Raw genomic sequence first — 115,343 nt, forward strand, 5'->3', positions numbered from 1 at the left:
GTGGAAAGCCTTGCAATTTTTTAACTTCCCTTACTAAACCAACTCTTTTATGAATGCATCCTCACCCATCACAATTTCAACTTTTGTCAATCTTCCAATTGAAATCGTGTGGAAAGTCTGGATTAGACCCGTGCATATCAAAAAGTGGAATAATGCCAGCCCCGATTGGTACACACCCTTCGCAAAAAATGATCTGAAAGTAGGAGGGAAGTTTTTGTATCGAATGGAAGCTCGAGATGGAAGTTTTGGTTTTGACTTTGAAGGGAAATATCTAGAAGTGGAAACTGAAAAACTCATCAGTTACCAGCTGGAGGATGGAAGAAAAGTGTGGGTTAAATTTGAAAAAGAAGATGATGGTGTACAGATTACCGAAACATTCGAACCGGAGCAGGAAAACTCAGTCGAACTCCAAAGAGAAGGCTGGCAAGCGATTTTAGATAATTTTAAAAGATATAGCGAAGCACTTTAATCCACTGATTGCTAATGCTGATTTATTCTAAAAGTTGAATTTTTTGATCAACTGAAAAACCTCCAACCTCCAACTTCCAACCTCCTGACTTCCCACTCTTCAATCAAACCTCCCAACTTCAAATCCCTGAATTTCAATCGCAGTATCCTTTTTCTGATGGAGTTCGGCTAAGACTTTTCCGGTACCTGGAGCCATGGAAATTCCCATCATGGAATGTCCACTACCTACCAAGACATTTGAATATCCCGGCGCAAAACCTATGTAAGGCAAGCCATCTGGAGAGCATGGGCGCAATCCTTTCCAGATTTGATTTTCATTAGGAAACTTAGCTTCGAAGTCCGGGTAAAAACGATTGATCGATTCAAAGATTCCTTTCACTCGATTGAGATTAATCGATTGGTTTGTTCCCGCAATCTCCATCGTTCCTCCAAAACGGACCTCATCCCCATATGGACTTACGGCGACTTTCATTTCTGTCAAAATCGTCGCTTGCCTGATTTCAGGCTTGTTTTCCTGAATAAAGGAGTAGCCTTTTCCTCCCATCATAGGCAGTGAAAATCCGAGCATCTTGGCGAGTTCACCAGACCATGAACCCCCACAAAGCAGGACTTTTTCGGCCTCGATTTTACCCTGATCGGTGATGACTGCATTTACTTTTTGACCAGACTTTTCAAAGCCCAAAACCTGAGTATTGTACAGGAATTTCACCCCTTTTTCTTCTAAGTATTTTTTCAAAAAGCCATACAGTGCCCCAGGATCAAGATGGGCATCCCCAGGGAAAAGAACTGCGCCTCTAGCTTTTAATTCAAGGTTTGGTTCTACTTTTTTGATGTCTTCGGGAGTAAGGATTTCTGCTTCTAAACCGTATTTCCGAGCTAGATGCGCAAATTCAATTTCCTCTTTCTCCACTGATTCGGTTTGATAGGCCATCATTAATCCCTTTTCCACCAATGCAATTGCTGATTCCGGATGCTCCACTTTGAATTCCTGATAGAGGGCCTTGCTGAGTAAACTCAGATTCTTCAAAAAAGGAATGCTACGCTTTACCTGCTTTTCATTTGCAGCTTTGAAAAAAAGCATACACCACTGGGCGAGTTTGTAATCCAGTCGTGGATGGATATAAAAAGGACTTTTGCTGGAAAACATCCAACCGATTCCTTTGCTGATCATACCCGGTGCCGCCAATGGGATAATATGACTTGGAACAATCATGCCGGCATTACCAGTGGAGCAATTATCTTTTAGATCGGTCCGATCAACGATGGTGACTTCGATTCCTTCTTTTTGAAGAAAATAAGCTGAGAAAAGTCCGACGATTCCACCGCCGATGATGATTGTTGGTTTCATATTCTGAAGCACTTAGTATAAAGTACAAAGTGGTAAATAAGCCAAGTTTAAAAGTTAAGCTTTACTTGGATTATTGGATTTTTTACATGTTTAAATAACCTGAAATCCATGTACATACGGGTCATCATCGTCTAGGATAATTGTATTATAGCCATAGACTTTTGCCCAACCTTCAATGCTTGGAATGATGGCTGGTTTGCCTGCGATTTCGGTGACTTCCTCGATTCTTCCGGTGAATTTTGAGCCAATAAAACTCTCATGAATAAACTCATCTCCGGGTTTCAACCAGCCTTTCGCATGCCATTGAGCCATCCTGGCGGAAGTGCCTGTGCCGCAAGGTGAGCGGTCGATGGCTTTGTCTCCATAGAATACAGCATTTCTTGCAGTGCTTGTCGGGTCTAAAGTTTTGCCAGTCCACAAAACATGGGACATTCCTCTAATCCGGTCATGCTCTGGATGGACAAAATCATATCGCTCGTTCATTTTCTGGCGTAGATTTCTAGCCATGGAAATAAGCTGCTCGGCTTTGTAATGTTCTAAGCCGAGGAAATTTTCCTGTGGATCTACGATGCAATAGAAGTTGCCGCCATAGGCCACATCTACTTTTAACATACCGAGTTCATCGGATTCAATTTCAAGATTTTCCGCTGCCAAAAAGCTCTTGACATTGGTCAATTTCACAGACTTGACCTTTTTTCCTTCCTGCTTGTACTCGACCAGAACCAATCCTGCAGGAGCTTCCATCCGGAGGAATCCCGGTGTTTTCGGATGAATCAGCCCTTCTTCGATAGCAATGGTAATCGTACCGATCGTACCATGGCCGCACATTGGTAAGCAGCCTGAGGTTTCAATGAAAAGCACGGCAAAATCATTTTCCGGATCATGAGGGGGGAAGAGCATGGAGCCAGACATCATATCATGTCCTCTCGGCTCAAACATCAAACCTGTCCGAATCCAATCTAAATTCTCCAGAAAATACTGTCGCTTTTCCAGCATGGAATTACCTTTCAAAAACGGCACACCACCGGAAACAACACGGACTGGATTACCACAGGTATGGGCGTCAATGCAGGAAAATGTATGCCTAGTGGGCCCCTTTACTTCTTTATTCATCATTCAAAATTCGAAATCACCTATCAAAAATCTTATATCCTAAACCTCAAACTTACCGTTGACCTGTCTCATAATTTTGAGTGGATTCTCGTTTTTCAAAGCATCCGGAAGTAAGTCATTTGGCATATCCTGGAAGGCAATCGGTCGAGCAAAACGCTTGATTGCATGCGCTCCAACAGATGTACTTCGAGAATCGGTAGTCGAAGGATAGGGTCCACCATGCTGCATCGCAAATCCCACTTCCACTCCAGTAGGAACTCCGGCGAAGAGCATTCTGCCACATTTCTCTTCTAACAAATTGATCAGTTCTTTATGAGTTTTGAATTCCTCAGTATCTCCCCAGAGGGTAATTGTCAATTGTCCGTGGAGTTTTTCCGCTACTGATTTTAACTCATCATCGTTTTCATATACCACCATTAAAGCAAAGGATCCAAAGACTTCCTCTTGAAAACGATCATCCATCATCCAATCGGCGGCACTGATTTCTGCCATAGCCGGACTGGCGTTTATAAGGTGTTTGGCATCAGGGACTTTGACCCATTCTAGTTCCGAGCGAAGCTGAAGTTCATTCAACGCCTTGTAATAGGATGCAGCGATCCCTTCGTGAAGCATCGGAGATGCCGCCACTCCTTGGATAGCCTCTGAAATCGCATTTCCAAATCGCTCTGCCAAGGTTCTCGGAACGAAAATTAATCCTGGATTGGTGCAGAACTGCCCAGCTCCTAGGGTCAATGAACTCACAAAACTTTGAGCTAGCGGGACTAACTCGTTTTTCAAACGCTGAGGGAAAGTGAAAATCGGATTTACCGAACCCATTTCTGCATAAACTGGAATTGGGACTTCTCGGTTACCAGCGATGTTGAATAGAGATTTTCCTGCAGAAAATGAACCTGTAAATCCTACTGCTTTCGCCAACGGATGCTTGACTAGGTCTTGACCCATTTTCACACCACCTTCCACATGAGTGAAAATACCTCCAGGAAGACCAGACTTTTTTACTGCCTGAGAGATGCAATCTCCTACAAATTTGGAAGTATCGGGATGGGCTGGATGACCTTTGTAAACCACAGGACAGCCTGCTGCCAATGCAGAAATGGTATCACCGCCAGCTGTAGAAAAGGCCAAAGGGAAATTGCTCGCCCCAAAAACTACTACTGGTCCAAGTGGCGTCAGCATTCTTCGAATATCAGCTTTAGGTAGAGGAGAACGATTTGGGTCGGCTGGATCTATGGTAGCTTCTACCCAACTCCCCTCTCTAAGGAGGTTAGCAAAAAGTTTGATTTGCCCTGTCGTTCTACCCAATTCACCATTGATTCTACCTTCGGGAAGGTTAGATTCTCTGACTGCCATCAAGACAATAGCACTTCTATTTTCTTCTACAATCTCTGCGATTTTTTCAAGAAAATCTGCTTTTTTGGCTCCAGATAGGTTTTTATAACTTAGGAATGCCTCTTGGGCTGCTTGGAAAATATGGTCTAGGGTCATTTGATTGGAAAATTTAAAATTCAAAAATTGGAAATTGCTTGACTAGGCACACATCTGACATCGGTCATTGTGCATCCTGCACCCTACAATTTAGGTCTTTTAGCCAAGCCATTGGTAATGATTTTCTCTATTCTTTCTCTTTCTTCTCCGATCAAAGTCAGTCTAGGTGCACGGACATGCTCGCTTCCAACGCCACAATGGGTTTCAGCTAATTTGATGTATTGCACCAATTTTGGATGAATGTCCAATTCCAAAAGTGGCAAAAACCAACGGTAAATCTCCGCCGCTTCTTTGATTTTACCTTCCTGAATAAGGTTGAAAATTGTAACTGTTTCCTTTGGGAAAGCACACACCAGTCCAGCCACCCAGCCGCAAGCACCCATCAGCAATTCTTCCATAGCCAAGGTATCCACACCGCAAAGCAACTTATAGCGATCCCCAAATCGATTGATCATGCGGGTCACATTAGAAATGTCACGGGTTGATTCTTTGATTGCTTGGATATTTTCACATTCCGCCAATTCAGCAAACATGTCGATAGTAACCAAAGTCTTATAATCCACAGGATTATTGTAGATCATCATTGGGAGTTTGGTCGAGTTGGCTACGGTTTTGAAATAAGTCACCACTTCTCGAGCATCTGCCGCATAGCGCATTGGAGGCAAGATCATCAAGCCTGATGCTCCAAGTTCCTCGGCTTTTTTTGCCCAGAAAAGGGCATCTTGTGTGGCGCCTTCAGCAATATTGAGAATAACAGGAACTTTGCCATTGATATAGTTTACTGTCTCTCTTGTCAGTGTGATTTTTTCTTCTGTAGAAAGTGCAGAACTTTCACCCAGCGTACCACCAAGGATAATTCCGTGTACACCCGACTCCAATTGAAAATCCAGGTTTTTGAAAAATAAAGACATGTCCAGACTTCCGTCTGCATGAAATTTGGTTGTCACCGCAGGAAATACACCGTACCAGTTCATAGTTTTTTTATTTCAAAAGTAGGGGCAATCCAATTGAAATTCTTCCACCAGATTACCTAAAATCAATATTATATTGACATATTATTCAATATCAGTGTTGTTTTTTGGATAATATGATATCATTTTTGAGGATGTCTAAAGTCATTTCATTTCAGATTCCAAAATCTCAAAAGGAGTTTATTCGATATCAAGAGGATCGTGGGGCTCATTTTTATGACAAGCTTCACCAGCATCCCCAACTTCAACTCACTTTGATTGTGGAGGGAAAGGGTCAATTTCTGAGTGGGGATTATGTGGGAAGGTTTCAGCCAGGTGATGTGTTCTTTTTAGGAGAAAATGTTCCGCATGTTTTTCGATCTGATCCGGAATTTTTTGATGCGGGAAGTGAAATGAAAGTGGCTGGGAATACGGTGTTCTTTGATTTTCAGGCTTTGGGAAAAGCTGTAAATGAGGTGGAGGATTTGAATGCCTTGCAGAAATTTCAAAGCTTCAACAGATCTTGCTTTCAGGTGAAAGGTGATGTATTGGAAGAATTGAGGAATATTTTGGAAAAATTTGGAAGTTTTCAAAGCCTTAATCGACTGCTCCAAGGAATCAAATTATTTACCTTATTGGATCAGGAAGGGGCTGAACTGATTCCCCTTAATCAAGGTGAAGAAGGTGGAAATTTGAACGAGCGGGATGGGAATCGGATGAACCAAGTCATGCAATTTTTATTGGAAAACCGTTTTCAAGCCATCACCTTGGATCAGGCTGCAGCAAAAGCCAACTTGAGCAAAGAAGCCTTTTGTCGCTTTTTTAAGCTCCGAACCCGAAAAACCTTTACCCAATATCTTCAACAGCTCCGGATCTCAGAAGCGCAAAAACTTCTTAGCGAAACAGAACTAGGTATCTCAGAAATAGCATACCGGGTGGGGTATGAGAATTTATCTTATTTCAACCGGAGTTTTAAAAAATTAACAGAATCGTCTCCAAGAGATTGGAGAAAAGAAAGGAATCCTACATCCGCTTGATATTCATTCCCCCATCAACAGAAATAATCTGACCGGTAGAATAGGGTAGGTCCCCACGAACTAAAGCAGCAACAACTTTCCCGATATCTTCAGGTTGGCCCATGCGAGGTTCCAGTGTCATGCCGCTTTTCACATTTTTGTGATAGGTTTCCCGAACTGCTTCGATCATATCCGTTTCGATCACTCCTGGACGAATTTCATAAACAGGGACTCCAAACTCCGCCATTTTAATTGCAAAAACGGTGGACATCATCGAAAGTGCTGCCTTGGACATGCAATATGCCCCTCGCATTACCGATGCAATCTCCGCTGATACTGAAGTAATGTTGACAATACTTAAGTCAGATTCTGGATTGGCCTGCTTTAATTCTGCCATCCATTTGGCGATTTCTTGTGTGAGGAAAAATGTCCCTTTTTGATTGATCTCCATCAGGATGTCATAATCTTCCTCGGAGATTTCCAAGACATCACAGCGCGTTCTTGGTGCTACCCCTGCATTATTCACCAGGACATCAATTCTTCCAAATTTCTCCCGAAGCCCATTAACTATCGAAGCGCGGTCTTTACTTGAGGCAATATTTCCTTGCAAATATTCCACGCGGACGCCAAAAGACCGAAGTTTTTGAAGTGATTCAGCCGCCAGTGCTTCCTCCCGGACACCATTGATCGCAAGATCAAAGCCTTCTTTCGCTAATTTTTTGGCTATTCCTAGCCCGATACCTCTACTTCCTCCGGTGATTAGTGCTACTTGATTCATTGGTTTTTTATTTTCAAATGGATTTAATGATTTGATGGTCAATTAAGCTTTGACGAATATGAACCTGCTCTCTGGTATTGTCTGATCTTAAAATCCAACCACTCTTTTATTCAGGTATTTAGCCTCTAAAAACCGATACTTTTCAAATTGATTTTAGTTCTTTCAACATGGTGAACTCTTCCATCTTTTTATAAAAAGGATCCAGTGGAAAACAGCCAGAAATCATTCCGTTTCGGGGAGCAGTCGTACAATCTGAAAAAGTACGGCAAATCTTCCCCCGTTTCATCTGTTCCCCAGCTAAGATGTCAGCCGGTAATTCCGGATAACTAAGAACCATTCTTCCTAACCCAATCGAATCTGCTTTGCCTGTCCTTAATACTTCCTGCCCCACATTTGGGAGCCATTCCTGAAGGTAAGAATAGGCAGATCCTACCACATAGAATTCAGGAAATGCTTTTTTCACTTCTGCTGTGGCTTTGATTTGCCGGGCAACTCCCATCAAGGGATCCTCCGGTGGCATATATCCATCTGAAGGTGGAAATAGCGCTGGCCGTTGAATATGTGGATTGTAATAGGGACTTCCTGCTGTGGTGCAAAGCAGTTCAATATCTAATTTTTTCAGTTCTTCTAAGAAGGAAAAAGGCTCAGAAAGATCGGTTTCTATTCCTGATTGATTTGCGCCAAATGCAAATTTATATTCCCCATCGAAGGCTGGAATACCAGTTCCGTCCGGTCCTTTTTGAAAAGGCATCCAATCAAAAATACTCATCCGCACACCAATCTCTAGACCCGGAGCCTCAGCTCTGATTCCAGCTACGATTTCCCGAAGAAAACGGCTCCGGTTTTCCATTGATTGACCATATATCCCAGATCGATCATAAGCGCTCAGCAGCTCATGACCCAAATACCCGTGACAATGCTTGATATCCACAAATCGAAAACCTGCCTTTTGAGAAAGCACAGCCGCTCGCACATAATCGGCTACCAATTCGTTCAGATCCCCATCTGACATGATTGGATAGTCCTCAGGAATTCCAAATTTCTTATCTAAAACCGGATGCCTGTATAGGATCTTTGGCTCCATCTTGGTTTTGGAGTTTGGCTTGCAAAACCTGCCCGAATGGGTGAGCTGCAAACCCGTCAATAAATCTTCTGTACTACCAAAGCGAGTAGAGTGCTCTTTTTCAATAAGTTGATAAAGTCCTTCAAAATCTTTCAGGTTTGAATCATTCATCAACAATTGATTGGGGTTGGCTCGGCCTTCATGTCGAACCGCCACTGCTTCGCAACCCCAAAGTAGCTTAGCGCCACTGATTGCAAAATTACTCCAGCGCCTTTTTGTCAGTTCCGAAGGCTTTCCATCAGTAGTTCCATCCCAGCCTTCCATGGGTAGAATGCAAAATGAATTGCCAATTTTATTTCCGGATCGAAGCTGATGTCCTTTGGCAAATGGAGAATCACTTCCAGGTATCAATTCTTCATCAAAATCCAATTTGATTTCTTGTTCATCCAGGTGATTTCTGAATTGTTCTGCCGTTTTCAGTTGCGCGACGCGGGTAAATTGAGGTTTATATTTTCCAGTACTCATGAGCTTGGGATGCAGTTGAAGAAACTATAATAAGGTGCGCCATCCTTCATTCGCTGAAGCAAAAGTGCCAATTCCCGGGCATGGTAATCTCCCCACATGCAGGATTCTCCATAAGGCGCTTTGCCGGGCTCGGGTTGGTAATCCCAGCCATTAGGCTGATGATAGATTGAATGCAGAATGAGTCCCTGATGACTTTCTGAAGTTGAAAGGTATGGCTCCTGAAAAAGATTTTTTGCAATCTGAATTCCTGCTTTCAGGTATTTTTCAGATCGATCGGGGTCTGATTTTTTAAGAAAATTCGAAATTCGAATGAATCCCTGAGCCGAAATACATGCAGCCGAACTATCCACTGGTTCCAATCCATTGAAAGGATCTGAAGGGCGATTCAAATAATCTCCCAATTCATGCAGTCGCGGGGCTCCGGTATCCCAGTAGGTGATTCCATCGGTAGGAGTATTGGCGAGGTAAAACTCCGAGGTAGCAATCCCAGCGTTCGTCAATTCCAAGATCAACTCATCTTTTGAGATGATTACTTCATAATCTTTAGGATCAATCTGATCCAATATCTCCAGAGTCTCGCCAAGTCCACAGATTGCCCAGGCTAATCCTCTTGTCCAAGTACTAAATCCAGTATACCCTTGCTGAGAGTTGGGGCAGCGGTAAGCTCCATCATTTGTATTGAAAATAATTTCATGAGCCGTCCGACCGGCTACATCATAGCTATCCCGGCCATTACCATAATAAATTGAATACCGAACGGTACTCAAGATATGCTGAATCGCTCGCTGAATGAGTGAAATCTTTTTATCATTCTCCCCTTGATATACATGCCCTAACCCATGCGAGACTACCAATGCTCTACAGGATCGTATCGTATCCACGAATAAGGAATGCGGGCCATTGAAAGAATAAATAAAACCACCGGAAGGAATGCTAGTCCAACGCATTGCTTGTACAGCTCCACTGACTTTCAGGGCAAGTTTATAAAATTCACTTTCCCATTCGGAGCCCTCAATTTTCCCCTCATTAATCAATCGAAGAAGGTTGCCATAAGTGCTTACATTGTTGAAACCATGATCATGAACGCCGGTATGCGTAAGGTGAGGAGCCATTTTTTGCACCGTGTTTTCTCTCCCAATTTTTAAAAATTCCTTATTCCCGGTTGCATCAAACTGAAGCAAAGCTGAACCGTATTGAAATCCCTGAGTCCATTCGGTCCAACCTCTGCTTACATATTTCCCCTTTTCAGTGAAAACAGGAGCTCCAATCTTTGGATTAAAAGATTGCTCAATCAAATGAATTTTCTTTCCTGAGATTTCCCAAAATCGATCTAGGGACGGACCCAGGTCAGCTAAAGAGAGTTTAGATTCAAGTTTCATACTAGAGTTTTTTGAGTAAAATGATGCCTGATCATCAGCACCGATGTGATTAAAGCTAGGATTCCGTACATGACAAAATCCAGCGCTTGCCCAGCGATTTTATCAGGAACAATTCCCAAAAGGGAGAGGATGAAATAAGCCAGTGCAATACTTGATAGGATGAGCAATGATTTTGGAGGATGTTTGAAAATCACTGCGCCAAGTACTACAGGAGCGATCATGGAAGTTCCCGTAAAACTAACCCGAGCAAGAAGCACCAATTCGTCAGACATGTAACTGGAAAATATCAAGACGATAATTGAAAAGATTAAAATAGAGATTTTGGTAGCCCGCATATTAAACTTATCGGTACCTGAAAGGAGTGATCTTAGCTCTGTACCCAAAGCAAAAATCTGGGCGTTTGTAGTCGAAAGACAAGCTGCAAATAATCCGACCACTGCCAGTGCCGCAACCGGAACTGCCTGGTCAAATAGCAACGCCTGAGAAAGGAAGTCTGCGGTGCTTGCATCCGGGTATTTGATCGCTCCATAGAGCCCGATGAAAGCCGTTGGCAGAATTACCAACATGGCAAAAATTCCCACTGCATAGGCCATTTGGTGAACTGATTTTAGATTTTTCATCACGACCAAACGCGTCGTAAACTGAGGTTGGGAAACGGGGATCAAAACAATAGCAATTGCCGAAGCCACCAGAAATTGCATGCTAAATAGCCCCTTTGGACCTGGCAGGCTGAGTAATTCAGAATTTATGGCTTGGACTCGCTCTGTGGCTTGCTCAAATCCTCCCGCCATTTTCAAACAAGTCAGGCCAATAATCCAGATAACGACCAGCATGATCACTCCCTGAATAGCATCGCTGTACACAATGGCTTTGAGACCCCCAATTTGAGAGTAAACCAACATGATTAGCACCAAAATAGCAGCCCAAGACCAAGAAGGAAGCATTTGCGGGAAAGCTGCATCCAAGAAGATAGATATTCCTCGAATCTGTATCGAGACATATGGGATCAGGAAAAGAAAAGAACTGACAAAGACTAAATATCCCGCATAACGGTTTCCGTAGCAGGATTTCATAAAACCAGCTACCCCCTGATAACCTACCAGAGCGGCTCTTTTGCGAAGGGCATATCCAAACCAGATTAGGAAGAAGACCATAAGCGCATCTGAAAGAGCCAAAAAGATCCAGGCTCCTACACCATGTGTTCGGAAGAAATCAGGCATTCCCATAAAAGTAAAGGCACTGAAAAGCGCTGCCGAAAAGGTCAGAAAACCCAGAATAGCGCCAATATTAGAGCCTCCGAGAATAAACTCATCAGAGGTTCTATTTTTACGATAAGACAAATAGGACGCATAGCCCAACATTCCCAAAAAGATGGAAAAGAAGAAAATCAGCCAACCGATCATGGTTTTTTGGGATCTTCAAATGGAAAAATTCTGGAAGCTATATAGGTGCTTACCACTACCAGAAAAGTGACTAAAAATCCGGACCAAAAAATAAAGGGAATCCCGAATAGCTCTGGCACAGCTTTATTTTCCCTGAAAATAAATAAGAATGAAATGATACAGAGTGCTGATACAAACAGCACCAAAAGCTTCCAGATTTTCAGTTTCATGGGCTAGGTTATTTTGAGAAATTGGCTTTCAGCGGAAATTTCGATTGAAAACCCGCTTAAAATAGCAATTATCTCTTTCAATGCTAGCCTGTCGTGAAGACGAATTTTGAGAGGAGTGGACAGAAATGTTATTTTTTTTTTGAAGTGGAAGGTTGATACAATTTTAAAAACTAAAGGATTGGCTACTTCAAAACTCAAAATTCCTATGTTAGGATTGGTTTTTCTGATACTATTGTAGATAAAACCAGCTATGTTAAAACAGCGATACCCCTTTGATCCATCTGTCAAGCATCACTTGATTATTGCTTTGGGCCTGGCTGTCTGGATATTTGTCTTTTTATTTTTTACAGAGCCTCTTGATGTTGGTCAGTTGGATAGTAGGGAAAAGCTGACATATCTGCCTATTTATGGGCTTTTTGGCTCAATTTGCTATTTAATCTGTTTGCCATTTCAATTTTGGTTGCTTAACAAAACAGGAAGGTGGTTAATCTGGGCAGAATTCACGTTTTTTTTCTTTCTGTTCATTTTAAGCTTTATTACTACCCGCTTGATTTATTACTATTTGGTGGTGGATGCGGATCCTTACGCCTACCCAATTTTTTATTTTACCACTTCAATTTATTTACCCGCTGCATTGACAGTTTTCCCGATTGTGGGACTTGGCCGCTGGTCTTTTGGGAAGTATAAGGAAAAGCGGCTGGAGAATGAAAAAATCGAAATAAGGGGGATGGGTAATTATGAAAGTTTGCGCCTGCAAATGAATGATCTTATTTGTATTCAGTCCTCCGATAATTATGTAGAGGTAATTTTTAAAGAGGGAGAAAAATTGAAGACACAGTTGATCAGAAATAAGCTGACATCGGTGGAGGAGCAACTGCCCGAATTGATCCGTACCCATCGATCATTTTTGATAAATCCCTACCATTTTAAACAATGGAAAACCGGTAATAGAAAGGTTCAGATTTTACTCAGCGATGGAATTGAAGTGCCGGTTTCCAAGACATATCAAGACATTTTAAAAAGTGCTGTAAATTTCACCACAGAATAGTACGTTTTCGCCACAATACCTCCTAATTGAGCTTGGAGGCAGATTTGAGTTTGTATGTTTGAATCAGTCAAACACATAAACTTTATCAAAATGAAAACTTTATTTACCCTCCTGGTTCTTATTTCTTTCCCCTTTCAACTTATTGCTCAAAGTAAATGCGACTGCAAGCCTGAGCTTGATTTTGTCTATGAGCAAATGAAAAGTAATTCTTCCTTCAAAGATCAAATAAAAGGAAAAAAAAGGCTGGAGGTTGAAGAGAAATACCAAAACCTAGGTGCTCAAATGGAAGAGGACATTAGCACCCTAGATTGCTTTTGGGTACTCAACGATCTCATGGCTGTGGTGCAGGATAAGCATTCTACCCTTACGGAGGTAGGGCCTAACTATAAAGCTGAAAGTATCCTTGACTCAGTATTTATTCAGGAGTATAGGTCTACAGAAGCTTTCCAAAATTTCCCAAAAACTGATAGAAATATTGAAGAGCTGAAGCAAAGTCTGCAAGGAAAAGCCACCGAAGATATAGAAGGTATTTATGCTATCGGAAATAAGATCAAAATGGGTGTTTATCGTACTTCCTCCCCTGATAGTTTGGTCGGAGTGATCCTATCTTCGGAAATGGGGATATGGGAGCCTGGACAAATTTATAGCTATATAAAAGAATCCAATATCCCCTCTCATTACGATATCACCTACTATAGTTCAGTCCGGAAAAATCTGCTTTTTTCTAAGGCTCAATTTTTTGATTATGGAATGTTATTACCAGGTGTGGTCAAGGAGAACGTACAGAAGAATTATGCATGGATTGATAAGGAAGAGGAGGAGGGCTATACGCTTTCTTATTTAAGCGATGATGTACAATATGTCTGGTTAAATAGTTTTTTTCGAAAAACAATGCCCGCCAAGCGTGATGCTTTGATAGCACAAATAAGTACAGATCTCTCTGCAAAAAACTTGATTATAGATTTAAGGAATAATGCTGGTGGAGCTGACAAAATCTCTTTACCAATTTTGAAAGCACTAAAAAAGAAGTCGGTCAATATCTACATAATCACAAATTTCTTTACCGGGTCAAATGCTGAGATGACCACCGTTCGATTGAAAAAACAATTTGATGCTACTCAATTGGGACAAAGAACCTATGGAGCGATTAGCTACGGTTCGAATTACGGGCGAAGTTATGATTCCCCTTCAGGGCTATTCAATTTTTACCCAACGGATATGCGGCAAAAACAATTTATTGCCTATGAGGAAGTAGGTGTGAGGCCAGACGTGACCTTAGCGCCAGAATCTGACTGGATAGAGCAAACTTTAAAATATATCGAGTCTCAAAGCGAAGGAAAAAAGTAAGTCAGAAATTTGAGGCTGAATCAGAAACGGGTAAGATGTGTTTGACTACTGTCTCATCCAAAAAGAGGCCACTCATTGGGTGGTCTTTTTCCATTTTGTGGAGTTAATCAAAATCGCCAATTTCAATGCTAGCCTGCAGTACCTTACTTTTTTAAAACCAAGACTTTGCTGTCCATGACATTACCGATAAACAAATAGTCTCCCCAAGGCAGAGCCACCGAAGAACCTGAAATTGTTGTTCCCGGGTCGGTAAAGATTGATTTCACAGTTGAGTTTTCTGAAGTGTAACTGATTTGAATCACTTCAGATGGAGCTGTAGGCTTTTTACCTGCAGCATAGGATGCGAATTGCAATAGATTTGGATGGGCTCCAATCCAAAGATTTCCGGAAGGATCTAATTCGATGTTATCAACTCCGGTTCCAACTTCTATATCTTCTAAAAGAGTTAAGTTCCAGTTTTCATCCACTTGGTAAACCTTGACTTGAAAAGCTCTGACAGAGGCTACATAGAGTAATCCCTTGGCGGAATCAAACTGAATTCCATTGGCATAGCCAATTCTTCCGACTTTGATCTCTGCAGATTGCCCATTGTAGAAACCCACATTCGAAGCTTTGATACCAATATAGTTTTCTGCAAAAACTCCAAGCCCATCGGTATAGCCATGATCATTGGAATAATAGAATTCCTCAGGTCCAACCATCACGAGGTCATTTGGACTGATGAAATTTGAATCTGTGATTGTTTTTTGATGGATGAGATTTTTTCCTTCCAAAATGAAATGTTCAACCGAATGATTTCCGTCCACATGGTTGATTGCCATCAGTCCATACTTCGCAGAATCTAATTGGAATATGCTGATGCCATGTGGGAAGAAAGGAAAATCCAGCTGATCAGTGAGTGAAAAAGCTTCAAAGGAAGGATCTCTTAAATCGATTAGGTAAAGCCCTTTTATTCCTTCTTTTCCTTCTCGTCTTGCAGCACGATCATCCACAGAAAGAATTAATAGACTATCGGCTCGCGCGATGGCCATATCTTCCACTCCTGGTAAAGCTATGGTTTGATAAATGGGACCAAATGAATTACTCGATTCGACTTCCCTGAAGAAGCCTGTGGTGTAAAAAATGTTAAATAAAAATCCTCCCAGCAACATAAGGATCAAGAGCACAGTCAGAATAAATTTTCTCATAGAAGGGCAATGGTTAGAAAGATGAATTTAAGTAAAAAAGCGAAATAGAAATTTGAATAAACCTGATCAACTGAAGCTATATCGGGAATCTATTCCCCAAAAAACGGATATTCCTCATTTGTAATTGGCCAAATCTTATTTGATTTTGAATACTACTTTTGAGAAAATTAGATTAACCCTCTATTTACCAGTGCTATTTGTAGTTTCCTGAACTTGAATTGTCAAATGGGTATCCCTTTTGGAAGAGGATGAGGAAATAAACAAATACTAATGAAAAAGCTATTTCTAATTCTTTTTGTCGGGATGATTTCTCTGACTTCAAATGCGCAGCAAACAAGAGAACTGGATGAGATCAGCCAGCAAAATTCCTGGTTAAAGCTTGGACTTAACCTAGGTGTACCGATAGGGGATTTGAGTGATTACTCCAAGCTTGCTTTTGGAGTAGAGGCTGCAGCCCAGTTTATGCGAACTGACAATTATGGACTGGGTATCACCACAGGTTATACCAAATATTATAATAAGGATAACGCATCACTTGACGGCTCGGAAAAAGGCTTCGGCGCGATTCCGCTCGGTTTGATGTTTCGTTACTATCCTCAGCCATCCGGCTTTTTTGCTGGAACTGATGTGGGATATACCTTCTTTACTGATTTCAATCAAAACGAAGGTGGCGCTTACATCCGTCCTCAATTGGGCTACCATAATTACAACTGGAATGTATTCGCTTTCTACAATCAGGTTTTCCGTGCTGATCCAAGCATCGATGTACAAACCATTGGTCTAGCTGTAACCCATAATTTGAGGTTTAAGTAATCCTTCCTGAAAGTCTAAAACAAAATCCAAAGCTTAAAAGAAGCTTTGGATTTGAAGTATGAAAAACCAGTGCTGAAATCTTTCAGTGCTGGTTTTTTTTTAAATAGATTACAATAAAAGGGTAAGTATTGAAGATGAAACTAGATAAAAATCATTGTTCTTCGACAACTTCAAAATCATTCAATTGGAATGATTTGTTGAAGAAGGGTTCGGTAGGAGCGTAAAGCCTGAAGTAAACGAACCAGCCATCTTTACCAACAGTTTTCATAAAATTACTTTCAAGTCCTTTTGGTGCTTTATTTCCGATATACAAATCAATCGATCCGTCTTCATTGTATTGGAGTTGCTTCATCTTGCTATCCAGACTAGTACTGGGAACTTCCGTGCCTCCATTGTCATAGGGTCTTCTTGTATTTTCACTGTAAAGCGTCAAGGCCCAAAATTGTAAAACAGGTACGTCTTTGGGTACTGTCAATTTGTAGGTTTTGTCTGCTCTAAATAATTCTCCTTTACTGTCTCGTTTTACAGTCATATATACTTGACCTTTGCCAGCAGTAGGATTTACCATACTTTCGGTACTTGTGACAGCCTCATAAAACCAGACTGATCGCTCATCCAGCTCCACCTTGTAATCAGTGATTTGAGGGACGGTAAAGTCAAAACTCTTGTACCAATTTTTGCCTTCCCAATACGTTTCAGCAAAGCGAGGATTTGTCTGGAGGTTTCGAAGCATTAGCTCACCCATTTTAAGACCCTCGAGCAGAATTTTTGTTTGTCGTTCACTAGGGTTAAAATCCTTGCCTTTCATGATGCCAAGTGGCTCTAACATCGCCATCCAAACTTTGTCCTGCTCCCTGACAGGTTCTTCATTGATAATCTGGTGGAGCATTCGCCAATAGTTCATATCGCGAGGAGCAGTGGCACTCCATTCTTTGTCTATGTTTTCTTTGAAGACTGTGAGTACTTTTGCTTCGCCCACTCTACCCATTTTTAGCGCTGATTTAAACTTTTCAACTACTTCAGGACTAGAATCAATGAGACGCATTCCAATAAAAATTGAGTTTGTAGCTGATTGATATACTTGAACTCCTTTTTTCTCATACTTTGATAGCTCCTCATTTGGTCCAATGATAATGTAAGTTCCACCCTTACCTTGATCTGGACCATTTAGCCCCATACTTCCGATTGGTCTTTGCCATAAATCCAAAAATGCACTCGCCGTCTGTCCAGCCGGATAGTCTATTTCAATACCGCCGTTGGCTAGATTACAAAACTGAATGATGTATGGGGTAGTCAGGTTTGCAGTTACAATTCCTCTTTTTTCCTTTAAGGTTTGAAATACCGCAAACTCTCCAAGCTCCCCGGTATCATAATTTTTGTTCTGTTCTTCTATCCAAGTATAGAAACTTACAATAGGGGTGGACCAAATGTATGCTTGAGAAGCACGCTGAAAATCTAAGGCATCAAATAGCTTTTCAGCGCTTTCATCGGTTAAAAAATTATGCTCCAATTCTAGCGTTCCATAATAGGAGTCAATTGTTTCATCACCTGAAAGCCTTGCATCGACAAGTGGAGTTGCTGAACCTTCGCTTTCGATATTCGAATTTTTGATCTCTGTACAACTCGTGATTACTATAGCCCATAGGATCAGGATAAAAATAGATTTCGACATTCTTTTTCGTTTTATGTAGATTCTTTCAAAGTGTATTTTCAATACAAGATATGGGTTTTCCGATTTAATGGTCTGGGTAAAAGAGTGTCAAGAATTTAAAAAGTAGCAATTAACGGTTAGAATTTTTCTTCAAAACCAAAGGATGGTAAAGTTAATCTAGGCATCTATCATCAAAATAATCTAGTGCAGACTAAATTCAATTTTGGGTTTTTTAATTGACATAAATGCTTCTATTATTATTGTCCATTTGTATTATTTAAGAGTGTTGTTGGTTTAGGGACAGTTAAAAAGTAAAAAATTACAAATAGAGTTGCTATTCCTGTCATAATGAATGCTGTTGTTGCACCGAAATGAAACCAGATCAAGCCGGTCAGTGAACTTGCCAACATGGTACAAATACTTTGAAGCCCAGTAAATGTTCCAATAGCCGTCGCGATGTTTTTCTTTTCAGAAATATTTGAAATCCAAGCTTTTGAAACTCCCTCTGTCGCCGAAGCATAGATTGCATAAAGAAAAAACAGCCCGAAAAAGAAGTAAAGATTCGTGTTGACGGACATGCCAAAATATACTAAAGCAAATACTGCAAGTCCGGCGATGAATATGGTTTTCAACCCTACTTTGTCAGCAAGAATACCAATTGGGAAAGCGAACAAGGCATAAATAAGATTGTAAAAAATATAAACTCCAATGACACTTGTGTCATCAAGTCCAGATTGCTTTGCCTGCAGCAAAAGGAAAACATCCGAACTGTTGAATAGAGTAAATATTAAAAGTCCGATAACGACTTTTCTATATTGAGGAGGACTTTCTTTCCAATAGTTTAGGAATGAAAAAAACGGAGTTTTGACTTTTATTTTTGACGCATTCACTTTTTTCTCCTTGAGATAAAATGAGGATAGAACCGCTAGCAATCCGGGAATAAATGCAATAAAAAATAGCGTCTTGTAATCTTCCGGATAGAAATACAAGTAAAGCAAAGCTAGAGAAGGCCCGATAGCAGCCCCAAGCGTGTCCATCGAACGATGGAACCCAAATATTTTTCCTTTGGTCTCAGGCGTAGCCTCATCTGAAAGAATCGCATCTCTTGCGCCAGTTCGAATCCCCTTGCCTAATCGGTCAATTGTTCGTGAAAAAAATATCCAAAGTGGGAATGTGAAAATTGCCATCATTGGTTTTGAGATGGCGCTAAATGCATAGCCTATTTGTACAAAAGGAACTCGCCTGCTTGAAGTGTCGGAAAGCTTGCCAAAATAGCCTTTGCTTAGCCCTGCTGTTGCTTCGGCTACACCTTCAAGAATTCCTATCAACACGATTGAAAACCCAATTGTCTTTAGGTAAATAGGCATGATCGGATAGAGCATTTCACTTGCCGTGTCGGTAAGCAAACTGACTACCGATAAAACCCAAACTGTCCTTGTGATAGATTTCAATTTTTTATTTGGAGCTTGTATTGTTTCAGTGGAGGGTTATTTTTTGCTTTTTTCAAATTGCTCCCCGTTCCAAGTGAATAGAAAGCGATCGGTTTTTATCCATCCTTCTGCTTGATTTGTAAAGGGATTTACCAGGTATTCAATTGAACTCGCCTCGGCTGGAACTAAATTGTAGCTTGTATTCAAGTTTCTACTTGGTGTTTTTACGCTGTCTGGAAGATTATCTTTTAGAAATTGAAAAGCTTCGATGGTTTTTGGAAGACCTAAATTTTCGTTGAGTGTAAGCGATCTGTCTTGGTAGTCAAAAGTCAAAAGGGTATGCTGATCATATGCACTTCGAGTACCTCCAAATTTTGCATACACCACAGCAAGGGAACCATCAATCTTTTGAAATTTCCGGATTTCAATAATTACAATTCCGCTTTGCCCTGATGGATAGCTATAGATCAGTTGAATAAAGTCCTTTTCAGAAGTATAGTCGCATTTCAATGATTCTCTTTCGTCTCCACCCGGAATTGCGTAAGTCCCATTTTGGATTAAAGAGTCTTTGGCTTCTAGATTCAGATCGATTGTATATTCTAATGGAATAGCTCTGAAAACGTCTTCTATGGTCTGTCCGAAGGCTATACTTTCTAAGGTAAAGAAGAAAAGTAAAGTCAGAAATTGTTTTTTCATTTTTAGATCACAAAATTATGACTTTCAGTTAGGACAAGCTTTCCTCGCAGCTACTTCTTAAACTTCCCATAAATAGGGTTTCCCGGAAAAACATTTAAAACCGTCTCGCCTTTTCTCAAGACAAATGTCCCAGTGACCAATACATATTCTATTCCTTCGGAAAAGGCCAAGCCTTCTTCAAAAGTAGCTTTGTCAATGACTGTGTCGGGATTAAAGATCGTGATATCGGCATCAGCTCCAACTTGAATTCTACCTTTGAAGCGCATCATTGGAGATAAGTCTTCCATGCGTTTGGCAGGAAGGAGTGTCATTTTTGCGATAGCGGTAGGAAGGTCTATCAGTTTTTCTTCGCGTACATATTGGCCCAGAACTTTCGAGTAAGTTCCCGCGGTGCGGGGATGGGCAAGCTTGGAGTAGCTGGATCCGTCCGAAGCGATCATTACTCCAGGAGCTGCTATGCCAGTTTTGATCCATTCGGGTTTCATCAGGTGGATAATTACCGTACCGCCTGTTTTCTGGTAGACTTCAAAAGTCTCTTTTGTCAATCGTTCTCCAGTGGCTACCCATTGCAAGTCTCCATAACTTATTCCCAATCGATCCTGCCAACCATCGTTAAAAATAGCACTAGCCAAACCAGTAGAGGCAGCAGTATAGGGATACAATTCAGTGCTGATATCAAATCCTTTATCCTGAGCTGTTTGCACCATTTTTACCGATAAGCCGATTTGATCCAAAGACACAGAATTGATATGCACGATGTGTAGGGGAGCTCCGGTAAGTATGGCATCTGCAATGACTTCCTGAACAGAATAGACATTTGGGATACGCACATGAGTATATACCAGGGCCTTCATTTCTCCAGCCAACTCAAATACCCGATACATTTCTTCAGCCTTAGTATTGGGAAGGTATCCTATAGGAACTCCTATTCCCAATCCTCCCTCTTCCAGGGATAACTTGATATTCTGATGCGTCAGGACTTCTTCTTCGGGGCTCAATTGCTCCAGATAAGATTGCGGCATAAGATCTCCAACCTTATCAATACTGGATTCCCAAGACGAAGCTTGGGAAGAGGCATCTTCAACAGCCTGCTTATATTTATCCATGGACCTAAAACGCTCATAGGGCCAATTGACGCTGGCGCCATAATGGATCAGCGCCTTTGACTTTCGGGATTCGTACCACATGCCTAGATTCTCAACACCCCATTCCAAGTCAAGCGCTGTGGTGACTCCATCGTGCAACTGGTATTCTTGCTCTACATTGGTACGACCGTGCACATGAAGATCTATAAATCCCGGTGCGACCACCAGACCAGATACATCGATGACCTCCTTTCCCCGCAGGGGTTCTGAACTGATTTCCGCAATTCGATTTTGAATGATTCCAACGTTTCTAACCGCATCCAATTTGGTCTCCGGGTCAATCACTCGACCTCCTTTGAGGACGATATCATACTGGATGTTGGATTGTGCGAATGTCGCTTGGATGAGTTGAAGACAGAGTAAAAAGCTGCAAAAAAGGCTGAGGGATTTGCTTATCATAGATTGTTTTTTGGGGAAATAAGGGCTAAAGAATATCCCTGTTTCTATCAATTATTTTTCACTTTAAAAGCCATCAGCATATTTCCTGGCATTTGCCCAAACATCCCATAGCCGGAATTGACATACAGCATACCATCTGCCACGACAGGTGATGGGCCATCAATCGATCCACCTTTGCCTTTTTGTCCATTTACGGTTTCATATTCTCTGACAGTATCATACTCCCATAAGACAGATCCATCCTTGGTCGAATAAGCCCGAACAAATCCATTGAGGTCACCTTCGAAGACGATTCCAGGAATGACAGTCGGCGCAGCAGAATTGGATTGCTGACAGTTTTCACGGGTAGCTGGGTCGCAGGGTGGAGGGGAGACACTCCATACTTTTTCACCGGTTTGCAAATCCAGCGCATAGATCCCTGGTGAAGGAGCAATTGTCTCGTCACTAGGATCTAAAGCATAGACATTGTCTGAATTTGCAGCGTAGACTAGCTCGCCGTCGGTTGCCAGTCCCCAGTGAATGCCACCTAATGCGCCACCTTTTCCAATTCGGGTTTGCCAAATCACTTCTCCTGTCTCAGGTATCAGTGCATGGACGACTCCAGATTTTTGTCCTACAACCAAGATGTCTCTTTTGTTGACTTGATCATAAACCAAAATAGGAGCCATTCCGAAATCCACATCAGGGCCAGTTGGCGTGGGACAGTTAGGATTATCAGGACATCCCATATTCCAGGTGTCATTTTTAGAGGCCTGCCAATTCCATTTTAATTCTCCTGTTTTCAGATCCAGTGCCTGAATCGCATCACTGGTATTGGTAGCTGGAGCGGTATAGTTTTCACCTGTTCCAATAAATAACAATCCTCTTTTCGCATCCACAGTAGGACTTGCCCAAACTGGAGCTCCTGAAGGGCCATAGATTGAACCTCCATTTTCCTTTTTCCCGGAAATCTTGGCTTCCTCAGTGATTACTCTATGCTTCCAGATTTCAACTCCGGTTTTAGCATTCAGTGCGGTGACTCCACCCGAGGAGTTACAGCATTCATAGTTCGAATCTTGAGTGGAGACTATTTCGAAGGAAGTAATAGGAATGTAAACGATATCATCATAAACCACCACAGAGCCAGTGACCGAAGAAAGCGGGTGATGGCCGGCTCTTTTTTTCCAGTTTAATTCCCCTGTACGGATGTCAATGGAATAAACATTAGTCGCATAGTCAGCAAAGTATGCGGTTAGGGATTCTCCTGAAGCGGTATAGAAAATCGCTCCTCGGATTGCAGCATCAGCCTGAAACATCCATCCGATTTGGCCAGTATGTCGATTTAGGGCATATACTTCTCCAAACTGACTTCCTACGATCATCCAGTCTCCGATGATGGCAGGTTTGCTTCTAACTACGGTGGAGTTTGGAAAAGCAAAACTCCATTCTAGCTCCAGAGAAGATACGTTTTCGGGAGTGATTCCTGCCTGAGCTGTGGAGCGAAACCCAGTTCCTTCCATATTTCCACCCCAACCGGTATAGTTAAAATCAGCATTTATATCCTCCTCTGAAATATCGAAGGTAGTGTAAGCGGATTCTGGAATTATGACCTTTATTAATTTCTTGTTGGTGAGGTATTGTGCGACTGCCTCTCGCTCATCAGTACTTAAGGGCTCTGCCTGAACTCGCATTTTTCCCATGTTCAGGGCCGCTAAGATCGCATGAGGAGACATTCCGGCTAAAAGTCCTTTTGCTGGAGCCAGGGTGGTATTTCCATCTGCATGACAAGCAGCGCAGACGGTAGTATAGGTCTGTTCTCCAAGTTTTAACACTTCTTCTGAGATAGGAGCGTCAGATGCGGCGGATACGTTTTCAGAGGTGTTATCGGTGGGCTTTTGGCAGGAGGCGATTAGTAAAAAAGCCAGGACTATAAAAATTGAAAATTTTGACATGGAAGTAGGATTTAAAGAAGTTTGGGAAGTTGATAAAAAAAGCTTATCCAATATAACCGATTGATTTATAGAAAAAAAGTTAGAAAGAAGTATGATTCCGAGTGAGGTGCTCTTGAAATAGTTCAAAAAATGGAATTATAAAGATTAAGCAGGAGTAATTATCAGGAAGTATAAATTGATTATATCCAAGTTTGGATCTTTTAGATCCAAGGTTGAATCTTTTGAGGTGGGGGTGAGGAGTCGGAAGTGAAGGTGGGTTCAGGAAATTACATTTTCTTAGGAGGTATAGATGCAAATTGTCCAGACGAGGTAAAACCAAAGAAAACTCCAATAAGTAATCGGGTGAATTCTGCGAAGCGTGACCCAATCATACACAAAAAAGGAAATGAATAAGCCATTCCAAACCAGGATGATAAATAGGTCAGGATTGAAAAGATCTAGACCAAACTGAATTCGCCCACTGGCCCGATCTAATATAGGAATCAAGGGAAACAAAGTGCCGAGATACAGGTAACGTTTATGCCTGACTGGATTATTGCGATTTAAATAGCCTAGTAAGACCATGATCGAAAAGGAAGGCAAAAAGAATCTACTTGCTTTTACAAAATCCGACATGTTATCCCAGCCATCATAAGTTTCAATAAAAATATAAAGCGTGCTTAGCGTAACCCCAATAGCAGCCCCCATTCCGAGCATCCCTAGTTTTCTATGGGCTTTGAAATCGCCTTTCCGGATAAAATTTGACTGGATAACCAGAATTATAAACCAAACAAACCAAAATAGCCCATGAATGACAAATTTTGGATCACTGTTGCTTTTTTGGCAGATATTTGTAAACAGATTATCAGAAAATCCAATAATAGATAGGATGAGTAAAACCAGGCTCGTGGCGAGGAAATAATTCTTTTTCATAGACTTTACAAAAAGCATACAAACTACCTAGGAATCTATTTTTTGAATTGTCGAAGTCACTGAAATATAGCTATTTAATTGGCTTTTTTTTTCACGACTATTCTGAAAAAGTTGAATACCTTCTGTACTTAGTTGGGATTAAATCTCGCTGAGAAGAGAATTGCCAATTAACATTTGGCAAGCTAGTTATTTATCACCTGTACTTTCCTTTTTTATTGGAAGCTGGTAGAAAAAGTTGGAACCTTGGTTTTTGGAACTTTTTACGGCAATCTGACCATGGTGTAGGCTAATTATCTGCTTTGAAATGGCGAGGCCTAAACCTGTACTTTCTTCTCCTTCTGTTGGACGAGAACTTGTTTTTTGAAAATAGTTGAACAGACTTTTTTGCTCTGATTCAGTAATTCCAATTCCATTATCAATTACCTCCGTTAAAAGTTGGTTGCTAGTTGGCATGGAGATTTTGACCAGTATTTCGGTATTTCGATTCGAGTATTTGATCGCATTTGATAACAAGTTTCCTATTACTTCGCTTAAATAATGCTCATCAAAATCAGCCAACAGATCATCTTTTTCTGATTGAAGTGAAATCTGAATGTCTTTATTCTTCGCTAAAAGCTGATTTAAGTAAATCTGGTTTTTGATAAATAAAATATAATCTTGCGCCTTAAAATTTAAAACTAGTTTTCCTGCCTCTATCTTTGAAACATCCAGTAGATTTTCAAGAATAGTAATGCTATTACTACTTGTTTTTTTTATAATATCCAGAACTTCAGTGATTTCAGGATTTAAATCGTCTTTATGGTCCTCAATTAAAATATCTGTAAATGATTTAATGATCCCAAGAGGACCTCGTATATCATGTGCAGCTATACCAATGAATTTGTTTTTTTCTTCATTCAGTGATTTCAAATTGGTATTTAATGTTTTAAGTTTCTTTTCTTTCTTCTTGAGATAGAGTATGAGTAAGCCAATGGAAATGAACATGGAAAGACGTACTCCTGCATTCCAAATTGGAAAGAAAAGCATTGAGTAATCTCTACTCAAGTATTCGGCGAAAAACCATAAAATAGAAGCTACGAAAGAACTGAAAATAATAGCGTATGCTTTGGTGTTAGGAGCTAAGGATAAAGCAGCTATGGGCAAGAGATAGAAGAAGGCAAAAGAAAATTCTGCTCCGGTTAAATAATCCAGATATCCAATAAAGCCAATAGTTAAAATCGCAATCAGAAGCGTAATAAATCTATTTCTAATTTTTCCAATAATCTTCATTGCACCTATGTTTTTCTAAAAGCCTCAGATTGAAAGGATTTGTTTTACCGGGTTATGTAAAACTATACAGGGCTTTTTTTAAATCGCGTAGCCTGATTTTGTTCAACAGGCTATTTGTCTTCGTTTTATATTTCCGAATATCTCCTTGATAACTTCCAAAAGCAATGTTTATTTTGATTTTCAGCAATAAATGGCCTCTCTGCCAAATTGGATGGGAATGCCATTTTAACCTACCCTCAAGATCTTGTCCATCTTTTTCCCTTTTGCTAATTCATCCACTAATTTGTCTAAATACCTGACTTTCTGGGAGAGTGGATTTTCGATTTCTTCGACCCGGTACCCGCAGATCAGTCCCTTGATTAAGGGAGCATTTGGATGTAGGCGAGCTTGATCAAAAAACTGGGCAAAAGTGGTTTTTTTCTGAATCTGTTCCTGTATTTCTTGCTCGGAATATCCGGTCAGCCAAGAAATTATTTGGTGTAATTCCTCTTTCGTTTTTCCTTTTCGTTCCACCTTATTTACATAGTGAGGATAGACCGTTGCAAAGGTCATTTTCGCAATTCTTTCGTCTGTGGATACTGAATTTTTCATGATGGAGTTTTGAATTTTGAGCGTAATTCCTCCAGTTTATCCAGTGGAGGATCGATCCAAGGGATATTTATACTTTCCCGAATGATCCGCTGGTCGACAGGTTCAGTGCTCATTCGGTATTCTTCCTCGAATTCCTTTCCCCAATAGTCAAAGGCATCCAGGATAATATCCATATAACTTTGCTCGATGATGTTTTCGGTGGAGTCGGCACTCGGATCTTTGGTGAATTCCGGAAGGGCCTTGTATGCGAAAACCGGACCTCCTTCCACTATATAATCGCTAATCAAATCGGTCACTTCAAATCGTTCATATCCTAGTTCCCAGTCATCATAGGAGGGAAGATCTGCAAATGGAACAATATATAAGACACCGTTAATTACTGAGTTTGAATCCTCACGGATATTGAGGTAATGGATGTTTTGAGGTATAATAGTGTCTCCTTCCACCAAAATAGAAGCATGGTAATATTGCCCGTCCGAAGTAAAGGCAGGTAGGGTGGAGGGCCAAATAAAACTCCAGGATCTTTTATAGCCTTTGAGATGTGCCGAAAGAAATGGCCCATCATATTTACCTGCTAAAAGCCCTGTTTCAATCAGTTTTTTGGACATCAAGGAGCCATAGCCGAACATTCCCACATGTCCTTCCGGAATGATAAAGGTTTTTTTAGGTTCCTGACAACTGCCCACTATAAGTAGCATTAGGAAAGAGAAAATTAAATAAATGAGTTTTTTCATGGATGTACTATCTACTCTTCTGGTCTAAGTTTTTTCAGTCGCTTGATTTCCGCCTCGATAGTTTCTTTTAATTCAGCTATTACTTTGAAGCCCCCATTTGTGCCTTGACTGCATCAGCTGTGCCTTGGATAAATGCTTGAATTTTGGTCACTTCATCTTCAGTCAGTTTCCCCGAAAAATTCGGCATTCCCAGTTCCTTCAGTGCGTCTGTCAAGACATAAAGTGTAAGCCACATCTTCTGGGTCTTTAAGACTAAGTTTCTTCTTTGTTGTGGTACTATCTGATTGGGCATTTGAATAGCCTGTTATCATCATTAAACAAAAGAATAGACACACATAGGAAGACCGTGAGAAAAACATTGCTGGGGAAGTAGAATAAATGGGATTCTTTTGTTTAGAATATGTACTTGGCCATAAACTGTAAACGAGTTCCAACGCCAGATGAACCGTCTCCATTTTCGCGATAGAGCATCATGAATTCCCCTCCCGTATTTACTACTTTTAATGATAATCTCTATTGTTTTCAACGTGCAGCCTGGATACCAGGCTTGAGCCTTCACTACCATTGGCGTCAATACTAAACAAGTAATATTATTAGTAAAGCTTGTTTCATAGAATTACTTCTAAACGAGCACAATTTTATCAGATTTTGATCCGAGCTCTTACCAAGGCAAAGGAACAACTGGAGAAAGAGTTAGGCGGATTTGTTGTTGCGGACCAAAAGCTTCAGGTGATGCAACATAATACCAATATTGCAAACTCATTTTAAAAGGCAACTTGCCAATACTAGTCACTTTAGTTGCACCCGTACCAATCGGAAATGTAAATTTATTACCTTTTGAGGCTTTGTGATTATAAGACCAAGTTGGTGACCCCGTGATTTGCCAGGCATTTGGTAAAGTAACGGTATAAAAATATTGACCAGCAGTAATACTGGCAGATTCTCCTCCTTCTGTTGCAATCCATATATCATCACCCAAACTAGTAAAAATATCATTTGAGCTTGGGTCAATCTTATTCACATTCCATGAGTGATTTACCATAGCACCAAGAACACCCCATTTAAAAATTTGAGCAACCATGATTTCAGGTCCTAACAGAGTATAAGGAGATTTTAAGGCATTGTCTGTTGCCGTTCTAAAACTTCCAAATGCACCAATGATACCAATAGTTTTTGATGGAAATGTTTTTCCCACCGCGATATCAGCACTGATATTTCCCAGATTGGCCCCGGCACTTTTAAAACCATTTGGCCCATATACCGGTTGCGAAAAATAAACAGGAATATTTGGTCTTATAAAAAGATTAGTTGTCTTGTTTAAAGGTACGGGAAGGCTAGGTTGAAAACTCATTGAAAAGCTGTTTTGGCTTCCCGCGCTGGGCAAAGTACCCTTGTAATGCATGTAATCAAAGTTAAAGTTCATGGTACCCAAGACGGTGTTGGGATTCGCCAATTCTTTAGCCAATTCTGCAGCAGTTTTTCCAGTTTCCTCTTGAGCAAAACCAGGAAGTGAGCCTGCAAAAGAAATAAGCAATAGGAATAATTTTAAGTAGAAAGGTCGCATAGTAAAGATTTTAAATTGTTTTTTAAGCTTGAATAAATAGACAAACACAATGGCCTTTTTTTAAAAGGTATATTAGGTGATACCTAGAAGTTGTTCTGTCTTCATTGGTCTAACTAAGAATCAGATTTTTCTAGTCGCACTTTAATTTTTCACTCTTTATAGACCATTTCCACATCATCTATTATTAGGGTACTACCTATCGCTCCGGCAAAATTGGCACCGTCGAAACTGGAGGAAGCCACAAAAATGATATGCGTTGGTAGTACAAATGCAGCGGAATCGGAGCTAACATAAGCTTGGTTGACGGGTTTCATATAATCCGGGAGTGTGCCATCAAGTTCACCGTAAGTAAAGGGAATCTCTATGACAATCATATCTGACTGATTGTTGCTACTTCTAAACCAAGCTGTAGCCAAGCGCTCTGTTTTACCTCCTAATCTTATTTCCAAGAGCGCATAAATATCTAACATGTCGGGGTACCCTAATTCATTACCCTGTTTATCCTTATTTACTTCACCAGCTTGGTACTTATATTTTAACCTCAGTTTCTCAGGTCTGCCACTAAAAGGAGTTCCAAAGTCTATGGCGGCCTGTGGATTAGAAGGGTCAATTTTATCCGAATCAAAAACACCTGTAAATATTGATCCAGTAGAAATGGGCGCACCAAATGTGCCTGCCAGCCTACCATTGTCCAATGTGATCATTTGTGCAGCGAGATTCCCATTTCCCAGATCAAATGGAACAGTAGCTAGTTTGTTCAAAATCTGTGTGCCAGGATTCCCAGTTCCCCATATGGTTGATGCAGCATCCTTTCCGGGCTCAAAATAATCCGAACCCGTTTTATACCATTGATTCAGATCTCCATTATCTAGCTGAGGAGTTGCGGATGCAACAAATGATGTGATGGTCCAAGCGTGTAAACTTCCATCCTCCGCCGTTACAAGAATCTGTTGAGGTTCTCGTAAGTCAAGTATGTCGCCCACTTGCTTGTCTGCTGTGGCGAATGAAGAGAGGTCCAAGTTTTGAATTGAGATGTTAGAAAGATCAACTCCTGCAGGGATTTCAACTTCTACGGTAAATTCATTGGTATTGATCACTGCATTGCTCGCCTGGTTGCTTACAACTATTGATTTGATATTCCCATAGTTTGATAAGCCAAAGAAATCTTCCTTGACACAGGAAGATAAAACTATGGTCAAAAGGAACAGAATGATATATTTTTTCATAATAGATTCTATTTTATCTTTTAGATCCAAAATAGTATGCCAGCCCAAGATTTAGGGAGAGGAGGTCAATATTGAAATCCACATTTTGCCGGATTTCCCTTGATTTTACCCCATCATTGACCTTTTGATCACGGACTTGAAGTTCATAGCCTACCACATTCAGCTGAATCTCAAAGGCAAAGTTTTCCATAGCAAAAAAAGTGATCCCAGGACTGATACCCACGCGAAAATTGAAATCCGAGGAATAGGTCTTATCTACCACATCCAGGTCTTTAATAGTTCGTCTTAGTGTATTGCCAAAGCCAAAGGTCAACCCCACTTCCGTAAAAAAACTAAGGCGTTCATTGTCTGTCAGGGGCACAGAAGACCGGAAGTTTGGCGTAAATTCAATTCCCCTACTGATGGAATTTGACTGAAGGGTATCAGGTTCTCGAAAGACTTCTCCTGCAAATCTATTTTGGTAGTACTTGAAATTTATCCCGGCCATTCCATAGTTACCTGTATAATATCCTGCTCTCAGTAGGAGGTCATAGTTGAGCCGGTCGCCGTCGATGATGTTTTCAAAGAGTCCGATAGTATTGGTCGATTGCTTGTCTTCCAAGCCAAATGCCATTCCTATGTAAATGTTTCTCTTTTTAAAAGGATGAAAATCCTTGTTGTAATAACTGGACATCAATTCATAGGGGGAAGAGTCGTCCTTTTTATCATTCTCTTGGGCCAAGGAGTAGTGAGATAAAAAAAACACCAATACCACGACCACAGAGAGAGTCTTACGCCGAATGGGAAATATGAAATTGTAATTCATATATTTTTAAGAATTTTAGTTGATACCATCAATTAAATAAATGACCGATTGTCAGCCATGTAAATGGCTTTTCTTCTAAGAGTATATTATATCTGATAATAAATTCCATGTTTGAAAGCACCGATTATTAAGGAAACCACATTTAATTGATCAGTGGCAGAATGTCCGATCAAGACTGCATATGGCTGCCTAGAATAAAATCTTTGTTCAGAAACTGCGGTGTTAATATATCAACACCAATTTCGAAACCTGCACCCTGAATGCCATCGAAACAGCCTCTGTAAGTATTAGCTGGAATAATGTAGCTATTGGGTTCCCAACGTAATTCTACTTTGTATTTAGGTTTCGAATAGGCCTTTCCCTCGGTTCCAAAAGGTTCTGACTCATTTATTATTTTAAATTCGTTCGATTCTGATTTTCCATTTGGAACATCACTTTCTTTACAGGCACTGGTAAGGGCTGCCATTAAAATAGCTGTATCCCAAATTGAAAACGGTTATTATTGAATTTTCCCCCGTTGAAATTTTCCTTGGCTGAGTATATCCATTCCACACCAATATTTACATATTTATTAACCCTGTAAAACGTATTAATAAAAGCGAAGGTGCTTGATTTTATATGTGGATTAGGATTATTGGGAATTTCATCACCGACAAACATTCCATATGCGAAATTACTCCTGAATTTTTCGTTCCATTCATGGCGGTATGCACCAAAACCACCATGTTGGTTTTGCAATTCAGTTCGAATTCCATCGAAGTATCCTGTATTGCTATCCGCTCCCAATAGATAATTTGAGGCTCCTGAACCATACAGGCCTGAAAGCGTAAGCTTGTTAGCGTCATTTGGGTTAATTATGATCGTTGCGTTGCTTAAATAACCAGTTGCAAGATTTTGAGAATCATCTGTTAAATCAGCAAAAGACATGGGGCGAACCATTCCCATGATGCTAAAATGAAATATAGATGAAGGGTCAATGCTCAGTGATCCAATAAAATGAGGGTATTTATTCAATGGAGTCATATTAACTCCTTTTAGATCTGAATTTCCGGGATCTTCCATAGAAACCGACAATGCAAGTGTTTTTGAGATTGGGGTGCTAAACCGAATTTGTCCTTGGCGTATAAAGGGAAGTCCACTAATCGTGGGTTCAACCAAACCTTCAGGAATCGCAAGCAAATCCATCACAAGACTCCAGTACTGCCCCATTAATAGTTTTTGACCCTTTTTATTACTCAGTTGTAAATAAGCATGTCGTAAGGAGAATCCCGATTCTCCCCTGAAGTTCATCTCGATATAACCCCGCATTTGTATATTCTTTATGGTAGACCTTCCGTCAAAATATAAGCGCGATGTTTTGGCGCCCATATAAGTCTGACCTTTATAAATATTTTCGGGAGCGAATGTGCCGGGAAGAAGGATTTCGTTTTTTACATTATATCTGGTATCGTATAATGCAACGGCCTTAATAAATCCTCCAATGGCCAGCGAAACATCTGTGCTGGGGAGTCTAATGGCACCCGGGAAATCACCTTTTCTAATAGCCGCTTCGTTTAAATCTCCTATGTTATCGCGTATCGGTGTAATGGAATCAAGCTTTTGCGCATTTAGATTTGTAAAAGCAAACAAACAGACGAGTAAGGCAATTAAGCGGTACGAGAGGCTGGAATCCTTTGTTATTATTAATGAAGACTGAATATGTCCTCCCTGTGTCGAAGGGATTGACGTATTCAGTATTCTTTTAATCCAGGTAGATCTCATTATTTGGGACGACTTATTTATAAAGTATTCTTGTATATTTTACCGTCTTTCATGACCAGCGGGATGTTCTTTCCATCTTCACCTAGGATCGAGACGTCTTTTAAAGGATCTCCATCCACCAACAGGATATCGGCATAGGCACCTTGCTTAATTACACCCAGCGGTCCTTCCTTGTAGGGATGCCCTGGTCCGCTCAATTCAAAGTACTTGGCGTTGTTGGAAGTCGCCATACGAAGGATCTCAACATCGCTGTAAAGGTTTTTAAACCGGGCAAGAAGATCGCCCTGCTGACCGTTGGTCTTCGGTGAAAAGAGAAGGTCTGTTCCGAAGGCCATATTCAGGTTATACTTTTTAACAAGTTTCATTGTCTTATCAAAACCGTCTACGACCTGCATAAACTTTGCATAGCGACCTGGGTCTAATGTCTCTGCACCCGGAATATCTTTGTAAAACGGCTGGATACACAGCCAGGCGCCCTTCTCCGCCATGAGTTTTGCACTTTCTTCACTCATCAGGTGTCCATGCTCAATACCCTTAACGCCGGCGTTCAATGCCCGGGCGATTCCTTTTTCGTTGTAAATATGCACGGTAACGTAGGTGCCCCAGTCAGACGCCGCATCCACGATAGCCTTAAGTTCTTCAGCAGTATATTCATTGACATACAGTTGATCATACAGACTTGACACACCCCCGCCTGCCATAACTTTAATCTGAGTCGCCCCTTGCTTCAGGTTGTAGCGTGTGGCCGCGAGAACTTCATCCACCCCGTCGGCCACCCGGGAGATCCCAAGCTGCTCAAATCGTGGTGGCGCCGCTCCGAAGGCACGCGGACCGTCATACACATGGCTGAAATCACCATGCCCTGATGTCTGGGAGATCAATGCCCCACTGGGGAAAATTCGCGGCCCCTCAAGTAATCCTTCATCAATGGCTTTCTTGATACCAAAAACCGGCCCGCCTACATCACGAACAGTGGTAAAACCCCGCATCAGCGTGTTTTCCGCGCCGACAATCGCGCGAGCATGTAGATAGTCCGCTTCTTCCGATTGACCTTCCTCTAACGTAATAGAAGAGAGCAGCGTATGCCAGTGAGCGTCAATCAACCCTGGCATCAGCGTGCGTCCGCCACCGTCAATGATGGTATTTCCATCAATTTGTGCAATAAATAACGGCTCTTTGGATATTTGTTTGATAAGGTTTCCCTCAACCAAAACATCCGCTTTTTCCAGCTTATCGCTTATTCCATCCCATACATTCACATTGGTGATTAATGTGTAATTGGGTGATGGTTTATCTTGTGCAAATACATTAGTATTCAATAATACTAATGCTACAAGAATACCGAAAATTGATTTCATTTTTTTCATGGGTTATTAGCTAAAATAAAAATAATATTAATGTCATTTTGTGGCTACGGTTTGTCCTTTTTCATATTTGATTATTTTTTGTTTTTATGTAGAGTACCTTTACTAACAAAATTATACTTACCATAAATACGAAATACACCAATAGTGCTAACATCATATTTAATTGCTGATTATAACTCACAAATAATGGGAGTTATAATCAGCATTAACAATAAAACAGTTTGTTGCTTTAATTTGCAATATAGATCTGTCTAACTATTTTAGAACGACTCACTTACAAAGTATTCTTATATACTTTGCCATCTTTCATGATCAGCTTCATTCCTGGGATATCATCACCAGCACGTCCAGGTGCATCAAACCATTTTTCATTAGCGCCAATTAGTGTTAAGTCTTCTAATGGATTTCCGTCTACAATAAGAAGATCTGCATAAGCTCCAGCTTTTACTAAGCCTAAACTACCTTCAAAATATGGGTCTAGAACTTCTCCTGCAAGTTTTACTATTTCACCATTTACAGAAGTCAGCGATTTTAATGTAAATAAATTACCAAAGAGCTGTCCACTTAAATAAATGGAATAGTCAGCTTGCGTTATGCCGTTTTGAAGATCGCCAATCGCATCCGTATTGAATCCCATTTTTGGTTGATATTTATTTACATTTTCAACAAAGTCTTTAGTCGCTATTTTCGCAGACTCATATTTTTTCTTAGACATTGGACTTGTGCGTATATAATCCAGTTGATCAATGAGAGGAGAGAAAGACGTCACGTTTGTGGTCATATATGCTCCCTTTTCTACCATTTTTTTCGCAACATCTTCATCAAACATTAAGCAATGCTCTATAGTCTTTACTCCATTATCTAAGCACCTCATAATTGCTGTCTTGGAGTACGCATGAGACATTACATAAGAACCATAAGCCTCTGCTACTTCAACAGCAGCTTGTATGTCTTCTGCAGAGAACGCATTTAATTGCCAAGGGTCAAATTGTGAAGCAATTCCACCACTAGACATTATTTTAATTTGAGTTGCTCCTTGCATATAGTTTTGGCGAGCTGCTGTTTTAATCGCTTCCGGACTATCAGTCGTATAACTCATGCCATTGCGAGCGGCCGAAGAATGGCCCCCAAAAAAAGTTTCGTTAGGCGTTGTATAATTTCTAAAATCTGCGTGAGAACCAGTTGGGCCAATTATAGCACCAGAAGGATAAATTCTTGGTCCATTTACTATACCTGCATCTATACTTTTCTTTAGCCCAGCACCCATTCCTCCTGCATCTCTCCAAGTCGTAAATCCTGACATTAAAGCAGCTTCAGCTTTTACCGCTCCTCTAATCGCTAATTCATCGTAGCCTTTATTATTTTCAATATCCGCTAGAGTGGAGCCATTCAAGTATAAATGGCCGTGCCCCTCAATTAAGCCAGGCATTACTGTGCCGCCCTTACCGTCAATTACAGTTGCACCTTTAGGTGCTGTAATTCCGGTCTTAACCTCTTTAATTAGGTTGTTTTCAATTAATACGTCTGCTTTTACTAGCTTATCACTTGTTCCATCCCATACATTCACATTGGTGATTAATTTGTAACTGGGTGCTGCTTTTTCTTGTGCAAATACATTACTATTCAGTAATACCAATGCTACAAGAAGACCGAAAATTGATTTCATTCTTTTCATAGTAAATTGTTTTTGGTTAATGTAAAATTTGTGTTAATGTCATTTTTTTGTTACGTTATTTTTTTTATTTTTTGCTTTTTGTAATCATTTTTATCAAATTATTATATTGTTTATTATACCTTGATTTTTACAATAATTATTTTAGTGTGTTTATATATTAATTCGTGCACGTGCTCCAAAAATTGTTGTGAAGTTTGCATTAGGATTCAATGCTGGATTTAACATGAATTGTAGGTTTGGTGAGAATTCAACATGATGTGCCACCTGTATTTTATAGAATATTTCAGAGAGGTATTGATCTTTCAAGCCAGGGCCAAATAGACCTTCATTTGGTCGGTTCCAGTTTAATCCTAATCCAAATACGTTGGATCCTATTACATTATAACCAATTCCTGTACTGACTGAGGCTGTAAAAAAACTGCCACCATCATTTGCCCAGCCCCCTCTAAGGAATGGAAATAATTTATTACCTAATTCCCAGCTAATAGAGCCTGAAAGCCCCCAACCACTAGGAGCACTTGCTGTCTCGTCTACTTGCCATAAGGTTATATGTACGTTTTGTAAAATAGGCATTTCGGAATTCGGTGTAAAACCAACTTCAAAAGTTTTGAGGGTTTCAAATTTGGTAAAGAACGTATCAAAGCTTTTATAAAATTCTTTGGCACTACCATTAGCATCAATTAAACCTCCTATAACATAAATATTATCAGTTAACCATGCGCTAACCATTAAGCCCAATGCACCATCAGGGTATGAACCACCGGTAGTACTGGAACCTGTTGCAAAGGATAGATTGTTAAAACTACTCCAAGGGCTAGCCAATACAAAAATATCAGTCCAATCAGTCACATCCAGAAATCCAGCATAAGCAACAATATTAGCCTTAGCAAATGTTTGTCTCCAATATAGATTACCAACACGCCACCTGTCATTATTATAAACAGATTGCATAAGACCAGCATAACCTACTCCTTCCAACCCCCATTCACGTATTGGTAGGTCGGTGTATTTATGTCTATTTTCAACTTTAAATACTAAACCGCCCTCATGTGAAGTACCTCTCCCAACAAGGTTATACTTACCATAAATACGAAACACACCACTAGCACCAACATTATCTCCAATTGCTTCAGTAGCTGCCATTAGTTGTGAGTTATAATCAGCATTAATAATAAAACCAGTTTTTTTATAAAACCTTTTTTTCAATTGGTCTAAACTGTCTAACCCAGACCCTATATAAAATAATCCTTTTGTAGTGTTGTCTTTATTCATCTGCTGACTCACAGAGTTTGGACCTGAAAGATCTCTTACAAGAATAGTGTCTTTCTTTATATCTTGCCCATAGACAGAATAACTAAGCGCCACTGTAAAAAGGAATACTAGTAAACCTTTCTTTTCGCTTTTCATACTTTTAAATTTATATAACAATATTTTCATACATTTTCCCTTCTTTTCTAATAAGCATTAAGTTCTCTTTATTTGTGAACTGCCAATTGATTTTTCTATTCTTATTATATATTGAGATTTAATTCTCTTTTATTATTAAGTGTTAATCAGTTTCTAAAATGCGTACCGATAGTATTTCGTGACGGATGTCATTTAAGGCATTAAGAATACCCAGAAGAGCGGATTGGTCCGGAAAACATCCAATGAGATTGATTTCATCATTTCCAGGATGCTTTTGAATTTGCATATCACCGACTATGGCTAAAAGTGACGTTGTAACTTTTCCGGAAATCTTGATCTGATAGACAGAGGATTCATGGGGTACAATTTTCCTATAGTCAGTTTGTTCGTCCCTTTTCATTCTAACAATTTAGGGAGGGACCAATTGACTTTTTCTACAACTTAAGTCGCAAAAAGGTAGGATTATCCTGATTTTTCCTCTAAAAACAGTGCTGACGCTTAGTTTTAATTAGTGAAAAATAGAGACTTAATCGATTTTTAGTTAGAAAATATTTTGCCCTTGTTTTCAAAATCAGGTTTGATTCGGAAAAAGGAATGAGTGAAACTTGATGCTTTGAACTCAGATTTCATAAAAAATAAACTGAGATTAATCAGGCAAAAAAATGGGTTATTTAAGATACGATTTACTGATTTCGAATTATTCGCAGCATTGAAGTTCGGTTAGTAACCTCAAGCTTTCGATAAATATTGGTCAAGTGACTTTTTACGGTTACCGTAGAAATATGAAGTTGGTCAGCTATCTCTTTATTTCTGAGTCCATCAGAAATAAGTTTGACAATCTCTTGTTCTCTTATGGTTAATTCTTGAATATTCAACTTTTCTGGATTTTCCTTCGCTGTGCTTTTATTTAGGCCAAATCGTGCAAATGCATGGAAAGATTCGTTTGAGGGATTTATGAGATTAAATAATTCGGGTAAAACTTGGTATGCCTCAAGTATGGGCCTTGATACCTCAGAGCTTTCTGCAAGTAATAGGGCTTTCTCAAGGGACTTTTTTGCAGAATCCGAATCACCTATTCGATATTTTGCAATCGCTTTCAAAAGCGCTATATCGACCGCGTGGTACTTGTTATAAATTTCATTTAGAGCACCTTCAATAGTGTCAAGTACCTCTAGCGCTTCCTTTACCAATTGAATGGATCCGTGAGTTACTATGATTCGGAGCTTTGTTAGTTCAGGAACATCTATTAAAAACAAATACTTCCCTGTGGGTTGTTTTACCCAATCTTGGATTGCCCAGTCCAACTCTTTTTCACCTTGACCATCATGCCAGCGGACCCTTGCTCTTATGGAATCGGAATAATCTTGAAACTTCGGGTTATTCAGGTTTGTGGCCAATTGTCTCATTTGTTCTAGAAATGAATTAGTTGTCTCTTTATCTCTTTTTAAAGAACTAATTAGGGTCAACCCACTTAGTGCATCAAAATAAAGCCGATAATGTAATCTTCCCTCCAAAGTTAACATTTGTGTAAACGCCTGTTTGGTTTCCTTCTCGTTGTGAGATTGAAAGGCAATGGTGCCAAGAAAATAGTATATCCAACATTCTGCATAATAGAAATCGGAGCCTTGGGCAAGAAATTGTAGTTTTTTCGAATCGCTGGCAGCGGATCCAAAATTTCCAGAAAGTAAGTGAATAAAGACTTTGCCTTGAACAGCTCGATATTGCATTATTGAAGAATAATCAAATTTTTCTTGGATTTCATCAAGAGCCTTCAAAGCAAGATCTGATTTACCCAACATTTGTCTGTTAGTGGCAATTATGACTTCCCGGAGTGTACCAAACATGGCACTTTCGTCGTAAAATATAGCTTTTGATTTTTCAAGCGATTCTTCTGCTTTTTTTGGATCTGGGTTGACATAGGTCAAATAGTACCCTAGATGAAACAGGTATTGAGAAAAATCTTTCGGGTTTGAGTTTTCAATCCCAATTGAATCCAACATTTTCAGGATCGAAGATAAATCGGCAAGGTTCCATGTTTCTTCACAAATAAGTAATTCTGTAATTAAGAGATCAACATGAGAATTTCGAATTTGACGGGGAATGTTTTTTATCCATCGCTGCAAAACCCACCACTGTCCTTTTTCCAATAAGGCTTCCCTGTGGATTTTTATCAGATCACAGGCTCTACTGTAGTTATTAGCCTTGACCGAATATTGCACTGCTTCATCAACTAAGCCCTTTTCTGAAAACCACTTACTTATTTGATTATAAATTGAGTTGACTAAAGCCGGTTCACTGCTTTGCAACTGTCTTTGTAGAATATCGCCAATTAAATGATGGAATCTGAATTTTCCCTGCAAATCTCTTATAGGAATTAAGAAAAAGTTCAATTCGACAAGTTGGGAAAGAAAGGTATCAGCTGAACAAGAATCGGCAATAGCAAACTTGCAAATAGCGTTGATTAGCTCTTTGTCAAATTGATCAAAAAGCGCGCAAAGTTGCATTATTCGAAAAAATTTCGGGTCAATGTTTTCACTAATATGAAACATCAGGCGATCTAGATCATGAGCTAGGATATTATTTTCGTTGTTTTCATATTCAAGATCCGAAAAGGATTTTGCCAATAGAAACATTCGAATTGCTAAGACCCATCCCTCGGTATTCTCAAAAAGTGAATTAACATCAGAGTCACTGATTTTCATGTCATAAGCAGTAGATAATAGCTCATGAATCTCAGATTTATCAAATCTGAGATCACGCATCCGGAGCTCCAGCATTTTTTGATACAACCTCAGTTCTCTCAACTGAAATGGAGGATCCCAGCGAGTGATGATTACTACCTGAACATTGATTAAATTTTCATTGATTAATACTTTTATTAATTGGTGTATATCTGGATTTTTGATCAAGTGATAATCATCTAGTACCAACCTAAAATTTTTCTGAATTTGGTTAACTGCATTGATTATTCTGTCTATGATCGCACCCCAGGAAAGGAAGTGCAGTTCTTGTTTGTTTTTAAAAATCTTTTGAATCTTCCCGGAATCCCCAGACCTCTCTAAACTATCAATAAAATAAGAAATGAAAGTAGTAGTATCATTCATACTTTCATCCAATGAAAGCCATGAAAAATCTTTTTGGTAGTGGTTAAGCCATTGGCTGACCAGCACACTCTTACCATAACCTGCAGGAGCCGATATTAAGATCAGTGGCAAGTGCCTACTTTCTTCCAACTTTTCCACAAGATGAGCCCTGTGAATAAGATCTTTTGATAAAGTAGGTCTATTCAGTTTAGTGGTGAGCATGAATCAATTAACAAAATGCTATCTCCAATTTGGAGTAATCTTTCAATTAAGATAAAGCTTTTAAACAAAATAAAAGTAGTGCAAATAAGGATTAATGGATTTTTTCAAAGTTTTTCTCAGTATCCTTTTTGCTTAAAAAATTACTCACGCGATGCGTTCTTTTTTCTAAAATCGAAAGTGTCCCAGACAATACTTCTGTTCAGATTGTATCCAATTAAAAAAGCACAATCGTGTGGATAGGGCTTTAAAATGGATGGAAAAATCTCCATTTTAATTAAAGTTCCAGATCAGCTGATGGCTGAATTGCAGGATTTACTCATTAAGAATCTAGCTAGTAAATAATTTACTTCGAGGCCTCCATTTGTGCTTTGACTGCATCAGCTGTGGCTTGGATAAATGCCTGAATTTTGGTCACTTCATCTTCAGTCAGTTTCCCCGAAAAATTCGGCATTCCCAGTTCCTTCAGTGCGTCTGTCAAGACAAAGGTCTTTAGATTTTCAATCTTGGCTTTAGTAGAAAATCCAAGATTTGGGATATTTCCTCCCTTGCCCAAGACCGGGACACCGTGACAAATCACGCAATGCGTAATATAGAGCTTAGTTCCAAGTCCAATATCTTGAGGATCATAAGCTACTCCGCTCAGGATGGATGAGGCTTCCCTTAATTTAAGCTCAGGCATTGGAGCTTTTTCATTAAGCGCAAAAGTGTACACTCTTCCTTGAGTTTGGTATTCGCTATAGTTCGTGGACATGCCATGGCTTCCGCCCCAGCCAGCAGCAATACTTACAAATTGCTGCCCATCTACTTCATAAGTGATCGGAGCGGCTATGACTCCCGTGCCGACTTGGACTTCCCAAAGTTTCTCACCTGTGGAGGCATTATATGCGACAAATCTACCTTCAGCAGTTCCTTGAAAAACTAGATTTCCAGCAGTGCTTAAAGTTCCACCATTCCAAGGGCTGGCATGCTCTACTTTCCATGCGGCCTCTTTTTTCACAGGATCCCAAGCTAATAAATGCCCGAATGTCGCTGATTTTTTAGGAGTTGCGGAGGATAAGACACCAGTATTCCAGCCTGTTCCAGAAGCAAAAGCTCCTGACTCTATTGAATTTGCTACCCAATTTGGATCATCTTCAATAACGATGGGAATACCTTGTGCAGGAATGTAAACAAGCCCCGTAGTTGGGTTGAAAGACATTGAATGCCAATTGTGAGCTCCGTTTGGTCCCGGAATAGCCTCATAAGATCCACTTTTATATTCTGCTGCTGTGATTTCCATCGGACGTCCCTTTTCATCATATCCGCTTGCCCAGTTTACATCCACAAAATTCTGTGCAGAAATAAACTCTCCATTCGTTCGGTCGATCACGAAGAAAAATCCATTTTTTGGGGCTTGCATAATCACCTTTCGCTTTGCTCCCTCAATTTCCAGATCCGCCAAAATAAGGGGTTGGGTTGCGGTATAATCCCAATGGTCGCCGGGAGTTCCTTGATAATGCCACTTGTAACTTCCATTATCTGGATCCAAAGCGACTATGGAAGAAAGAAAGAGATTATCTCCTCCGCCGGGTGAGCGAAGTCTTCTATTCCAAGGCGAACCATTGCCGACTCCGACGTACATCAAATTAAGTTCGGGATCATAGGCCATTGCATCCCACATGGTGCCACCGCCGCCAAGTTCCCAGTATTTTCCACTTGGGTCCCAAGTTTCAGCGGCCATTTCCAATTCTGGTTGTTCAAAAGGTTGATCCGGATTTCCTGGAACGGAATACCAGCGCCAGGCTTGTTCTCCTGTTTCTGCATCATAGGCAGTGATATAGCCTCTGACACCATATTCTGCCCCACCATTTCCGATTATTACTTTTCCTTTGAATACTCGTGGCGCTCCAGTAATTGTATAGCTCTTGCTTGTGTCCAAAGTGACCTGTTCCCATATTTTGGTTCCGGTTGCAGCATCAATTGAAATCAGGCGTCCGTCTAGCGAAGCGACGAAAACTCTGCCTTGGTAAAGCGCTACTCCTCTATTGACGACATCACAACATGCTTTTACGCCAGTCTCCCGAGGCACTTTAGGATCATAGGTCCAGAGTTGCTTTCCTGTTCGGGTATCAATTGCATGGACAATACTCCAAGGCGCTGTGACGTACATTATTCCGTCAACTACCACTGGCGTTGCTTCCACTCCACGGGTGGAGTTTAAATCGTATGACCACTTGAGGCCAAGGGTACCTACATTTTCAGAAGTTATTTCCGTAAGCTGACTGAAGCGATCTTCAGAATAATTTTGTCCATAACTCAACCAATTTTTAGAATCGTTTTTAGCATTGATCAAAGCCAAATCATTCACTCCGCCAGTTACCGCAGTGATGTGATCTGTTGTGCCTTTCATGACTGAATCCTCATTTTTACAGGAGAGACAAGCGATTAAGAGGATGGAAATTTTAAGAGAGTTTTTCATGGGTTCCGGGAGGTCTGGGTTTAAAAAAAAAATGAAAAGTATTTCGTGGTTTTGAGTCTTCTTGAAAAGCAAAAACAATTTTATTGGATTGACTGATCTATGGACTAAAGCCAAGCTATTGGCTCTTGTCAGTCAATAATTTACTTAAAATCAACAATAAAACACTAATCTCTGAACAGGTTATGTTTTAAACACAAAAAAAGCCCAATCGATGAGATCGGGCTTTGATTCAAAGGGAATAAACTATCCTAACAATCAGAAATTCCTGATCAGTTGATAGCTGAATTGTAGGATTTCCTGATAGTTCTCCTTGCTGATTTTCTCATCGATACCATGAAAGCGGCTCATGGATTCGGAATTGAGACGCATGGGGTAGAAGCGATAGACATCCTCTGCGATCTCATAGAAGTAGCGAGCATCCGTACCTCCGCCTACCAACCCCGGAACCACAATTACATCTGGATATAATCCTCTGATGGTTCTTTGCAAACGCTGATAAGACTCAGAATCTGCAGAAGATACTGGAGAAGGATTCGTCAAAAAGCCCACAGGCTCCACGCGGACCTTTTCGGAGATCACCGACTCGATATGAGCCTTTACGGATTCTATGGTTTCGCCTGGCAGAATTCTGAAATTGATTGTCGCCTCAGCTACAGTAGGAATGACGTTGTTTTTAACTCCACCATCGATAATAGTTGGTGCGGTAGTAGTATGAGCATTTAAGCCTTCTAAGATTTGTTTCTTAAAGAGCCAAGGATTGGCAAAAGCCATGCGCGTAAAAAAGGGAAGTTCTGGTCCCATATACTCCAGTTGGGAATCTATTGGCTTGACCAGCTTGTAGGGGAGTTGATTATTTTCCAAATCCACGATGGCTTGAGCTAGCATCCCAATTGTATTTTCTCGTGGAGGAGCAGAGCTATGCCCCCCATTAGTCTCGACGATCAGTCGGAAGGAGGCGAAGCCCTTTTCTGCTAAGTTGATTATAGCTACGGGTGCATTCACTCCGGGAACCAAGCCTTCTGCAAGATACCCGCCCTCATCAATGGCCATCGCTGCTTGAACTCCCTGTGCTTTCAAATGTGCTGCGATCTCGGCGGCGCCTTTTCCACCGCCAACTTCCTCATCATGCCCTGAGGCGATGTAGAGCGTTCGGGTAGGTTTGTAGTTTTCAGAAAGAAGTTTTTCCACTGCTTCCAGTACGGCAATCAAAGTACCTTTATCATCCATAGTTCCTCTACCGATGATATGTGTGTCAGTGATTTTGCCTTCAAATGGTGCGGCTTCCCATGCTCCCAAAGTGGGTTGGTCTACGGGAACCACATCCTGATGAGACATCATAATCAGTGGTTTTTTCGATGGGTCCGAGCCTTCCCATTTGTAAAGCAGGCTATAAGTATTGATTTTTTCCAGAGAAAGATTTGCATGGGTCAGAGGAAAGGTTTCTTCCAAAAAACGGTGGAATCCAAAGAATGCTGCCGAATCCGGGATTGCATCTTCGCTCAGCGAAATGGTCTGATAGGTAATCGCTTTGGAGAGATTTTGATAAACCTGATCCGAAAAATCAACTTTCGCCAGAGGTTCAGCTTCGACTTGTTTGGAGCTCATCCGAAAGGTGTTGAAGAGAAGTATGCCGACAATTACTAGGAGTACGAAGAGTAGGCCAAGGAAGAATTTTTTCATTAGGTGGTGGATTTTCTTGCGCTTAATTTAATTCAAAATCTAGGAAAACCTTATTGATCGAAATGTTTTCTTGGTAATCGACAAGCTGAGGAAAATAATTATTCTAGTTCAGCGACTGGTAGAAATCTTATTTGGGATCGAAGTTTTGATATACCAACAGTGCCGCTGCAAGATCTTCGATAGCTAATCCTACAGATTTGAAAAGTGTGATCTCCTCGTTCGAGGTTCTTCCTGGGTGAATGCCTTTGATCAGTTCCACGATGTCTGCTTTCACATCTTTTTCTGTAATAATCCCGGCAGCGATTGGTAGTGCAAGTTCGCCTGATTCGTGCAGGGCACCGGCACGTGAATCCACAAAAATAGCGCTCTTACCAATGGCTTCATCGTCGGTTTCGCGGGTGTCAGGTTTGTAAGAACCTATCAGATCTAAGTGTGTTCCGGCTTGTACCCATTTTCCTTTAATAATTGGAGTTTTGGAAGGCGTGGCACAAGAGATAAGGTCTGCATTTCGCGCTGATTCTTCTAAATCAGTGACGCATTGTGCAGGGAATCCCTGATCCTGCAAACTCGACACAAATTCTTCCATTTTTGCCGAATCCCGCATCCAGACACTGATTTTTTTAAAGTTACGCACAGCCATATGAGCCTGAGCTAAATGCTGAGCAACTTTTCCTCCGCCTAAAATCAGCAAATTTTGAGCATCTTTTCTGCATAGGTAAGAAGCGGCAAGAGCGGAAGTGCAAGCCGTTCTTCGGGCGGTTAGTTCTGTGGCATTCATGTAAGCCAAGGGTTGACCCGTTTTGGAATCGCTCAAAATATACTGTGCAAAAATCGATGGCCTATTTTCCTTAGCATTTGCCGGTGCGACAGTGACCTGCTTCAAGCCCATGTATTGGCTGTTCCAAACCGGCATCAGGATCAAGGTATTATCGTTTCCCTCCGGCGTTTTATAAAAATGATGGTGCCGTAATGGCATGGTAAACTCAGACTGAAAAATCTCCCGAAGTGCTCCAATCAGTTTTTTGTAATCTAGAAGTCCAGCGATTTCCGCATCAGGTATGATTAGCATTGTGGTTTATTGGATTGGTCTAAGAATCCAAGTTGGAGAATTTCTTCGATAATCCTCAGGAGTTTGGAATGGGATCATGCAGTGGGGCTAACTCAAAAAATCATTGTCGCTCAATATACATCACCGCTGAGTCTTCCACGTATTTGGCAGGATTAAAGCTGGAGTAGAATTTATTACGCAGATTGTTCAGTGGACTATTCATTGCCATGATCTTGGAGGTAAACTCAATCGGGAATTTTCCGGTATCAGAGTAATCCTTCAGTAGCGATTCATACTGGTCTATATTTGCCAGCATACGAGTGGTAAGTTGGCCAAATCTAAGTCGCAACGATTGAACCTTATACATATAGGTTTCTACTTGCCCTAGCCATTTACCTTTGGTGTCGGGAGATTTATCCAGCGTGGCTAATTTGTTCGAGATTGATTTTCTGCACTCATTCTTAAACTGCTCTCGCTCCGAGTCCAATGTTGCCCTTAAATACCTGCTTTCGTAACGTTGCTTATCGATGGAAAAGTAATTCATCTGCTCATCCAGCAGCAGTGTATTTTCTTTTTGTAGTTGCTCCAATTCCTGATTTATCAGCTTCCATTCGTGATCTATGATTGACTTTTGCTGCTCAAATTGACTGGAAACAGTCAAAATCCGAAGCATCTCAGGTGTTTTGTCATAAAGCTCTTTTTCTTTTTTCCCAAGAGTTCCCATCAAGCTTGTCACTCCAGAGATGGCCGTATTTACCATTGTACCATAGAGTGGCACGATAGAGGATGAGCTGGAGATAAGTGCAAGGGAGTTTTGAAGTAAGCTGGACATCGCGTCTGTTTTACCTTCTTTATCATACCATTTGTCAAACTCACCCTTCCAGCTGGCAAAGGACTTGTATTGTTGGATTTTGCCTATGTTTCCAAGCTGATCAAAAAAAGATTGGGAACTGAGAAACAATTCAAGTGGCTGGATGTCTCTTTGGATACTGAGCAGTTCGGTAAATGCCAGCTGCCCATTGAGATTGATCTTGGTCTTTGGGCCCTCTTCCAATATTTTGAGTCTGTTGTCCAAGGCAAATTGAAGTTTTTCCAAGTCTTCAATTTTCTCTTTGTCGGATGCAGTTTTGTTGTCTGTTGCCGCAAGTTTTTCAGTGAGTCGATTGACAATCTCCTCGTTGTTTTTCAATTTTTCATTCAATTCCTTGAGCTGGTTGTCCCGGTCGGTTTTGATTTGCTCAGTGATCTCAGTTTGGGCTTGGCCCAAAGCTGCGAAAATCAGGAAAATGAAGAGTAATAAAGATTTTTTTGTGCTCATTTATTGGCTGTAGAGGGATTCAATTTCTTGTTTAAAAGTGCAAATTCCACGCTGCTAATTTTAGGCCAATTTTCACTGAATATGTACCTGCAAAGAAGTTAATTCAAGCTAGGTTAAGCACTTAGTTTTTTGGCAAGCGGTCTAATGATAAGTGAGATACCTGTGATGGCCTTGCTGTTATGCACCCGACAAAAAAAAGGGACAAGTCTTACACATAAATCAGACTTTGCCTTACCTCTAGACCTCTCTGTCTATATCGAGATGAGCAAGCCACATTTCCGGATTTTTTACTAGGGCACAGTAATGAGCGGCTTCCAACTTCATAAAAAAGAAAATTAAATCCTTTTGTACTGAAAAGCGTTTTCAGCTATAGTTTGAGTTTCTGCCTGCAGTAGCGCATGCGAAATTCATTACTTTTGCGGCATCTAATCACCATAAAATGTTTCTCGATATACTTATCGCAATGCTATGGAGCATTTCCCCTTTTGGAGAGGCTAAATTCGGAATCCCTTACGCCCTCTTGAATGATATAAATATTTATTTGGCTTTTGTTCTTTGCTTTTTTGCCAATGTGCTGGTATTCCCGATAATGACCTTTTTTCTGGATGTAGTAAATCGTTATTTCCTGAAATGGTATCATTATAAAAAGGCAGCGATTTTTGTGGGGCGAAGAGCTAAATCCGGCGCCGGAAAAAACGTAAAAAAATATGGTTTTTGGGGGCTAATGCTATTTGTGCTGATTCCGCTTCCTGGTACTGGAGTTTATGCAGGTACCATTGCAGGTTACCTTTTTGGTTTGGATAGGAAAAAAGCCTTTATGGCAAATTCCATAGGAATTTTTATTTCCTGTGTCATTGTGTGGGTTTCCACCTTGTTAGCTATGGGTAGTTTTAATTAACCATTAGAAAGAGTTTTTGGAGGAAGGTTACCTGAATTCTATCGCTAAGAATTACTCGGCTATGGAAGGTCTGGATAAGGTGGATTAGTAGTAAATGGCTTCGTTCAGCCATTCTCATCCCGAAAGCTGTACGGTACGATGCCTAGGCAATGATTCTACTACAGCGGTAGTGGATACCAAGAACTATCCGACTAGGCCGAGCTGGGAAATTAGAGTTTCCTCAGCTCCACCTCAGACTATTTCACAGCCTTTTCCAACGCAGCTTTTCCTCCTACCACAAGAAGGTGAATTTGCAACATCAACTTAGCACCCTTCCCATCCAAGATAGCAATCGGGATGCAAATGGATTGGCTTAAACTCAAGCTGCTTTTATTAAAATTCCAATTTATAGGAAGGTGTAATTACGTCCGACTGCTATACGGATTACAGCTAGGCTGGTGGTCTAAACTTAGCGGGGGTATAAATTTTTCCAAGGCCAAGCGAAACTCAAACATTAAAACTTCAATCTTATTTCTTTTTTATCGTGTACTTTTAGTATTGTGTGTATCCGCAATTCTACCAGTAAGGAGACTAAAGCAATACAAAATAAGCTCAACTCTAAATTTTAGGCCACTTCGGTCACCCGTCTTCGGTCTTCCCGCTGGATGAGCAAAGATTTAATGGCTACTGTCAAAATTGCGGATAATTATATTTAATATTCATCAAATCCAAAAAGATCAATGAACCTAGCTGCCATCGATATCGGTACCAATTCCATTCATATGATAATCGTCAAAGTCACCTCAAGACAAAGTTATGAGGTGTTGGTTCAGGAGAAGGAAATGGTCAAACTGGGTGCGGGGGTTTTTGCAAATAAGGTAATCAGTCAGGAAGCATTTGACAATGGCTTGGAAACCATTTCCAGGTATGTGCAGCTTGCCGACCAATATGGGGTGGAACATATCATCACTGCTGCTACCTCCGCCACTCGTGAAGCCAAAAACGGCAGGGAATTTTTAGACAGACTGATCCAGGATGTGGGATTGTCTCCCCAGTTGATCTCCGGAAAAGAAGAATCCAGACTGATTTTTTTGGCAGTGAATAGAACCATAGACCTAGGAAAAGAAAATGCTATGGTCCTTGATATCGGCGGTGGAAGTACTGAGGCAGTGGTAGGAAATCGGGAAGAAGTACTGTTCATGAGCAGTATGAAACTTGGTGTCCTGAGACTATTGGATCTGGTAGGAAATCAGGATTCCCTGGACAGAAAACAGCAAAAAGACCTGAAAGAACATATCCGTTCCATTGCCGGTAAAATCATTCCAAAAGCTTCACAGGTGGGTTTTTCCAAGGTAGTAGGCACTTCCGGTACCATCCGGACCTTGGGAGAGGCAGCTTTGGCCCTAAATGATAAAACCATCATCAGTTCCGTCAATGCTGAGGTTGTCAGAATAAAGGATCTTGAAAAAATCATAGCTCAGCTCTTGGAACTTGAGCCTGGGAAAAGAACAGCTATTCCCGGCATCAGTGCAAACCGCGTAGATGCCATCCATCTGGGTGGATTTTTGCTTTTGGAGTTGTTGAAAATGTCCAAGGTGGATGAAATCACTCTTTCGGATGCTTCCTTGAGAGACGGATTGATCATAGACTATCTTGAGAAAAACGGCCAGAAACTAGACCGCCTGGAGCAGGGTAAAGATGTCCGGGAAAGCAGTTCGCTGATGATGGCCTTGCGCTATGATACGGATATAGCCGAGAAAAAGCATATCTCGAAGTTAGCACTTCAGCTTTTTGACCAACTGAAAGACCTGCACGGTATAGAGGATTCAAGCCGGGAGTTGTTACACCATGCAAGTCTGATCTATGATATAGGTCAATTTGTGAATTTTAAGGATTTCCATAAGCATTCCAGGTATTTGATTTTGAAGGGAAGGCTGAGGGGCTTCAACAATGATGAACTAACCATACTAGCCCATCTGTCCAGATACCACAGGAAATCTGGTCCAAAAAAACGTCACAAAAAGTTCAAAAAGCTGGATAAGAATTTACGAAGATTGGTAAAAGGACTTTCAGGAATTTTGAGGGTCGCGGTAGGATTGGATAAAACTAAAAATCAATGGGTGGAAAACGTCTATTGCATCCCATCAGACCATAAACTAACCATCAAGCTATTCGGAGAAGAAAGTCTGGATCTGGAAATCTGGGAAGCACAGCGTTTTTCGGATACCTTGGGAGAATTTTTAGGTTTGGAAGTAGAAATTGTCAAAGGTTGAGTCTGTTTCGCCCATACAGCTTTCGGGACTACGCTTAGTAAAACTCTCTACGCCTAGCGGGGGAGGGCAATATGCTTGCAGCCTGCGAATCCAGTGAGGTCTCCGAACTGATTCAGCCAAGTTCATTTATTTTGGTTAAAATGCTACTTACACTTTCTTTTTCCAACCTAGAAAAGGCAAACCACTTTTTACCTAAGTCTTTGAGCGATGCACCCAAATGGTATACTTCCCCTGCGTCAATAATTAAAAATCGGTCGTGGCTTTGGCTAAAAGGTTTGAGTGTAAAGTTGCCGTATTGCTCTTGAGCTTTTTGTAGGTCTAGGCTCAGCTGTTTGCTCACGGTTTTGGTCAGCAGTAGCACTTGCACTTCTTTTCGTTTTTTCGATAAAAGCGTCAAGGTACTTTCGTCAATATAGTTATCTATCACTACGATACTTTGCTTGGCAGATCGGATAATTTTAGAAGTTAAGGAATAGGCATCAAACACTTGGCCGTTAAAAAACACGCCTTGATTGGGAATGAGCTCCGTTTTTAGCTGTAATTCAAAATCGGTCACCTTGTTTTTTAAGATTTCAAAGTTGTCTTCTAACCTATTCATACGGTTGTTTATTGAATAACCTTTCAGAAGGTAGTCTTTCAAAACTCCATTTGCCCAAATCCGAAATTGTGTGCCTTGTTTGGATTTTACACGATAACCAACTGAGATTATCACATCAAGATTATAGTGTTCTATTTTTCGCTTGACTTTTCGATTCCCTTCTGTTTGAACTGTCAAGGAATCCTTGACAGTTGCTGCCCTTTCTAGCTCATTCTCTCTAAAGCAATTATTTATATGTAAACTAATATTCTGTTTAGTTTGCCCAAATAATGTAGCCATTTGCTGTTGTGAAAGCCAAACAGTTTCATCCTCAATTCTCACCTCAATATGCTCGGCAAGTGCATCAGGGCGATATAAGATGATTTCATTTTTCATATCCATACAAAAATTGAGTTTAAGATCTCAGACTGCGATTCCAGGAAGAACTTCATTTTCTTGAAAAATTTCGGAACAAAGTGGAATTTAAGGATATAAAAAACCTTTTCAAATACTTTCTGTGGATCGGGTGAAAGGGGGAACTACAAGTTCCTGAAAATATAAAAGCGTAGTTGCTCCCGACAAATGTCGCGGACTAAGCTTAGTCTATCGCTCTATGCCTAGCGTGGTCAGGTTACTCGATTATGCTGCGTTCTAAAGAACCGCCCGGCTTTCCTCAACTCCTTTTAGCAAGATACCAGCAAACCAGCCTGCCGGCTGGGAGGTATCTACTTAGACGGCACGGCTAGGTGCCGGTCAAAGTATTCGATAAGCTTACTAAACAAGTAACGATCGTAATATTGCTCACGGCTCCATCCATGCGTTGCACCCGGGGCAAACGCAAAGTCGAAGTCCTTACCCTGTTTAATCAGCTCTTCAGCTAGCGTGGCCGTCGTCTTGAATGGTACCACATGGTCCTGCATGCCGTGGATAAACAGGAGTTTATCCTCCAAATTCGCTGCATAATTGAGCGCTTTTCTTTCGAAAATTTCCGGGTGTGTCTGTGGACTACGAACAATCGCAACGTCGTCCGTGCCAAAGAAGATTGGGTCAACAGCTGCTGCTGCAGCAACACCCACCTGGAATAAACCAGGCTTCATCAACAGCGAATAAACGGAGAGTGTGCCACCATAACTACTGCCCCAGATGCCGATACGATCGGGATCTACATAATCCAGTGACTCCATGTAGGCCACGGCACTCGCATAATCCTCAATGTCCTCACCGGCAAAGCCCAGCAGGAACTCTTCGCGGAATGCCCGGCCATAGCCAGTGCTACCACGAGAATCCACCTGCACGATAATATATCCCTTATTAGCCAACAGATGCTGTACGAGGCTGTAGTTACCAGCCCAGCGGTTCCTCGCTGTATTTGAATACACGGGCCCGAACAGCACTGGATACTTCGTGCCGGGCTGCATATTGGTAGGTTTCAAAATCCGGGCATGTAACGTGTAGTCATCTATAAGACTGGGGAAACTCACGTATTCCGCAGCCGCCCAGGTTCGCTCCGTGAATGCAGGCAAAGGGGACTGAGTTATGCGCGTAGCGTCACCACCCTCGCTGCTTACCACATAAAGCTCGGGCGGTGAGGTGTCGTTGCTATGCATGAAGACCAAGTGCTGGCCATCCGGTGAGGGGTAGCCAACGTTCTGCCCAGAAAGACGTGTTACCTGCTCGGGATCTTCACCAGACATTTTTAGGCGATACACGTGTTGTTCGTATGGATTAACACCATTGCCTGCATAAAATAGGGCATTGCCAGCGACAATCGGGGAAGACAGCACATCGTAAGACGGATCTGTGAGGAGTTGCGGACGATCTTTAGACGCTGAGGCATCGATCGTATACAGGCCATAGCGATCACCCATATCGCTTAAGAAAACGACCTGCTGCCCATCTGGATGCCAAGTAGATCCAAAGGATGTGTACATGCGGCTCTCTCGAACGCCCCGCCAAATCTCGCGGCTTTGGCTTTCTCCAGGTGCAAGGACGAACAGTTTACGTTCAACCGCCGTGTCGGATGCCGTATCAACCAATAGCGCACCTTCGGGTGACCAGTTGAAGTCGATGACCTGGTTGGCCTGCGGATCTGGCAAATCGAGGTACCTAATGTTTCCGCTTTCTACATCGAGCAGGCCAACCCTGCGAATCTCGTTTGGATCGCCCGGGTAACTTCGGCGTACCTCGTTGGGATTGGTTTCGGCAGCGAGATAATCCGGGAAAGGCACCTTTCTCATCTCGCGTCGATCAACGACATGAAATGCGATGGTCTTTCCATCTGGGGACCACTTGTACTCTGGCCCACTCCAGATGCCTGGTCCGATTTCACGTTCCGCACGGCTGTAGCGTCCCTTAGGTAAGCTCGAGAGACTGGCGATGCCGAGCTGGGTGAGCTGGCGATTCTCTTTGGAAGTAAAGTCAGCAAGCCAGAGGTCACCGTCCCGTATATACGCTGCTTGCTTACCACTTGGAGATAGAGCTAGGTTACCTGCACCTGCCTCTACGGGCATCAATTGGAGGTCCTCTCCATTGCTCAGCGAGGTCTGCCATAGATGGTTTCCTCGCAGGCTGAGGATAGTGTTCGTGTCGGTCCAAACAATATCGCGTACTGACGCGGAGGCTGTATCGGAACTGATGCCCACTTCCTTCCCATCGCTTGTGAATACCCAGAGGCCACGCCTAGGATTTCCTGGTTTACTCCAGGAAAATGCGAAGTGCTCGCTATTCGGTGCCCAGGCAGGCTGAGAAGGGCTTGTTCCCGTCAATTTTGGCGTGGCGAAGAGGTCATCAAGCGTGAGCTCATCTTGCTGTGCTGTGACAGCTGTGGGCATCGCCATCAGGAAAGCTGCCATTATCCATATTTGCCAAAAAGAGATCTGTTGCATGTGTTTGTTTTAGTGACGGTTTAGAAGTCATCTCAAAAATATGTTGTAATGACTTCTGGTAAAATAATCTTGTACTGTTTAACTATCGCTCTCGCCATTTTCGCGAGGACTTTCTGAAGATCTTCCAAGTCGGATTTTTTCGTTTTTTCATCTACCTTGAACGGTGAATATAGACCAAAAAGAGAATCGTTCCAACGGGCGAATATGCCTGTGGTCAAGAGGTGATTGGGGACACTCACATGGGCGAAGATATCACCGAAAATCCGGTCCGAAAATCCGGTCCAAAAAAACGTCACAAAAAGTTCAAAAAGCTGGATAAGAATTTACGAAGATTGGTCAAAGGACTTTCAGGGATTTTGAGGGTCGCGGTAGGATTGGATAAAACCAAAAATCAATGGGTGGAAAACGTCTATTGCATCCCTTCGGAGGATAAGCTGTGCATCAAGCTATTCGGGGAAGAAAGCCTGGATCTGGAGATCTGGGAGGCACAGCGTTTTTCGGATACCTTGGAAGAATTTTAGGCTTGGAAGTAGAAATTGTCAAAGGTTGAGTCAATTACCTGAACTGAGGGGAAGGGGTAGAAAAGGAATTTCAAATTCCTGAAAATATGAAAGCGTAGTTTCTCCCGTACAGCTGCCGGGACTACGCTTAGGCTAGCGCTCTACGCCTAGCGGGGGAACCTCTCCGGTTCCGTGCAACAGCGGTTTCATTGTTCGTGCTACGCACGCAACGAAAACCTAGTTGTTAGGCTCAGTTGTTATTTTTCAAGTTCAACTCTTATGTGGTTTAGTAACCCTTTTAACCATTTTGATACTTGCTCTGAACTTTTAATTGTATGTATATGAGATTGGTCTCCCTGCCAATTTCCATTCATTGCAAAATGAATTTTTTTAACATCAAAAAGTTTTGTTCTATGGTCTTCCAAAAGTGAAACAAAGTCTCCATTATCAAAATGGTTTGAATATTCTTCAAATGTTCTTTCAACAGCTTGACTTGATGTGATATGCCAATGCGGTTGGGAATGTAGTTCGTTTGGGTTATTAAAATCATCCCATTCTGCCCTAAATAGCTGTGTTTTTATTTCATCAGAATCTTCACCTTCATAAACTGAAATTGAAATATTTGTATGAATTACTGATATTAATTTTTGACCTATTTTCGATTTCTCGACAATAAACTTAACTTCAATAAACAACCAATATTTGTCAAACCATTTCAAAACTTTAACTGGCTCTGAATCATATCTATTTAATGCAGTCGAACTACCTTCAATTCTAAATATATAAATATTGTGATGACCTTTATATGGGGCTAACCTAAATGTTTCTACAAATAGTATTTTGCACTCTTTGTTAATTGTACCTACTATGCCAAGATAATCAGTCATATTTCTATCTATTAGGATAAAAGTAAGATTTGAGAATGTCGTCTATAACGGGCTTTACAAAGGAATTATCATTTTCTAATTCTTTACCTAATTCGACTAATTTTAAATACACACCACTCTCTTGCAAATTATCCTTATGAATATTTGGTACAGGTATATTCTTTATTTGAATTTTACCCAAATCATAACCTGACATTATTGGTTTTGAATAAACAGATAGTAACACATCAAAGATGTTACTGCTAAAACAAGCCAAATAAAAATAGTAATCATTCAGTTTAAAATCCTTTTTCGGAATAAATGCGTTTCCTTCTTCAATAATGCAATCTCCTTGTTTGTCAAATGCAAAGGAATTCGAGTTTCCGAACCTATTTGAATATAGTCTTGATTCTTTAGTAAATTGCCAATTTCTTGGTCTAGTTAATGACCACCATTGATTTATACCTTTTCTTTTCTCAAGAATCTCTTTATTTGGTAATAAATGGGTATTATAGAAGTCCAACTCAACCAACTCAGTTTCATTTTTGAATATCAAGCCTTCTTTGTTGTAAGGAAACCAACTGTATTCGGTAATAATCAGTTTCCCTAACTTAATAGAGTTGTTTGTTAATATTGGTCTGAATAGTTTTTTTTCTGGCTCCGTTAATAATTCAAATTCATCAGATGTTATTTTAAAAATGTTTTTTACACCAAGCAAAGCTCCTTGCGAAATATTAAAAATATCCCCGATGGTTGATAGTTTTCCTGCTTTGTAGTAAATACTTAATTCTTTTATGAATTCATTTTCATCAAATGAAATTAGCTTCCAACTATTATTTACTATTGGAAAATAATGTGGAGTATAAATGCTAAAGTTCTTAGTGTTGATTGAAAGCTCATTGTTAGAATTCATTTTTCTAAATTCTCTCAATGCATCTTGAACAACTCCTTTTTCATTTTTTGTCCACAAAACTTTAGGTAGTTGAAGTGATTGATTCTTTGAAGCGATAAATAAACTTACATCTGTCAATGCATCTTCAAAAACATAATTACCTAATTTGGCCAATACCTTGAAATTTAATTCTTCACCGATTTTATTTCTAAGGTCAGAGTATATCTCAGAATAAAAAATTGAAGTAGGTAGCACACAGCCAATAACACCATTATTTGACAAGGATTGACTTGCCTTATAGAAGAATGCAGTTGCTTGGTTTGGTCTAGTTTTTCTAACAACGTCACTCAGAATACTTAGTACGGTATCACGACTAGATTTCTCCTTTAACAATTCCCAAGAGAGAAATGGAGGATTCATTAAAATAATGTCATTGTGCCCCCAATCTTCAACTAAAGAATCATCAACTCGTTTTACAACAATATTTAATTCATTGTTCCACTGCTTACGGTTTTCATAAGTTAAAAGAAAGCTCGATGTTCTTATTGCACTATCAGAAGAGTCAAATCCTTTTACAGTAATATTTCCTTTATAATCTTTATTTTTTAATTGTTTTAATATTTCAATTAAAAACTCAGATGAGCCACACGAAGGGTCTAGAATTGTGATTTGGGGCTTAGATAAATCGAAGGTTTTTAATGTGTTTTCTACTATACTCCTTGCAATATATTGGGGTGTGTAATGAATACTTGAATATGCATCTAATCTAGTTTCTAATTTACTTGAAACACCACCAAATAAGTCCCTTTGAGGGTTAAAGTAAATTACTTCCCGATGAGCTTCTTGGAAAAGTACACCTGCTGTATGCCGAAGAATTAAATCTAGATTTGGTTTAATGTTTCTTACACCCTGATTTAATCGCTCTACAAAGTAGTCAAACCTATCTGGAATTTTAGAGTTTGATATGTTCCATTTATTGTAATCAATATTTGATATGTCTTCTTCGAGGCTTACTAATAATGTAAAAAGTAAATTTATTGTTTCTGATGAATCCTGCTTTTCAAAAGTTATATTTCTAAGTTGTCTAAAAATATCGAGAATGAAAGGAACTACATCGTTTTGTGTCTTGTGAGACTTTGATGAAAGGTACTTATAAAATTGTCCTAAGTTAAATTCTATCTTTTTATTTGGAATATTTTCTGTTTTACCTTCAAACCAATTAACCACTTCTACTGAATCTTCATTTATAAAAAGAAAATTTTTAGTGTTAGTCGACCAAGATTCTCCATAAATTGTACCCTGATTTTCATCGCCTCTTGCAGCAGTTTTTAGGCAGAAATCACCTTGTCCACCATTGAGCATAAGAAACTTATCTGCTTGATTAAGTGGATTTAACTTCATTGGAAGTAAACCGAAATTTGATTCCCAAATGTTTATGTCTTTTAAGTTATTCACAGTGCAAAGGTAAAAATTTGTCCTCTGTTATTTGATTTTATTCAGGTAATTTAATCGTAATCCGGGATTCCTACAATTGTGCCTAATCTCTTTACTTCCGCAACCACCTTCTTAAGGCATCCAAATAGGCCTGTTTAGCGAAATTACTTGCGAGTATTCCCAAACCACAAGAACCCCAATTTCCCCTTCCCCCACAATACCCTTTACAGGGTATATTTCACTGAATCTTCACCTTTTTTACTTCACAGCCTTCTCCAACGCAGCTTTTCCTCCCACCACCGGAAGGGTCAAGACAGTTCCATCCAGATCTATCGTTAGTTCTGTGCCAGGCTTGGGTAGAATTGTAAACTCGGCATCTGAGGAGAAGATCATCAGACCAATCTGCTGTCCTGCTGCGATGATCTGATCGTCCGGCTGCAAGTCGAAGCTTACCTCGTAGAACTTCTCAGGCACCAAAGGCTCTCCTTTACGGATGGAGGCGTGGTTTTGTGGATCTGCCCAGCCTCGGGTAATGATATTATCCGTGATTTTTGCGTTTCTTCCTTCTGTCCAAGGCAGGGAAACCAACCAAACTGAAAGGTTGGCTGCAGGTTTATTGGATGCTATTTTGACAGTAATCTTCGGAATTCCAGAAATATGAACCGGCTCTGTGAGTACCGGGCTAAGGTAGAGCAAGCGATGCTCGGTGTAATCTGCCTGCGCCAGCGCAGATCCTGGAAAGGAATAGTTATCCACCAAAGTTTCCTGCTTTCCGGAAGTCATTTTCTCCAGTCCCATTCCACCTGCTGCAGGAGCTCCAGCGCTCAGGTAGAAACTTACCGGAGAAGCTTGAGGATTTGGGAAGTCCGCATAAGGAGTTGGATTGCTTTGCTCGTCTCGTTCTCGGACGATATAGGCTTTAGGTCCTTCTTCCGCGCCGTTATCTACCCCATGAAGGTACTTGGTAAACCATTGATTCATCATAGCAAATGGGGGAGGCCCGCCATGCCCGTTTTGATGATAATAGATTTTAGCCGGAATCCCTTTGGCGCGAGCCGCATCATAAATTCTGTAGCTGTGCTCCGGCATCACGTTCCAGTCATTGAAACCATGTGACATCAACAGTGCAGCTTTCATTGGGCCCATGTCATTGAGGTAGTCACGGCCAGCCCAGAAGTCATTGTAGTCGCCGCTGGCTCGATCCATGCCTTGGGCCATTTCTGTATCACGGACTGTTTTATTGTTATAGGCTCTTTTGGATTCATCGCCGCTATGGATGAAATCATACAATACATCGATGTCTTCTCCTGGATATCCTCCCGGTGATCGGACGAGTCCATTGGACCTGTAATAATGATAATAGGATGTATTGGGAGCGATGGGGATTATGGCCTCCAGGCCTTTTACGCCAGTAGTTGCTGCTGCCAGAGGAAGCGTACCGTTGTAGGAAGTTCCTGTCATTCCTACTTTCCCGGTGGACCAAAATGCGTACACTTTTTCATTTCCATCCGGCGTGGTATAGCCATTGTCTTTGCCGGTGAGCCATTCGATCACGGCCTTTGGAGCTAAGGATTCATTGTCTCCACCGACGGTAGGGGAACCCTGAGAAAGCCCGGTGCCCGGAGAGGAGGAGTGAACCACAATGTAGCCACGCGGCACCCAAAGCATAATTTCGGAATTGGAGATGATCGGCCGCCCACCTGTGCGCACGACCTCGAATTTGTTTCTTGGAGGAGCCGGAGCACCCAGTTCATGTTTTACCTCCCAAAAGATAGGAGCACTTCCGGCCGTGCCTGCATAATATGGGCTGCTGGCATAGACTACAGGAAGTTTAAGTCCCTCCGTCTCGGTTTGCATTGGTCGGGTCACATCCACATGCATGCGGTCTTTTTTACCGTCTCCATCGGTGTCAAACTCCGTTTCCACCCAGAGATCAGTACGGATCCAGTTGGCGGAATCTTTCAGTTCCGGGATGATTTGAGCTTCCCCGTTTTCAAAAATAGGTTTGACTTGGGCGAATAGGGGGTAAGTTCCCATTCCTAGGAAAAGGAGAAAAAGTGCAGCCTGTTTGAGGAGTTTCATAATTGTGGGTTCTTGATTGTATAAGGAAAGTCAATATAAGGCAAAAAGGATTATTGGAAGCTGTTCTTTTATGAGATTGCTTGTTTGATTCGATCAAAGCAGGAAAAGGCGTTAAAATAAAAACCGCCGCAGCGGGTGTTTTTAGCCTTGGGCCGGATGGGCAGGCAAACTACGCTTAGACGACGATCTAACTACACGTGGACTTGGAGTAAGAAGCAGATTCTCTAGAAGTTAAGTCGGAAAGTAAAAAAATATATTATTTTTGGGCTATACCGATAGTTTTTTCGTTAAATCACATTAATAATAATGAATTGAGTATCTTTGTATTTTAAACATTTAAAACAAATGAAAACCCTAGAAGCGAATATCGACATATCTAGAAACCCTAAAGGCATTCTAAAATCCGTTTCGCTAGCTTTACCTGTATGGACAAAGGAAAGCGAGGATGGATTTCTTTCTGTAAATATCCCTATTTTAGGAATTAAAACTTTTGCAAAGGATGAGGCTGATGTAGATTCAGCAATTAAGGAAGCTATAACTCTGTTTTGCAAAAATGCAGAAGATTTTGGCAATGGTTTAGAAAATGAACTTATGTTAGCTGGCTGGAATTCTACTGAAAGAAAATTTCATAATTCCTCACTTTATTGGTCAACTAATGATGATATTATAGATTTAATAATAGAGACTGGTAGTCCATATTCAGAAACTCTAGAACTTACTGCATAATGTCTAATAATTTTTATCCTAGTGTCAATGCGGATTTTTTGTTAGAAAAAATTAGAAATAGCCCAAAAATAGATGCTGACACCGAAAAACGTGTTGGAAATTCATACTCATTTTTGATGCGTGGAGATAGACCAATTTATAAGCGTCAAATAACTTTGCGATCAATTAACGGCGAATTTAATTTCATGCAAGCATCATCAAAGGCTATTTTACTTGGCTTTATGTCTGAATTTTTAGAATATCTTGAAAATGAGAAGGGTTATAAAGACGGTGGGTATACTTCTGAAAACTAATTAAAAGAGGTTTTCTCATAAGTCAATTCAGGAGCCTGAGATTTGGCTGTATGAAAATTGACTCAGATACCTACCCGAATAAATCAAAGGCTGCCCCTACTTTTGAGACAGCCTCTTCTTAGACCTAAGATTAATTCAGATTCTATTCTTTGGTGGTTTCTATGACCCCACGGAAATATCCTAGGGATTCGGCGATCCCCATAAATGGATTATCCATATTCCGCTCGTGTTCCAAGCTGCACACTCCGGTGTAGCCTACTTTTCTGATCATTCTCACCATTGCCGGGAAGTCGATGATTCCACGGCCTAATTCGAGTGAATAGCCTTGTTTTGTCGGTCCTGTCACGTCCTTGATGTGCATATCGAATACGCGAGTGTGATATTTTTCCATATCGGCTACTGGGTCCTTCCCATTTCTAGTGTCATGTCCAATGTCCAGGCACATTCCAATTCTGGGATCAAGATCTTTGGTGTGCATCCAAACATCGTCGGCATCCTGATAGATATTGATATCTGGCCCGTGCAAATGGATGGCGAATTTAAAATCATACTCCTTCACCTTTTTATCGACATAGGGAAGCAGTTCCACATTGGGAACACCTACGATCAGCTTTACCCCAACCCGTTTTGCATACTCAAATGCCTTATCAATTTCGGCCTCGGATTTCATATAGATTGGGCCAACAGCATATCCTGTGATATCATTGGCTTTCAGCTTTTCATGAAAAGCAGCAATTTCGGCATCGGTGCTAGCCATCGGCAAATGAAAATCTTTGATGCATAGGTAATGCACATCCAAGGCTTTCAATGTTTCGAGTGTTTTGTCCAGATCAAATTTCACGAAGGTGTAGCCTGCAATTCCGACCTTGAATGTTTCACCTGTTTCAGGCGGTAGCTGTGGTCCAGGTCTGCTTTCCTGAGCATTGCAAACCATCAGGGAGAATGCAAACAAAATGGTCAATAGTGTTGACTTCATAGCGTTATTTTAGGAGTTATTGTCAGTCAATTTAGTAAAAGCAAAGCAAAGAGAGGTCCTGAGGATTACCAAGACTACGGAATCGTTTGCTTTAGATAGGACAGCTTATAGGGGTTAGATCAAATCTTTCATGAGTTTATAATTTGTTTTTTAATGGCCTCATGGAATCTTCGCATATAATCATACCTCTGTGGGTCGCTTTGGGTCATGCTCGATTTCTAAAAAAGATTTTAGGTTAAGACAAGACGTTAAAAAACTAACCAGTGAATGTTTTAAGCCTTAGGCCGAGTAGTAGGGCAGGCAAGTTCCACCCTGTCCTAAGAACGATCTGACTATACCCAGTCCAGGATAATCTAAATTTGCGAATTGATCCAATTATCAATTTTTTCTTCTAACAATACCAAAGGCAAACTTCCAGAATTCAGTACTTGATTGTGAAACTCTTTAATACTGAACTTACTACCTAGCTTGGTTTCGGCTTTAGTTCTTAACTCTCTGATTTTTAATTGACCGATTTTATAAGACACAGCTTGGCCGGGAGTGGCCATATAGCGTTCGATTTCAGCAATAATCGCATCCTCAGATTCTGCTTCGTGATCCAGTGAATACTGAATGGCTTGTTCACGTGTCCATCCTTTACTATGGATTCCAGTATCCACGACCAAGCGAATAGCACGATGCATTTCCATACTTAGCATTCCAAAATACTGAATTGGGTCTTCGTAAAGGCCCAATTCAGTTCCTAATGATTCTGCATACAAAGCCCAGCCTTCCACGAAAACTCCCATGCTTTCCGGATGTAAAAATTCCGGTAAATCTTTATTTTCCTGTTGCAGGGATAATTGATAATGGTGGCCAGGAATGGCTTCATGTAGAAAAAGTGCTTCATCTGAATAGGTATTGTATTTTTTTACATCAGGTATTGGCACATAAAAAATCCCTGGTCTTGAAGCATCTTTAGTCCCAGGGACATATTCAGCACTTGCTGAGGCTTCGCGAAATGCTTCAGTGCGTCTCACCACAAAATCTGCTTTGGGTTTCAAGTCAAAAACCTGATTAAGCGAACCATTAATCCGTTCCTTAATGCTGTTAAAATTGTCAATTACCTGTTGAGGGTTAGTAAAAGGCATTTGGGCTGGACTGTTGCGGACCGACTCAAAAAATGCTTTGATGTCACCTTTAAAACCTATTTTATTTTTCGCCTCCTCCATTTCAATTAAAATACGAGCTACCTCAGATTTTCCAAGTTCGTGAATCTCATCAGCTGTCATATTTGTAGTGGTATGCAGCTTGATAAGATAATTGTAAGTTTCTGTTCCATTTGGCAAAGCTCCAATTCCTGAAGTTTCTCTACAGGCTGGCAAATATTCATTAACCAAAAACTCACTAAGCTCTGTGTATTTTGGCTTCAACTTATTAGTAATCATGGCACTATAGTCCGAAGCAATGCGATTTTTCTCTTCTTCACTGATGCTTTCAGACATTGAAAGGACTGGCTTGTAAAATAAATGCTCATCGACTGGGTTGGTGATGAATTCATCCAATTGAGGAATTATTTTTTGAGCAAGTGCGGTTGGTAGCACAATGTTTTTAGACATTCCTTCTTTCATCATCGCAATAGAAGTGTCCAGAAAAATAAGGTAGTCATCTACTCTTTTCAGCCAATTATCATAATCTTCAACGGTTTCAAAAGGCTGAACACTCCCTCCTGCGGCTAATTGAGCAACATAGAGATGCAATGACTGGATTTGAAATAATGGCATCAATTCAAAACTAGGTAAGTTATAAATCGGGGATGCCATGGTGACAATCGAATTATTCAGGCCTTCTAACTTTACCTCACAATCCCATTTCATCACTTTCATGCTCAAAAGGTCCGCATCTGATAGTCTTGTAGTATCCAATTCGCTCAACAAATTCAAAAAGTGAGTGTAATTCTTTCTCAAGTCTTCCTGATAGTCATCAGATATATAATTCGCTATAAAATCATTGTATTCATAATTACCGCCTTTTGTTGCCTCAATTGGATTTATACGATCCTTGAATTTATAATAGTCTTCAAAAATCGTATCAATCGAAATCTCTTCTGATGTTTTCTCTTTGCATCCAAAAGCCATTAGAATAAGAAAGATAAAAATTAGAGGTTGCTTCATTTTTATATTGATTGATTGTGAGTAGCTATACAATTTTAGGTTAAAATATTACTATTAAAAATAATTCTATTATAAGTTCGGGTTATAATTATGCGTGGCTTCCAAGACTACACCAAGTCCAGCGCATTTGTGAATTTCAGAACTGAAAGAGAGTGGAATACACCGACGCTTAGACTAACGATCTGACTTCACCCAGACGGGGGTGATTTACTAATCGCTTTCATTCACAATGGCCTAAAATTAAATCCATTTATTGGCCTACCTTTCCCCTTTTTCCTGCAGGATCTTTGCAAAAATCGGAGCCACTGCGCTACCTCTCCAGCCTCCTGAGTAATTTGCAGCCATGTAGAGATTTAATTCGGGGATGTAAATCACTTGGGTCCCCCAAAACCCGGAATGGGAAAATGCCTCGAATCCATTGATCTTGACTTTAAACATGCCCATTTGGTAATCCATTCTTGCGGGGGTTTCGTAGGTCACCGGCTCCAGCATGATTTCCAGTGTTTCAGCTTTCTCAAAGACTTTTCCCTGAAAAAGGGCCTGAAAGAAATCTACTAGTTCCTGTGAAGTTGACAGGATTCCTCCCCCGCCATAATAATCAATCGTGGGGCTGAAATCATACGTGTCGCGTCCTTGGAAATATTGATGAATACGCAGCTGATCAGTTTTTGGATCCATTCTTTCAAAGTCAGTTCGCTCGAGTCCGAGTGCCTCTATTCCGAGTAATTCCTTGAGACCAGCATCCAAGCTTTTGCCAGTGTACTTTTCGATCAATTCACCCAAGATCACATAGCCAGTATCCGAATAGCTAAACTGCTCTCCCGGAGGGCCAATGGGATCTCCTTTTTCCACCCCCATCCGCAATTGTTCGGTTCGGGTCCATTCGTGATCTGTAGTTCCGAGGACTATTTCAAAGAACTCAGGTGCATTCGTGTGGTCAAAAAAGCCCGCAGAATGCCTTAAAATCTGCCGAATGGTAATTATATCCAAGTCATAATCCTGAGACAGAATCTCCGCATGTTCCTGGGAGATGTGTTTGGAAATTGGGTCATCCAGCTTCAGCATACCCTTTTCCATCAGTCGGAGTATGCCTGCTGCGACATAGGTCTTCGTGACGCTAGCGATGCGGAAAGTTTCTTCGATTTGCAGCGAGTTACCGAGGGACTGATCGTTTATTCCTGCCGCTCCAGACCAGGAAAAACTTCCATCTCCGGATTCAACAGTGAATAAGATTCCCGGATTCGACTCCGTGATTTCTGATTGGAGGACCTGTTGAAAGTTTTGGGCTTGCACTTGATTCCAAGCAGTAGACAAAAGTGCAATTCCGAGAAGGCGGTGTAGCGATTTCATGAAGGTTGGGTCGTAAAGTTCTTTGTATTCGACTTTGGGCCAAATTTGAGTTAAATTAAGCTAAATCGTAAATATGAAGATCTTATTATTTCTCCTGAATTGTCCTAGTTTGATTGGCTAATAGCTTCCACTTGCGATCGCTTAGCGCTTAGGTACGCAGAATATGATAGGTATTTGGTCCCAGAGCAAAAGGAGGGAGCAAACGCTTAGACGAGTGATATGACTTCACTCAGACGAGTAGGCTGATTTGACTTCTGATTCGCTCTATTAAAAGGCTCATGATTCTTTTATTGTACAGGTTGGTATTTGCGCTGTACACGGATAATTCTTCAATAGTGAGCATGCCAAGGATAACTCCGATCAATTTGTTCTTTAACACGATGTTTTTCTGTAAGCTGTTTTCTATAAAGAGAACCTTGTTTTCAGGTGATAAAGAATAATACATGATCTTAGATTCAGTAATGTGATTTTTGAAAAGCCCAAGTAAAAGGTCATTTTGAAGTTTTAGAATAGGGCGCAGGGTGAGAGTCTGAAATTTTTCCTCATCTGTGCTTTTCTCGAACTCTTTTGTTTTAATAATTGGTCTTAAATCTAATCTACTTGTCATGGGTTGCTTTTTTGCTTGAGTAAAACGGTTTATGTGTTGGCTGAAGAACTAAACCATATACCAAACACCTGATGCGCCTTGAATGTTAAAGAAAGTATCCTGTAGGCCTTTGTAGATGAGCCGGTAAACTATGCCAAGCCAAAGGATCTGAAACACCCAGAAGGGGGCGCTCTTTCGTTTAGCAATCAATTTCATCCCGACAGCTGTACGGGATGGTAAGGATAGTAAAGCGTAGTTACAAACTACGCTTAGACGAACGATGTAACTACACCCAGACGGGGTGACAGGTGTACAACAAACTGCACTGAGAGGTTAGCTGTCTTTTTAAATTTCTACATATATATTTAATTAAGCTCTGCAATTACCGAATCGGGATAGGCGATATAATCGCCATACTGTCCTTTTTTCATTTGACCACCTTTATTCTTGCCTAAACTTGTCAAAATCCATTCATCATTTTTCTTTTCAATCCAGTCAAGCTTCTCTAACTTTTGTTGAAGGTCTTTAGATGAAACTCCTAATTCTTTTGATAATGCTGTCGCAGAAAAATATTTTTGAATTTTCTTTAGAGGTTCTGAAACAACTGTTTCTTGATCATTGTCTTTTGTCGGTGCTTTTTCGACTGTGACAATTATGTCGTCACTTATCCGAATTAGTCTCTTAACCTCCTCATAAATTTCATTATATAATGTTGGGTCGGTTTCCTTTACTATATAAATACCCATTTCATTATTATTTACTTGCGAGAACTCATATAAATTCATCGAAGTGATAATTGCTTCATTTTCATTCAAATAACATTTTGCATGAAGGTCTTTGCAAAAGCAGGAGCGAATGTTTGTTTGTGATTTTAACCAATTATTTTCTTCGGGCTGTAATTCGTTTTTACCATAAACAACTCTAATGTCAATTTTAAGCCTGTTTTTATCTTCGAGCGATTGTTTAATTCTTTCATTAATTTTCAAATAGGGACTTATTAGAATTAATCTTTCATTGGCATTATTAATTAATTGTTGCAAATGATATGATACTCCAGTGGTGTCTAAAAATTTTGCCATTTTCTATTGGTTATTTGTCTTAATAGGATTGTTATTTTTTTTGATTGCCTGATTGGTGGTAAATTATAATTTGTCGGATGTTATTGTTTTCCTACCTAGACTGTTTTAGCGTATATATTTCCCTTCATCTGTTTTCCTTATCATACCAAGGGCATTGAAGGTTTCCAGTAATTGTCCGATCTGTTCCTCTCGAAGCTTAGTAACAGGTTTTTTAAATTGTCGGTTGAGATCTAAAGCCGAAGTTGGTTGATGAAACTGCTGAAGAATCCGCTGCAAGGCTTGGGCTTGGTCTGCTAGAACTTTAGGCCATTCGAGCTGGTCGGATACTGCTTTCGTTGCTTTTGAAGTGATGATATTCAGGTTGGTTTGCTGTACGCCTTGTGGATTCTGGTATTCGGGACGTAGCCAACGAATTTGACCATTGGCTTCCTCGCTAGCTCTTTCTTTGTTGAGCGCTACAAGCTTTTCCAAGATTTGCTCTTCCGAAAGATTCCCCTGCCAGCCATAGGCATCTGCCACTGCAGCATCCAACTCTTGATGCAACTGCAACAGAATACTGACCAAACCTTGTTCATGGATGGTCTTATCTTTGGCAGAAAGCGTTTCGCCTTTCCGTAGTTTTTCCAAGACATTGTACATGTCCGTGATAGTCAATGTAGGATGTGCTGCCTGTTGTTCCTTGCGATGATAGTCGAGTTGCTCAGCAATGATTCGAATAGCTTGCTTTTGATCTTCACTAGCAGTTGGAAAAGGAAAGGTGTCAAAACATTTTGTCTTTACATACACTAAATCATTGCCTGCTCCTAAGCGTCCACCTGTGGATGAAGCCCATAAAACGTGAATTTTTGATGATAAAATTCCAAGAAAATATGAGTCTTCTAATCCAAACACACAAACTTTGCCTTCTCCAAGTATAGCAGAATCATAGAATTGAAAAACACGATGTTTGAGAACTTCTCCCGTCGCGATATATCTTTTTAGGTCTTTAGTAGCCTCACGCATTGCTGGTTGATTTTCGCCATATAGCCACCAGTTTTGTTTCCTTTTTTCTCGTGGGTTATTATCTCTTTCAGGTTTGACATTTATTAATAGATGTTGATAAGCATCAGGGTAATTATCTCTAATTTCTTTCTCTTCAAAATCATCACAGTCAATTACTTTTAAATGTCTAGGTGTTTGTGCTAAATCCCGTCCGCTAATAAATGGTTTAATGATTTTGGCGCTTGTTGTTGCTTCTAATAATTCCAACTGTTTTCCTGTTAGAATAAATCCTTTTCCATAAAGCTTAACTCCCCAATAAGCCAACCGCTCATTTGATTTTAGAGCCAAAGCAGATGTAAGATCTATTCCAACGCTCAAATCTGGATGTATTTCACCCATAATATGAATTAGGTCAACTTCCATTGATCCATTATCTAGTTCAAATTCTGTAATCACTTTTGAAACTGATGGATTACTAGCTTTTTTGGATGCAACAGTTAACGCAATTCTTACGGCAGCTCCTTCTCCGCTATCTACCCATGGATGATCTGGAATTGCATATTCTAATTCCAAATGCGGATCATTTTTTAAGGCATTTTGAATTACAATTCTATTGAAAGGTTGAGTAATGCTATTTGTAGTTATAAAGCCAAGCTTTTCAGCTTTATTATTTCTTACGATTTCGCCTGCTTTAAACCACCAATACATCACGAAATCTGCGCTATCAGGAACTTCTCCCTTGTACGCAGTGCGTAAAGCTTCAGTGTATCCATCACCCAATGCTATTCTCATCTTTTTATTCCCAACAAATGGAGGATTACCTACAATGAAATCAGCTTCCGGCCATGTGGCAGGTTTGGGATCAACAAAATCGTAAAGGATGGTTTGGGCTGTTTCATCAGGAACTTCCAAGCCTGTCACAGGATGGGGTTTGGTCGAATGTCCGTCCCAGCGGGTAATCGGTTTTCCTTCGCTATCCAGTCTGGGTTTCTTTTCAGAAAAACTCAGTACTGCGTCTTGCTGACGGATATTTCCATATTGACGGAGGATAGGATCTGCCAGTCTCTTGGCATTTCCGTGGGTTTTGAAGTGCCACTGCAAGTAGCCAATCCAAATTACCACATCAGCGATGGCTGCAGCACGTGGATTTACTTCCAATCCAAGTAGCTGTTCGGGAGTGACCGTATATCCACCTGTCATATCCATTCCCAATTGCCCCGGAAAACGAGCCATGTATTCGGTGACTTCCCCTTCCAGTCGCTTCAGATGCTCCAAGGTGACATAAAGGAAATTACCACTTCCGCAGGCGGGATCTAGCACTTTGACCGAGCAAAGTCTTCGATGAAAGGTATTGATTTCTTTCAGCGCTGCAGCTTCATCACCTTGGGCTTCCAGGATCGCCGAGGCAGTTCGCGCCGCTTCCCATTCCTCCCGAAGAGGCTCTATGATGGTGGGCAAAACCAATCGCTCCACGTAAGCACGAGGCGTGTAGTGCGCTCCAAGTTTATGTCGTTCGCGAGGTTGAAGCGCACGTTCGAGTAAGGTGCCGAAAATGGCAGGTTCCACCTCAGCCCAATTGGATTCAGCCGCCAAGATCAGTAAATCGAGTTGAGCTTCAGTGAGAGGTAGTGCTTCTTGATCCTTGAATAGAAAACCATTGAATCGGGGAATCGTGGTACGAAGGGCAGGTTCAAAACCGCCTTTGTCCATACTCAACCACAAGGATTGCAAGGCTTGGGGTAGTAGTAACAGGTTACTTTTATAATCCTGTAGAAGCTTGGTAAAGGATTGCTCGGGAAGTAATTGGACATCCTCTGCGAACATGGTAAACAGGCATCGCATCAGGAATCCAGCGACTTTCTCTGGAGAATGTCCTGATTGTTCCAATAGGGAAGCCAGCTTTGCAAGCCTTCCTGCAAGCTCACGAGTAACTTTCGAAGCTCTCTTGCTCGGATCTAATTCTAGCGGCTCATTGAAAAGCAGGCGAAGCCGATGTTGGATTTCTGGTTTAGCGAGATCATCCAGCCCGATTCGATAATTAACAGGGTCTGGAAAAGGAATGTAGGTTTTACCTTGTCTCGCAAAATCAGAATAGAGATCAATGCAATACCCGACATCAACCACGACCAAGAAGGGAGGCCAACCTTCTGAGGAAGGTAAAGATCGAGCATATCGAAGCGCTTGCTCCTTAGCTTTTTTCATTTCCCGATCCCAGGTTCGCGTGTCGCGAGTAGCAGTACCGGATTTTGTTTTCATTTTAGCAGCTCCTAAAATTTCTGCTTCCGTCGTAACGGCTTTGTCTGCACCCTGCTTGGCTTCCAACACAAAGCAATGTTGCTTATAGAGATCGATGAAGTTGGTTGAAGTCTTTCCCTCACCATCATTGAAATCAACCGGACGCTCAAAGGTGTATGCCGCTTCGTGAACCTTGTCTGAAGCGGGTCTAGGTTTTTCCACCCCTAGCAATTCACAAAGCTCAGAGAGAAACAACTGGTAATTGGCTCGCTCAGAAGCACCAGAGGCTTTCCAGCGGGAAATAAATTGCGCAGTGGCCAGCTGATTTTCGGGTGAATTGGGAATCAAGTCGTTGGAGTTTTTTAAAAATTAGTACTGGAAAAATAGGGGATTTTTAGGAAATGAGAAGGGGTTGTTCTTAAAAATATGGATTTTAGTTGGGAGAGAAATTTCCATAACAACTATTTGATCAATTGCAAAATGACCTTGATAAGGGGAAGGAATTATAAAACCATCCCAGTATTCAGAGTGTTTTGGCTAAGTTTAGCCTGATATTTCACAGCCAACGGAGGGAATTGCAAATTCTATTTGATAGTAAAGCGTAGTTACAAACTACGCTTAGACTAACGATCTGACTACACCCAGACGGGGGCAAGCAAACTACGCTTAGATAACGATCTGACTACACCCAGACAGGGGCATTTGTCATTCACTAAAGTCCATATACTCAATTCCCCAAAAACCTGATTTTGTTTCTACAGATATTTGGTCGCCAACATCAAGATTCTCGAAAGAATTCTTATTTACTCTGATTGAGACCCTATCTAAATTAGGCTTCCATGATTTAACATCTAAATAAAACGAATTCCTAGATCTGCCTTTTCTAACCTTCACGCTTTTCTTTTTATATATAATGTCAACATTTCGGAACACGGGTAGAGAATCATCGAAAACAACATTTGTATATCCGATTGAAAATATTATAAAACCAGGTAGAAAGAATAACGAGGCGACAAAAATTTTAATGAAATCCAAGTATTGACCACTATTGTTAATAAATTTGAACAGGTAAATAAAAATAATTGCACCAACTAGAATTGAAACTAATAGCCCAATAATTCCAAACTTTATAAAGATATCGTCAACCTCCTCGATGTTTAAAACGAAAAAGTATAATACTGAAAAAATCAGAAAGAGTGGTAAAATAAGTAGGTACACAAAAAACATATAAATATCAAATACTTTTTCTTTGTTTTTCATAAGTATATGTTTTAATGATTTTGAAAAAAAAATTTGCAGACTAAAAATTTAAAAAAATATAGAAATCAATTTAATTTTAACATCAATTAATGATTGGTATAAATATTAAAGCGTAGTTACAAACTACGCTTAGACGAACGATTTGACTACACCCAGACGGGACAGAGTTTTTAATATTCTTCGTATTCATATTCCATTGGAAAAAATTTCTTCGGAGAATACCCATCACAATAGTCTTTTGGGATATTTTTAAGGAACTCATACTTATTTACATATCTTCGCTCTATCCATTTGTTACCAAATCGTGAAATAATATTAAAGAAAATTATATAAAGTTCAGGATTTGACAATTGTGCCCTGTAAATCTTTATTAGCTCTTTTTTTTCTCCATCGCTCATTAAATCCGAGTTGTCAATAAGTTTTATTGCATTATACATATTTCTAAAATACGTACTCAAATTAGTCTGATTGGTTCTTCCAATATTGATATTGGGCTTGTTTTCAATTTCCTTAATTATTTCTTTTATTATAATCTGTGATTTGTCATACCTATTGAGTTTTTCAGAGATAAAATCATTCCAACTTCCTTGTAAACCATAAAAGAAAATTATGTATGCAATGTCTATAATATCCGTATCCTTAAGTCCAAGCTTTTTCTTTTTGTCAATTTCATTGATTAGGCTTAACAGTCTTTTCAATTGTATTTTGTAAACAACAAAAGCTCTTCTGCCTACTTCAAAATTATCTTTTTTTGTGTCAAGGTTTGGCACACTAATCTGCGACACATTTTGGTTGTGGTAATCTATCATTTTAAAGAAATTGTCTTTAAGTGAGGTTTTTCTGTTTTCAACATTCTGGCTAACTATTGTATAAACAATTAAAACCACACTTAAAATTGCAAATATTGTTCCTACAAATCCTCCAAAAAAACTTCCAAAATCAGATGCTAATTTTCTATCTATCAACATAGAAGTATTGAAATATACTTTATTGAAAACAATAAATAAGGTCAATATTACACCCACTATTGTAAGAAGATAACCTGTTAATTTTAGAAATTTTAAAAGCTTTATCAATGTATGCTGAAATTATAATATTTGGTTTAAATAGTCATGATCTACGGATTGTTTTTTTTATTGTTTTTCAACCGATTTTAGTCGATAATTTGTTTTTTCTTTTTCAGTTACTTTCATAGCTTCAATTATTTCCTCACAGATAAATTTGTAGCGAACTGTTTCAAGTGTTATCCCGTCCAATAAGTGCCCTTCAGAATCTCCTGTATAATCTTTTCCATCTTCTTCATTTGTAATCCTCCAACTACCTCTTTCAACGTCAGCTTGTTTTACCAAACCAATGAATTCTTTTATTTCTTCTAAAAGTTCATCTTTTAAGTCTAATATCTCCTTGACTCTAGTAGCGTATTGTTGATTTATAGTTCTAGTATGAATAATTTGTGAACTGGGTGAAAGCCATTTGTACTTAAAAGTTATATTACGATTAATGATTTTTTCTATTAATTTTCGATAATTACTTATCGCATGACCTTTTATTTGCCTTAATGATTCTATCAACTCCTCTTCATTTTCGGTATATGTTATTATATCATCAATTCGTCTTAAACCCTCTTCAATTATACTAGTTCCAAATAGGTCTTTATTTGAACGAGAGACTAAGTGGAGATTAAAAGATCCTGGAGAAGCTGCAAAAGCTTCCAATTTGTAGTTTGTGGGAATAATAAAACTCTTTTTCTCTTTTATATTCGAGTTAAGAATAGACTTTTTATAGGCGTTTTCAACTAATGCTTGATATAGTTTTGAAAAGTCTCCAAGGTCATCAATCGGTATACTTTGATTATTATTTTGGTCAGAAAGTGATAAATGAACAATCACATTGTTATGCTCGACAACCTCATGTCTAATAAGCTCATCTTGTTGTTCTTCTGAAAAGTAGCAATCAATTTCAGGAAGATATTCTTCACTTAATCCATCATTTGAGTAAAAAGAAATCTCAAACTCTTGGTTACTTGCGTCTTTAGATAGCCACCATTCAGGTAATTCAGGATTTATAAATATATCTCTTAGGTCAACTTTACCATTCAAATATTGATAAAGTCTCTTTTTTGATATAGCGACGCAGTGATATTGGTATTGCTCAACTTCAAGTTCAGTTAGAAGGCATAAATAGTCTAGGCCTGAATTATCCTGTGCTAAGAATAATTCGGGAAAGTCGTGGAATACTAAAATGCGATCAATATGTAATTTGCGTTTCATTGATCAGTTATTATTGCCAAGGCTGGGTCAAATTTATCACTTCGCCACCATGAATAATGATTTGCCTTAAATGTATTTTTTATAAGACCATCTTCTATGTTCAATTCTATTTTTCCTAGTACCTTATTCTTTTGTATGGGATATTTTTTTTGTTGTAAACACTTATTTTCATCGTCCCATAATGAAACTGCCCTTAAAATACATTCTGATATACCTGCAAAAGTCCTATTAGTATTCTCTTTTCTCTGAGAGTAAAAGTCCGAACTTGTGGCGGGGTTTCCTATACACAATCTAAAGAACTCTTTGCCATCAGGAACTAAAGCGTCATTTGGTGGACAGTTATCAGGAAGTTCTTCGTACCAATTCATATGTTAATGTCTGTTTTTCAAAATTATTCCCACTTTTTTATTGTTACGGCAAAACCGTCTTTACTTTTCTGTTTCGGAACGATAGATACGGTTTTACCCTTCTTTTCTGATTCCCAATATACCAACTAAACCCTTCACTCATAATACCCTGTATTGGACTAGCCCTCGATAGTTGGACAATCTTGTTAACCATTTTCTATGTCAGTGAATTTAAAACTGTCTACAGGCACTTTTTTTATATTCCCCTCTTCTGTTTCAATGATTGCAACGGTCTTGTTTTTCCAACCACCATTTCCACCGGTTAAAAATGGATCATCTGCGAAAGTGTGGAAATAACCATGGAACCTGTCATAACTCTTCAGGTCAATTTGATACTGAAAAACAGTTACAGGACGCAAATGACTTCTAGAAGTCATTCTAGTATCTAAAATTAATGATTCTACAATTTGACTATCTGGCCAACTCCATTTTGGAAACTTATCTTTTAATGCATTATAGACCTTGTTTGGGATTACTGTTCCTGAATAACCATCATGTCCTCTACCACTTTGATTTATTGAAAATATCTCATTATTCTTTTTATAAACATGTAGATGATATTCTCCTGTAGGATTATGAGGTTGGTGTTTTGTGTATGAATAAGGACCACCTAATGAGTTTTGTCCTTTAATTTTTGCCTCGAGAATAAGGTTGTTTTGAGCTTCAGCTAGCTCATGTATAAAAATTAAAACTCCATCTAATTCAATAAAATCTGTTGTCATCTGTTTGGGTTAATTGCTATTAACTAATTTGTTTCTACAGTTTTTCACACCTTCTAATTTAAGATACTCTAGATAAAGTTTTCCGTATTTCATTCCAATCCACAATATCTCAACTAAACCCTTCTCTCACAATACCCAGTACAGGGTATATTTTCTAGAAAATCCCTTTCCTTTCAACTTGAAATTCCCTTAACCACTTCTCCATCCACATCTGTGAGTCGGTACCTTCTGCCAAGATGCTTGAAAGTGCTTCGGTCCTGGTCGATGCCGAAGAGGTGAGGTAGGATTGCTTGTAGGTCATGTACAGATACCGGGTCTTTGACCACATTGTAGCTAAAGTCATCGGTCTCTCAGGTTTTACTTTTCTTTTCCAATCCCCAATATCCAAACTAAATCCTTCACTAACAATACCCAGTACAGGGTATATTTTCTAAAAATCCCTAAAATCTACTGTGGAAAACTGCTTTTGCATTAAGTTGAAACCTCCTTCCACATCCCACAGGCGGTTTGAAAGTACTGCGGTTCGGAGCTATGCCGAATGGATGGGCTAGGGTTGCTAATAGTCTTCTAGACTTAGCGGCTTATTAAAAAATAGGCTAGCCGAAATCAGCTGTCTCGACTGAAGTAAAGCTGGCATTCTTAATTGAATACCAGTATAAAAATCCTCTTAAGTATCAGGTGCTCAAAATAACTTCCCCCGGAGATTCTACATCGCCCTTATCTTCTGCGGTGATAAAAATTGAGCTTGGTTTGGAAGGGGTCACCGTAAATAAGGATCCTATATAGGCCTTGGAAAAGAAGCCGGTAAAGATCCGTAACTGACCGATGTTTTTGGTCTCCTGGTCTTGGGTGGTCATCCAGACTACATAGATTTCCTTAGGTGGATTCAGTTGATCTGCAGGGACTAAGTGGCTTACTTCTATTTCTATGGTATGATTTTTATTTTTATCGCGATGCAATCGGATGGAGCCTTTGGCTTCAGGAATCATACTTGAACCCGAAAAAGTCATTTTCTTCGGACGATTGAAAAATGAATAGGCTGCAAGGGCCACTAACCCTAAGCCTATCAATTTTGGAGCGAGCTGTATTTTTTTCATGGTTTTGATGTTTTGAATCAATGATATCTCGAAAAATTTTATGTCTATATCCACTATTCTGCCAACAAACTAAAGCACCCCAATGGAATTGGGTAAAACCTTAATTTTCGGTTCATCCCCACACCCGACACCCGACATCCCACCCCTGACACCCGACATCGGTCATCTGACACCCTACATCCGACATCCCACATCGGTCATCCGACATCCCCCATCTCAATAGTTTTTCTCGCGCTCCTGAATGCTTTCAAGGGAATTTCTGAGTAGTTCCAATGCGCCGGATAGCGCCAATTCCACTGTATCATCCTGATAGGAAACGGCAATTGGTTGCTTGCCTTCCACCCGGGCTTCCAGCAAGCAGCGTTTATCTTTTAAGCTACTTTTACTCCCGTTTTCGTCCGACAAGTGAACTTCTATTCTCGTAATATGAGATTCAAATCCTTCTAAGTCGCTGTGAATTATAGCGGAAAAGTGCTTTTCAGCTTTAGCGTCCACACGGAGGTTATGGTCTGTATTTAATTGAATTATCATGTTTTCCTTTCTTAAGTTTTGGTTTTTGGCCTATCCCTTATCTTCTTCCAGATCTTCGTGATTGTCTCCGCCCAGACTGTAGTAATTGTTTTCCTCGTCCTCACTGCCCACACTTTCTTGTTGATCATCCAACTCTGATCCCGGCACATCCAAATCATCCCCAGACATATCGTCCTCGAAATCTTTCTCATTCAAGGGGCGTCTTTTTTCGTTTGGACTTTTGTTTTTAGAAAGATCCTCAGGGTTCAAATTCATTTCTTTCTTGCCTTGACTGTAGATGTCCTCAGAAGGTGGGTAGAGTGGATATCCAGGTAATGTTGATTTTTCAATATTTTTCCTGGGCACTTTTTCCCCATGGGTTTTGGCGTACTCATAGACAAGCTCCTCCAGCGAATGATAGTAATCTTCGAGGCCTTTGGTAGTGACCTCATCTTTTCCTGGATCATTAAATGGTATTTCAGAAATGTATTTAGTTAGCTCGGGGTATTTCCGGTAAATTAGATTAGTGATATTCCGAATATCCTGATCCCAGTCTTCTTTTGTTCTCATGGCTCTTAATTTTTTAAGGAAAAATATTTTTTATCAGTTAAGATCAATTTCACCATTGCTTTATTTCATTTTTCTAAAATCAGAAAGTGATGATGATTCATTGATATTTTCTTTTTTCAGTAGAAAAAGAAGGCTATTTAAACCAATGATGTAAAGTGTATTCCGAATCCCTCAAAGGTTATGATTCTATCATATGGGTATTAAGGAAGGATTCTTATGGATAAAATAGTTACTTCTTTGTTTAATATGTCTTGTTTGCAAAAACATATAAGTAATTAAAAACTAATTCATTTTTCAAAGTGCAAATCCCTGGGGTTTTCAAGATGATGCGTTCTGTCGCTTCTTTTTGGTACCAGGAATTTACAGTTCCTCAAATAGTGACTTCGTTCCGGCCACTATTACCTCGGACTCATTGTCTTTTATCGACAAACTCCTTGCAATGGCATCTCTGATAGGTTTTTGCTCAATCAGAAGCTGAGATTCTGATTTGATTTTAAGGCTATTGCTTATCCCTTGAATGCCTTTAGGGTAATTTACGATATTTTTTGCAGCAACTCATTGATATTCCCAGGGAAGTTTGCGATCTAAATTAGCCCAGCCCTTAGTTACTTTCACGGTTACCTTATCCTCCACCAGTTCAAGCGCATATTCATGAAGAACGTCTCTTATTTATTCTAATACCCCTCTTTGATGGAGTCTACCAACTCCACTTTGCGCAATTCTAATTTGCGGTAAGGAATTTTTATTTTATCCAGCACTGATGCTACGGTCATTTTGCAACAGAGGAATACTATTGTATGTAGAGCTTCATATGCTGGATGACCTTGTTTTTCATTACGCCAAAGATGATCGTTGGGGCAGTAGGCCTTAGGATTTTAATTCCGGTTCGAGTAGATCTTCTTATCACAGACAGGCATAGATCATTGAACTTACTCGACCTGAATTGATTAAATCAATAGAAACTCGGGAAGAAAAGAAGTATCAATAATTGAACTTCAAGACACCTTTTGAAAAATTATGTTATTTGAAAATTTATAAGTACCTTAAATACAATTATTTAAGATTTTTTTCTAACAGGTTTAAACTTCAACTTTATGAAACTATCATTTTTAACGCTAGCTATCTTTTGTTTTTTGGGTTTCACTTTGTCAGCCCAGCAAAATGTAAGGATAAAGAATCAATGGAATAACAAATACCTTAACACTGAGAATAGATCGCTTCAGGTGAGTGATATTATGGAAGGCTGGGTAAGTGCTCAGTGGCAATTTGTAAATGCGGGTAATAATCAATACCGAATTAAGAATGCCTGGGACGGGACCTATCTCAACATAGAATCCGGAAGTTTGAGGTCCAGTCAGATTGAAAATGGATGGCTAAGCGCTTTGTGGACACTTAATAAAATAGAGGGAAGTAATTCTTATCGAATAGGAAATGTCTGGAAACCAACGCTCTACCTTAATACCGAGAACGGGCTAAACTGCACCACCATAGCTGAAGGCTGGGTAAGTGCAATGTGGGAGATTTCTAATGTCTCCGGAGGTACAACTGAAGCAAGAAGTCCGCAGCCTAGCGCAAGTACTCAGGGGAGTACAAATTCAATCTTCAATCAACAGAAAGTATTGGATGCCCATAATTCGTTGAGAAAGGAAGTGGGTGTTCCTCCTTTGGTTTGGTCTTCAGAATTGGAGGCGAAAGCAAAGAGTTGGGCTAATAAACTTGCTTTGAAAAATCAGGGGGATGATTGGGTCTTGGAGCATTCTGGTTCCGGAGAAAATCTTGCCGGAGGATTTGTAAATGGGGATAGTCCAGACTTGCGGGTATTAACAGGTTGGGGCGGTGAAAAAGCAGATTTTAATATGCGGACTAGGAAATGTATCCCAAATAAAGTGTGTGGTCATTATACTCAGATCGTCTGGAGGAATACCACAAAAGTTGGTTGTGCTATAGCGATCAATCCAAATGGGAAATACATTTTGGTATGTAATTATGATCCAGCGGGGAACTACAATGGTGAACCGGCATTTTAGAAATGGGTATCTTCTGGAAGTGAAAGATCACCTTCTCACTGGCTTTATTTCATAGCGGTAGGTAATGACACTACCGTTTTTTATTCTTTGACCTCCTCAATTATAATCTCCTTTAGGTCGAAAACGCCCTTTTCACAAAAAAGTGCCAGCATAAAAGAATCTTCACCTTCTTCAGCTTCAAAAAATTCACTGAAGGTGATCCATTGGTTGTGGATCTCTTGGGTTTTTGAGGTAGGAGGATTTCCATTCTCTCCGGCCAGAGTATAGTTTCGTACGGAGGTTTTAGGTCCTTTCCAAAATGAATACATAAACACGGGATTGGCACTTTCATTCTTCAACGTGACCGAAAGCTTATATTGCTTATTGGGTTCAATGTTCACTTCACCCCGTAGGTAAAATTCATCTGCTACCCGAATTCTAAGTGATTTGTCACTTTGATCATTTTCCGAGATTCTTTCAAATTCATAATTGTTGCTAGGATCTATTTTTAAGGGTATGCCGAGATCATTTTGACTAATTATACCTTCTATTTCATCGGATTTGACCATTTTCTCACAACTAAAAAGTATTAAAATTGTGAATAAGAGACTGAAGCTTCTAATTAGTTTCATTTTTCTTTCTTCTTTTTTAGGGTTACTATTTTATAACGGCCAAATATCAAAAATTAGTACCATGGCTGAATGCCATGCTGCTGTATTGGGATTCTAAGTTCGAGAATTTCTTTAAAAACAGGGTTTAAGTGGAGTAAAGGAAATTTCTTTTTTTTAAAACCAATTGTAAATCGACAATCATAGCAAGTATTTTGATCCCGCTGATTATCCTGGAAATGCCTCGAAAAATGAACCGACTATGGCAAAAGGGATTTCAGCCTAAGGATCTGCAAACATTTCAGTATTTGGCTATAATTCACTAGATTATCTATTAATCAATTCGATTAGGTAAAGCCAACTATTCTGGTCTAGTTTTTTTATTATTCTTTTTTTCACTTAAACCCAAAAAGTATGAACGATTCCCAAACACTTGATGAAAATTCTGTTACCTACAATTATCCTGATTTAGGAACAGTAAAAGTTGATTTTCAGGACGGACTTCTTACCTATGAATGGACTGAGGGCCATTTTGCAGGGTTAAAAAGAGAAGGATATCCTTACCAAAGCAAGCTAATTGGGGATAAAATCTATATGTTCACCTGGCTGGAAAAACCCCATTATTCCTTCGTTACTGTTGTTTTAAACCTGACGCAAAATACCATGCAATCTTCTGCCATTTTAAACCCACAAACGGAGGAAGAGATGTCACTCTTTCATAGTGGGAATATCAAAAGCCATACACTAAAACAGTAAGGTTTAAAAATCTAACTGCAGAAGGTATTTATCTCAAACTTAGGTTTACCCAGGTATTGCTACCAATGACCCGATAGTTGGCGGCTAGTTTAAGTGCGTCTTTTTTGGCTAAAATGGACTTTTCGATCATATCCTGTACCATCGCAAAATCGTGTTTAGGTAAATCAAGGATAATGTCTGATCCACTAATACTTGGGTTTGCAGACAATCTTTCTGCGTCTCGAAATCGGATGATCACTCGTTTTGGAGCTTCTCCTGACTGGTTTGTCCCAGTAAGTACGATGGATAAAAGCGTCTCAGGATAGGGTCTTCCATCCGGAGCAGAATTGGGAGCTGCATCAAAATCCGAGATGTAATCTGTTAATTCGATTTTTCCGTTCATGGGTTCTAATTTTAAAAGTTTGAAATAAAAATTAAGTTTTTTCGCTTTGTTGATTTTCAATTTCCCTACTAAATCCTCCTCCTCACAATGCCCAATACAGGGTGTATTTTGTAAAAACCACCTAATTGTCAACCCTTAAGCCAAATGATGCGCATGGGCGTAATTGACCAGACTTACCAGACTGGAACAACCGGTTTTTCGCAGGATATTTTTGCGATGGGTATCCACAGTCTTTTCACTGATAAAGAGAACTTCAGCGATCTGCTTGGTCGAAAAATCACGGACAATCAACTTGATAATCTCTGTTTCCCGAGGGGAAAGCTCGCTTTTCTCCTCCGGGGAATTCAGCTGCCGGACAAGGATCTCCGAGATTTCATCACTAAAATATTTTTTGCCGGCACTGACCTTTTCCAGTGCGCGAAGCAGGGAGGAATGAGCGTCATTCTTTAGTACAAAACTGTCGATATTCGCTTGGAGTAATTCTCTGACTACTGCCGGCTCATCATGCATGCTGAGAACAATCACTTTGATGTCGGGATTGATGGCATGGGCCACTCGGATAATGTCCAAGCCTGAAAAATCGGGAAGCTCATAATCCGTCACCAGGATATCAAATTCCTGAGACTTCAGGAGCGCAATGGCTTCTTTGCCGCTGCTTGCAGTTGCGGCGACCTCATAATCTTCCAGACCAGACAGCAAACTGGCAGTACCTTCCAGTAAAATTCGATGATCATCTACTAAAAGTATTTGAGACTTATTCACAGTCAGATTAGTTACCATACTTTTAAATAAACGCAACATTTTTTTTATTACAAATTAAGTGGCGTTTAATCGCTATTTCAATACCTATGACTAGGTATTCACCGCTACCTGAGTTGGGGTAAAGGCTAGCTTTGGATCAATACTGAGCATCAAGGTGCTATTTCTTCTTCCAGGTTGGGTGTCGATGTCGAGCGTGCCTTTGATCAGATTGAGTCGGGTGTTGATATTTCTCCAGCCATTTCCGCTGCTGTTTTCGAAGGTCTTCAAGTCAAATCCGGCCCCATTGTCCTCTACTGTGATGACGATTTCATTTTCATGCGAGACAAACTGAATCAGCAGCTCGGTTGCGCCCGAGTACTTCAGCACATTTGAAACCCACTCCTGCAGGATGCGGTAAAGGGAAATTTCAAAGACTTCATTCATCCTGGTATCCATCCCAAAGGACTGAATGCTCGCTTTGACCTGATTTGATTTGGATATTCGACCACAGAGTTCTTCCAAAGCTGGGATCAAGCCTTCCTTAGTGAGTACCTGAGGCATCAGGTTGAAGGCGATATTGCGAATCTCCCGTTGTATATCATTTAGTAAAACAGTGGAGTTATCGACAATTTCATGGCGTACCAATGGATCATTGCTTGTTTTTTTCAAGCCCTGAATATTCATGGTCAGGGCTGAGACCAGCTGCCCCATGCTATCATGGAGGTCGGATGCAAAGCGCTTGCGTTCTTTTTCCTCACTGGAAATGACCGCCTGAATCTGTGCTTCCCGAAGTCTGGTTTTTTGCTCACTCAGCACTTTTTGCTGGTTGATACGGGATTGCTTTCGCCAGAGGTAGAAGATCAGGATCAACAGCAATAAGACGAGAAGCAGCCCAACTATTAAAAGGGTATTCCGATCATTAGTGGCTTTTTGAAGGCTGTTTTCCTGATCTAATAGTAAGATCTGTTGATCTTTTTTCTCGGTTTCGTATTTGGTTTCAAGTTCGGCGATCTTGGAATTGGTATCAATATTCAGCAAACTGTCTTCGTAGATTTTATGAAATTTGTGGGCTTGCAAGGCGGGCCCAAATTGATTGTTGGCTTCATAGACTTCTGCCAAAAGTCCATAGCTATCCCGCAGGCGATTGAGGTTTTCAATTTTTTTGGAAAGGGCTAGACTTTGCTCGGCAAGGGTGACGGCAGCAGAAATATTATTTCTCCGCAATTCATTTTCTCCCATAGACCAGAGTAGAATGGACTGATCGTAATCATTTTCGTATTTCCCTTCGGAATAAACTGCTAAGGCCTTTTTGAAATAATCGCCGGCCGAATTGTATTCTTTCTTTTTAGAAAAAGCATGTCCCAGGTCAGTATAAACGAGGGCCTGACTTTTGGAGTCATTGGCTTTGATTGCATAGGGAAGCGCTTCCTGATAATAATAAATTGCGGAATCCTGTGCGTCCAGTCTTCCATAGACATTACCGATATTCAACAGGGTCTTTTGAATATTTTGTCTGAAATCATCATCAGGCAGGGACTTTTTGAATTCGAGCGCCTCGAAATAATAGGTCTTTGCTTTATCGAACTTTTCATTCAGGAAATGCACATTTCCAATATTGGTTAAGACACTTCCTTTCAGACCCTGATCATCTAATTTAGATACGATGCGAAGAGCCTCTAACTGATATTCAAGGGAGGCATCATAATCTCCTTTGTTTTGGAGTATAAGTCCCAAGTTCACTGATGTTACTGCCACACCACGTTCATTATCGAGAGAGGTGTACAATTCGCGGGTTTTATCCAAGTAATACGCCGCAGAATCATAATCGGATTTAGCCCAGAAAACCACCCCTACATTATTGGAGGCATATGCCTGTAGAGCTTTGTATCCATTTTTCTCAGAAATCTGAATGGATTCGTGCCCATATTCCAGGGCTTTAGGTGGGTCTGAATATTTCAAATGCCAGCAGAGATCACCCAACACAGAAGCTTTGGTCGAGTCATCGGGTTGATTTTTTAAAATGTTTTGAAGACTGTCAATCAGTTCAGTTTGTCCAAAGGAGGCAAAACTATAGAGACAAAAAAACAAAATGCAGAGAACTCTCAATGCGATAGATTTTAGCTTATATACCTACCATTAGGTATGCCAAAATACCTAATCGACCTTATTGAAACAAGGGTTATTAATTATGTCATTTGTATAAAATAGAACATAAAAATTCGAAACCATGAAAAATACTTTATTAATCTTTGCTTTTTTCGTTTGTACTTTGGCTAATGGGCAACTTGTAACCGAAAAAAATATCAGCGATAACAGCTACGGTGAAAAAAAATTAAAGGATGCTCCTAAGAAAATTTATCTCAATCAATTCTTTGTGAATTACCAATTGGTTGCCGCTAGTTCAGAAGCAAGTGCCGGAGGTAAAACTAGCGCAGAGATGGCTGTTGGTATGACTGGAGTGGAAATTGATGTCATGCAGGAAATCACCAATAATGCTTATGCTATGGTGGTGAAAAAACTTCAGGATGCAGGAATTGAAATCGTCAGTTCAGATGAGGCCGGACAAACAGAATTTTACAGTGACTGGACCAAAATGACTGGGGGTACACCATCCAAAGCACAATTGATTGGTTATGTTTCTACAGTGCCTGCCGGTTTTGATTACTATGTTAAAAAGATAGATAACAAGGGAAAAACCAAAGGCACCTTCTTGGATACCACGCCGAAGCTTTCGAAAGAAATGGGTGATATCCCTGTTTTTGAAGCAAATATCAGTTTCCAATTTGTAACGATTGAAGGGAACAGTTCGCTTGTAACAGATGCCACCAAAATGAAAGGGGTAGTCAATTACCAATTGCCGGAGTCTGCGATCGCAAAATCTGCAGAGGGGATTTTTGGGTCGAAAATAGAAGTTTCCCCTGTAGTAGCGAGGATCGTTTGGAAAGGCGGAATGAATGGAGCAGGGGCAAATTCCATTTTATCCTATAGTCCAAAAGGTGGCGTTGAAATTCCGGGAGTAATGGAGGAAAAGAAGTTTAAGGAATATGTCACTCCGGATAGAAGTTACAACGCTACCTATGCGGGAGTATCCTATACCAATAATAAGGAACTGGAAGTATCACATCAAGTAAAAGCTGACCCAGCTGCTTTCAAAGCAAAAACGCAACAGGCACTTAATGAGTATTTGAGTTTGGTGGTGGATAATTTTATTGCCAGCCTGAATTAATTCAAAGGCTTTTCAAGCGCTAAGATTCTTGGTCTGAATCAACTCAGATCAGGAGCTTAGCGCTTCTTTTTTTATAATTTCAGCAAGTTCCAAAGCGCATCCCCAAGCGACAGTGAATCCAGCTCCTCCATGACCATAATTATGAAAGACTGTGGGGTAATCAGGGTCAAACTCGAAGCGAACGGCGCTTCGCTTTGGACGAAGTCCGACCAACACTTCTAAAATTTCCGGTTCTTGGTGAATGCCTGATTTTTTCAATCGATCCAAGATGAGTTCAGTGTCCTTCGGATCTTCCGACTCATTCCAGTCTTGATCATAGTCCGTGCCACCAATCACCGCATCTTCACTTCGATTGATTAAATAAAGTAGGGCTCCTTTTTTAGTGGGATCGGCAAATGATTGCTCTTTCAATTTGCTGCATCGTAATATCTGCCCTCGTATTGGATACAATTCTTCATCCTGACAGATAGCTTTGGCACCAAGACCCGTGCAGTTTACCACCCAGTGATCCAGTGCTGCCATTTCTGCTAAAGAAAAAATCTCCTCATGAAGAAAAGTACCGCCATTGCTTAGAAAGGCTTCAAACAAATGAGGTAAATAAAGACCCGGCTCAACCAAAGGAACTTCAGAAATTAACCCTTGATCCATTCCGTTTGGAAGTTTCTCTTTTGGGACTTCATGAACTGATCCAGGAGGCAGTTGCTGTACCCATTCGTTATTTGATTCGGATGTATAGGCATTGATAAAAGGAATAAAGGTGACTCCGTTTTTTGGGTTGATTTCTTCCTGATATCTATAAAAGGCCCGGGAGGCCCAGACATTAGACTTTTCTTTAGGTGCTATTTCAAAAGGAAACCAGATCGCTCCCACTTTGCTGGAAAGGGTAGTGGCAAATTTTTCTTTAGCTAGAATCCTCACTTGAAACCCCGCTTCCTGAAGACTTCTTGCCGTGGTCAAGCCAATAATTCCAGAACCAACTACGGTGACTGATTTCATATTTAAACCTTTATGGATATCTGCTTTTCTGCCAGTGAAGATCTTAAAGCAGCAAATAATAAGCTAAACTCTAGGTTTTAGGCGACTTCTGTCATCTGTCATCCATCCAGTAAAACTAAGAAAATAAGCCTAATGGCATCTTTGCGGATAATCATATAAATCTTTTTCTTAAGCCACATTCACATGGAATGCGTAGCCCACTAGAGCCGTCAATCCCATGGCGACTGTACCCCAAAAGGTAATCCGAAGGATCGCTTTTCCAATAGGTGAACCGCCGGTTTTTGCCGCCAAAGCTCCTAAAATAATCAGGAAAAATAGGGCAAATCCATAAAGCGAATATTCCATTCCTTCCAAGGGAAGAAAGAGGGTGACCAAAAATGGAAGTAATCCGCCTACGCTGAAGGCAGCTCCTGAGGCGATAGCGGCTTGAATAGGCTTAGCTTGACTTACTTCATTGAGTCCTAATTCATCCCGGATATGCGCCCCCAAGGCGTCATTTGCGGTGAGTTCTTTTGCCACAGTCAGCGCAGTTTCTTTTTTAAGGCCACGTTTCTCGTAGATTTCTGCCAATCGTTGTAATTCGAGTTCTGGCATTTCTTTTAATTCAACTTTTTCCCGTTGAATGTCGGCCTTCTCCACATCAGTTTGAGAGCTGACTGAGACGTATTCTCCGGCGGCCATGGATAAGGCTCCAGCCACTAATCCAGCCAAGGTTGCTAGGACAATCGGATCTCTCAAATCGCTGGCAGCGGCAACCCCAATGGCGAGACTTGCGGTGGATAGAATTCCATCATTCGCTCCAAGTACTGCGGCTCTCAGCCAATTGCTTCGATGGATGTAGTGATTGGCTAAATAGGGATCTATTTGTGGTGCATTGTCTTTCATCTCTCGAGGGTTTTTAATAAGATCTAATATCACCAAAAAAATCTCAAATGGTATCTCAAAAAAATGGACTGATTATTTTGTTCTTACTTTCTCAATTTAATCAACAGCAGAAATAATTCCTGAAGTCCTGAAAAATTCTGCTTGGGATTAAGCAATCACTCTACACTTAGTAAGAAAAATCCAATGCAATTACCTTACTGTGATATGGTAGCAACTCTGCTTTCGTTCTTTGATAAAGAAGATTTTATTCGCTTTTTGAAATTCATCCAGAATCAGTTCAAGCTTTTTTTGAGCAGCTCGGTTGGAGCCTTTCTTTCCATTAAATCTAATGTAGGAGATATCGAATGAGACGCCATAAGAGTGGGAGCTGACCCCGGAAGTGGCATTTCTATTTCTCTTTCTAAGACTGTTCTGCTGTTCGGGAGTACGAGTTACCGAGGTAAGGGTAAAGTAACTTTTTGAACTCGTCAGATTTTGAAATGCTTGTCCAAGTTCCTCCAAGACAATTTTAGCCTGTGGTGTGATGTAAGGATAGCTGTGAGTCAATTTCATCACTTCATAGCCAGTTCCCTGATTAATTAAGACTAGCCTTTTGCTTTCGGTGAGTTGATTAAAATGATCTTCATTTTCAATCAAACCGAAGCCATTATTTTCTCCTGCATAGAGGTGATTGTCGTATTCCTTGGTAATTACCGGCGCTGTTCTAGGTGGAGCAACGGAAATTTCGGGTAGTTCCAAGGGGATGGGCAGGGCTTCATCCCGCTCGATGGCAGAAGCTTTAGGCTGGGTGATTAGAGCGGTATAGGTTTCTTTTAATTGTTTTTTCAACTCAGGCATATACACTTGTGTCGCGAGCGCACCTGCCGAAATAAGGATGAAAATTAGGGCAAGTTGTATAACACGAGAGTTTTGTAGTTGCATTGTCTACGGAGAGTCGATTTTTTTGGGAGAATTAATTGGGTCCGGAGCAAAGATTAAACCATTCTTACGGTAATCAATAAAGTAATTTTCCTTAATTCAGGCTAAAAACGTCAGGAGTTTGATGATAGTATAGTCTCAAGGGTGAAGTTTTTTAAGATGTCTTTTCACAATAATCCTTGGGTAATTACTTCTTGAAATGTGGAATTCCCGAGCATTATATTCCCCAATTTAGGGTAGTAATCTTGAGTTTTTATAAATTACTATCTCCCTATATTTTTCTAAAAACCCATCTAATATGATTTTAAGTGATAGATATTCAATTAGTTAAGATTTTGTCGCTAACTCGAAATAGCAGGTTTTTCAAAAAAGGCATTCGGTTTGGATTTCTAAGGTCAAAACAAACATCTATGAAAACCCAACTCGTTAAATACTCGCAAAATATTTTCATGTTTATTCTAGCAATGTCTGTAAGCCTGACTTCTTATGCTCAAGATGGCGGACTCGATATTGACATAAATATCGGTAAACCTGAATGGTATGAGCAGACATGGGTATGGGTTGTAGGAGCAGCAGTATTTGTTCTTGTCCTAGTGACCATACTTAGGAAAAAAAAATAAGCTAAGCCAAAAGAAAAAGCCATGTTCAACACTGATTGAACATGGCTTTTTTTATTACTCGATTTCCACCGTCACCGTATTGTCATCCGGGAGTCGATCGATCAGCTTATTCAGCGGATCAATGCCCGCTTTGGCCGGTTCACCTTTGACTCTAATAGTTAAGGTGTTTTCACCGGGCTTAATCTTGTATTTCTGTAGGTAGAGCGTATTTACGCGATCTTTTCCCTGCTCATCTTTGTCATCTGCGGCAAAGACCCCAATATCAATGTAGTCTCCATCGTATGTTGCATTGGTTTCCATCCCCGAACCATCTGCATACATTTTCTGAGAGCTGAATTTGATCGTTACATCATATTCTCCATCGGAGATTTTTGTGGCATTTACCTCTTGAGCTTTATTATCATAAAGCGTGATCTTATTCCAGGTATCATCCAGGTAATACATCAAGCTATCTGGCGTCTTCGCTGCCAGGTGCCGATATAAATCTGAACTTCCAGGGAATGGTGGTGCCTGACGTAATCCGAATTCCTTGTTGAAATTATAGAGTGCCGAATCCATTGCATCTGCACCGATCAGGTCGCGCAACCCGTATAGAATCAAACTTCCTTTATTATACCACTGGTAAGGACGGTTGCAGTTGATGAAGACATTTTCCTTTTTGCCTTCATTCGATCGACCACTGAGATAATCATCCAGTTCGTCCTTCAGGAATCGCTTCATATTCTCCTTGCCGTATTTTCGCTCCGAAAGAATCAAGGCCGAGAATTCTGCCAAAGCCTCCGAAGTCAAATTCGCTCCTCGGGTATAGTTTGGAGTGATCTGATGCCCCCACCACTGGTGCGCCAGCTCATGGGCAGTCACGTAATACACATAATCGAAGCTATTCGGATCTGAGAAATCAGCGACCCAACCGAAGCTTTCTGCAAAGGGCACCGTATTCGGGAATGACTGCGCAAAACCGGCATAGCGTGGGAATTCCAAGATTCGCATCTGCCGGAACTGGAAGTCTCCATAGGTTTCCGAGAAGTAGGTCAAGCCGTCTTTGTAGGAACTGACAAAGCGGTCCAAATTGTACTCATGGCCTTTCTGATAATAGATTTCGATGTCGATTTCCTTTCCGGACGGCAAGGTTGTCTTGTCTCGTAGTACTTCATACTCGGCAGAAAGTACCGAGAAAAATGCCTGAATTGGAGTGTCCTGAATGTAATGAAAGTAGCGTCGATCACCTTCGATCCATTCTTTCTGTAAGTAACCTGGGGCGATGGCAATCTGACTCGGAATGGTACTTACTGTCGCCTCAAACTGAATCAAATCTGCTTCATCAGCGAATAAGAGTGTGTTTCTACCATATGGATCATCATGTGGAGGAAGATCTTCAGGCTTTTCAGGAAGTTCGTATTCCCGACGCTTCTCGTCACTGCTCAGTTCCCCGTCTGCAGAATAGCCAATCTCCGGCATTCCACCAGCGATAAAGCTTCCATTGTAAACCAGCTCCCGACCAAAACCAGAATTAGGAAACCCATCATTGATGACTTTGCTTTTGACCACAAGATTCAGTGTGTCGCCTGGCATCATCGTCTGAGGTAAGGCCGTAATTTTATACCATTCACGTTCTGGCTTTTTGCCAAAAATCTGGAATTTGGCAGCTTCATAGACTAGCGGGAAGCGGTAAGGCAAAGGTTCTCCTTGGTAAAGAATCTCAAAATCCGTCAAGCTCGTGCTGTTGAAATGTACCGAGTCGATCGGTTCATTGGTTTTGTTCACCATCTGCACTTCCGCTTCGAAATAGGCATCTCGCTCCATGGGATAAAGATCCGCTTTGAGATTCACCTTGGTAACTTTTGGCTGAGGCATAAACTCATATTGCTTCAGCTGCTTTTCATAGGCCACTTGTCTTAATTCACCTTCATCCCCTGTTCGATAGCCATTTTCATAAACCACCGAATTGAAAATATAGGCTCCTGCTGCAATACCAATAATCAGGAATCCATAGGCTGCGATAGAGGTCTTTTGGGTCATTCTGCTCTTGGCAGTTTTCCATGTGTTTTTAAAAGAATTCTCGGTACCTCGGCTATAGAAAATACTGAAGAAGAGAATCAGAAATAGCCCAATTGCAGTCCAGTAAAGGTTAAACCAAAATAAAGGTTCGCCAAAATGCCCCAAGCCATTCATATCACTCCAGCGGTAGCCTGGCTTGTAGGAGAAGAAGAACATATTGAAATTATATCCCGCAAAATCACGGAATACAATCATCACCAGCCAAATCCCGATGGCAGCAGCGTGGCCCGCAAATTTGTTATTCACCACTAAGTGGACTGCAAAGACCAGCATCACCATTTGCAGGTAATCAGGAAGGGAAATCAAATAGCTATCGACTAGGTAAACCCCGATATCATAATTGAAATAGCCTTTCAGTGTCTGAACTACCAAGCCAACAATAATTGGAATAGTTGCCAGCATCAAACAGATAAATGCCATTCCGGCAAACTTCGAGGCGATTACGGTTCCATCTTTGACTGGAAAAGTATCGTTGATGACGGAGTATCCGGATGACTTATCTCGGTGTAAACTTTCACCGGTAAAAAACACAATGATGATAAACACGAAGAGGTTATAATCAAAGGTTTTGTACTCCATCAAAAAGGATGTGGAGGGAAAATTAGGTACCGAATACAGGGTGTTTCCAATCCAAAAATCCAAAATCAAAAACACTAATCCTCCTAGCAAGATCGACTTGAAGTAAATGTCTTTGAAGATATTCTGAAACTCGATTTTGGAAAGCGTTTTGAAACTGTTCCATTGGTAATTTCCGGCAAAGCTTGCTTTTGCGATTACTTTTTGAAGCATTGGAGTGCTTGCTTCTTCTTTCTCAGCTTTGGATTTTTTCTGTTGTGTTTGGAAGAAATAAGTAAAGCTAAAGCGCCAGTATGCAGCAATAAAAAAGACAAATCCTACTCCAACCCAAAGGAGTCGATTGATCAGTAGGTTTCCTTCAATCGGTAAAATGAAGCTATTCTGCTCATAAGGAGTCAGGTAGCGGGTCTGGAAGTTGAAGGTATTGATCCCAAAAGGATCCATAATCTCCACCAAATCCTTGTTTTCAATATCCTGAGCAAGAAAATTTGCCAAGAGATAAATGATAAATACCACGATTCCCCCTGAATAGATGGATTTGATATTTCTGGTAAACACGATCAATGCAAAGAATAAAGTACTCGCCAGCCACAAGTTTGGAAGGGAAAGCGTGAGCCAAGGATGCAGGTAATTCATCAAGAGATTTGGACCATAGCGTAGTGCGTCTGTCCCAAAAAGTGGCCCGAGAAGCGTGCCCAGATAAAATCCCACTATGCTACCAAAGGAGATAAACATGAGGGTGACAAAAGAACCCCAAAACCTCCCCATAAAATAGGCAAACTTGGAAATAGGGTAGCTAAAGAGGAAAGTTCCTGTCTTATGCTCGAGATCTCGGTAGATCGGTACTCCCATCACCGCCGAAGCGATCAAAATCCCGAAAATAGAAATCAATAATTGAAGGTTGGCAATCACAATAGGAGCATTATGAAAGACCTTCTCCGAGGCCGGAGTATTACCAAATCCCACCAAAAGCAATGGAACGATCAGTAGCATCCCAAAATAGATATAGGTCGCCGGGCGACTGAATCTATATTTCAGTTCAAATATGAAAATATCTAAAAACATAACGGGCTTATATGGTGATCGGATCTACTTTCTTAGAAATATGGCTGAAGTACACATCTTCCAAATCAGCCGGAACCGGAATGAATCCATCACCTGGATTTTCTTCACTCTCGATACGCAAGCTGAGCTTGCCTTCCAAAAGTTTGGTGGAGATCACTGAATACTTTTCCCGGTAGATTCCGAGATCTGACTTTTCGATGGACTTCTTGTAAATCTTTCCATTGACCGAGGCTATTCCTTCTGCAGGCTTTCCTTGCATCAATACTTCGCCCTGGCAGATGATCGCCATATTGGAACAAAGGGTGTTCACATCTTCCACGATATGAGTAGATAGAATCACCACTGTATTTTCACCGATTTCAGAGAGTAAATTGTAGAATCGATTTCGCTCCGAAGGGTCGAGTCCAGCGGTAGGCTCATCTACAATGATCAATGATGGATTTCCTACAAGCGCTTGGGCAATCCCAAATCGCTGGCGCATTCCTCCGGAGTAGGTGCCTAGACCTTTCTTCCGATGGGAGTATAGGTTTACCTTTTGTAATAGGTTTTCCACAAGGGCTTTTCGCTCACTTTTGCTCCCAATTCCTTTCATCTGTGCGATGTGATCGAGCATCACTTCAGCATTAATACGCGGATAAAGTCCAAAATCCTGAGGCAAATATCCCAGGCGTTCGCGGACGGCTTGCTTATTCTCGATGACATTGATGTCATCCAAAAAAATGGTTCCGGAGTCCGGATCCTGAAGGGTTGCGATAGTTCGCATCAAAGTAGATTTTCCTGCTCCATTTGGTCCGAGCAGTCCGAACATCCCCTGAGGGATGGTTAAAGAAATGTTATTCAAAGCCTTTACGCCATTGGCATAAGTCTTCGAAAGATTCTTGATGATTAGTTCCATTTGCAGTGGTTTTTAAAGATGATGGTGGTTTGGATTTTTTTAAAAAACTAGAATCCTACTGACTCTTAGCAATTTGAATATAAGAAAATTGATTTTAATTCCTTTTATGGGTATGATAAATGCAGTTTTCAATTGTTAGATGCAGGTTTTTATAAGGAAGTTGCTCCAGCCTGTTTTTTTACTTGCGGGTTCGGTAAACTCCTGCAACTTCAATCCTATCTTTGAATTCAATTAGAATCCTCCCTTTTATGAAAAGCTTAACTCCTTTAGCACTACTTCTCTTCATTTTTGCTGTTTCCTCTTGTACCAAAATGGAATTTCTGAAAGAGTCTGGGCAGCTGGAATCCTTTGCGGAAATGGTTCAAGCTGGGGTAAAACCCATCGCCCTTAGTGAGCCGATGACTTCGGCAGAGCTAAACCTGTTTATGCCAGAGGCAAAGCGATTGGCAGAAAAATATGAAATTGAAATTTTCAGAGAATCCGCACTGATCGGAACAAGTCTTTTCGATTCTTCGGTAGTGGAGGGAAAGGAAGTGCTGATTTTATATCAAGGGAAAAGTCTCGAAGCCTACCAAATGCTAAAGACTGAGGCCGCTGATTTAGCCGCGAAAGGCGAGTATTCAGGCGCCAAAAAAGAAGCAATCTCCAGAGCTTTTGGCAGATTGCTCGGATATCCAGCTTGGCGAATCAATGATTTGCTTGCGCAAAATTCGGAGTTCCGAGACTTGGAAGATTTTGGGATTAAAGGGCAAGAATTGATCTGGTTTTATAATGATCTTCCAGTGGCAAAGCTGTTTTATGGAAAGACATTAGGTTTGAAAATGATCACCGCAGATGAGCATTCTGCGACCTTTCAAATCGCCGGAGATTCAAAATTGGTTTTGAAAAGTTTAGAAGGAAGTGACTACTCTGGCAAGGAAGCCAAATCTGTAGCATTAGCACTTTTGACCAACAATCTTGAGGCTTGGTATTCCCATCTTAAAAGTGAAAAAGTGGAAATCAAATACACACTGAAAGTTAAGCCGGATGGCGCACATGATGGATTTGTGGCGGTAGACCCTGAGGGCTATTTATTGGAATTTGAAATGTTCCGAATGCATCCCGAAAACGAGCGATTTATCCCTGAATTGAAAAGTTTGCAAGCTCAGGCAACGAGCTTGGGTTCGGAGTTTAATTTTTATGCCAGCATCACTTGGTTGTATTACAAAGATATGCTTCCAATGGAGAATTTTGTAACCGAAAATCTGGGCCTAAAGCTATCGGCAGATCAAGGCTGGGCCAAGATTTATAAGGCATCGGAAAACAGCTATTTGGGTTTGGTGGATGAAAAGCGTGGGATGAATTCCTTTTCTGAGGAGAAACTGGTGGAGGTAAAATTCGATTTGGAAGATGCGAAAGATTGGGAAGAATATTTGAAAAAAACCTCGAAAGACACGGCGCGGATGGTTGGAACGTTTAGGGATCAGGGAGGGTATGTATTCAGTTTTTTTTAACCGTAAAGGAAATTTTTTAAAACCACATAGCCACATAGGTCACATAGCTTAGCTAATTAACTCTAAAATTCAATCCCTTTAAAATGGGTCTAGAGCGTCATAATATTTATTTACAAAGGTTTTTTGGCCTTGATGGAAAACATTGCCAACATTGAAATTTATCAAAAGCCCTTTTGGGACCTTAAGAAGGTTTATATAGTTGATTACTTGAGCTTGGTGAATTGGTAATAATTCCGAAACCGATTTAAGCTCCACAACAATCAGCTCCTCTACAAGAAAATCACATCTAAATTCAGTGTCTATTCTTTGCCCTTTGTATTCAAGAGGGACTTGAAATTCTTGTCTGAAAATAATTTCTTGATTTGTAAACTCTATTGCCAAGCATTTTTGGTAAACGCTCTCAAATAAGCCTGGACCTAAATGCCTATGTACTTCAATTGCAGCTCCCATAATCTTATAGGATAGATTATCTAGTGCTTTTTTAGATAGGATCATTGTTTTCTTTAAAAGTTAGTAAGAAAATTACTTTCATGCCACTTCTAAATAATCTAAAAACTATGTTTTCTATGTGACTATGTGGTCCAATTTAAAATGTGACGAGTTGGTTCAATTTAAAAATTTGACTAGTTGGTTTAATTAGTATTTTAGAGCTTAAACCACCAAGCTGTAACCCATTATGAAAAAAGCACTCTTAGTAATTCTCTTTATTTTTACCGGTTTTTTGGCGCAGGCCACTGAGTTGGTGCAAATGATCAACACCTACCAAGCGGATTATAGTGCCTTGCGACGCCTGTACTCGAATGCCCTTTCTGCGGAATATTTTGAGCGGATGCAAAGCTTCAACCAAGATTATTTGAAGTCCTTGCAAGCCTATAATTACGATTCGTTTTCCGAAGATGGAAAAATCGACTATGTGCTATTCAGGAATTACTTGGAAAAGGAACTCGCGGAGTTGGATCTTGATCAAAGAGCTTTCGGAGAGATTTCTTCCGTATTGGCTTTTGCAGCTCCTTTGGAAGAATTTGTAAAGGGCAGACGAAGAGCAGTAAGACCAAAGGCGCAGGACTTGGCAGCGAGTTGGAATCAGGTGGCTTTGCAAATCGATCAACAACTGAAAGCGCTACCTTCCCAGTCAAAATATAATAGTTGGCAAAAAGCTGACTTGGCAGCCCAAGCAGTAGAATCCTTGAATAAAGTGACTGCTGAGGCCTATAGCTATTACTACGATTATGATCCTGAATTTACTTGGTGGATGCCTGCCTCCTGGAAAAAGCTGGATGCTTCCATGAAAGCTTATGCTAAAGGGTTGCGTGAGCATTATACCAATTCCGTAAAAGACGATGGAAGTGGAATTATTGGAAAACCGATCGGGAGAGAAGCTTTGGAGAATGCATTGGCCTTTGAGATGATTGCTTATTCTCCGGAGGAGTTGATCAAGGAAGCCGAAAAGCAGTTTGCCTGGTGTGAGAAGGAAATGCTGAAAGCTTCGAATGAATTGGGTTTTGGAAATGACTGGAAAGCTGCTTTGGAAATGGTCAAAGAAACCTATTTGCCGGAAGGGGAATGGCCGGCTGAGGTGATTCGATTGGCAGAGGAAGCGACAGATTACATGGAGTCCAACGATCTGGTGACGGTTCCTGCTTTGGCAAAAGAGACTTGGCGAACAATTATGATTTCAGCGGAGCGACAGCGGGTCAGTCCTTTCTTTTTGGGTGGGGAAGTGATTCAGATTGCTTATCCGACCACGGAGATGAGTTTTGAAGATAAAATGATGTCCATGCGTGGAAATAATCCGCATTTCTCGAGAGCGACAGTACAGCATGAACTGATTCCCGGGCATCACCTGCAGCAGTTCATGAATCAGCGCTACATGACGCATCGTAGGATTTTCCGTACGCCATTCTGGACCGAAGGCTGGGCGCTTTATTGGGAGTTTGTCCTTTGGGACCGAGATTTCCCACGAGATGCCAAGGATAAAGTGGGGATGCTTTTTTGGAGAATGCACCGATGTGCTCGGATCATCTTTTCGCTGAATTATCATTTAGGAAATATGACGCCACAAGAATGCATCGATTTGCTTGTGGACAAGGTAGGGCATGAGCGCGCGAATGCGGAAGCTGAAGTTCGACGATCTTTTGAGGGAAGTTATGGTCCGCTTTACCAGATTGCTTATATGATTGGAGCATTGGAAATCTACGCGCTTCGCGATGAGATGGTCAATTCGGGTAAAATGGGGGAGAAGGAATTCCATGATTTGATCCTGATGCAAAATACGATGTCGATCGAAATCCTTCGGGCGAAAGTGACTGGGAATCCGTTAAAAAAAGATCATCAAGCCAGGTGGAAATTTTTGGATTGAGGTTTTTTTGGTGGACCCATTCGGAGATGGTGGCAGGTTTTGATTTCTCGCGGCGACGCGGCGGGGCAACGTTTTGGTAAACTTATTTCTGATGCATTCATTGGGGAGTTTGATGAGAATTAAAATTACCCTTGGAATAAGAATTCTAATCTAATCCGCTGTGCCGCTGCGTCGTAGCGTGACTAAAAATAAAAATCCGAATTGCTCATCATAGAAAAAACACTAAATTCCTAATTCAAAAAATCATTGGTTATGAACTATTTGGAAACCTTCGGCTATCTTCTTTTTGTAGGCATTCAGCTTGCTTTTATTCTTGCCGTTTTCTGGTTGGTTTTTTACTACACTTGGAAAACCTGGAAGGAATTCAGAAAGAGTTAGAATCAAAAAAAGGAAGCTCAGAAAACTTTTGAGCGCTAAGATTTGTACATTATAGTATCAAATAAAGATTGAAAAATGACCCTAGAAACTCTTAAGTTAGAACTCATTGAGCGAGTGATGAAAGTTGAGAAAGCTTCTACCTTGGAAAGAATTGAGAACATCCTTGTTCAGGAGGAAATGCAAAGTCGACTGAATGAATCTTTGGAAGCTATAGAAAAGGGAGAAGTTTCAACGCTCGACGAGTTTGCTAGATCAAATCAAGAATGGCTGAAAAAGAGGTCTTCGAAGTTATAGTCACAAATCCGGCTATGTATAGATTTCAAGATGAGATCTTGGGATATATTGAAAAGAACTTTAGTATTTCGAGAGCCATTGAGATAGAGGCTGGATTGCTAAAAACCGTTAGATCCATTTCCATCAATCCTTTCAGGGGTACAAAAGACAGTTCTATCAAAAGTATGGACCGGGTTTATCGATTTATCCTTTTTAAGGAGACGAGATATTTCGAATTGAAGATCCTGTTTTACATAGACGAGCAAGCTCAAAAAGTATTTGTGACAGATTTTTTTCCAACCAGAATGAATCCATCAAATATGAAAATCCAATAAAAAAAGGAAGCCCAATTGAGCTTCCTTTTTTCGATTTAAACCATAATAATTCTTTCGAAATGATTACTTCTTATCCTTTTTTAACGTGATGATGATGACTCCATTTTTGCCTTTTTCACCATAAAGATCCGTAGCAGCTTTGTCTTTTAATACGTTAATGCTCTCAATGTCATGTGGATTAATTTTCTCCAAGGCTCCTTGTGGAATAGTAAGATTTGTATTATTTGATTTTACGATATAGAGTGGAGAAGTGTCTGGGTTACTATTTTCTGCTTCGATAGTGACTTTAGGCGCGAAACCGTAAGCCGGCTGACCTACTCGGAAATTGGAGGATTTTAGTTGGTTAGAATTAGGTGTTCCAGATAAAAGTGTAGTTCCTTGTAACCTAGTTATTCCATTGTATTCCAGCATTTTTTGCTGCGGACTTGTCAATTCATTTTTGATTGCCACAAGCGTATTTAGTTGCTTTTTCTTCAGCTGCCCCTCTAATCGGAGTACTTCATCCATTTGCTTATTGACTAAAGAAGGATCGATTTTCGATTCTTCCAGCATGGATTTCAATCGGGCGGTAGCTGCATCAAGATCCCATTTCAGGGCGCTGAATTCTCCAGCATTATCGGCATGGATTTTCTTGATTTTAGCAGCTTGCGCATCAGTAAGTTCAAGCTTTTCGCGATTCTCCATGATTCGGTCTGCAGAATACAGATTTTTCTGAAAGATATCTTGTGCAAAAGTCAGACTGGAGCTGAGCAGGAATAGTATGAGCAGTAAATGTTTCATAATAAGTTGGTTTAGAATTCGGTTAATAATGATGAGGTACCAGATTCCCAGGTATCCAAATAGGTGGATTCTTGAATTTTAAATTGCTGTTCCTGATTTGGGCCTTCCTCAAGGGTAATGATGATTACTTCGGCTGGAGCTTCGGCTTCAGGCTCTTTTTCAAAGAAGAGAAATCCTGCCAGGAATAGACTTGCTGCTATTCCTACTGGAATGATCCAATTAATAGAGCGGGTTTTAGGTTTGGGGAATGCCGGAATTTCCAGATTTTGGTCTTTGGTCCGCATGTCCTCAAAGAAGCTTTTGATCAAATCGTCATTTTCCATGGTTCGCTTCTGTTTGTGATTTTAAAATCAATTCTTTTAATTTTTTCTTACCCCGTGCGTAGTGCGTTCGGGCCGTGCCGAGTTGAATCTGTAATACTTCAGCACTTTGCTCAATAGTCATCTGATGATAGAAAACCATCAGGATGACCTGCTGCTGCATGCTTGGAAGCAACTTGATGATCGCATCGTAATCGGTGTAATCGACTTCCTCCGGTAGATCGACCAACTCATAGTCCTCGTCCAGTGGAAGTGTTCTTCCTGTTTTTCGAAGCTCGTCCACCGCGGTAAATCGAATGACAGAGAAAAGCCATGTTTTGGCTTTTGAGGAATCAGAAAGTTTTGCCTTTCCCTCCAGGATCTTCAAATAAGTCAACTGAAGGATATCTTTTGCCAAGTCCGAATCAAAACCGCAACACTGCCTTGCCCAGATATAGGCTTCCCGATGATGGGATTGGAGGAGTTGTTGGAGCGTGTTTCGATTCATTTACATCGATAAGTCGGAGAAAAAGTAAAATATAGGACAAGTCCAGAAAAAAATTAGAAGTCTGAAGTCAGAAGTCTGAAAACTTACTTCGGTCTGAGAGCTCTGCAAACTGCAAACTGCTTACTGCCCACTGCCCACTGCCTTACTCCTTTTGTTTTAATTTTTTAATCTGGAAAAGATAGGCTAATGTGAATTCCAGATTGGTTGAGGAAATCTCGAAAACTCGGTCCAGATTTTCTGGATTTGTGAAATCGTAGGCAAATCGCACTTCACCCGCTAAGGTGCTTTTTCCAAAAAGCTTAGAAATCCCAGCTCCGGCAGTGATTCCATACATCAACTTTCTAGGTTGATCGTCCTCACCGCCATAAGTGGGAAGGATTATGGAACTTGAATTTTCAAACTCCCGACGAAGATCCTTAGCATTCAATAAATAGCCAAAATGTGGACCAACTTTGATTTGAAAGCGCCCGGACTTCCCGATAAAAAAACTGGAAAGCAAAGGCATTTTCAAATAATTGAATTCTGTTTCATTGATCAAAATAGGATCATCCGCCCCATTCTCTTCTGCAAATCCAATACTCAGGTACTGAAGATTGGCCTCAATTCCTGCGTTTTTTGCACTAAAGTATTCAAAGACAAATGCGAAAGTCTGACGTCCGATTCCAGGTACCGAACTTGCTCTTGATCCCGGAGTAGCACGATAGCTATAGGAAGAAGTTGAATATCCTCCTCTGATTCCTACGCTAGTCTGGGCAAAGCTAGCTTGCATTGAAATCAATAAAAGAAGGAAAATACCAATCAATCGCATGTCCAAAAGTAATAATTTATCTGAGGGCTTGAGTTTATTTAGTATTGATCGTAATGCCTCCAGATACCGGTAAACCGTCAAGTCCCAAGCCGCGAACATGGATGGTCATTGGTTCTCCTGTTTCATTGGTATAGAATGAAATTGTAACATTCCCAGAGTCATCAGTCACTAGGTAGGGATTCCAATACAAGGTCTGGCGGAAATCCTTTAATCCTTGATCTTTTTCTTGGGAATAGTCTATCTGAAAAAAAGAAGATGTAGGTTGGAAACCTTCAATTTCAAATTCTCTAAAACCTGTCGATTTTGCTCCCTCTATCTGAGGTGCGTTTGGATCAAAGTTTTTCAAATAAACTGCAATGACTCCGTTCCGACCATCGTCTCCTAGCATCGATACCGTCCTCGATACGATTTCTACTCGATCTACATCAAATGGGTTAATGCTCTTCAAATTGTCAGCTGCAGTTGTACTTCCTGTGCTGACCATCATGCTGCCATTGAGCATGACGATTGGTTCCATACTCCCAGATACGGATGTGGATCCAGATCGAATCCGGATTTGCTGTCTTCCACTGGAGCCTTCTACAGTGACTCTCATCCCCGGCACATTTCCTGCGAGGCTATTTACCAAGTCTGTTGTGTTGCCAGTTGCGAGTAATTTATCTCCTGTGACTACATAGCTTGGGGTTCCATAAATTGCCTTTGGTGTTTTTGGAGTTCCTTTTTCTTCGACTGTCACGGAATCTAATTCCTGGTATTCTGACTCTTTTTCCAACGATCGAATGGGATCTGCGACGGTTTTTAATTCTGGAAAATATGCGTCTGCAGGTAAAGCAACAGGAGCTTTAAGTGGTTCTACCAATTCTACATCTGAAACTGGTTTTCCTTTGCGGTCAGTTGCCTGGATCGCTAAATCCATCTTGCCATAGAATTCCATTTCCTGCATGGCAAATTCCCCATCCCGGTTGGTCTCCATCTCCAACATTCCTTCAAAATCATTGACAAAGATCACCACTTGTCCAGAAGTAGGTTTGCCTTTTTCATCATAAATGACGCCCTTCTGATTTAAGCTTTTTTCCACTTCATAGGAAAAGCGATCCAGTCCCATGGTTTCCGGGATTTTTTCCAAGGCTAATTCTTTTTGAATGGATTTCGATTCTCTGATCGGGATGATTTGGTTTTGATCGAGAACTGAAACTGAGAGTGTTGCCTGAACGGGAAGATTTCTTTCATTTCTCGTTTGGATCGTCAGGGTGACTTTTTCCTTTGGTCCGTATTGAGGCTTATCTGAAAGGATTTTCACACGATCCATACTAGGGAAAGATGCTTTTTCACCTTCCACAACTCTTTGGTATGGAGTCAAAACTCGAAGACCCGTGGTAAAATAATGGTTCGGCCCGTAGTTTCTGTTCCAGTTGGTGTAGGCTCTGAGGTAGTATTTTTCCTGACTTAGGGTGTCTGGTAATCTAAAATCGCCAACGACAATTCCATTCATGATTTTAAACTTTTTTTCCAAGATAAAATCCCGATCTCCATTGATTATTTCTACTTGAAGAACCTTACTCAATTCATCTCTCAGATATGGATTTCCATAGTTGAAATAGGCTTTGAAATATAACTGGTCGCCAGCGTAATAGTATGGCTTGTCGGTATGGACATAGATTTTTTCCTGAAAATTAGCAGCTGTTCGCTCCAGGTTTTGGAGCTGGATTGCCTTTTCAGCATCGTAATCCAAAGGCAATAGCGTGGAAATTCGCTTTCGGTCCATATCTCCTGAAAAGACCAAATCCTGTGGATTGAGTACCATTCCATTTTCCCGAACTCTTACCATAGATTTGTTCACTTCTAACCATGAAACGGGGTATGGCGCGTCCACATAGGTATTGACTTGTGAATAGCCTTTTTGATAGTGAATCTCAATCCGGCCTTTCATATTGATGAGGTATTCTCCGGGTTTATCAGCTGGAGTGATTAGATTTTCGGCTTTGTATGGCACCACTGATTTGCCGAGCTCATTGGCAAAAACATCAGTCCGCATATTCATACTTGGAGATCCTCCCGGTTTGTCTCCATAGAGGTAGAATCCTTCCTTTTCCTGATCCCCTTTGATCATGGCGCGAAACATATTCATCGGAGATTTTTGATAGACCAAAGCTCTGTTTTGCTCCCATCCGGCACGTTGGGTTTCAGAGTCGGGGACCATTTCTTCAAATCTTGCTGCACCTACAATTCGGTAATTTGTAGGGGAGTTGTAAAATTCCTTCAGATCAAAATTGATTTTATAGCCCAAGTATTTATTGACAATTTCAATCGGGGCATAGGCTGACGCCAAAAAAGAGTTTTTATCCTCGCCTTCGGCAAAGTCAATCACCCAAGGGTTTTCGATGCTAGATAGTGCCGCCACTTCATCATTTCCAAGAAATAAGTTTTGAAATTTCCGAAGATCCCTTTCCCAGGATTTATCCCTCGAAGCTTTGATTTCCACATCCGAAAGCTCTTGGGCAAAGGGTTTCATACTGAGGTTGATCGTGGTGGTTCCTCCTGGATTCAGGGTTACATTCTTGGTCATCGCTTCGTAGCCAAGAAAAGAGAACCCTACTTCCACAGGCCCCGGCTCTAAGCCTGAGATGGTGTATTTTCCATCCAAATCAGTGACGGTAGCAATAGTGGTATTATTGATAAAGACATTGCAATAGGGGAGAGTCTCGCCAGTTTCAGCGTCTTTGACTACTCCGGAGATCGTAGCAGTCTGAGCGTAGGAAAAAGCCACACATGCAAAAAACAGAAAGGTATGTAGTACTAATTTTTTCATCATGAATAGTTGGCTTGGGTTTTCAAATTCTAAGAAAGCCTAAATATAAGTCCTCCTTAGTTTTTTTGTTCATTGATTAGGAAGGAACCGTAGACGATTTCACCGGTCTCACTGATTCCTTTTATTTCTATCCACATAGGACCTCCAGATTCGGAAGATTTAAACTGGACTTTTTTGGCTAATTCCAACTCGGAAGTAATCACCTCAGGGTTCCAATAAAGGGTAGGGATTAGTCCTCTGAGGAGTGGGTTTTCCAGTTGTTCTTTTTGGATATCGAGGAAGCTTCTGGGAGTGGGATAGCCAGTGAGTGTGAAGGTGGAGAAGCTATTTCTTTTGGCTTCGTTGGCAGCTTCCAGATCTTTTCCTGTTTTCATAAAAATGGAAATGACTCCATTCCTTCCCGCATCACCAAGGGAAGGAACTAACCGCTTGATGACTTCTACACGATCTATTGCAAAGACGTTGATTCCTTCGATGATTTGGAGCACTGATCTACCCATAGGTCCGCCTCCTCCCAAAGTCGTTCCTGAGGGAAAGTTGATCGGAACGCCATCGATAAACACCAAGGGCTCACCACCTCGAAGCCTCACTGAAGGAGGATTTCCTGAGACGATCATTCCTGGTACTTGCCCAGAGAGTAAATAAAGGAACTGGGCGGTATTTCCATTCAATTGAAATTTAGCAGGATCTACCACATTGTCTGGGGTGCCATAGATCATCGCACCTCTAGGATCTGCTTTCACCTCTTCCAAAGTAAATTCCTCCATTAAGATCTCACCTTCCTGCATGTTTGCTTGGGTTTCTTCCACCGTCAAAGGCCGGGTGCTCGTCTTGATCAATTCTGGAAATTCAAAAGCTGGAAGTTGATTGTTAGTAGGATATCGCTGAATCTCCATTGAAATATCCCGGAGAGGCATTCCCTCTCTGGATTCGGCCTTGACGGCAATCTCAAATTCGGATTCAAAATCCAAGTTTGGAATGACAAAGCTGCCATTCTTATCCAACTTGTACTTTTCCATATTTTGAAGTGCATTGACTAGTGCCGTTACATTTCCGTCCATCGAGGTGTAAGCACCACTTTTTACTGAACCTGTCACACTATAAGCTGTTTCTAAAGGAAGCTTAAAATCAGCGAGGCTTTTGGAGGAATCGACCGTTTGGATTTTAGTAATCTCACTTAGGTCCTGTGAAGAAGAGACAGGAAGGCCTTGACTAAGATCTAAAATGCTGATCGTTAGATCCGATGCGATTGGTTTTCCTTTTTGATCTTGAACCATGATATTCAAGTTCACAAGCTCATCGGGACCATAAAATTGTTTTTCGGTAAAAATGGAAACCCCTACTGACTTTTGCTTTGGTAGATCTGATTGGGGTATTAGGCTAGGATCATGGATCTGAATGGGAATTAATGCGCTATTTTGATCCCCATAGTTAAGACTCCAAGCTGTATATGCTCTAAGGAGGTAGTTTTCTTGATCTAGCCCAACAGGGAGTACAATAGATCCAAATGCTTTTCCACTTTTGATTGGGAATACTTGATGAAATTCCAAATATCCAGTGGTATCTAATACTTCCAGGTGGAGGACTTTGCTGAGGCTGGGACTTAGTAGCGGTTCGGCATAGATCATATTTGCTTTGAAAAAAAGCGTCTCTCCTTTCAGATAGTGATTTCTGTCCGTTTGGAGCATGACCTTTTCTTGCATGCTTTGCGGGGTCTTTTTAAGATTTGCCAATGAGATCAAACGCTCCCCAAAAACATCCGATGGAAGTTGGAATACTGGATTTTGGCTCAAGAAATAGCCACCTAATGTCAGTTGCTGATTGCTCACAGGACTTCCGTTTAACTTGACTTCCAGAGATTCTCCCACATAGTCAATACTGCCTCTATTCCCGTTAGGAAGTGTTATTTCCAAAGGTTTTTCGAAGGACAGAAAGTAATCACCCCTGAATGAGGATGCCGTAATCGCTGGGTTTGGGTTTCGCTCAAATGAATCAACTTTCCCCTCCATGAGTAGAGAAAGGTATTTTTGGGGTGAATTATTAAAAATTTCCAACCGTCTTTTAGCACGCGCCTCATCTGTTTTTTCCCCTTCGGGAATTGGAATTTCGAAGTAAACCTGCGATGTAACTGGTCGCTGGTCAGATTCGATCAGAAATGGCTCGAAGTAAGTAGTGACCAGGTACCCGGTCGCATTATTGGTGATGTAGGATGGCCCTGAGGAAGATACTCGGACAGATTTATCGGCCAATTCTTCAAATATCAAGTTTGCACCTTTATCTAAGATTTGGATTTCACTTGATTTATAATCTTTTCCATACAGCCTATCGTAGGCTTGATCCATCAGTTTGCTACGTTTGCTCTTAGACAGGTCTGTCTCAATTGGAGCAAATCTGGACTTTTGTACCATTTCAACAGAGAGGACAGCACTTCCGTTTGGATTGACTATGATTGCTTCCGAAAGACTCTCCCAACCTTCATTCTTTATCAGCAACGTCCATTTTCCCGAAGGGAGTCTAGGCAAAAAGAAATTTCCCGCAGAATCTGCATATGTTTGGTAAGTAGTGTTTGGGACAAATATGTGGGCATTGGCAATCGGGAGTTTAGTTTGCTGATCGATTGCCTTGCCTTTGACTGAACCAGTTTGGCAATAGGAGATTAAGGAAATTACCGAAAAAGCAAAAGTAAAAAAACCTTTAATTAGCCTCATAAAACAGTGATTAGTTAACTACATATAAGTTTAATAAAAAAAGCTCCCAATAGGAGCTTTTTCAAGTTAAAATATTTAAAGATTTAGGATTTCGGTTTCTTAGGTGATTTTATCTCGTCTAAGTCTTCCCGATCCTTTAGTTTTTTGTCTTCCACATTTTTGTTGAGAAACTCATTGATTTTATCAATAGGAAATGAAGATGAAATCTCACCGAAGGAATTGATTTGCATTTTAAATCCCTTCAATTCCTCATGTACTTTGGGATCTGCTTCAGTTTTTTTCTTCTTCGTCATAGGATTAGTCGATTATTTCTAAGGTAGCTAACGCAAATCTGATACGATTGGCTACATCCTCTGTCCCTAAAATAGCAAAAACTTCCATCAAATCCGGTCCGACCCCCGAGCCGGTTACTGACAAACGTACTGCTTGCATGACTTTTCCAAGTTTGATTCCCTGTGTTTCAGCAGTTGCTTCTAAAAGACTTTTCGCAGAGCTGGCATCAAAAGTGCCATCAAAATTATCCAAGGCAATTGCGTAGGCAGTCAAAACTTTTACTGCATCCTGATTCCATTTTTTGGAAGCGATAGCTTGATCAAAATCCTCTAATTTCTGAAGAATAAATTTATTCTGACTCCAAAAATCAGATGGAAAAGTAACCCGCTCTTTGGTTAATTGTACGATGGCCTCTGCCTTTTCTTTTGAAACTTCAACTCCTTCAGCTTTAGCGTCCGCAATTAGAAAATCCGCCAGTTCTGCATTTGACATCGTTCGGATATACTGCTCATTGAACCATTTGGCTTTTGCAATGTCAAATTTGGTCCCTGACTTGCCGATGCGTTCGATAGAAAAGGCGTCTATTAATTCCTCAAGTGAGAAAATCTCCCGATCGTCCCCAGGATTCCATCCCAGGAAGGCCAAGAAATTCAAAAAGGCAGCTGGTAAGTAACCCTGCTCTCGGAATCCAGCCGCAGTTTCTCCAGTTTCTTTATTTTCCCAATTCAATGGAAAAACAGGGAAGCCCAACTTGTCACCGTCACGCTTGGAAAGCTTTCCATTTCCATCCGGCTTTAGCAAAAGGGGTAAATGTGCAAATTCCGGCATGGTGTCTTCCCAACCGAAAAACTTATACAACAATACGTGAAGTGGAGCGGATGGAAGCCACTCTTCACCACGAATCACGTGAGTAATTCCCATCAAGTGATCGTCCACGATGTTTGCCAAGTGATAGGTTGGCATCCCGTCTGATTTCATTAATACTTTGTCATCCAATGTAGAGGAGTGAACCATCACCCAGCCACGAATCATATCATTCAAACGCACTTCCTCTTTACGTGGGATTTTTACCCGTATCACGTAAGGCTCTCCAGATGCTAATCTTGCTTTGACCTCATCCTCAGGAAGAGTAAGCGAGTTTTTCATTTGAGTTCTGGTAATGCTGTTGTACTGTGGTTGTACCACCCGTGCGGCAGTCAGTCGCTCCCGCATTGCTTCCAATTCATCTGAAGTGTCGAAAGCATAATAGGCATGACCTGCTTCCAACAAGTCAAGGGCATATTTCATATAATCCTGCTTTCGCTCAGATTGACGATAGGGAGCACTGTCACCAGGATTCCAAGGGCTCTCATCCGGGGAAATATTCAACCACTCCAGTGATTCTTTGATGTATTCCTCAGCACCAGGCACAAATCGGATTTGGTCTGTGTCTTCAATTCGAAGGAGGAATTTTCCACCCATCTTGCGGGCAAAAAGGTAATTATATAAGGCGGTTCTGACTCCGCCGATATGTAATGGGCCCGTTGGAGATGGGGCAAATCTTACGCGAACTTCTTTACTCATTGGATTATTTCGAATTCCAAGCAGATTTGCTTAGAGGTTGAGTTTATGATTCAGGCTGCAAAGATAGGTAAATGCAGGGGGATGGACCTAGATTTTGATCAAAGGATTCTTAACAGCAATGGCTTGTATTAAGTGATTCAATGCCCTTTTCCTTAACAGAAAGCTAATTAAGACATTGGATACGTTAAAACCAGATTTGATTTGCGACCAAGAATCATTAAGATTTACTTGAGCTCAGATTTTTTCTCCAACCAACTCAAACCAAAAAATAGGGAAAGGCAGGCAATGGTTGCTACTGAGAAAATCAAAGTATGCCAAAAGATGGAATTAGGTTCAGGCTGATATTTCCAAAAAGAGAAGCTGAATTGAATATTCCAGTCATTAAGTCCGCCCTGGTAGGCGAGGTAAGTCAATCCCCCAAAAACTGCAGTGAAAAAAGCCAAAAAGACCTGAATAATTTTGAGTGCGACTTTTCCGAGTGCTATGCCTGGATCAAAGTTTACTGTTTCCATTACAAAGTAATTTTATTGAGCAATAAGTTAGTGCTAAAAACCAAAAAAGGAACCCATTGCTAGGTTCCTTTTTGATTTCAAACGTGTGAAATCTTACTTTCTCACTCTGATTTTTTCCTTGATACGTGCAGCTTTACCCTGACGTCCTCTTAGGTAGAATAGACGAGCTCTTCTCACTTTACCTTGTCTCAATAGATCGATTTGCTCAATCGCAGGAGAGATGATAGGGAAGATTCGCTCTACACCGATTCCGTTAGAAATCTTACGAACAGTGAAGGTCTCACCGTTAGAGTTAGGGTTTCTTCTCTGGATCACAGTTCCTTGGAACTGCTGGATACGCTCTTTGTTACCTTCTTTGATTCGTACGTGTACGTTGATGGTATCTCCGGCTTTGAATGAAGGGAATTTAGCTCTTGCTTCGCTGTATTCCGCTTCTACTATTTTCATTAGATCGCTCATAGCTTTATGTTTTTATGCTTTCGCTTTTGCCAACGCGTGGCTTGTTTAATTACTTTTTGTTTGACTTTACATCGCTTTTCCCGCTTTCTTCTTTGCTTAGCAAATCAGGTCTTCGTTCGCGGGTTCGGCGAACCGATGCTTCAAATCTCCATTCATTTATCTTTGCTTCATGTCCTGAAAGCAATACCTCTGGTACTTTCATTCCCTCATATTCTGCGGGACGGGTATATACCGGTGGTGCCAAAAGGCCATCTTGGAAGGAGTCTGTCAACGCTGAGGTTTCATCATTCAACACGCCCGGGATCAATCGGATAATTGCATCTGCTACTACAGCAGCGGCAAGTTCTCCTCCCGAAAGCACAAAGTCACCAATACTGATTTCCTTTGTGATGAATCGCTCTCTTACCCGCTCATCCACACCTTTATAATGACCACAAAGGATCAAAAGGTTTTGATGAAGCGAAAGCGCATTGGCCATGGGCTGGTCAAAAGTCTCTCCATCTGGGGTCATATAGATGATTTCATCGTATGTCCTTTCCTTTTGAAGTGCTTCAATGCATCGTGCGATAGGCTCGATTTGCATGACCATTCCGGCTCCTCCTCCAAAAGCATAATCATCTACCTGCTTTTGTTTGCCCGTTGCATAATCGCGGAGATTGTGAACTTTTACGCTGGCGATTCCTTTGTCTTCTGCTCTTTTCAAAATAGAATGTGAAAAAGGACCATTCAGCAAGTCCGGCACTACCGTGATGATATCAATGTGCATGGATTAGTCTTCCAGATAAATTTCAAGTAAACCTTCGGGTAGCTGGCAGTAAACTTTTTTAGCTGCCTTATCCACTTTGGAAATGATACCGTCCTGAATTGGGATCAGTACTTCTTTGCCTTGGTGAGTCACTCCGAGGAGATTCTGCGTTTCCAAATCATAAATGATCTGAATGGGTCCAATCAATCCTTTGGTCTCGTCAAAGACCTCAAAACCGATCAATTCGTGGAAGTAATATTGTCCTTCTTCTAGCGTGGCAAGTTCCGAAATAGGAAGATAAACCTCTGATCCCACTAGTTCCTCGACCTGTTCGATGGAGTCAAGCTCCTCAAATTTGGCTAAAGCTTTATTCCCGGGTTGGAGAACAAAATGCTCCAGGAAATAAGGTACTAGTCGGGACTTTTTTGCTAGGAATACGTGCTTGAGATCTTCATAATCCTCAGGATAATCGACATCCAGCACGATATTTACTTCTCCACGAAGTCCATGAACTTTGGCTACATAGCCCAACTGAAAGCATTGATCCTTGTTCATGGGGAGTTTTCTTATTATGCTTTAGGCTCTTCGCCTTCAGCAGGAGTATCTTCAGCTACCGGAGCTTCCTCTGCAGGAGCCTCAGCTACAGGAGCTTCTTCAACAGGAGCTGGGTTGTTTGCAGCCTCAGCAGCAGCTAGAAGTGCTTTTTGCTCATCTTCTCTCGCTTTGATTGCATCCATTCTTGCCTGATTCTTAGCAGTCTCAGCATCCAATGCCTTTTGACGAGCATCTGCTTTTGCTTTGCTGATAGACTCAGACTTACCTGCGATTTTAGAATCTTTATCGTTCAACCAAGCTTCGAATTTAGCATCTGCTACTTCTTGCGTGATTGCACCTTTCAATACACCAATTTGAAGGTGTTTCTTCAGCATGACACCTCTGTAAGAAAGCATTGCTTTCACAGTGTCTGTTGGCTGAGCTCCATTCAACAACCATTTAAGAGCGCGCTCATTGTTGATGTTGATAGAAGCAGGGTTCGTGTTTGGGTTGTAAGACCCGATTTTTTCGATGAAGCGTCCATCACGTGGAGCTCTTGCATCAGCTACAACCACGTCGTAGATAGCCATTTTTCTTCTACCTCTTCGTGCTAATCTGATTTTTACTGACATAAATTTTAAATGTATTTAGTGAGTGGATGGAACCCGTCCATCCTAATTTTGGAGTGCAAAGATAGGGTAATTCATTGGAAAGCCATAAGTTGCCTGTAAATATTTGTCAGAAACAACGCTTTTATTTTATCTTGCCACCCGGATTGGCAGAAATGTACCAATTCATATTTCTGGCCCCGTAGTTCAACGGATAGAACAAGCGTTTCCTAAACGCTAGATCTAGGTTCGATTCCTAGCGGGGCTACTTTGTTTTTAAGTAATCCGGAATAATTTTGAGTTTCTGCTCTTTTTTTAGAATTTAATCTTTTCTAAACCTAAACTATTTAATGTCATGATGAAATATTCTATTCTTCTGATCTTTTTTCTTTCTGGAGTCACCAAAGGCTTTTCCCAAGACTCAATGGCTCCTTCCGCAAGTAAAAAGCATGTTTACACCGCATCGGCGAGTGAAACGATTTTCTCCTTTGGTATCGTGGACGCAGCTCCATTGAATACTAGTACAATCCCTAGATTCACTCCCTTTTTCAATTTTGGCCAACAGCTACATATGGACTTTTCTGAGAATTTTGGAATCTACACAGGTATAGGAATCCGAAATGTGGGTATGATCAATGATCTCAATGACTCCGTTAGGGTCAAGCAACGTACGTATAATGTCGGGATCCCTGTTGCAGTTAAATTCGGTGATATGGATGGTTGGCAAGCTGCGTTGGGATTTGAAGCTGAATTCGCCGTTGCTTATAAGCAGAAAGTGTATGTAAATGGAGAGAAACGAAAATCAAGCGGATGGTTTGATGATCGAAATAATCTATTTCAACCATCAGTTTTTGCAGAGCTTAAGGGTAAAGAGGGGAATTACATACGATTTAAATATTACCTAAGCGATTTCCTTACCTCTGATCAGCAGATTAACGTTCCAGGGGTAGATTACACCCCCACTCAAAGTCAACTTTTTTACGTCTCGATTGGATACGTGATTAAGAATAGGGATATCAAAACAATGAAATAAAATTAAAAAAGAGCTTCGGCTCTTTTTTTTATAAAAGCTATCAAAGCATGTCTTTTCAAAATTTATAGAGATAGAATCACTTATTTTTTTCCTACATTATCCTGCCCAAATAACTTAATATGCCTGATCGAAAAAGAATTACTCTGAAGGACATTGCCAGAGAACTAGGTATCTCTGTCTCCACTGCTTCCAGAGCTTTGAACTCCTATGCAGGTATCTCTGAGGAGACTATCAAATTGGTCAAAGAATTTGCCGAAAAGAATAACTATGTACCGAATACCATGGCCGTTAATTTTCGGAAGAATAAGACCATGACCGTGGGGTTGATTGTTCCTGAATTGGTTCATTATTTTTTTTCTTCCGTGATTTCCGGGGCAATCTCCACGGCCAAAAAGCACAACTACAGTATTTTGGTCAGTCAGACGGACGAGAAGCTAAAGAATGAAGTTTTTGCTATTCGGACTATGCTTTCCAGTAGTGTCGATGGGCTTTTAATTTCAGTTTCCAACGAGACTGTGGATGGTGACAACATTCAAGAATTTTTAGATGAGGGACGTCCGGTAGTACAATTTGATAAGGTCTTGGATGCTATAAATACCCCAAAGGTGGTCGTGGATGATTACCAGGGAGCCTATGATGCTGTCAAGCACTTGATTCATGAAGGGTATTCTAAAATTGCACATATCAACGGTCTCCCGCATGTGAAAAATTCACAAGAACGACTCCGTGGCTATCGAAAAGCACTCATAGATCATGGCATTGAGGCATCCGATTCTTGGGTTTTGCATTGCCATGAAATCTCAGAGGAGGAGGGATTTGCTTTCGCAAAAGAATTGATGACTTCCACAAACCCTCCTGATGCAATTTTTTGTATTACTGATCTGGTTGCCATGGGAGCGATGAAATATTTGAAGCAAGCAAAAATCAAAATTCCTGAAGAGGTAGGTTTAATCGGCTTTAGCAATTGGGATATGGCTAATTTTGTCTCTCCCAGCCTGAGTTCTATAGATCAATATGCTTATCAAATGGGTGAGAAAGCCATGGAATTATTGGTGGAGGCTATCAAGAATAATGAAATAGGGAAAAACCAGATCCATGAGACCAAACCCCAACTCGTGGTAAGGGAGTCATCCAAACGATTGAGCTAATTTTCAATTCAGCCCTTTTGCACTTCCAAAATATGAAAGCCATATGGTTCAATAATGAGATATTCATTGTCCATACCTACTTCAAATTCATTTCCTGTCCAATGATCTTTCAGCTTTTCCGGGGTTTTACCATGCTCTTTGAAGGCATACCAAGTGAGATAGGCCGTCTCTGATCCGAAATTGAAGATTCCATATACTTTTTTGTCACCAAAGGCTCTCAGAAAACCAGCCACATGGATATTGTGAGGTGAAAGCCAAGTCAGATTTTTCCAATCACTGATCACAGGAAGGCTTTTCCGAATTCCCAGGAGTTTTCTTGTCCCTGAAAATATCTGTTCTTCAATTGTCCCTGATTCATGCGCTCTATCATTTTTCACCCAATCAATCATCGGTCTATGCATCCAGCGGTTATCATAGCTTTTCCCAGGGTCGTTTAAAAAGCTATAATCATTGGTGTAGCCTATTTCATCGCCATAGAAAATCATCGGCAAACCTCCAATGAAAAAGGAGTGAGCCTGCATCATCAATATTTTTTGAATTGAAAGTCTAATACCTAACTCATCTCCTTCCTCAAGACTTTTTTCCAGTCCACAGAGTGAAGCCAGCGATCCCGATATCCGAGCATCTCCGGTTTTAGGGTTTGAAGAGAATAAGGCACCCTTTGAAGGGCTTCCCGGGTAATTGCCCGAAAAATAGTCCTTCAAAAATTTCCGATGCTGATAGGGATCCTTCCCCACTTGTATGATTTTAGAATCTTCATAGCCAAGCCCAATATCGTCGTGACATCGGGTATACGTTATCCATGAGGTGCCAAATGGTTTTTGGAGAATGTCTTGTTGCGCGGCAAGCATCACTCGGGTATCTCCTGTGGCCAGCATATCCCATTGAAGGGCCATATGTGTAGCATTGTACGCAAAATCACACTCTTTTGCGGTGTAATCTCCTGTTCCGAAATACTTTATAATCTCTTTTGGGGCGACAATGGCTTCACCCAACAAGGCCATGCCAGGACTGGCTATAGTTACACACTGTTTGATCAACCTGAGAAGTTCATGTGCTTGTGGTAAGTTTTGAGAAGAGGTGCCATTTTGCTTCCAAATAAAGGCCGGCGCATCGATTCGTAACAAATCCACGCCGAGATTTGCATAGAAAAGAACATTTTCAACCATAGCTACCAAGACAGCAGGATTCATATAATTTAAATCCCATTGGTAATTGTGAAATACGGTCATCACCCACTTATCGCATTCAGGTACATAGGTAAAATTTCCAGGAGAGCTTTCCGGGAAAATCTCTGGCATGCTTGCATCAAATTCATTGGGAATCCAACGATTGTCATACATGTAGAAATAGTCCTGAAACTCCGGATCACCAGCCTTGGCCTTTTCTGCCCATTCATGGCGATGCGAAGTGTGATTCAAGACAATGTCCAGCATAAGATACATGTCTTGTTTTTGCATAGCTTTTCGTAAAGCGATCAAATCCTTTAAGCTTCCAAACTTGGCGTCCACTTTTCTAAAATTGGAAACTGCATATCCACCGTCACTTTCTCCCGCCGGACTTTCGAAAAGAGGCATCAGGTGTAAGAAATTGACACCCAATTCATCAAAATAGCCGAGTTTTGATTTGAGATTTTTGAGATTTTCACAAAAGCGATCCACGTAAAGACTCATGCCTGCCAGTTCATTGCTTAGAAACCAGTTTTGTTTTTTGGCTGCATCTCTTTTCTTTAATTCAGGTTCTCTTTTTTGCGCAAAATCGATTAGCGTTTCAATTAATTTTTCAAAAGTTTGATCCGCTTTTGGATGGGTATGATAAATATTTTGATAGAGCTGAATCAAAGGATCCATTCCTTCCATCAATCTGAAATTGAGGTCTTTATCTTTTTCTTTTGGCTCAAAATTCATTCGTTTAGATTCAGTGGATATATATTGATAAATCCGCTGGTTCAATGATTGGGGTGTACTAGTGGTGCTCAAGGTTTGATGAATTAATGCTGGGTTTTCAATTAATGTCCTCCTCCACTTACGGGAATGGAATCAGGTTCCACATGGGTTTCTTTGATTCTTAGCGTAGCTAATGCTGCCAATAGCAGTAAGACCCCTGCGAAGGAAATAGCTAATCCGGGGTCATTATTGAGGAAAGTTTTGGAAATGAACCCAAAACTTAGGGTTTGAAATATCATTGGAATTACAATCATCATATTGATGATTCCCATATAGACTCCATAGCGCTCTTTGGGAATTTCATTGACCACTAATAAGTAGGGAACTCCCATCATACTTGCCCAAGCAATCCCAAACCCTGTCATGGGTGCAAAGAGGAGGTATTTATTCTCGATCATTGGGAAAATCATCAGCCCCAAACCTGCCATAATCAGACAGACAAAATGGACTTTTTTGGGGCCAAAGCGAGAAGCCATCCGTGCGAGGTAGAATGCGGAAAGGAACGTGATGATATTGTACCAACCGTTGACCAATCCAGTCCATCCGACGGCTTCTTCATAGAGCGCCTTATTTTCCAAAGGACTGGTATCCCAGACAGATTGGGCGATACTTTTGGCTGCATTTTGCCAGTAGCAAAAGAGTGCATACCACTGAAAAAGATAAACAAGCGAAAGCTTCCACATGACAGATGGCATCTGTATAATGGATTCTATGATTTCCAGGTTTTGGGCAAAAAGGACTTTTGTGGTGGGGTTATTTTCAGCCCATGAAATTGTTTTTCGGATAATTTTTCGATCAAAAATCGAAGGAATCAACAAGAGAAATAGGACTAGATAAGCTACCAGCGTAGTCAGGATTGATAAGAAAAACTGGATTGCAGGATGAGGCATGCCCTCATTTCGTTTTTTCAATACAGCTAGTTCTTCTGCCGAAGGTGGAATTTCAGGAGTCTTGCTTATACTCCACATCACTGATCCAATGGAACAGACGGTACCTAAAAAGAAGGAAGCATAAACCCAATAAGGAAGTGATCCCGCAACTCCTGGAATATATTTTTGAAATACAAAAAGCGACACATTGGCAAGCGTAATACCAAGTCCTGTGAAGAAACTTTGGGTGAGAAAACCTTTAGAATACTGCTCTTCAGGAAGTACATCCGCAATTAAAGCACGATAAGGTTCCATCGCAGTATTATTTGCAGCATCCAAAACCCAAAGAAGTCCAGCCGCCATCCAAAGGGAACTGCTAAAAGGATATAAAAAGAGACAAATACTGCAGAAAAGTGCACCAATAACGAAGTAAGGCTTTCGCCGACCAAATCGCTCACTCCAGGTACTGTCGCTCAAGGCTCCTATTATCGGCTGAATCAGCAGCCCTGTCATTGGACCTGCTAGATTCAAAATCGGAATCTCATCCGGTGCGGCCCCAAGCATATCGTAAATCGGATTTACTGCACTTTGCTGTAGGCCAAAGCTGTATTGGATTCCGAAAAAACCAACATTCATGTTGATAATCTGGGAAAAGGAAAGTCTTGATTTGGTCATGTTGGCATTTTGGGTTGATCAAAAATAATGGGCTGAGAAGAACAAATACTTTAGGATCCACCATTTAAGAAACTCCAAAATACAAAGTTAAACTAGCTTTCAAAGGGCTTTGAAACGTTCTAAAGGGCAATTTTTTATGGAAATCGTTTGAAATTGATGATGCTGGAAAAATTTTCTTTGTCGTAAAAAGAATTATAGCTTAGTGTGCCATCCTCACCATGCTATTTATGAAGCCAATTCAGTTTTTGAAAAATAAGTTTAGAAAATCCAGGAAAGCAAGTTGGAATAAAGCTTATGACGCTCCCATTAATCGGAAGGCGGAAAAAGCATATGAAAATCTGGTAGCTCAAAATCCGGATTATAAATGCTCTGCTGCGCAGACAAAAAAGAT

At 40.6% G+C, this 115,343-nt stretch carries 100 protein-coding genes, 1 tRNA gene and 1 pseudogene (1 of these 102 cut by a window edge); 23 read left to right on the forward strand and 79 right to left on the reverse strand.

Annotated elements, in window-relative coordinates; genetic code table 11:
• Positions 1-49 precede the first annotated feature (49 nt).
• Entirely contained in the window at positions 50-469 is a 420-nt protein-coding gene (locus BVC88_RS02935; RefSeq protein ID WP_075349134.1) for an SRPBCC family protein, read from the forward strand.
• Between the two features lie 99 nt (positions 470-568).
• Here BVC88_RS02935 and BVC88_RS02940 read toward each other — a convergent pair whose 3' ends face one another.
• The 4 genes from BVC88_RS02940 to BVC88_RS02955 all read right to left on the reverse strand — a co-directional run bounded on the left by BVC88_RS02940 (position 569) and on the right by BVC88_RS02955 (position 5,388).
• Entirely contained in the window at positions 569-1,816 is a 1,248-nt protein-coding gene (locus BVC88_RS02940) for an NAD(P)/FAD-dependent oxidoreductase (RefSeq protein ID WP_075349135.1), read from the reverse strand.
• Positions 1,817-1,906: 90 nt separating this feature from the next.
• A complete protein-coding gene (locus BVC88_RS02945) occupies positions 1,907-2,932 on the reverse strand; it encodes a 4-hydroxyproline epimerase (RefSeq protein ID WP_245803576.1) in 1,026 nt (341 codons plus the stop codon).
• A 36-nt stretch (positions 2,933-2,968) separates the two neighbouring features.
• Complete coding sequence (locus BVC88_RS02950; protein WP_262481234.1) at positions 2,969-4,438, reverse strand: aldehyde dehydrogenase (NADP(+)); 1,470 nt, start codon at positions 4,436-4,438, stop codon at positions 2,969-2,971.
• A 59-nt stretch (positions 4,439-4,497) separates the two neighbouring features.
• Positions 4,498-5,388, reverse strand: coding sequence for a dihydrodipicolinate synthase family protein (locus BVC88_RS02955; protein ID WP_075349137.1), 891 nt, complete (start codon positions 5,386-5,388; stop codon positions 4,498-4,500).
• A 131-nt stretch (positions 5,389-5,519) separates the two neighbouring features.
• Here BVC88_RS02955 and BVC88_RS02960 point away from each other — a divergent pair, with 131 nt between their 5' ends.
• Positions 5,520-6,401 (forward strand): AraC family transcriptional regulator, encoded by an 882-nt coding sequence (locus BVC88_RS02960; protein WP_075349138.1) that lies wholly within the window; start codon positions 5,520-5,522, stop codon positions 6,399-6,401.
• Here BVC88_RS02960 and BVC88_RS02965 read toward each other — a convergent pair.
• The 5 genes from BVC88_RS02965 to BVC88_RS02985 form a co-directional block, all read right to left on the reverse strand.
• Complete coding sequence (locus tag BVC88_RS02965; protein ID WP_075349139.1) at positions 6,388-7,158, reverse strand: 3-ketoacyl-ACP reductase; 771 nt, start codon at positions 7,156-7,158, stop codon at positions 6,388-6,390. The genes BVC88_RS02960 and BVC88_RS02965 overlap by 14 nt on opposite strands.
• A 142-nt stretch (positions 7,159-7,300) precedes the next feature.
• Entirely contained in the window at positions 7,301-8,746 is a 1,446-nt protein-coding gene (locus BVC88_RS02970) for an oxidoreductase (protein ID WP_075349140.1), read from the reverse strand.
• Positions 8,743-10,125 (reverse strand): glycoside hydrolase family 88 protein, encoded by a 1,383-nt coding sequence (locus BVC88_RS02975; protein WP_075349141.1) that lies wholly within the window; start codon positions 10,123-10,125, stop codon positions 8,743-8,745. Before BVC88_RS02975 ends, BVC88_RS02970 begins: the two co-directional genes overlap by 4 nt.
• Complete coding sequence (locus tag BVC88_RS02980; RefSeq protein WP_075349142.1) at positions 10,122-11,528, reverse strand: sodium:solute symporter family protein; 1,407 nt, start codon at positions 11,526-11,528, stop codon at positions 10,122-10,124. The genes BVC88_RS02975 and BVC88_RS02980 overlap by 4 nt, the downstream gene beginning before the upstream one ends.
• Positions 11,525-11,737, reverse strand: a complete 213-nt coding sequence (locus BVC88_RS02985) for a hypothetical protein (RefSeq protein ID WP_075349143.1) — start codon at positions 11,735-11,737, stop codon at positions 11,525-11,527. Before BVC88_RS02985 ends, BVC88_RS02980 begins: the two co-directional genes overlap by 4 nt.
• A 250-nt stretch (positions 11,738-11,987) precedes the next feature.
• On the opposite strand from BVC88_RS02985, the gene BVC88_RS02990 reads away from it, so the two are divergent.
• Both BVC88_RS02990 and BVC88_RS21005 read left to right on the forward strand, forming a co-directional pair.
• Positions 11,988-12,785 (forward strand): LytTR family DNA-binding domain-containing protein, encoded by a 798-nt coding sequence (locus tag BVC88_RS02990; RefSeq protein WP_075349144.1) that lies wholly within the window; start codon positions 11,988-11,990, stop codon positions 12,783-12,785.
• Between the two features lie 90 nt (positions 12,786-12,875).
• Positions 12,876-14,132, forward strand: a complete 1,257-nt coding sequence (locus BVC88_RS21005) for a S41 family peptidase (protein ID WP_175574366.1) — start codon at positions 12,876-12,878, stop codon at positions 14,130-14,132.
• A gap of 143 nt (positions 14,133-14,275) precedes the next feature.
• Here BVC88_RS21005 and BVC88_RS03005 read toward each other — a convergent pair whose 3' ends face one another.
• Positions 14,276-15,319 carry a hypothetical protein gene (locus tag BVC88_RS03005; protein ID WP_075349145.1) on the reverse strand — a complete coding sequence of 348 codons (1,044 nt, stop codon included), beginning with the start codon at positions 15,317-15,319 and terminating at the stop codon, positions 14,276-14,278.
• Positions 15,320-15,589: 270 nt separating this feature from the next.
• On the opposite strand from BVC88_RS03005, the gene BVC88_RS03010 reads away from it, so the two are divergent.
• Complete coding sequence (locus tag BVC88_RS03010; protein ID WP_075349146.1) at positions 15,590-16,132, forward strand: hypothetical protein; 543 nt, start codon at positions 15,590-15,592, stop codon at positions 16,130-16,132.
• A gap of 151 nt (positions 16,133-16,283) precedes the next feature.
• Here BVC88_RS03010 and BVC88_RS03015 read toward each other — a convergent pair whose 3' ends face one another.
• From BVC88_RS03015 to BVC88_RS03130, 24 genes are all read right to left on the reverse strand, one after another.
• Positions 16,284-17,804 carry a DUF1214 domain-containing protein gene (locus tag BVC88_RS03015; protein ID WP_075349147.1) on the reverse strand — a complete coding sequence of 507 codons (1,521 nt, stop codon included), beginning with the start codon at positions 17,802-17,804 and terminating at the stop codon, positions 16,284-16,286.
• A gap of 236 nt (positions 17,805-18,040) precedes the next feature.
• The gene (locus BVC88_RS03020) at positions 18,041-19,234 is read right to left on the reverse strand and encodes an MFS transporter (RefSeq protein ID WP_075349148.1); all 1,194 of its coding nucleotides are present in this window, start codon (positions 19,232-19,234) and stop codon (positions 18,041-18,043) included.
• 36 nt (positions 19,235-19,270) lie between these two features.
• Complete coding sequence (locus BVC88_RS03025) at positions 19,271-19,909, reverse strand: hypothetical protein (protein ID WP_075349149.1); 639 nt, start codon at positions 19,907-19,909, stop codon at positions 19,271-19,273.
• A gap of 50 nt (positions 19,910-19,959) precedes the next feature.
• On the reverse strand, positions 19,960-21,453 hold the full coding sequence (locus tag BVC88_RS03030; RefSeq protein WP_139316510.1) for an amidohydrolase family protein: 1,494 nt from the start codon (positions 21,451-21,453) through the stop codon (positions 19,960-19,962).
• A gap of 47 nt (positions 21,454-21,500) precedes the next feature.
• Positions 21,501-23,384 (reverse strand): outer membrane protein assembly factor BamB family protein, encoded by a 1,884-nt coding sequence (locus BVC88_RS03035; RefSeq protein WP_075349442.1) that lies wholly within the window; start codon positions 23,382-23,384, stop codon positions 21,501-21,503.
• Between the two features lie 276 nt (positions 23,385-23,660).
• Positions 23,661-24,296 (reverse strand): hypothetical protein, encoded by a 636-nt coding sequence (locus BVC88_RS03040; RefSeq protein WP_075349150.1) that lies wholly within the window; start codon positions 24,294-24,296, stop codon positions 23,661-23,663.
• Between the two features lie 186 nt (positions 24,297-24,482).
• Positions 24,483-25,565, reverse strand: coding sequence for a sensor histidine kinase (locus tag BVC88_RS03045; protein WP_075349151.1), 1,083 nt, complete (start codon positions 25,563-25,565; stop codon positions 24,483-24,485).
• A gap of 225 nt (positions 25,566-25,790) precedes the next feature.
• On the reverse strand, positions 25,791-26,156 hold the full coding sequence (locus BVC88_RS03050) for a DUF2200 domain-containing protein (protein WP_075349152.1): 366 nt from the start codon (positions 26,154-26,156) through the stop codon (positions 25,791-25,793).
• Positions 26,153-26,890 carry a gamma-glutamylcyclotransferase family protein gene (locus BVC88_RS03055; protein ID WP_139316511.1) on the reverse strand — a complete coding sequence of 246 codons (738 nt, stop codon included), beginning with the start codon at positions 26,888-26,890 and terminating at the stop codon, positions 26,153-26,155. The genes BVC88_RS03050 and BVC88_RS03055 overlap by 4 nt, the downstream gene beginning before the upstream one ends.
• 79 nt (positions 26,891-26,969) lie before the next feature.
• Positions 26,970-27,125, reverse strand: coding sequence for a hypothetical protein (locus BVC88_RS21270; RefSeq protein WP_175574367.1), 156 nt, complete (start codon positions 27,123-27,125; stop codon positions 26,970-26,972).
• Positions 27,126-27,551: 426 nt separating this feature from the next.
• Positions 27,552-28,502 (reverse strand): hypothetical protein, encoded by a 951-nt coding sequence (locus tag BVC88_RS03065; protein ID WP_089153053.1) that lies wholly within the window; start codon positions 28,500-28,502, stop codon positions 27,552-27,554.
• A 101-nt stretch (positions 28,503-28,603) separates the two neighbouring features.
• On the reverse strand, positions 28,604-29,680 hold the full coding sequence (locus BVC88_RS03070) for a PCMD domain-containing protein (RefSeq protein WP_075349155.1): 1,077 nt from the start codon (positions 29,678-29,680) through the stop codon (positions 28,604-28,606).
• Between the two features lie 13 nt (positions 29,681-29,693).
• On the reverse strand, positions 29,694-30,485 hold the full coding sequence (locus BVC88_RS03075) for a hypothetical protein (protein ID WP_075349156.1): 792 nt from the start codon (positions 30,483-30,485) through the stop codon (positions 29,694-29,696).
• 169 nt (positions 30,486-30,654) lie between these two features.
• On the reverse strand, positions 30,655-30,951 hold the full coding sequence (locus BVC88_RS03080; RefSeq protein WP_075349157.1) for a hypothetical protein: 297 nt from the start codon (positions 30,949-30,951) through the stop codon (positions 30,655-30,657).
• Positions 30,951-32,246 (reverse strand): DcaP family trimeric outer membrane transporter, encoded by a 1,296-nt coding sequence (locus tag BVC88_RS03085; RefSeq protein ID WP_075349158.1) that lies wholly within the window; start codon positions 32,244-32,246, stop codon positions 30,951-30,953. The genes BVC88_RS03080 and BVC88_RS03085 overlap by 1 nt, the downstream gene beginning before the upstream one ends.
• A 17-nt stretch (positions 32,247-32,263) precedes the next feature.
• Positions 32,264-33,613, reverse strand: a complete 1,350-nt coding sequence (locus tag BVC88_RS03090; RefSeq protein ID WP_075349159.1) for a metal-dependent hydrolase family protein — start codon at positions 33,611-33,613, stop codon at positions 32,264-32,266.
• A gap of 274 nt (positions 33,614-33,887) precedes the next feature.
• Positions 33,888-35,288 carry a metal-dependent hydrolase family protein gene (locus BVC88_RS03095; RefSeq protein ID WP_217694737.1) on the reverse strand — a complete coding sequence of 467 codons (1,401 nt, stop codon included), beginning with the start codon at positions 35,286-35,288 and terminating at the stop codon, positions 33,888-33,890.
• Positions 35,289-35,438: 150 nt separating this feature from the next.
• A complete protein-coding gene (locus tag BVC88_RS03100) occupies positions 35,439-36,695 on the reverse strand; it encodes a carbohydrate porin (RefSeq protein ID WP_075349160.1) in 1,257 nt (418 codons plus the stop codon).
• A gap of 142 nt (positions 36,696-36,837) precedes the next feature.
• Positions 36,838-37,095 (reverse strand): hypothetical protein, encoded by a 258-nt coding sequence (locus BVC88_RS03105; RefSeq protein ID WP_075349161.1) that lies wholly within the window; start codon positions 37,093-37,095, stop codon positions 36,838-36,840.
• A gap of 283 nt (positions 37,096-37,378) precedes the next feature.
• Complete coding sequence (locus BVC88_RS03110; protein ID WP_075349162.1) at positions 37,379-40,000, reverse strand: LuxR C-terminal-related transcriptional regulator; 2,622 nt, start codon at positions 39,998-40,000, stop codon at positions 37,379-37,381.
• A 343-nt stretch (positions 40,001-40,343) separates the two neighbouring features.
• On the reverse strand, positions 40,344-42,458 hold the full coding sequence (locus tag BVC88_RS03115) for a PQQ-dependent dehydrogenase, methanol/ethanol family (protein WP_083639004.1): 2,115 nt from the start codon (positions 42,456-42,458) through the stop codon (positions 40,344-40,346).
• Between the two features lie 255 nt (positions 42,459-42,713).
• Complete coding sequence (locus tag BVC88_RS03120; protein ID WP_075349164.1) at positions 42,714-44,138, reverse strand: M20 family peptidase; 1,425 nt, start codon at positions 44,136-44,138, stop codon at positions 42,714-42,716.
• Positions 44,139-44,265: 127 nt separating this feature from the next.
• Positions 44,266-45,207: an ornithine cyclodeaminase family protein gene (locus tag BVC88_RS03125; RefSeq protein WP_075349165.1), complete on the reverse strand. Its 942-nt coding sequence runs from the start codon at positions 45,205-45,207 to the stop codon at positions 44,266-44,268.
• A gap of 100 nt (positions 45,208-45,307) precedes the next feature.
• Positions 45,308-46,504 carry a hypothetical protein gene (locus tag BVC88_RS03130; protein ID WP_075349166.1) on the reverse strand — a complete coding sequence of 399 codons (1,197 nt, stop codon included), beginning with the start codon at positions 46,502-46,504 and terminating at the stop codon, positions 45,308-45,310.
• Positions 46,505-46,943: 439 nt separating this feature from the next.
• On the opposite strand from BVC88_RS03130, the gene BVC88_RS03135 reads away from it, so the two are divergent.
• From BVC88_RS03135 to BVC88_RS03140, 3 genes are all read left to right on the forward strand, one after another.
• Positions 46,944-47,402 carry a COG2426 family protein gene (locus BVC88_RS03135; protein WP_075349167.1) on the forward strand — a complete coding sequence of 153 codons (459 nt, stop codon included), beginning with the start codon at positions 46,944-46,946 and terminating at the stop codon, positions 47,400-47,402.
• 94 nt (positions 47,403-47,496) lie between these two features.
• Positions 47,497-47,709 carry a hypothetical protein gene (locus BVC88_RS21105; protein WP_139316512.1) on the forward strand — a complete coding sequence of 71 codons (213 nt, stop codon included), beginning with the start codon at positions 47,497-47,499 and terminating at the stop codon, positions 47,707-47,709.
• 412 nt (positions 47,710-48,121) lie between these two features.
• The gene (locus BVC88_RS03140) at positions 48,122-49,654 is read left to right on the forward strand and encodes a Ppx/GppA phosphatase family protein (protein WP_075349168.1); all 1,533 of its coding nucleotides are present in this window, start codon (positions 48,122-48,124) and stop codon (positions 49,652-49,654) included.
• A 112-nt stretch (positions 49,655-49,766) separates the two neighbouring features.
• On the opposite strand, the gene rhuM is transcribed toward BVC88_RS03140, so the two are convergent.
• Together rhuM and BVC88_RS03150 are read right to left on the reverse strand one after the other, a co-directional pair.
• Positions 49,767-50,633, reverse strand: a complete 867-nt coding sequence (rhuM, locus tag BVC88_RS03145; RefSeq protein ID WP_075349169.1) for a RhuM family protein — start codon at positions 50,631-50,633, stop codon at positions 49,767-49,769.
• A 323-nt stretch (positions 50,634-50,956) separates the two neighbouring features.
• Positions 50,957-53,116, reverse strand: coding sequence for a S9 family peptidase (locus tag BVC88_RS03150; protein ID WP_075349170.1), 2,160 nt, complete (start codon positions 53,114-53,116; stop codon positions 50,957-50,959).
• 239 nt (positions 53,117-53,355) lie between these two features.
• Between BVC88_RS03150 and BVC88_RS03160 the strand changes: the two genes are divergently transcribed.
• On the forward strand, positions 53,356-53,637 hold the full coding sequence (locus BVC88_RS03160) for a hypothetical protein (protein WP_075349172.1): 282 nt from the start codon (positions 53,356-53,358) through the stop codon (positions 53,635-53,637).
• A gap of 236 nt (positions 53,638-53,873) precedes the next feature.
• Here the strand turns inward: BVC88_RS03160 and BVC88_RS03165 are convergent, their stop codons facing one another.
• From BVC88_RS03165 to BVC88_RS03175, 3 genes are all read right to left on the reverse strand, one after another.
• Positions 53,874-54,503 (reverse strand): hypothetical protein, encoded by a 630-nt coding sequence (locus tag BVC88_RS03165; RefSeq protein ID WP_075349173.1) that lies wholly within the window; start codon positions 54,501-54,503, stop codon positions 53,874-53,876.
• Between the two features lie 4 nt (positions 54,504-54,507).
• Positions 54,508-56,829 carry an N-6 DNA methylase gene (locus BVC88_RS03170; protein ID WP_139316513.1) on the reverse strand — a complete coding sequence of 774 codons (2,322 nt, stop codon included), beginning with the start codon at positions 56,827-56,829 and terminating at the stop codon, positions 54,508-54,510.
• 237 nt (positions 56,830-57,066) lie between these two features.
• Positions 57,067-58,890: a Xaa-Pro dipeptidyl-peptidase gene (locus BVC88_RS03175; protein ID WP_075349175.1), complete on the reverse strand. Its 1,824-nt coding sequence runs from the start codon at positions 58,888-58,890 to the stop codon at positions 57,067-57,069.
• A 345-nt stretch (positions 58,891-59,235) separates the two neighbouring features.
• Here BVC88_RS03175 and BVC88_RS03180 point away from each other — a divergent pair, with 345 nt between their 5' ends.
• Both BVC88_RS03180 and BVC88_RS03185 read left to right on the forward strand, forming a co-directional pair.
• Positions 59,236-59,616 (forward strand): hypothetical protein, encoded by a 381-nt coding sequence (locus tag BVC88_RS03180; RefSeq protein WP_075349176.1) that lies wholly within the window; start codon positions 59,236-59,238, stop codon positions 59,614-59,616.
• Entirely contained in the window at positions 59,616-59,909 is a 294-nt protein-coding gene (locus BVC88_RS03185) for a hypothetical protein (RefSeq protein ID WP_075349177.1), read from the forward strand. The genes BVC88_RS03180 and BVC88_RS03185 overlap by 1 nt, the downstream gene beginning before the upstream one ends.
• A 142-nt stretch (positions 59,910-60,051) precedes the next feature.
• Here BVC88_RS03185 and BVC88_RS03190 read toward each other — a convergent pair whose 3' ends face one another.
• The 15 genes and pseudogenes from BVC88_RS03190 to BVC88_RS21520 all read right to left on the reverse strand — a co-directional run bounded on the left by BVC88_RS03190 (position 60,052) and on the right by BVC88_RS21520 (position 76,105).
• Positions 60,052-60,885 carry a sugar phosphate isomerase/epimerase family protein gene (locus tag BVC88_RS03190; protein ID WP_075349178.1) on the reverse strand — a complete coding sequence of 278 codons (834 nt, stop codon included), beginning with the start codon at positions 60,883-60,885 and terminating at the stop codon, positions 60,052-60,054.
• Positions 60,886-61,238: 353 nt separating this feature from the next.
• Positions 61,239-63,038 (reverse strand): DUF885 domain-containing protein, encoded by a 1,800-nt coding sequence (locus tag BVC88_RS03195; RefSeq protein WP_075349179.1) that lies wholly within the window; start codon positions 63,036-63,038, stop codon positions 61,239-61,241.
• A 258-nt stretch (positions 63,039-63,296) separates the two neighbouring features.
• On the reverse strand, positions 63,297-64,388 hold the full coding sequence (locus BVC88_RS03200) for a serine hydrolase domain-containing protein (RefSeq protein WP_075349180.1): 1,092 nt from the start codon (positions 64,386-64,388) through the stop codon (positions 63,297-63,299).
• A 229-nt stretch (positions 64,389-64,617) separates the two neighbouring features.
• Positions 64,618-64,995 carry a hypothetical protein gene (locus BVC88_RS03205; RefSeq protein ID WP_075349181.1) on the reverse strand — a complete coding sequence of 126 codons (378 nt, stop codon included), beginning with the start codon at positions 64,993-64,995 and terminating at the stop codon, positions 64,618-64,620.
• 344 nt (positions 64,996-65,339) lie between these two features.
• Positions 65,340-66,053, reverse strand: a complete 714-nt coding sequence (locus BVC88_RS03210; RefSeq protein ID WP_075349182.1) for a phospholipase D family protein — start codon at positions 66,051-66,053, stop codon at positions 65,340-65,342.
• A 105-nt stretch (positions 66,054-66,158) separates the two neighbouring features.
• Complete coding sequence (locus tag BVC88_RS03215; protein WP_245803577.1) at positions 66,159-69,617, reverse strand: class I SAM-dependent DNA methyltransferase; 3,459 nt, start codon at positions 69,615-69,617, stop codon at positions 66,159-66,161.
• Between the two features lie 357 nt (positions 69,618-69,974).
• A complete protein-coding gene (locus BVC88_RS03220) occupies positions 69,975-70,529 on the reverse strand; it encodes a hypothetical protein (RefSeq protein WP_075349183.1) in 555 nt (184 codons plus the stop codon).
• Positions 70,530-70,699: 170 nt separating this feature from the next.
• A complete protein-coding gene (locus tag BVC88_RS03225; RefSeq protein WP_139316514.1) occupies positions 70,700-71,605 on the reverse strand; it encodes a putative phage abortive infection protein in 906 nt (301 codons plus the stop codon).
• Positions 71,606-71,662: 57 nt separating this feature from the next.
• The gene (locus BVC88_RS03230) at positions 71,663-72,799 is read right to left on the reverse strand and encodes a DUF6575 domain-containing protein (protein ID WP_075349184.1); all 1,137 of its coding nucleotides are present in this window, start codon (positions 72,797-72,799) and stop codon (positions 71,663-71,665) included.
• The gene (locus tag BVC88_RS03235; protein WP_075349185.1) at positions 72,796-73,167 is read right to left on the reverse strand and encodes a hypothetical protein; all 372 of its coding nucleotides are present in this window, start codon (positions 73,165-73,167) and stop codon (positions 72,796-72,798) included. The genes BVC88_RS03230 and BVC88_RS03235 overlap by 4 nt, the downstream gene beginning before the upstream one ends.
• A gap of 185 nt (positions 73,168-73,352) precedes the next feature.
• Complete coding sequence (locus tag BVC88_RS03240) at positions 73,353-73,928, reverse strand: hypothetical protein (protein WP_075349186.1); 576 nt, start codon at positions 73,926-73,928, stop codon at positions 73,353-73,355.
• A 173-nt stretch (positions 73,929-74,101) separates the two neighbouring features.
• Positions 74,102-74,278, reverse strand: a pseudogene (locus BVC88_RS03245) (DUF1501 domain-containing protein); the annotation flags it as partial.
• Positions 74,279-74,602: 324 nt separating this feature from the next.
• The gene (locus tag BVC88_RS03250; protein WP_075349187.1) at positions 74,603-75,025 is read right to left on the reverse strand and encodes a hypothetical protein; all 423 of its coding nucleotides are present in this window, start codon (positions 75,023-75,025) and stop codon (positions 74,603-74,605) included.
• Positions 75,026-75,241: 216 nt separating this feature from the next.
• Complete coding sequence (locus BVC88_RS03255) at positions 75,242-75,556, reverse strand: ribosomal subunit interface protein (RefSeq protein WP_075349188.1); 315 nt, start codon at positions 75,554-75,556, stop codon at positions 75,242-75,244.
• Positions 75,557-75,586: 30 nt separating this feature from the next.
• Positions 75,587-76,105: a hypothetical protein gene (locus tag BVC88_RS21520; protein ID WP_245803578.1), complete on the reverse strand. Its 519-nt coding sequence runs from the start codon at positions 76,103-76,105 to the stop codon at positions 75,587-75,589.
• 1,094 nt (positions 76,106-77,199) lie between these two features.
• Here BVC88_RS21520 and BVC88_RS21070 point away from each other — a divergent pair.
• A complete protein-coding gene (locus BVC88_RS21070; protein ID WP_089153054.1) occupies positions 77,200-78,132 on the forward strand; it encodes a CAP domain-containing protein in 933 nt (310 codons plus the stop codon).
• Positions 78,133-78,212: 80 nt separating this feature from the next.
• On the opposite strand, the gene BVC88_RS03270 is transcribed toward BVC88_RS21070, so the two are convergent.
• Positions 78,213-78,743, reverse strand: coding sequence for a hypothetical protein (locus BVC88_RS03270; protein ID WP_139316515.1), 531 nt, complete (start codon positions 78,741-78,743; stop codon positions 78,213-78,215).
• Positions 78,744-79,133: 390 nt separating this feature from the next.
• Between BVC88_RS03270 and BVC88_RS03275 the strand changes: the two genes are divergently transcribed.
• Entirely contained in the window at positions 79,134-79,475 is a 342-nt protein-coding gene (locus BVC88_RS03275; protein ID WP_075349190.1) for a MoaF-related domain-containing protein, read from the forward strand.
• Positions 79,476-79,503: 28 nt separating this feature from the next.
• Here BVC88_RS03275 and BVC88_RS03280 read toward each other — a convergent pair whose 3' ends face one another.
• The 3 genes from BVC88_RS03280 to BVC88_RS03290 form a co-directional block, all read right to left on the reverse strand.
• On the reverse strand, positions 79,504-79,857 hold the full coding sequence (locus BVC88_RS03280; RefSeq protein WP_139316516.1) for a hypothetical protein: 354 nt from the start codon (positions 79,855-79,857) through the stop codon (positions 79,504-79,506).
• A gap of 135 nt (positions 79,858-79,992) precedes the next feature.
• Positions 79,993-80,637 carry a response regulator gene (locus BVC88_RS21465; protein ID WP_217694738.1) on the reverse strand — a complete coding sequence of 215 codons (645 nt, stop codon included), beginning with the start codon at positions 80,635-80,637 and terminating at the stop codon, positions 79,993-79,995.
• 72 nt (positions 80,638-80,709) lie between these two features.
• Complete coding sequence (locus BVC88_RS03290) at positions 80,710-82,704, reverse strand: tetratricopeptide repeat-containing sensor histidine kinase (protein WP_083638988.1); 1,995 nt, start codon at positions 82,702-82,704, stop codon at positions 80,710-80,712.
• A 121-nt stretch (positions 82,705-82,825) separates the two neighbouring features.
• On the opposite strand from BVC88_RS03290, the gene BVC88_RS03295 reads away from it, so the two are divergent.
• Complete coding sequence (locus BVC88_RS03295; RefSeq protein ID WP_075349194.1) at positions 82,826-83,824, forward strand: hypothetical protein; 999 nt, start codon at positions 82,826-82,828, stop codon at positions 83,822-83,824.
• A gap of 48 nt (positions 83,825-83,872) precedes the next feature.
• Here BVC88_RS03295 and BVC88_RS03300 read toward each other — a convergent pair whose 3' ends face one another.
• The 3 genes from BVC88_RS03300 to BVC88_RS03310 form a co-directional block, all read right to left on the reverse strand.
• Positions 83,873-84,820, reverse strand: a complete 948-nt coding sequence (locus BVC88_RS03300) for an FAD-dependent oxidoreductase (protein ID WP_075349195.1) — start codon at positions 84,818-84,820, stop codon at positions 83,873-83,875.
• A 168-nt stretch (positions 84,821-84,988) separates the two neighbouring features.
• Complete coding sequence (locus tag BVC88_RS03305) at positions 84,989-85,705, reverse strand: VIT1/CCC1 transporter family protein (RefSeq protein WP_075349196.1); 717 nt, start codon at positions 85,703-85,705, stop codon at positions 84,989-84,991.
• 189 nt (positions 85,706-85,894) lie between these two features.
• Positions 85,895-86,626: a DUF5715 family protein gene (locus tag BVC88_RS03310; protein WP_139316517.1), complete on the reverse strand. Its 732-nt coding sequence runs from the start codon at positions 86,624-86,626 to the stop codon at positions 85,895-85,897.
• A gap of 407 nt (positions 86,627-87,033) precedes the next feature.
• Between BVC88_RS03310 and BVC88_RS03315 the strand changes: the two genes are divergently transcribed.
• Entirely contained in the window at positions 87,034-87,243 is a 210-nt protein-coding gene (locus BVC88_RS03315) for a hypothetical protein (protein WP_139316518.1), read from the forward strand.
• Between the two features lie 54 nt (positions 87,244-87,297).
• Here BVC88_RS03315 and BVC88_RS03320 read toward each other — a convergent pair whose 3' ends face one another.
• Both BVC88_RS03320 and BVC88_RS03325 read right to left on the reverse strand, forming a co-directional pair.
• Positions 87,298-90,942, reverse strand: a complete 3,645-nt coding sequence (locus BVC88_RS03320) for an ABC transporter permease/M1 family aminopeptidase (protein ID WP_075349199.1) — start codon at positions 90,940-90,942, stop codon at positions 87,298-87,300.
• A gap of 7 nt (positions 90,943-90,949) precedes the next feature.
• Positions 90,950-91,837: an ABC transporter ATP-binding protein gene (locus tag BVC88_RS03325; RefSeq protein WP_075349200.1), complete on the reverse strand. Its 888-nt coding sequence runs from the start codon at positions 91,835-91,837 to the stop codon at positions 90,950-90,952.
• A 248-nt stretch (positions 91,838-92,085) separates the two neighbouring features.
• On the opposite strand from BVC88_RS03325, the gene BVC88_RS03330 reads away from it, so the two are divergent.
• The gene (locus BVC88_RS03330; RefSeq protein WP_075349201.1) at positions 92,086-93,330 is read left to right on the forward strand and encodes a VOC family protein; all 1,245 of its coding nucleotides are present in this window, start codon (positions 92,086-92,088) and stop codon (positions 93,328-93,330) included.
• A gap of 78 nt (positions 93,331-93,408) precedes the next feature.
• Here BVC88_RS03330 and BVC88_RS03335 read toward each other — a convergent pair whose 3' ends face one another.
• On the reverse strand, positions 93,409-93,825 hold the full coding sequence (locus tag BVC88_RS03335) for a GxxExxY protein (RefSeq protein ID WP_075349202.1): 417 nt from the start codon (positions 93,823-93,825) through the stop codon (positions 93,409-93,411).
• A 181-nt stretch (positions 93,826-94,006) separates the two neighbouring features.
• On the opposite strand from BVC88_RS03335, the gene BVC88_RS03340 reads away from it, so the two are divergent.
• The 3 genes from BVC88_RS03340 (at position 94,007) to BVC88_RS03350 (ending at position 96,675) form a co-directional block, all read left to right on the forward strand.
• The gene (locus BVC88_RS03340; protein ID WP_075349203.1) at positions 94,007-95,689 is read left to right on the forward strand and encodes a DUF885 family protein; all 1,683 of its coding nucleotides are present in this window, start codon (positions 94,007-94,009) and stop codon (positions 95,687-95,689) included.
• Between the two features lie 453 nt (positions 95,690-96,142).
• Positions 96,143-96,361, forward strand: coding sequence for a hypothetical protein (locus tag BVC88_RS03345; RefSeq protein WP_075349204.1), 219 nt, complete (start codon positions 96,143-96,145; stop codon positions 96,359-96,361).
• Positions 96,331-96,675: a type II toxin-antitoxin system RelE/ParE family toxin gene (locus BVC88_RS03350; protein WP_075349205.1), complete on the forward strand. Its 345-nt coding sequence runs from the start codon at positions 96,331-96,333 to the stop codon at positions 96,673-96,675. Before BVC88_RS03345 ends, BVC88_RS03350 begins: the two co-directional genes overlap by 31 nt.
• A gap of 63 nt (positions 96,676-96,738) precedes the next feature.
• Here the strand turns inward: BVC88_RS03350 and BVC88_RS03355 are convergent, their stop codons facing one another.
• The 13 genes from BVC88_RS03355 to BVC88_RS03415 form a co-directional block, all read right to left on the reverse strand.
• Positions 96,739-97,455 carry a Spy/CpxP family protein refolding chaperone gene (locus BVC88_RS03355; RefSeq protein WP_075349206.1) on the reverse strand — a complete coding sequence of 239 codons (717 nt, stop codon included), beginning with the start codon at positions 97,453-97,455 and terminating at the stop codon, positions 96,739-96,741.
• Between the two features lie 11 nt (positions 97,456-97,466).
• Positions 97,467-97,778 carry a hypothetical protein gene (locus BVC88_RS03360; protein ID WP_075349207.1) on the reverse strand — a complete coding sequence of 104 codons (312 nt, stop codon included), beginning with the start codon at positions 97,776-97,778 and terminating at the stop codon, positions 97,467-97,469.
• On the reverse strand, positions 97,768-98,262 hold the full coding sequence (locus BVC88_RS03365; RefSeq protein WP_075349208.1) for an RNA polymerase sigma factor: 495 nt from the start codon (positions 98,260-98,262) through the stop codon (positions 97,768-97,770). Before BVC88_RS03365 ends, BVC88_RS03360 begins: the two co-directional genes overlap by 11 nt.
• Before the next feature lie 142 nt (positions 98,263-98,404).
• Positions 98,405-99,070 carry an outer membrane beta-barrel protein gene (locus BVC88_RS03370; RefSeq protein WP_075349209.1) on the reverse strand — a complete coding sequence of 222 codons (666 nt, stop codon included), beginning with the start codon at positions 99,068-99,070 and terminating at the stop codon, positions 98,405-98,407.
• 34 nt (positions 99,071-99,104) lie between these two features.
• Positions 99,105-101,882: a carboxypeptidase-like regulatory domain-containing protein gene (locus BVC88_RS03375; protein WP_083638989.1), complete on the reverse strand. Its 2,778-nt coding sequence runs from the start codon at positions 101,880-101,882 to the stop codon at positions 99,105-99,107.
• Positions 101,883-101,935: 53 nt separating this feature from the next.
• On the reverse strand, positions 101,936-104,587 hold the full coding sequence (locus tag BVC88_RS03380) for a carboxypeptidase-like regulatory domain-containing protein (RefSeq protein ID WP_075349210.1): 2,652 nt from the start codon (positions 104,585-104,587) through the stop codon (positions 101,936-101,938).
• Positions 104,588-104,670: 83 nt separating this feature from the next.
• The gene (locus tag BVC88_RS03385; protein ID WP_075349211.1) at positions 104,671-104,880 is read right to left on the reverse strand and encodes a hypothetical protein; all 210 of its coding nucleotides are present in this window, start codon (positions 104,878-104,880) and stop codon (positions 104,671-104,673) included.
• Between the two features lie 4 nt (positions 104,881-104,884).
• Positions 104,885-106,423: a glutamate--tRNA ligase gene (gene gltX, locus BVC88_RS03390; RefSeq protein WP_075349212.1), complete on the reverse strand. Its 1,539-nt coding sequence runs from the start codon at positions 106,421-106,423 to the stop codon at positions 104,885-104,887.
• Positions 106,424-106,647: 224 nt separating this feature from the next.
• Positions 106,648-106,935, reverse strand: coding sequence for a hypothetical protein (locus BVC88_RS03395; RefSeq protein WP_075349213.1), 288 nt, complete (start codon positions 106,933-106,935; stop codon positions 106,648-106,650).
• A 93-nt stretch (positions 106,936-107,028) separates the two neighbouring features.
• Complete coding sequence (rplS, locus tag BVC88_RS03400; RefSeq protein ID WP_075349214.1) at positions 107,029-107,394, reverse strand: 50S ribosomal protein L19; 366 nt, start codon at positions 107,392-107,394, stop codon at positions 107,029-107,031.
• A 49-nt stretch (positions 107,395-107,443) separates the two neighbouring features.
• Complete coding sequence (gene trmD / locus BVC88_RS03405) at positions 107,444-108,160, reverse strand: tRNA (guanosine(37)-N1)-methyltransferase TrmD (protein ID WP_075349215.1); 717 nt, start codon at positions 108,158-108,160, stop codon at positions 107,444-107,446.
• A 3-nt stretch (positions 108,161-108,163) separates the two neighbouring features.
• Positions 108,164-108,694 (reverse strand): ribosome maturation factor RimM, encoded by a 531-nt coding sequence (gene rimM, locus BVC88_RS03410; protein WP_075349216.1) that lies wholly within the window; start codon positions 108,692-108,694, stop codon positions 108,164-108,166.
• Between the two features lie 14 nt (positions 108,695-108,708).
• A complete protein-coding gene (locus BVC88_RS03415; protein WP_075349217.1) occupies positions 108,709-109,305 on the reverse strand; it encodes a 30S ribosomal protein S16 in 597 nt (198 codons plus the stop codon).
• Positions 109,306-109,477: 172 nt separating this feature from the next.
• Here BVC88_RS03415 and BVC88_RS03420 point away from each other — a divergent pair.
• The 3 genes from BVC88_RS03420 to BVC88_RS03430 all read left to right on the forward strand — a co-directional run bounded on the left by BVC88_RS03420 (position 109,478) and on the right by BVC88_RS03430 (position 111,462).
• A tRNA-Arg gene (locus tag BVC88_RS03420) sits at positions 109,478-109,549 on the forward strand.
• Positions 109,550-109,636: 87 nt separating this feature from the next.
• Positions 109,637-110,314: a hypothetical protein gene (locus tag BVC88_RS03425; RefSeq protein ID WP_139316519.1), complete on the forward strand. Its 678-nt coding sequence runs from the start codon at positions 109,637-109,639 to the stop codon at positions 110,312-110,314.
• Between the two features lie 119 nt (positions 110,315-110,433).
• Positions 110,434-111,462, forward strand: a complete 1,029-nt coding sequence (locus BVC88_RS03430; protein ID WP_075349219.1) for a LacI family DNA-binding transcriptional regulator — start codon at positions 110,434-110,436, stop codon at positions 111,460-111,462.
• Between the two features lie 8 nt (positions 111,463-111,470).
• Here BVC88_RS03430 and BVC88_RS03435 read toward each other — a convergent pair whose 3' ends face one another.
• Together BVC88_RS03435 and BVC88_RS03440 are read right to left on the reverse strand one after the other, a co-directional pair.
• On the reverse strand, positions 111,471-113,441 hold the full coding sequence (locus BVC88_RS03435; protein ID WP_175574368.1) for an amylosucrase: 1,971 nt from the start codon (positions 113,439-113,441) through the stop codon (positions 111,471-111,473).
• 29 nt (positions 113,442-113,470) lie between these two features.
• Positions 113,471-114,952, reverse strand: a complete 1,482-nt coding sequence (locus BVC88_RS03440) for an MFS transporter (RefSeq protein WP_075349221.1) — start codon at positions 114,950-114,952, stop codon at positions 113,471-113,473.
• Positions 114,953-115,179: 227 nt separating this feature from the next.
• Here BVC88_RS03440 and BVC88_RS03445 point away from each other — a divergent pair, with 227 nt between their 5' ends.
• On the forward strand, positions 115,180-115,343 hold the beginning of the coding sequence (locus tag BVC88_RS03445; RefSeq protein ID WP_075349222.1) for a sugar-transfer associated ATP-grasp domain-containing protein. It continues 901 nt past the right edge of the window; only the first 164 of its 1,065 coding nucleotides appear in the window; the start codon lies at positions 115,180-115,182; its stop codon lies beyond the right edge, outside the window.

Source organism: Algoriphagus marinus, from assembly GCF_001936475.1.
In the GTDB taxonomy this organism is placed as follows: domain Bacteria; phylum Bacteroidota; class Bacteroidia; order Cytophagales; family Cyclobacteriaceae; genus Algoriphagus; species Algoriphagus marinus.

Bases quoted from the DNA above. Each gene is read 5' to 3' on its own strand.
- BVC88_RS02970 (WP_075349140.1), bottom strand. From the start codon at position 8,746: ATGAGTACTGGAAAATATAAACCTCAATTTACCCGCGTCGCGCAACTG.
- BVC88_RS02940 (WP_075349135.1), bottom strand. From the start codon at position 1,816: ATGAAACCAACAATCATCATCGGCGGTGGAATCGTCGGACTTTTCTCA.
- BVC88_RS03010 (WP_075349146.1), top strand. From the start codon at position 15,590: ATGAAAAAGCTATTTCTAATTCTTTTTGTCGGGATGATTTCTCTGACT.
- BVC88_RS03280 (WP_139316516.1), bottom strand. From the start codon at position 79,857: ATGAACGGAAAAATCGAATTAACAGATTACATCTCGGATTTTGATGCA.
- BVC88_RS03110 (WP_075349162.1), bottom strand. From the start codon at position 40,000: ATGCTCACCACTAAACTGAATAGACCTACTTTATCAAAAGATCTTATT.
- BVC88_RS03270 (WP_139316515.1), bottom strand. From the start codon at position 78,743: ATGAAACTAATTAGAAGCTTCAGTCTCTTATTCACAATTTTAATACTT.
- BVC88_RS03315 (WP_139316518.1), top strand. From the start codon at position 87,034: ATGAAAACCCAACTCGTTAAATACTCGCAAAATATTTTCATGTTTATT.
- BVC88_RS03355 (WP_075349206.1), bottom strand. From the start codon at position 97,455: ATGAAACATTTACTGCTCATACTATTCCTGCTCAGCTCCAGTCTGACT.
- BVC88_RS03310 (WP_139316517.1), bottom strand. From the start codon at position 86,626: ATGCAACTACAAAACTCTCGTGTTATACAACTTGCCCTAATTTTCATC.
- BVC88_RS03205 (WP_075349181.1), bottom strand. From the start codon at position 64,995: ATGACAAGTAGATTAGATTTAAGACCAATTATTAAAACAAAAGAGTTC.
- BVC88_RS03340 (WP_075349203.1), top strand. From the start codon at position 94,007: ATGAAAAAAGCACTCTTAGTAATTCTCTTTATTTTTACCGGTTTTTTG.
- BVC88_RS03325 (WP_075349200.1), bottom strand. From the start codon at position 91,837: ATGGAACTAATCATCAAGAATCTTTCGAAGACTTATGCCAATGGCGTA.
- BVC88_RS03190 (WP_075349178.1), bottom strand. From the start codon at position 60,885: ATGAAGTCAACACTATTGACCATTTTGTTTGCATTCTCCCTGATGGTT.
- BVC88_RS03055 (WP_139316511.1), bottom strand. From the start codon at position 26,890: ATGAAAAAACTCATTTATTTAATTTTCTCTTTCCTAATGCTACTTATA.
- BVC88_RS03015 (WP_075349147.1), bottom strand. From the start codon at position 17,804: ATGTCGAAATCTATTTTTATCCTGATCCTATGGGCTATAGTAATCACG.
- BVC88_RS03050 (WP_075349152.1), bottom strand. From the start codon at position 26,156: ATGAAAAATTCAGTATCCACAGACGAAAGAATTGCGAAAATGACCTTT.
- BVC88_RS03140 (WP_075349168.1), top strand. From the start codon at position 48,122: ATGAACCTAGCTGCCATCGATATCGGTACCAATTCCATTCATATGATA.
- BVC88_RS03005 (WP_075349145.1), bottom strand. From the start codon at position 15,319: ATGAGAAAATTTATTCTGACTGTGCTCTTGATCCTTATGTTGCTGGGA.
- BVC88_RS03440 (WP_075349221.1), bottom strand. From the start codon at position 114,952: ATGACCAAATCAAGACTTTCCTTTTCCCAGATTATCAACATGAATGTT.
- BVC88_RS21520 (WP_245803578.1), bottom strand. From the start codon at position 76,105: ATGAGAACAAAAGAAGACTGGGATCAGGATATTCGGAATATCACTAAT.
- BVC88_RS02935 (WP_075349134.1), top strand. From the start codon at position 50: ATGAATGCATCCTCACCCATCACAATTTCAACTTTTGTCAATCTTCCA.
- BVC88_RS03430 (WP_075349219.1), top strand. From the start codon at position 110,434: ATGCCTGATCGAAAAAGAATTACTCTGAAGGACATTGCCAGAGAACTA.
- BVC88_RS03185 (WP_075349177.1), top strand. From the start codon at position 59,616: ATGTCTAATAATTTTTATCCTAGTGTCAATGCGGATTTTTTGTTAGAA.
- trmD (WP_075349215.1), bottom strand. From the start codon at position 108,160: ATGCACATTGATATCATCACGGTAGTGCCGGACTTGCTGAATGGTCCT.
- BVC88_RS03240 (WP_075349186.1), bottom strand. From the start codon at position 73,928: ATGACAACAGATTTTATTGAATTAGATGGAGTTTTAATTTTTATACAT.
- BVC88_RS02965 (WP_075349139.1), bottom strand. From the start codon at position 7,158: ATGAATCAAGTAGCACTAATCACCGGAGGAAGTAGAGGTATCGGGCTA.
- BVC88_RS03095 (WP_217694737.1), bottom strand. From the start codon at position 35,288: ATGAAAAGAATGAAATCAATTTTCGGTCTTCTTGTAGCATTGGTATTA.
- BVC88_RS21270 (WP_175574367.1), bottom strand. From the start codon at position 27,125: ATGTGGCTTACACTTTATGTCTTGACAGACGCACTGAAGGAACTGGGA.
- BVC88_RS03320 (WP_075349199.1), bottom strand. From the start codon at position 90,942: ATGTTTTTAGATATTTTCATATTTGAACTGAAATATAGATTCAGTCGC.
- BVC88_RS02985 (WP_075349143.1), bottom strand. From the start codon at position 11,737: ATGAAACTGAAAATCTGGAAGCTTTTGGTGCTGTTTGTATCAGCACTC.
- BVC88_RS03195 (WP_075349179.1), bottom strand. From the start codon at position 63,038: ATGAAGCAACCTCTAATTTTTATCTTTCTTATTCTAATGGCTTTTGGA.
- BVC88_RS03300 (WP_075349195.1), bottom strand. From the start codon at position 84,820: ATGAAATCAGTCACCGTAGTTGGTTCTGGAATTATTGGCTTGACCACG.
- BVC88_RS03370 (WP_075349209.1), bottom strand. From the start codon at position 99,070: ATGCGATTGATTGGTATTTTCCTTCTTTTATTGATTTCAATGCAAGCT.
- BVC88_RS03220 (WP_075349183.1), bottom strand. From the start codon at position 70,529: ATGAAAAACAAAGAAAAAGTATTTGATATTTATATGTTTTTTGTGTAC.
- BVC88_RS03100 (WP_075349160.1), bottom strand. From the start codon at position 36,695: ATGAAAAGCGAAAAGAAAGGTTTACTAGTATTCCTTTTTACAGTGGCG.
- BVC88_RS03165 (WP_075349173.1), bottom strand. From the start codon at position 54,503: ATGACTGATTATCTTGGCATAGTAGGTACAATTAACAAAGAGTGCAAA.
- BVC88_RS03160 (WP_075349172.1), top strand. From the start codon at position 53,356: ATGGGCGAAGATATCACCGAAAATCCGGTCCGAAAATCCGGTCCAAAA.
- BVC88_RS03120 (WP_075349164.1), bottom strand. From the start codon at position 44,138: ATGAAAAAATTCTTCCTTGGCCTACTCTTCGTACTCCTAGTAATTGTC.
- rimM (WP_075349216.1), bottom strand. From the start codon at position 108,694: ATGAACAAGGATCAATGCTTTCAGTTGGGCTATGTAGCCAAAGTTCAT.
- BVC88_RS03070 (WP_075349155.1), bottom strand. From the start codon at position 29,680: ATGAAAAAATATATCATTCTGTTCCTTTTGACCATAGTTTTATCTTCC.
- BVC88_RS03305 (WP_075349196.1), bottom strand. From the start codon at position 85,705: ATGAAAGACAATGCACCACAAATAGATCCCTATTTAGCCAATCACTAC.
- BVC88_RS21005 (WP_175574366.1), top strand. From the start codon at position 12,876: ATGAAAACTTTATTTACCCTCCTGGTTCTTATTTCTTTCCCCTTTCAA.
- BVC88_RS03235 (WP_075349185.1), bottom strand. From the start codon at position 73,167: ATGAATTGGTACGAAGAACTTCCTGATAACTGTCCACCAAATGACGCT.
- BVC88_RS03360 (WP_075349207.1), bottom strand. From the start codon at position 97,778: ATGGAAAATGACGATTTGATCAAAAGCTTCTTTGAGGACATGCGGACC.
- BVC88_RS02980 (WP_075349142.1), bottom strand. From the start codon at position 11,528: ATGATCGGTTGGCTGATTTTCTTCTTTTCCATCTTTTTGGGAATGTTG.
- BVC88_RS03025 (WP_075349149.1), bottom strand. From the start codon at position 19,909: ATGAAAAAACAATTTCTGACTTTACTTTTCTTCTTTACCTTAGAAAGT.
- gltX (WP_075349212.1), bottom strand. From the start codon at position 106,423: ATGAGTAAAGAAGTTCGCGTAAGATTTGCCCCATCTCCAACGGGCCCA.
- BVC88_RS03330 (WP_075349201.1), top strand. From the start codon at position 92,086: ATGAAAAGCTTAACTCCTTTAGCACTACTTCTCTTCATTTTTGCTGTT.
- BVC88_RS03150 (WP_075349170.1), bottom strand. From the start codon at position 53,116: ATGCAACAGATCTCTTTTTGGCAAATATGGATAATGGCAGCTTTCCTG.
- BVC88_RS03200 (WP_075349180.1), bottom strand. From the start codon at position 64,388: ATGAAATCGCTACACCGCCTTCTCGGAATTGCACTTTTGTCTACTGCT.
- BVC88_RS03090 (WP_075349159.1), bottom strand. From the start codon at position 33,613: ATGAAAAAAATGAAATCAATTTTCGGTATTCTTGTAGCATTAGTATTA.
- BVC88_RS03075 (WP_075349156.1), bottom strand. From the start codon at position 30,485: ATGAATTACAATTTCATATTTCCCATTCGGCGTAAGACTCTCTCTGTG.
- BVC88_RS03295 (WP_075349194.1), top strand. From the start codon at position 82,826: ATGAAAAATACTTTATTAATCTTTGCTTTTTTCGTTTGTACTTTGGCT.
- BVC88_RS03210 (WP_075349182.1), bottom strand. From the start codon at position 66,053: ATGGCAAAATTTTTAGACACCACTGGAGTATCATATCATTTGCAACAA.
- BVC88_RS03230 (WP_075349184.1), bottom strand. From the start codon at position 72,799: ATGAAACGCAAATTACATATTGATCGCATTTTAGTATTCCACGACTTT.
- BVC88_RS21465 (WP_217694738.1), bottom strand. From the start codon at position 80,637: ATGGTAACTAATCTGACTGTGAATAAGTCTCAAATACTTTTAGTAGAT.
- BVC88_RS03040 (WP_075349150.1), bottom strand. From the start codon at position 24,296: ATGAAAAAGAATTATTTCCTCGCCACGAGCCTGGTTTTACTCATCCTA.
- BVC88_RS03135 (WP_075349167.1), top strand. From the start codon at position 46,944: ATGTTTCTCGATATACTTATCGCAATGCTATGGAGCATTTCCCCTTTT.
- BVC88_RS03395 (WP_075349213.1), bottom strand. From the start codon at position 106,935: ATGGAAACAGTAAACTTTGATCCAGGCATAGCACTCGGAAAAGTCGCA.
- BVC88_RS03035 (WP_075349442.1), bottom strand. From the start codon at position 23,384: ATGTCAAAATTTTCAATTTTTATAGTCCTGGCTTTTTTACTAATCGCC.
- BVC88_RS03365 (WP_075349208.1), bottom strand. From the start codon at position 98,262: ATGAATCGAAACACGCTCCAACAACTCCTCCAATCCCATCATCGGGAA.
- BVC88_RS03345 (WP_075349204.1), top strand. From the start codon at position 96,143: ATGACCCTAGAAACTCTTAAGTTAGAACTCATTGAGCGAGTGATGAAA.
- rhuM (WP_075349169.1), bottom strand. From the start codon at position 50,633: ATGGATATGAAAAATGAAATCATCTTATATCGCCCTGATGCACTTGCC.
- BVC88_RS03425 (WP_139316519.1), top strand. From the start codon at position 109,637: ATGATGAAATATTCTATTCTTCTGATCTTTTTTCTTTCTGGAGTCACC.
- BVC88_RS03085 (WP_075349158.1), bottom strand. From the start codon at position 32,246: ATGAGATCTACCTGGATTAAAAGAATACTGAATACGTCAATCCCTTCG.
- BVC88_RS03180 (WP_075349176.1), top strand. From the start codon at position 59,236: ATGAAAACCCTAGAAGCGAATATCGACATATCTAGAAACCCTAAAGGC.
- BVC88_RS02945 (WP_245803576.1), bottom strand. From the start codon at position 2,932: ATGATGAATAAAGAAGTAAAGGGGCCCACTAGGCATACATTTTCCTGC.
- BVC88_RS03030 (WP_139316510.1), bottom strand. From the start codon at position 21,453: ATGATAAGCAAATCCCTCAGCCTTTTTTGCAGCTTTTTACTCTGTCTT.
- BVC88_RS02955 (WP_075349137.1), bottom strand. From the start codon at position 5,388: ATGAACTGGTACGGTGTATTTCCTGCGGTGACAACCAAATTTCATGCA.
- BVC88_RS03385 (WP_075349211.1), bottom strand. From the start codon at position 104,880: ATGACGAAGAAGAAAAAAACTGAAGCAGATCCCAAAGTACATGAGGAA.
- BVC88_RS03115 (WP_083639004.1), bottom strand. From the start codon at position 42,458: ATGAAAAACTCTCTTAAAATTTCCATCCTCTTAATCGCTTGTCTCTCC.
- BVC88_RS03375 (WP_083638989.1), bottom strand. From the start codon at position 101,882: ATGATGAAAAAATTAGTACTACATACCTTTCTGTTTTTTGCATGTGTG.
- BVC88_RS03130 (WP_075349166.1), bottom strand. From the start codon at position 46,504: ATGAGCACAAAAAAATCTTTATTACTCTTCATTTTCCTGATTTTCGCA.
- BVC88_RS03275 (WP_075349190.1), top strand. From the start codon at position 79,134: ATGAACGATTCCCAAACACTTGATGAAAATTCTGTTACCTACAATTAT.
- BVC88_RS03045 (WP_075349151.1), bottom strand. From the start codon at position 25,565: ATGAAGATTATTGGAAAAATTAGAAATAGATTTATTACGCTTCTGATT.
- BVC88_RS03175 (WP_075349175.1), bottom strand. From the start codon at position 58,890: ATGAAACTCCTCAAACAGGCTGCACTTTTTCTCCTTTTCCTAGGAATG.
- BVC88_RS03080 (WP_075349157.1), bottom strand. From the start codon at position 30,951: ATGGCAGCCCTTACCAGTGCCTGTAAAGAAAGTGATGTTCCAAATGGA.
- BVC88_RS02975 (WP_075349141.1), bottom strand. From the start codon at position 10,125: ATGAAACTTGAATCTAAACTCTCTTTAGCTGACCTGGGTCCGTCCCTA.
- rplS (WP_075349214.1), bottom strand. From the start codon at position 107,394: ATGAGCGATCTAATGAAAATAGTAGAAGCGGAATACAGCGAAGCAAGA.
- BVC88_RS03350 (WP_075349205.1), top strand. From the start codon at position 96,331: ATGGCTGAAAAAGAGGTCTTCGAAGTTATAGTCACAAATCCGGCTATG.
- BVC88_RS03380 (WP_075349210.1), bottom strand. From the start codon at position 104,587: ATGAGGCTAATTAAAGGTTTTTTTACTTTTGCTTTTTCGGTAATTTCC.
- BVC88_RS03255 (WP_075349188.1), bottom strand. From the start codon at position 75,556: ATGATAATTCAATTAAATACAGACCATAACCTCCGTGTGGACGCTAAA.
- BVC88_RS21070 (WP_089153054.1), top strand. From the start codon at position 77,200: ATGAAACTATCATTTTTAACGCTAGCTATCTTTTGTTTTTTGGGTTTC.
- BVC88_RS21105 (WP_139316512.1), top strand. From the start codon at position 47,497: ATGGCTTCGTTCAGCCATTCTCATCCCGAAAGCTGTACGGTACGATGC.
- BVC88_RS02990 (WP_075349144.1), top strand. From the start codon at position 11,988: ATGTTAAAACAGCGATACCCCTTTGATCCATCTGTCAAGCATCACTTG.
- BVC88_RS03415 (WP_075349217.1), bottom strand. From the start codon at position 109,305: ATGTCAGTAAAAATCAGATTAGCACGAAGAGGTAGAAGAAAAATGGCT.
- BVC88_RS03105 (WP_075349161.1), bottom strand. From the start codon at position 37,095: ATGAAAAGGGACGAACAAACTGACTATAGGAAAATTGTACCCCATGAA.
- BVC88_RS03125 (WP_075349165.1), bottom strand. From the start codon at position 45,207: ATGCTAATCATACCTGATGCGGAAATCGCTGGACTTCTAGATTACAAA.
- BVC88_RS02960 (WP_075349138.1), top strand. From the start codon at position 5,520: ATGTCTAAAGTCATTTCATTTCAGATTCCAAAATCTCAAAAGGAGTTT.
- BVC88_RS03335 (WP_075349202.1), bottom strand. From the start codon at position 93,825: ATGATCCTATCTAAAAAAGCACTAGATAATCTATCCTATAAGATTATG.
- BVC88_RS03250 (WP_075349187.1), bottom strand. From the start codon at position 75,025: ATGAAAAAAATACAGCTCGCTCCAAAATTGATAGGCTTAGGGTTAGTG.